The organism is Burkholderia sp. AU15512 (assembly GCF_002223325.1).
Classification (GTDB): Bacteria; Pseudomonadota; Gammaproteobacteria; order Burkholderiales; family Burkholderiaceae; genus Burkholderia.
Window position 1 is genome coordinate 618,508 of sequence record NZ_NKEX01000003.1, and the last position, 112,753, is coordinate 731,260.

105 protein-coding genes and 6 tRNA genes (2 of these 111 running past the window's edge) are annotated in these 112,753 nt (G+C 67.0%); 70 read left to right on the forward strand and 41 right to left on the reverse strand.

Annotated features, from left to right (window positions below; translation table 11 throughout):
• From fumC to CFB43_RS05480, 3 genes are all read right to left on the reverse strand, one after another.
• A protein-coding gene (fumC, locus tag CFB43_RS05470; RefSeq protein ID WP_089494350.1) for a class II fumarate hydratase crosses the window boundary here: on the reverse strand, positions 1-264 show its beginning. Its footprint begins 1,131 nt before the window's first position; only the first 264 of its 1,395 coding nucleotides appear in the window; its start codon is at positions 262-264; its stop codon lies beyond the left edge, outside the window.
• 155 nt (positions 265-419) lie between these two features.
• Entirely contained in the window at positions 420-1,808 is a 1,389-nt protein-coding gene (gene norM, locus CFB43_RS05475; protein WP_089494351.1) for a multidrug efflux MATE transporter NorM, read from the reverse strand.
• Between the two features lie 135 nt (positions 1,809-1,943).
• Positions 1,944-2,162 (reverse strand): RNA-binding S4 domain-containing protein, encoded by a 219-nt coding sequence (locus tag CFB43_RS05480; protein ID WP_006486208.1) that lies wholly within the window; start codon positions 2,160-2,162, stop codon positions 1,944-1,946.
• A gap of 270 nt (positions 2,163-2,432) precedes the next feature.
• On the opposite strand from CFB43_RS05480, the gene CFB43_RS05485 reads away from it, so the two are divergent.
• Complete coding sequence (locus CFB43_RS05485; protein ID WP_089494352.1) at positions 2,433-2,828, forward strand: hypothetical protein; 396 nt, start codon at positions 2,433-2,435, stop codon at positions 2,826-2,828.
• A 123-nt stretch (positions 2,829-2,951) separates the two neighbouring features.
• On the opposite strand, the gene CFB43_RS05490 is transcribed toward CFB43_RS05485, so the two are convergent.
• From CFB43_RS05490 to fdxA, 8 genes are all read right to left on the reverse strand, one after another.
• Positions 2,952-3,737: a DUF4088 family protein gene (locus CFB43_RS05490; protein WP_089494353.1), complete on the reverse strand. Its 786-nt coding sequence runs from the start codon at positions 3,735-3,737 to the stop codon at positions 2,952-2,954.
• Positions 3,738-3,898: 161 nt separating this feature from the next.
• A complete protein-coding gene (locus CFB43_RS05495; protein WP_089494354.1) occupies positions 3,899-4,237 on the reverse strand; it encodes an AzlD domain-containing protein in 339 nt (112 codons plus the stop codon).
• The gene (locus CFB43_RS05500) at positions 4,234-5,001 is read right to left on the reverse strand and encodes an AzlC family ABC transporter permease (RefSeq protein ID WP_089494355.1); all 768 of its coding nucleotides are present in this window, start codon (positions 4,999-5,001) and stop codon (positions 4,234-4,236) included. Before CFB43_RS05500 ends, CFB43_RS05495 begins: the two co-directional genes overlap by 4 nt.
• A 93-nt stretch (positions 5,002-5,094) precedes the next feature.
• Positions 5,095-5,994, reverse strand: a complete 900-nt coding sequence (locus CFB43_RS05505; RefSeq protein WP_089494356.1) for an AraC family transcriptional regulator — start codon at positions 5,992-5,994, stop codon at positions 5,095-5,097.
• 62 nt (positions 5,995-6,056) lie between these two features.
• Positions 6,057-6,542 (reverse strand): CreA family protein, encoded by a 486-nt coding sequence (locus CFB43_RS05510; RefSeq protein ID WP_089455827.1) that lies wholly within the window; start codon positions 6,540-6,542, stop codon positions 6,057-6,059.
• A gap of 121 nt (positions 6,543-6,663) precedes the next feature.
• Positions 6,664-6,739: transfer RNA gene (locus tag CFB43_RS05515), tRNA-Asn, on the reverse strand.
• Between the two features lie 75 nt (positions 6,740-6,814).
• Positions 6,815-6,890: transfer RNA gene (locus CFB43_RS05520), tRNA-Asn, on the reverse strand.
• A gap of 103 nt (positions 6,891-6,993) precedes the next feature.
• Positions 6,994-7,317, reverse strand: coding sequence for a ferredoxin FdxA (fdxA, locus tag CFB43_RS05525; RefSeq protein ID WP_011351384.1), 324 nt, complete (start codon positions 7,315-7,317; stop codon positions 6,994-6,996).
• A 320-nt stretch (positions 7,318-7,637) separates the two neighbouring features.
• Between fdxA and pncB the strand changes: the two genes are divergently transcribed.
• The 5 genes from pncB to rmuC all read left to right on the forward strand — a co-directional run bounded on the left by pncB (position 7,638) and on the right by rmuC (position 13,608).
• Positions 7,638-8,837, forward strand: a complete 1,200-nt coding sequence (gene pncB, locus CFB43_RS05535; RefSeq protein WP_089424832.1) for a nicotinate phosphoribosyltransferase — start codon at positions 7,638-7,640, stop codon at positions 8,835-8,837.
• Positions 8,838-8,925: 88 nt separating this feature from the next.
• Positions 8,926-9,588, forward strand: a complete 663-nt coding sequence (locus tag CFB43_RS05540; protein WP_089494357.1) for a LutC/YkgG family protein — start codon at positions 8,926-8,928, stop codon at positions 9,586-9,588.
• A gap of 43 nt (positions 9,589-9,631) precedes the next feature.
• A complete protein-coding gene (locus CFB43_RS05545; RefSeq protein WP_089494358.1) occupies positions 9,632-11,062 on the forward strand; it encodes a sodium:proton antiporter in 1,431 nt (476 codons plus the stop codon).
• An 81-nt stretch (positions 11,063-11,143) separates the two neighbouring features.
• Positions 11,144-12,133 (forward strand): 2-hydroxyacid dehydrogenase, encoded by a 990-nt coding sequence (locus tag CFB43_RS05550; RefSeq protein ID WP_089495257.1) that lies wholly within the window; start codon positions 11,144-11,146, stop codon positions 12,131-12,133.
• A complete protein-coding gene (gene rmuC / locus CFB43_RS05555; RefSeq protein WP_089430778.1) occupies positions 12,130-13,608 on the forward strand; it encodes a DNA recombination protein RmuC in 1,479 nt (492 codons plus the stop codon). Before CFB43_RS05550 ends, rmuC begins: the two co-directional genes overlap by 4 nt.
• 81 nt (positions 13,609-13,689) lie before the next feature.
• Here the strand turns inward: rmuC and CFB43_RS05560 are convergent, their stop codons facing one another.
• The 6 genes from CFB43_RS05560 to CFB43_RS05585 all read right to left on the reverse strand — a co-directional run bounded on the left by CFB43_RS05560 (position 13,690) and on the right by CFB43_RS05585 (position 20,915).
• Positions 13,690-14,175 (reverse strand): GNAT family N-acetyltransferase, encoded by a 486-nt coding sequence (locus CFB43_RS05560; protein WP_089494359.1) that lies wholly within the window; start codon positions 14,173-14,175, stop codon positions 13,690-13,692.
• Positions 14,172-14,447: a hypothetical protein gene (locus CFB43_RS05565; RefSeq protein ID WP_006401288.1), complete on the reverse strand. Its 276-nt coding sequence runs from the start codon at positions 14,445-14,447 to the stop codon at positions 14,172-14,174. The genes CFB43_RS05560 and CFB43_RS05565 overlap by 4 nt, the downstream gene beginning before the upstream one ends.
• A gap of 39 nt (positions 14,448-14,486) precedes the next feature.
• On the reverse strand, positions 14,487-15,785 hold the full coding sequence (gene moeA / locus CFB43_RS05570) for a molybdopterin molybdotransferase MoeA (RefSeq protein WP_089494360.1): 1,299 nt from the start codon (positions 15,783-15,785) through the stop codon (positions 14,487-14,489).
• Between the two features lie 105 nt (positions 15,786-15,890).
• Complete coding sequence (gene mobA / locus CFB43_RS05575; protein ID WP_089494361.1) at positions 15,891-16,508, reverse strand: molybdenum cofactor guanylyltransferase MobA; 618 nt, start codon at positions 16,506-16,508, stop codon at positions 15,891-15,893.
• 28 nt (positions 16,509-16,536) lie between these two features.
• Positions 16,537-17,649 (reverse strand): GTP 3',8-cyclase MoaA, encoded by a 1,113-nt coding sequence (gene moaA, locus CFB43_RS05580; protein WP_089494362.1) that lies wholly within the window; start codon positions 17,647-17,649, stop codon positions 16,537-16,539.
• Between the two features lie 131 nt (positions 17,650-17,780).
• Positions 17,781-20,915: an Rne/Rng family ribonuclease gene (locus tag CFB43_RS05585; RefSeq protein ID WP_089494363.1), complete on the reverse strand. Its 3,135-nt coding sequence runs from the start codon at positions 20,913-20,915 to the stop codon at positions 17,781-17,783.
• A 725-nt stretch (positions 20,916-21,640) separates the two neighbouring features.
• Between CFB43_RS05585 and CFB43_RS05590 the strand changes: the two genes are divergently transcribed.
• Genes CFB43_RS05590 through CFB43_RS05605 form a run of 4 tightly spaced genes read left to right on the forward strand, consistent with a single transcriptional unit; the run spans position 21,641 to position 24,713 of the window.
• Entirely contained in the window at positions 21,641-22,645 is a 1,005-nt protein-coding gene (locus CFB43_RS05590; RefSeq protein ID WP_039348433.1) for an RluA family pseudouridine synthase, read from the forward strand.
• Positions 22,646-22,650: 5 nt separating this feature from the next.
• The gene (locus CFB43_RS05595; RefSeq protein ID WP_089494364.1) at positions 22,651-23,310 is read left to right on the forward strand and encodes an HAD-IA family hydrolase; all 660 of its coding nucleotides are present in this window, start codon (positions 22,651-22,653) and stop codon (positions 23,308-23,310) included.
• A complete protein-coding gene (locus CFB43_RS05600) occupies positions 23,307-23,708 on the forward strand; it encodes a Rieske (2Fe-2S) protein (RefSeq protein ID WP_089494365.1) in 402 nt (133 codons plus the stop codon). The genes CFB43_RS05595 and CFB43_RS05600 overlap by 4 nt, the downstream gene beginning before the upstream one ends.
• A gap of 12 nt (positions 23,709-23,720) precedes the next feature.
• Positions 23,721-24,713 (forward strand): S49 family peptidase, encoded by a 993-nt coding sequence (locus CFB43_RS05605; protein WP_089494366.1) that lies wholly within the window; start codon positions 23,721-23,723, stop codon positions 24,711-24,713.
• 63 nt (positions 24,714-24,776) lie between these two features.
• Here the strand turns inward: CFB43_RS05605 and CFB43_RS05610 are convergent, their stop codons facing one another.
• Positions 24,777-25,499, reverse strand: coding sequence for an SAM-dependent methyltransferase (locus tag CFB43_RS05610; RefSeq protein WP_089494367.1), 723 nt, complete (start codon positions 25,497-25,499; stop codon positions 24,777-24,779).
• On the reverse strand, positions 25,496-26,128 hold the full coding sequence (locus CFB43_RS05615) for a Maf-like protein (RefSeq protein ID WP_089494368.1): 633 nt from the start codon (positions 26,126-26,128) through the stop codon (positions 25,496-25,498). The genes CFB43_RS05610 and CFB43_RS05615 overlap by 4 nt, the downstream gene beginning before the upstream one ends.
• 229 nt (positions 26,129-26,357) lie before the next feature.
• Between CFB43_RS05615 and CFB43_RS05620 the strand changes: the two genes are divergently transcribed.
• The 22 genes from CFB43_RS05620 to nagZ all read left to right on the forward strand — a co-directional run bounded on the left by CFB43_RS05620 (position 26,358) and on the right by nagZ (position 46,129).
• Positions 26,358-26,993, forward strand: coding sequence for a YceD family protein (locus CFB43_RS05620; RefSeq protein ID WP_089494369.1), 636 nt, complete (start codon positions 26,358-26,360; stop codon positions 26,991-26,993).
• Positions 26,994-27,091: 98 nt separating this feature from the next.
• Complete coding sequence (gene rpmF, locus CFB43_RS05625) at positions 27,092-27,271, forward strand: 50S ribosomal protein L32 (RefSeq protein ID WP_006051932.1); 180 nt, start codon at positions 27,092-27,094, stop codon at positions 27,269-27,271.
• Between the two features lie 129 nt (positions 27,272-27,400).
• The gene (plsX, locus tag CFB43_RS05630; RefSeq protein WP_089494370.1) at positions 27,401-28,507 is read left to right on the forward strand and encodes a phosphate acyltransferase PlsX; all 1,107 of its coding nucleotides are present in this window, start codon (positions 27,401-27,403) and stop codon (positions 28,505-28,507) included.
• Positions 28,508-29,497, forward strand: coding sequence for a beta-ketoacyl-ACP synthase III (locus CFB43_RS05635; RefSeq protein ID WP_027788011.1), 990 nt, complete (start codon positions 28,508-28,510; stop codon positions 29,495-29,497).
• An 83-nt stretch (positions 29,498-29,580) separates the two neighbouring features.
• Positions 29,581-30,513: an ACP S-malonyltransferase gene (gene fabD / locus CFB43_RS05640; RefSeq protein ID WP_089494371.1), complete on the forward strand. Its 933-nt coding sequence runs from the start codon at positions 29,581-29,583 to the stop codon at positions 30,511-30,513.
• Positions 30,514-30,549: 36 nt separating this feature from the next.
• Positions 30,550-31,299, forward strand: a complete 750-nt coding sequence (gene fabG / locus CFB43_RS05645; protein WP_006476504.1) for a 3-oxoacyl-ACP reductase FabG — start codon at positions 30,550-30,552, stop codon at positions 31,297-31,299.
• A gap of 144 nt (positions 31,300-31,443) precedes the next feature.
• A complete protein-coding gene (acpP, locus tag CFB43_RS05650; protein ID WP_004197638.1) occupies positions 31,444-31,683 on the forward strand; it encodes an acyl carrier protein in 240 nt (79 codons plus the stop codon).
• A 164-nt stretch (positions 31,684-31,847) separates the two neighbouring features.
• Positions 31,848-33,080, forward strand: coding sequence for a beta-ketoacyl-ACP synthase II (gene fabF / locus CFB43_RS05655; RefSeq protein WP_089494372.1), 1,233 nt, complete (start codon positions 31,848-31,850; stop codon positions 33,078-33,080).
• Positions 33,081-33,092: 12 nt separating this feature from the next.
• Entirely contained in the window at positions 33,093-33,557 is a 465-nt protein-coding gene (locus CFB43_RS05660; RefSeq protein ID WP_089494373.1) for a hypothetical protein, read from the forward strand.
• Positions 33,558-33,648: 91 nt separating this feature from the next.
• Positions 33,649-34,248 carry an RNA polymerase sigma factor RpoE gene (rpoE, locus tag CFB43_RS05665; protein ID WP_006490873.1) on the forward strand — a complete coding sequence of 200 codons (600 nt, stop codon included), beginning with the start codon at positions 33,649-33,651 and terminating at the stop codon, positions 34,246-34,248.
• A gap of 86 nt (positions 34,249-34,334) precedes the next feature.
• Positions 34,335-34,952 (forward strand): sigma-E factor negative regulatory protein, encoded by a 618-nt coding sequence (locus CFB43_RS05670; RefSeq protein WP_089494374.1) that lies wholly within the window; start codon positions 34,335-34,337, stop codon positions 34,950-34,952.
• Positions 34,953-34,957: 5 nt separating this feature from the next.
• Positions 34,958-36,010 carry a MucB/RseB C-terminal domain-containing protein gene (locus tag CFB43_RS05675; RefSeq protein ID WP_059527587.1) on the forward strand — a complete coding sequence of 351 codons (1,053 nt, stop codon included), beginning with the start codon at positions 34,958-34,960 and terminating at the stop codon, positions 36,008-36,010.
• A 16-nt stretch (positions 36,011-36,026) separates the two neighbouring features.
• Positions 36,027-37,529, forward strand: a complete 1,503-nt coding sequence (locus tag CFB43_RS05680; protein ID WP_089494375.1) for a DegQ family serine endoprotease — start codon at positions 36,027-36,029, stop codon at positions 37,527-37,529.
• Between the two features lie 7 nt (positions 37,530-37,536).
• Complete coding sequence (locus CFB43_RS05685; protein WP_089494376.1) at positions 37,537-37,779, forward strand: glutaredoxin family protein; 243 nt, start codon at positions 37,537-37,539, stop codon at positions 37,777-37,779.
• Between the two features lie 160 nt (positions 37,780-37,939).
• A complete protein-coding gene (gene lepA / locus CFB43_RS05690) occupies positions 37,940-39,733 on the forward strand; it encodes a translation elongation factor 4 (RefSeq protein ID WP_089494377.1) in 1,794 nt (597 codons plus the stop codon).
• A gap of 16 nt (positions 39,734-39,749) precedes the next feature.
• Positions 39,750-40,643: a signal peptidase I gene (lepB, locus tag CFB43_RS05695; protein WP_027788005.1), complete on the forward strand. Its 894-nt coding sequence runs from the start codon at positions 39,750-39,752 to the stop codon at positions 40,641-40,643.
• A 154-nt stretch (positions 40,644-40,797) separates the two neighbouring features.
• A complete protein-coding gene (rnc, locus tag CFB43_RS05700) occupies positions 40,798-42,024 on the forward strand; it encodes a ribonuclease III (RefSeq protein ID WP_089494378.1) in 1,227 nt (408 codons plus the stop codon).
• A gap of 60 nt (positions 42,025-42,084) precedes the next feature.
• The gene (gene era / locus CFB43_RS05705) at positions 42,085-42,984 is read left to right on the forward strand and encodes a GTPase Era (RefSeq protein ID WP_006476493.1); all 900 of its coding nucleotides are present in this window, start codon (positions 42,085-42,087) and stop codon (positions 42,982-42,984) included.
• Positions 42,971-43,807 (forward strand): DNA repair protein RecO, encoded by an 837-nt coding sequence (gene recO / locus CFB43_RS05710; RefSeq protein ID WP_011351416.1) that lies wholly within the window; start codon positions 42,971-42,973, stop codon positions 43,805-43,807. The genes era and recO overlap by 14 nt, the downstream gene beginning before the upstream one ends.
• Positions 43,804-44,580, forward strand: coding sequence for a pyridoxine 5'-phosphate synthase (gene pdxJ, locus CFB43_RS05715; protein WP_046545252.1), 777 nt, complete (start codon positions 43,804-43,806; stop codon positions 44,578-44,580). The genes recO and pdxJ overlap by 4 nt, the downstream gene beginning before the upstream one ends.
• A gap of 72 nt (positions 44,581-44,652) precedes the next feature.
• Positions 44,653-45,084, forward strand: coding sequence for a holo-ACP synthase (acpS, locus tag CFB43_RS05720; protein ID WP_089494379.1), 432 nt, complete (start codon positions 44,653-44,655; stop codon positions 45,082-45,084).
• A 16-nt stretch (positions 45,085-45,100) separates the two neighbouring features.
• Complete coding sequence (gene nagZ / locus CFB43_RS05725) at positions 45,101-46,129, forward strand: beta-N-acetylhexosaminidase (RefSeq protein WP_089494380.1); 1,029 nt, start codon at positions 45,101-45,103, stop codon at positions 46,127-46,129.
• 189 nt (positions 46,130-46,318) lie between these two features.
• On the opposite strand, the gene CFB43_RS05730 is transcribed toward nagZ, so the two are convergent.
• From CFB43_RS05730 to earP, 3 genes are all read right to left on the reverse strand, one after another.
• On the reverse strand, positions 46,319-47,704 hold the full coding sequence (locus CFB43_RS05730; protein ID WP_089494381.1) for a sigma-54-dependent transcriptional regulator: 1,386 nt from the start codon (positions 47,702-47,704) through the stop codon (positions 46,319-46,321).
• Positions 47,705-47,973: 269 nt separating this feature from the next.
• Positions 47,974-48,531 carry an elongation factor P gene (gene efp, locus CFB43_RS05735; protein ID WP_011351421.1) on the reverse strand — a complete coding sequence of 186 codons (558 nt, stop codon included), beginning with the start codon at positions 48,529-48,531 and terminating at the stop codon, positions 47,974-47,976.
• Positions 48,532-48,658: 127 nt separating this feature from the next.
• A complete protein-coding gene (gene earP / locus CFB43_RS05740) occupies positions 48,659-49,852 on the reverse strand; it encodes an elongation factor P maturation arginine rhamnosyltransferase EarP (protein WP_089494382.1) in 1,194 nt (397 codons plus the stop codon).
• A 76-nt stretch (positions 49,853-49,928) separates the two neighbouring features.
• On the opposite strand from earP, the gene uvrC reads away from it, so the two are divergent.
• From uvrC to CFB43_RS05785, 9 genes are all read left to right on the forward strand, one after another.
• A complete protein-coding gene (uvrC, locus tag CFB43_RS05745) occupies positions 49,929-51,962 on the forward strand; it encodes an excinuclease ABC subunit UvrC (protein WP_089494383.1) in 2,034 nt (677 codons plus the stop codon).
• 82 nt (positions 51,963-52,044) lie between these two features.
• Positions 52,045-52,632, forward strand: a complete 588-nt coding sequence (pgsA, locus tag CFB43_RS05750) for a CDP-diacylglycerol--glycerol-3-phosphate 3-phosphatidyltransferase (protein WP_011351424.1) — start codon at positions 52,045-52,047, stop codon at positions 52,630-52,632.
• A gap of 135 nt (positions 52,633-52,767) precedes the next feature.
• A tRNA-Gly gene (locus CFB43_RS05755) sits at positions 52,768-52,843 on the forward strand.
• Between the two features lie 53 nt (positions 52,844-52,896).
• Positions 52,897-52,972: transfer RNA gene (locus CFB43_RS05760), tRNA-Gly, on the forward strand.
• Positions 52,973-53,023: 51 nt separating this feature from the next.
• Positions 53,024-53,099 (forward strand) — tRNA-Gly (locus tag CFB43_RS05765).
• 100 nt (positions 53,100-53,199) lie between these two features.
• Positions 53,200-53,273: transfer RNA gene (locus CFB43_RS05770), tRNA-Cys, on the forward strand.
• A gap of 766 nt (positions 53,274-54,039) precedes the next feature.
• Positions 54,040-54,402, forward strand: a complete 363-nt coding sequence (locus CFB43_RS05775; RefSeq protein WP_179254798.1) for a DUF2946 domain-containing protein — start codon at positions 54,040-54,042, stop codon at positions 54,400-54,402.
• Between the two features lie 150 nt (positions 54,403-54,552).
• On the forward strand, positions 54,553-55,620 hold the full coding sequence (locus tag CFB43_RS05780; protein WP_089494385.1) for a hypothetical protein: 1,068 nt from the start codon (positions 54,553-54,555) through the stop codon (positions 55,618-55,620).
• Complete coding sequence (locus tag CFB43_RS05785; RefSeq protein WP_089494386.1) at positions 55,610-56,173, forward strand: TlpA disulfide reductase family protein; 564 nt, start codon at positions 55,610-55,612, stop codon at positions 56,171-56,173. The genes CFB43_RS05780 and CFB43_RS05785 overlap by 11 nt, the downstream gene beginning before the upstream one ends.
• A 102-nt stretch (positions 56,174-56,275) precedes the next feature.
• On the opposite strand, the gene CFB43_RS05790 is transcribed toward CFB43_RS05785, so the two are convergent.
• Together CFB43_RS05790 and CFB43_RS05795 are read right to left on the reverse strand one after the other, a co-directional pair.
• Complete coding sequence (locus CFB43_RS05790) at positions 56,276-56,824, reverse strand: GNAT family N-acetyltransferase (protein ID WP_089494387.1); 549 nt, start codon at positions 56,822-56,824, stop codon at positions 56,276-56,278.
• 58 nt (positions 56,825-56,882) lie between these two features.
• A complete protein-coding gene (locus CFB43_RS05795) occupies positions 56,883-57,506 on the reverse strand; it encodes a helix-turn-helix domain-containing protein (RefSeq protein WP_089494388.1) in 624 nt (207 codons plus the stop codon).
• 141 nt (positions 57,507-57,647) lie between these two features.
• Between CFB43_RS05795 and CFB43_RS05800 the strand changes: the two genes are divergently transcribed.
• Together CFB43_RS05800 and map are read left to right on the forward strand one after the other, a co-directional pair.
• Positions 57,648-57,884: a ParD-like family protein gene (locus tag CFB43_RS05800; RefSeq protein WP_089439561.1), complete on the forward strand. Its 237-nt coding sequence runs from the start codon at positions 57,648-57,650 to the stop codon at positions 57,882-57,884.
• Positions 57,884-58,690, forward strand: a complete 807-nt coding sequence (gene map / locus CFB43_RS05805) for a type I methionyl aminopeptidase (RefSeq protein WP_089494389.1) — start codon at positions 57,884-57,886, stop codon at positions 58,688-58,690. The genes CFB43_RS05800 and map overlap by 1 nt, the downstream gene beginning before the upstream one ends.
• A gap of 158 nt (positions 58,691-58,848) precedes the next feature.
• On the opposite strand, the gene CFB43_RS05810 is transcribed toward map, so the two are convergent.
• Both CFB43_RS05810 and CFB43_RS05815 read right to left on the reverse strand, forming a co-directional pair.
• Complete coding sequence (locus tag CFB43_RS05810) at positions 58,849-59,352, reverse strand: GAF domain-containing protein (RefSeq protein WP_089494390.1); 504 nt, start codon at positions 59,350-59,352, stop codon at positions 58,849-58,851.
• Between the two features lie 102 nt (positions 59,353-59,454).
• Positions 59,455-60,372, reverse strand: coding sequence for a LysR family transcriptional regulator (locus tag CFB43_RS05815; protein ID WP_089494391.1), 918 nt, complete (start codon positions 60,370-60,372; stop codon positions 59,455-59,457).
• Positions 60,373-60,481: 109 nt separating this feature from the next.
• On the opposite strand from CFB43_RS05815, the gene CFB43_RS05820 reads away from it, so the two are divergent.
• Positions 60,482-61,354 carry a pirin family protein gene (locus CFB43_RS05820; protein ID WP_089495258.1) on the forward strand — a complete coding sequence of 291 codons (873 nt, stop codon included), beginning with the start codon at positions 60,482-60,484 and terminating at the stop codon, positions 61,352-61,354.
• A gap of 126 nt (positions 61,355-61,480) precedes the next feature.
• Entirely contained in the window at positions 61,481-61,966 is a 486-nt protein-coding gene (locus CFB43_RS05825) for a GNAT family N-acetyltransferase (protein ID WP_034186526.1), read from the forward strand.
• Between the two features lie 22 nt (positions 61,967-61,988).
• Here CFB43_RS05825 and CFB43_RS05830 read toward each other — a convergent pair whose 3' ends face one another.
• Genes CFB43_RS05830 through CFB43_RS05840 form a run of 3 tightly spaced genes read right to left on the reverse strand, consistent with a single transcriptional unit; the run spans position 61,989 to position 63,963 of the window.
• Positions 61,989-62,861 carry a cytochrome c oxidase assembly protein gene (locus tag CFB43_RS05830; RefSeq protein ID WP_089439565.1) on the reverse strand — a complete coding sequence of 291 codons (873 nt, stop codon included), beginning with the start codon at positions 62,859-62,861 and terminating at the stop codon, positions 61,989-61,991.
• A 10-nt stretch (positions 62,862-62,871) separates the two neighbouring features.
• Complete coding sequence (locus CFB43_RS05835) at positions 62,872-63,318, reverse strand: copper chaperone PCu(A)C (protein ID WP_089494392.1); 447 nt, start codon at positions 63,316-63,318, stop codon at positions 62,872-62,874.
• A gap of 12 nt (positions 63,319-63,330) precedes the next feature.
• Entirely contained in the window at positions 63,331-63,963 is a 633-nt protein-coding gene (locus CFB43_RS05840) for an SCO family protein (RefSeq protein WP_089494393.1), read from the reverse strand.
• 282 nt (positions 63,964-64,245) lie between these two features.
• Between CFB43_RS05840 and otsB the strand changes: the two genes are divergently transcribed.
• Both otsB and otsA read left to right on the forward strand, forming a co-directional pair.
• Positions 64,246-64,998 carry a trehalose-phosphatase gene (gene otsB, locus CFB43_RS05845; RefSeq protein ID WP_089494394.1) on the forward strand — a complete coding sequence of 251 codons (753 nt, stop codon included), beginning with the start codon at positions 64,246-64,248 and terminating at the stop codon, positions 64,996-64,998.
• Entirely contained in the window at positions 64,995-66,374 is a 1,380-nt protein-coding gene (gene otsA, locus CFB43_RS05850) for an alpha,alpha-trehalose-phosphate synthase (UDP-forming) (RefSeq protein ID WP_089494395.1), read from the forward strand. The genes otsB and otsA overlap by 4 nt, the downstream gene beginning before the upstream one ends.
• 76 nt (positions 66,375-66,450) lie before the next feature.
• Here the strand turns inward: otsA and CFB43_RS05855 are convergent, their stop codons facing one another.
• Entirely contained in the window at positions 66,451-68,283 is a 1,833-nt protein-coding gene (locus CFB43_RS05855; protein ID WP_089494396.1) for an ABC transporter ATP-binding protein, read from the reverse strand.
• A gap of 563 nt (positions 68,284-68,846) precedes the next feature.
• On the opposite strand from CFB43_RS05855, the gene CFB43_RS05860 reads away from it, so the two are divergent.
• From CFB43_RS05860 to CFB43_RS05870, 3 genes are all read left to right on the forward strand, one after another.
• Positions 68,847-69,911, forward strand: coding sequence for a glycosyltransferase family 4 protein (locus tag CFB43_RS05860; protein WP_089494397.1), 1,065 nt, complete (start codon positions 68,847-68,849; stop codon positions 69,909-69,911).
• A 237-nt stretch (positions 69,912-70,148) separates the two neighbouring features.
• Positions 70,149-70,955, forward strand: a complete 807-nt coding sequence (locus CFB43_RS05865) for a hypothetical protein (protein WP_089494398.1) — start codon at positions 70,149-70,151, stop codon at positions 70,953-70,955.
• A gap of 39 nt (positions 70,956-70,994) precedes the next feature.
• On the forward strand, positions 70,995-71,459 hold the full coding sequence (locus CFB43_RS05870; protein WP_089494399.1) for a DUF2214 family protein: 465 nt from the start codon (positions 70,995-70,997) through the stop codon (positions 71,457-71,459).
• A gap of 78 nt (positions 71,460-71,537) precedes the next feature.
• Here the strand turns inward: CFB43_RS05870 and gudD are convergent, their stop codons facing one another.
• The gene (gene gudD, locus CFB43_RS05875) at positions 71,538-72,890 is read right to left on the reverse strand and encodes a glucarate dehydratase (RefSeq protein ID WP_089495259.1); all 1,353 of its coding nucleotides are present in this window, start codon (positions 72,888-72,890) and stop codon (positions 71,538-71,540) included.
• Positions 72,891-73,248: 358 nt separating this feature from the next.
• Between gudD and CFB43_RS05885 the strand changes: the two genes are divergently transcribed.
• Positions 73,249-73,998, forward strand: a complete 750-nt coding sequence (locus CFB43_RS05885; protein WP_089483607.1) for a FadR/GntR family transcriptional regulator — start codon at positions 73,249-73,251, stop codon at positions 73,996-73,998.
• A 137-nt stretch (positions 73,999-74,135) separates the two neighbouring features.
• Here the strand turns inward: CFB43_RS05885 and CFB43_RS05890 are convergent, their stop codons facing one another.
• The 3 genes from CFB43_RS05890 to pdxY form a co-directional block, all read right to left on the reverse strand.
• Positions 74,136-75,284, reverse strand: coding sequence for a branched-chain amino acid ABC transporter substrate-binding protein (locus CFB43_RS05890; protein WP_089494401.1), 1,149 nt, complete (start codon positions 75,282-75,284; stop codon positions 74,136-74,138).
• A gap of 364 nt (positions 75,285-75,648) precedes the next feature.
• On the reverse strand, positions 75,649-77,793 hold the full coding sequence (locus CFB43_RS05900; protein ID WP_089494402.1) for a phosphocholine-specific phospholipase C: 2,145 nt from the start codon (positions 77,791-77,793) through the stop codon (positions 75,649-75,651).
• Positions 77,794-78,071: 278 nt separating this feature from the next.
• Positions 78,072-78,932 (reverse strand): pyridoxal kinase PdxY, encoded by an 861-nt coding sequence (gene pdxY, locus CFB43_RS05905; RefSeq protein WP_039348286.1) that lies wholly within the window; start codon positions 78,930-78,932, stop codon positions 78,072-78,074.
• Positions 78,933-79,105: 173 nt separating this feature from the next.
• Here pdxY and CFB43_RS05910 point away from each other — a divergent pair, with 173 nt between their 5' ends.
• The gene (locus tag CFB43_RS05910; protein WP_089494403.1) at positions 79,106-80,167 is read left to right on the forward strand and encodes an alpha/beta fold hydrolase; all 1,062 of its coding nucleotides are present in this window, start codon (positions 79,106-79,108) and stop codon (positions 80,165-80,167) included.
• Between the two features lie 36 nt (positions 80,168-80,203).
• On the opposite strand, the gene CFB43_RS05915 is transcribed toward CFB43_RS05910, so the two are convergent.
• On the reverse strand, positions 80,204-81,202 hold the full coding sequence (locus CFB43_RS05915) for an LLM class flavin-dependent oxidoreductase (protein ID WP_089495260.1): 999 nt from the start codon (positions 81,200-81,202) through the stop codon (positions 80,204-80,206).
• Between the two features lie 641 nt (positions 81,203-81,843).
• On the opposite strand from CFB43_RS05915, the gene hpnI reads away from it, so the two are divergent.
• The 16 genes from hpnI to CFB43_RS06010 all read left to right on the forward strand — a co-directional run bounded on the left by hpnI (position 81,844) and on the right by CFB43_RS06010 (position 100,130).
• Positions 81,844-83,019, forward strand: coding sequence for a bacteriohopanetetrol glucosamine biosynthesis glycosyltransferase HpnI (hpnI, locus tag CFB43_RS05920; protein WP_089494404.1), 1,176 nt, complete (start codon positions 81,844-81,846; stop codon positions 83,017-83,019).
• 136 nt (positions 83,020-83,155) lie between these two features.
• Entirely contained in the window at positions 83,156-84,598 is a 1,443-nt protein-coding gene (gene hpnJ / locus CFB43_RS05925) for a hopanoid biosynthesis associated radical SAM protein HpnJ (protein ID WP_306426965.1), read from the forward strand.
• A gap of 3 nt (positions 84,599-84,601) precedes the next feature.
• Positions 84,602-85,486, forward strand: a complete 885-nt coding sequence (gene hpnK, locus CFB43_RS05930; RefSeq protein WP_089494405.1) for a hopanoid biosynthesis-associated protein HpnK — start codon at positions 84,602-84,604, stop codon at positions 85,484-85,486.
• Entirely contained in the window at positions 85,483-86,532 is a 1,050-nt protein-coding gene (locus CFB43_RS05935; protein WP_089494406.1) for a lysylphosphatidylglycerol synthase domain-containing protein, read from the forward strand. Before hpnK ends, CFB43_RS05935 begins: the two co-directional genes overlap by 4 nt.
• A gap of 87 nt (positions 86,533-86,619) precedes the next feature.
• Positions 86,620-87,177 carry a hypothetical protein gene (locus tag CFB43_RS05940; protein ID WP_011351454.1) on the forward strand — a complete coding sequence of 186 codons (558 nt, stop codon included), beginning with the start codon at positions 86,620-86,622 and terminating at the stop codon, positions 87,175-87,177.
• A gap of 271 nt (positions 87,178-87,448) precedes the next feature.
• Complete coding sequence (locus CFB43_RS05945) at positions 87,449-88,138, forward strand: ABC transporter permease (RefSeq protein ID WP_089439580.1); 690 nt, start codon at positions 87,449-87,451, stop codon at positions 88,136-88,138.
• The gene (locus CFB43_RS05950) at positions 88,135-88,848 is read left to right on the forward strand and encodes an ABC transporter permease (RefSeq protein ID WP_011351456.1); all 714 of its coding nucleotides are present in this window, start codon (positions 88,135-88,137) and stop codon (positions 88,846-88,848) included. Before CFB43_RS05945 ends, CFB43_RS05950 begins: the two co-directional genes overlap by 4 nt.
• 20 nt (positions 88,849-88,868) lie before the next feature.
• A complete protein-coding gene (locus CFB43_RS05955; RefSeq protein WP_089494407.1) occupies positions 88,869-89,669 on the forward strand; it encodes an ABC transporter ATP-binding protein in 801 nt (266 codons plus the stop codon).
• A gap of 22 nt (positions 89,670-89,691) precedes the next feature.
• The gene (locus CFB43_RS05960) at positions 89,692-90,735 is read left to right on the forward strand and encodes a GlxA family transcriptional regulator (RefSeq protein ID WP_089494408.1); all 1,044 of its coding nucleotides are present in this window, start codon (positions 89,692-89,694) and stop codon (positions 90,733-90,735) included.
• 1,036 nt (positions 90,736-91,771) lie between these two features.
• Entirely contained in the window at positions 91,772-93,004 is a 1,233-nt protein-coding gene (locus CFB43_RS05975) for an aspartate aminotransferase family protein (RefSeq protein ID WP_089494409.1), read from the forward strand.
• A gap of 30 nt (positions 93,005-93,034) precedes the next feature.
• Positions 93,035-94,087, forward strand: coding sequence for an arginine/ornithine succinyltransferase subunit alpha (gene aruF, locus CFB43_RS05980; protein ID WP_089494410.1), 1,053 nt, complete (start codon positions 93,035-93,037; stop codon positions 94,085-94,087).
• On the forward strand, positions 94,084-95,115 hold the full coding sequence (astA, locus tag CFB43_RS05985; RefSeq protein ID WP_089494411.1) for an arginine N-succinyltransferase: 1,032 nt from the start codon (positions 94,084-94,086) through the stop codon (positions 95,113-95,115). Before aruF ends, astA begins: the two co-directional genes overlap by 4 nt.
• Before the next feature lie 7 nt (positions 95,116-95,122).
• Complete coding sequence (astD, locus tag CFB43_RS05990; protein ID WP_089494412.1) at positions 95,123-96,586, forward strand: succinylglutamate-semialdehyde dehydrogenase; 1,464 nt, start codon at positions 95,123-95,125, stop codon at positions 96,584-96,586.
• A gap of 14 nt (positions 96,587-96,600) precedes the next feature.
• Positions 96,601-97,941, forward strand: coding sequence for an N-succinylarginine dihydrolase (gene astB / locus CFB43_RS05995; protein WP_047850485.1), 1,341 nt, complete (start codon positions 96,601-96,603; stop codon positions 97,939-97,941).
• On the forward strand, positions 97,925-98,980 hold the full coding sequence (gene astE, locus CFB43_RS06000) for a succinylglutamate desuccinylase (RefSeq protein ID WP_089494413.1): 1,056 nt from the start codon (positions 97,925-97,927) through the stop codon (positions 98,978-98,980). The genes astB and astE overlap by 17 nt, the downstream gene beginning before the upstream one ends.
• A gap of 355 nt (positions 98,981-99,335) precedes the next feature.
• Positions 99,336-100,130, forward strand: a complete 795-nt coding sequence (locus CFB43_RS06010; RefSeq protein WP_043182082.1) for an ABC transporter substrate-binding protein — start codon at positions 99,336-99,338, stop codon at positions 100,128-100,130.
• Positions 100,131-100,238: 108 nt separating this feature from the next.
• On the opposite strand, the gene CFB43_RS06015 is transcribed toward CFB43_RS06010, so the two are convergent.
• Both CFB43_RS06015 and cdpA read right to left on the reverse strand, forming a co-directional pair.
• The gene (locus tag CFB43_RS06015) at positions 100,239-101,738 is read right to left on the reverse strand and encodes an HDOD domain-containing protein (protein WP_089494414.1); all 1,500 of its coding nucleotides are present in this window, start codon (positions 101,736-101,738) and stop codon (positions 100,239-100,241) included.
• A 27-nt stretch (positions 101,739-101,765) separates the two neighbouring features.
• Positions 101,766-103,508 carry a putative bifunctional diguanylate cyclase/phosphodiesterase gene (gene cdpA / locus CFB43_RS06020; protein ID WP_206150870.1) on the reverse strand — a complete coding sequence of 581 codons (1,743 nt, stop codon included), beginning with the start codon at positions 103,506-103,508 and terminating at the stop codon, positions 101,766-101,768.
• Between the two features lie 279 nt (positions 103,509-103,787).
• Between cdpA and CFB43_RS06025 the strand changes: the two genes are divergently transcribed.
• Complete coding sequence (locus CFB43_RS06025; RefSeq protein ID WP_089494415.1) at positions 103,788-104,342, forward strand: peroxiredoxin; 555 nt, start codon at positions 103,788-103,790, stop codon at positions 104,340-104,342.
• A gap of 80 nt (positions 104,343-104,422) precedes the next feature.
• Here CFB43_RS06025 and CFB43_RS06030 read toward each other — a convergent pair whose 3' ends face one another.
• Positions 104,423-105,052, reverse strand: a complete 630-nt coding sequence (locus CFB43_RS06030; RefSeq protein ID WP_089439591.1) for an NAD(P)H-binding protein — start codon at positions 105,050-105,052, stop codon at positions 104,423-104,425.
• A gap of 267 nt (positions 105,053-105,319) precedes the next feature.
• On the opposite strand from CFB43_RS06030, the gene CFB43_RS06035 reads away from it, so the two are divergent.
• Positions 105,320-106,810 (forward strand): NYN domain-containing protein, encoded by a 1,491-nt coding sequence (locus tag CFB43_RS06035; RefSeq protein ID WP_089494416.1) that lies wholly within the window; start codon positions 105,320-105,322, stop codon positions 106,808-106,810.
• A gap of 79 nt (positions 106,811-106,889) precedes the next feature.
• On the opposite strand, the gene CFB43_RS06040 is transcribed toward CFB43_RS06035, so the two are convergent.
• The 3 genes from CFB43_RS06040 to CFB43_RS06050 form a co-directional block, all read right to left on the reverse strand.
• Positions 106,890-107,273, reverse strand: a complete 384-nt coding sequence (locus CFB43_RS06040; protein ID WP_089494417.1) for a VOC family protein — start codon at positions 107,271-107,273, stop codon at positions 106,890-106,892.
• 102 nt (positions 107,274-107,375) lie between these two features.
• Positions 107,376-110,684, reverse strand: coding sequence for an efflux RND transporter permease subunit (locus CFB43_RS06045; protein ID WP_089494418.1), 3,309 nt, complete (start codon positions 110,682-110,684; stop codon positions 107,376-107,378).
• 6 nt (positions 110,685-110,690) lie between these two features.
• Positions 110,691-112,753: the 3' portion of an MdtB/MuxB family multidrug efflux RND transporter permease subunit gene (locus CFB43_RS06050; RefSeq protein WP_089494419.1), read on the reverse strand. 1,051 nt of this gene lie beyond the right edge of the window; the window shows 2,063 of its 3,114 coding nt (coding positions 1,052-3,114); its start codon lies off the right edge, out of view — the gene reads right to left on this strand; its stop codon occupies positions 110,691-110,693.

The window sequence follows — 112,753 nt, forward strand, 5'->3', positions numbered from 1 at the left end:
GCGCGGATGCTTGCCGGCGATGATCTCGTCGGCCGCGTCGATGATCGCGCGCGCCTTGTCGTCGGCCAGCACGCCGAGCGACTGGTTCACGGCCGCCGCGGCGCGCTTGACGATCGCGAGCGCGTGGATCAGCTCGGGCGACTGCTTCTCGGTCGAGATCCGGAAATTCTGCAGCGAGCGCTCGGTCTGCGCGCCCCAGAGCCGGTCGGCCGGCACGGCGATCTCGCCGAACGTATCGCGTTCCATCCGAACTGCTTCGTTCATGATCCACTCCTCCAGAAAAGGGGAAAGGCCGCGCGTGGTCGCGCGGCATCAGACGTAATCAGACGTATCGTGAGGCAGTCGCGCCGCTTGCGCGGCGTCTCGAGATCTTCAGCCGACTAGCATAGCGCCGGCCCGGATTTCGCGTCTTGTCGCGTTCAGTGCGGCGACGTCACGAGCGACGCGCTCTTCAGATGAAAGCGCCACGCCATCAGCACGGCCACGCTGGCGAGGCCGGCCGCGAGGCCCCACCAGAGGCCGCGGGCGCCGAGGCCCACATGGAACGCGAACCAGTAGCCGGTCGGAAAACCGATGCCCCAGTAGCCGAGGGTGGCCGCGAGCATCGGGATGCGCGTGTCCTTCAGGCCACGCAGCGCACCCGACGCGACGGTCTGCGCGCCGTCGACGATCTGGAACACCGCGGCGATGCCGAGCAGCGACGCGGCGAGCGACACGGTGGCCGCGTTGGCCGGATCGTCGAGGTTCAGGTACAGGCCGACGATCGCATGCGGCGCGACGATCAGCACGATGCCCGACAGCGTCATGAACGCCACACCGAGGCCGAGCGCGACGAAGCCGGCATGCCGCGCGGCGACGGGCGCCCCAGCGCCGACCCAGTAACCGACCCGCACGTTGGCGGCCTGACCGATCGCGAGCGGCACCATGAACGCCACCGATGCGACGTTCAGCGCGATCTGGTGCGCGGCCAGCGACGTCGCGCCGAGCACGCCGATCGTCAGGCCGGTCGCGAGAAACAGCGTCGACTCGACCCCGTACGTGATCGCGACGGGCCAGCCGATGCCGATCAGCTCGCCCATCATCGGCAGCTTCGGGCGGGCGGCCGTGACGAAATGACGGAAGCGTTGCCGGCCGTGCAGCAGCCAGATCAGGGCGAATGCGGTGAGCCAGATCGTGATCGTCGTCGCGACCGCTGAACCGAGGAAACCCAGGCGCGGCAGCCCGAACGCGCCGTGGATCAGCCCGTAGTTCAGCACGCCGTTCACGCCGACGCCGCCGATCGACACCCACAGCAGCCGGCGCGCCGCGCCGATCGCCGGCAGGAACGCGCGCATCAGCCCGACGCCGATCAGGCTGCCGAGCGCGGCGAAGCGCAGGATGCCGGTGTATTCGCCGACGTGATGGGCGAGCAGCGGCGGCTCGTGGAACATCAGCAGGATCGGTTCGGACAGCGACAGCGCGATGACGGCCGGAATCGCGAGCAGCACGGACAGCGCGAAGCCGGTCCAGTAGATGTGCGGGACGCGCTCGTCGGCCTTGGCGCCACGCGCATGCGCGACGCTGACGCTGACCGACGACAGCACGCCTTGCAGCACGGTCACGATGACGAAGAAGAAGTTCGCGCCGAGCCCGCCCGCCGCGAGCGAATCGGGGCCGAGCGAGCCGAGCAGCACCGTGTCGGTGACGCTCATCGCCATCTGCGAGAGCTGCGCGATCGCGAGCGGCGCGGCGAGGCGCGCGGTATCGGCGGCATGACTGGACAGGGACGGCGGCGCGGCGGCCGTCCGCGTAAGACCGGAATGCGACATGGAATGGGCGCTCGCACGAGTGCGGGCCCGCGCTATATGTATTTATTTTGAGAGACGGCTAGCTTACGGCTTTATTCGAACGGTGTCGAACGCGCGCGCCGATGGCCATGTCGCAGGCAGGGGGAACCGTCGGCCCTAGGCTTCGCGCACTGCAATGCGCGTGTCGCCGAGCAGGACGACCTGGCCCGCGCGGATCTTGCAGGTCTTGCGCAGCTCGACAGCGCCGTCGACTTTCACCGCGCCGGACGCGACGATCAGCTTCGCGGTGCCGCCGCTGTCCGCGAGGCCGGTGATCTTGAGGAGGTTGTGCAGCTCGACGTATTCGCCGGTCAGCGTGAAATCCAGATTGGGCATGACGAAGGAGGTGCGCATTGCGCGGGAGGAATCGCCTCGCATCATACGGCACCGCGGGCCGGCGCGCGAGCGCGGCCGGCTGCGGCCCTCAGTTGTGAGGGAGTGTGAGCCATTCGTCAGCAAATGAAACGGTGGGTAACAGTCTGAGAGATTCGAGAACCGGCCGCGCGGGCCGCGGGTCTTTTGTCGTACCTGCTGCGTGTTGCGGCGGGGGACGCAACGGACCGCATCGCTGCGGTTCGGGCGCACAACTTCCTGAGGAGAATTGCCATGTCCAAGATTCGTACGATGCTGATCGGTGCCGCGTTGACGGCGTTCGCCACTTCGGCCGCATTTGCCCAGACGGGTACGGCGGTGCAGGGTGCAGCCGGTGCCGGCGTACAGGCGCAGACGCCGGCGGCCGGTGCCGGCGTGCAGGGCGGTGCGGGCGCGAACGCGTCGGGTAATGCGGTCGGCGGCGCAACCGATGCGGTCGGCGCGGCAGCCGATGGCGCGAAGGAGTCGACGTCGTCGGCTGTCCACTCGGCCAAGAAGCACACGAAGCATGCCGCGAAGTCGGCCAAGAGCCATGTCGGCTCGGCCAAGGCGAAGGCCGGCGAAGCGACCGAAGGCGGTGCGTCGGTCGGTGCCGAGGGCGGTGCATCGGCCCAGGGCGCCACGCAGTAAGGCGCGGCAGGCGCCGCGCGACACTCGCCCTCGACGGCGCGTCGCGACGGCGGCCATCCGACGGCCCGGTTCGCGTTGCGCGAACCGGGCTGCTTTCATTGGTCGGTGCGATCGGGCGCGCCGTTACGGCCGCCGTTGGCTTTGCCCTTGGCCCGGCTGACCCTGCGCCGGCCGCGCGGCCGTCGGGGTGAAAACGTTGCGCAGCCACGCGGCGAGCCGGGCGAAGACGTCGTACGGTTCCTCGACGAAGATCTCCGGCTTCAGCAGCCGCAGGTACTCCATGATCTGCTGCGCTTCCTGCTTCTGGAACGAGCCGTGCGCGAGCCCGAGCCGCAGCAGCCCGCGCAGTTCGCCGAGCTTGTCGCGCGCGGTGCTGCCGACGCTCATCTCGCATGCGAGCTTGGCCTCGTAGACCCGTTGTCGCAGCGATTCCGCGAGCCGCCACGCAGGCGTCTGCATCAGTTCCTCGAGCGTCTGGATATCTTGCGCGGCCCCCTTGATCTGCGAGGCGAGCGGATCGATCAGCGACGGGTCGCCCTGCGCTTCGGCGACGATCGCTTTCGCCCAGTCGCGGCAAGCCTTCGCGAGTTCGTCGGGGGTCCATTCGGAGCGTGACGCGAAGCCGAAGCCGAATTCACCGGCCTGTCGCATCAGGATCGCGACGACGTCCGGAAATTCCTTGTCGAGCGTGCGTTTTGCCCACGCGTACTGGCCGCCCTGCAGCATCCGCTGCACCGCGTGCTCGGTCAGCGGCACCATGTTGTCGAGCAGCTTGGCGCGCAGGAAATCCTCGAACGACGGCGTCGCGAACTGCGGGTCGAGTTTCAGCGACACGCGGACGAACGCGTCGTAGTCCTTGCGCAGGGACTCGAGCGTGTCGTCCTTGAGGGAAAGGGTGATCTGGCCCATGAATCGTCTCGATGGCGGCCCGTGCCAGCCGGCGGCCGGCACGGCGCACCGGGACGGGCGCAGCGTCGACTGACCGGTGCGCGCCGAGGCCGGTGGCGGGTATTCATTCCCTATATCGGCGCGCCGGGCGGAAACTTGAGTACGAATGACCGAGTGAGTACTCAGGCGGGCAGCCAGTGGGGCAGCACGACCCCTTGCCAGAAAAAGAACACCGCGAGCCCCGCCGCGATCGTCACGAGCGGGCGGCGGGTGGCGGCCGACACGAGCACGGCGGCGAGCGCGCCGACGAGCTGTGGATTGCGCCAGCTCAGCTCGGCGGTGCCGCCGTGCGGCGAGACGACCATCGGCACGATGATCGCGGTCAGCACGGTGACGGGCACGAAGCCGAGCGCGGTCCGCACGAGCGGCGGGAAGGTCAGCCGTTCGCCGAACAGGAACAGCGTCGAGCGGATCGCGTAAGTGATGACGGCCATCCCGAGGATCAGCAGCGCGTAGCTCACGATGCTGCCTCCGTGCGCGAGCCGGCGCGCGTGCGTTCGTGCAGCAACGTGAGCGCGACACCGACCGCGACGCCGGCGGCGACCGCGCCGAGCAGCCCGAGCTTGTACGGCCAGCCCTGCCAGAAGTACGCGAGTGTGCCGGCCGTCACGGCTGCCGCGAAATAGCGCAGCGTGCCGAGTTGCGGGACGACGATCGCGATGAAGGTCGCCGCCATCGCGAAATCGAGGCCAAGCGACTGCAGGCCCGGGAATGCCGCGCCGAAGCCGATGCCCGCGAGCGTCCAGACCTGCCAGTTCAGGTACATCGCGAGCCCCGAGCCGAAGAAGTAGTGGGGGCCGATCGCGTCCGGCGGGAAATGCCGGTAGTGCGCATAGGCGACCGCGAACACCTCGTCGGTCATCAGCGCGCCGAGCGTCGCACGCCAGCGCAGCGGCAGGTGGGCGACATAGGGTGCGAGCGTCGCGCTGTACAGCAGGTGACGCAGGTTCACGATCAGCGTGGTCGCGAGCACGACGATGAAGCTCGCGCTGCCCGCGATCAGGCCGAGCGCGATGAACTGCGCGGAGCCCGCGAACACGACGAGCGACATCAGCGCGCCATGCCATGCGGCGAGCGGGCCGCCGCCCACGAGCGTGCCGAAAATCACGCCGAACGGGGCGGCGCCGATCATCATCGGGATCGTGTCGCGCGCACCGTCGAGCCATTCGTTCAATGGGCGGCGGGCAGGCGATGCGGGTATCGGATTCAAAGGGTGCTCCTCCATGAACGGGAGGATAGCGGGCAGGGAGTGTGCCGGCTTGTATGTTCTTGCGCTTGCGGGAGCGCGGTATCGCGGTGGCGGGCCGGACGCTGCGCGTCAGCTCGCCTGCCAGCGCCCGGGCGGCACGCCGAACATGCGTTTGAAATGCCGGGTGAAGTGGCTTTGGTCGACGAAGCCGCTGGCCGCCGCGACGTCGGCGACGGGCACGCCCGCGCGCAGCGGCGCCAGCGCGCGCTGCAAGCGCAACTGGTTGCGCCACGCATGCGGCGGCATGCCGGTCGTGCGGGTGAACAGGCGCGCCGCATGGAACGGCGACAGGCCGGCCGCCTGCGCGACTTCGTCGAGTGTCACCGTGCACACGAGGTCGGCGGCGAGCCGCTCGCGCATGACGTCGACGCGCGGTTCGTCCGCCGTGAGCGGCGCCGGTCGCGGCTGTGCGTCAGCATGGCGCACGATCAGCGTCGACAACGCATCGAGCATCGCCGTTTCGGCGGCGAGCGGATCGTAGGCGCGCGGTGCGCCGCTCGCCGGATCATGAGCCGGCTGCCCATGTGCCTGCAAGGGCAGTGCGCGCTCGCTGCCGGCCTCCATCATCCGGTGCGCCAGCGTGAGCCGGGCCGCAAGATCGGCGTCGCGAATCACGTCGGGCGCAAACCACGGCGCGTCCTGCGGGCGGCCGGCGATCGAACAGGCGAGTTCGCGAATGAATTCGACCGGCATGTAGCTGACGCGATAGCACCAGCCTTCATCGGCCGCGCGCGACCCCGTATGCACCTCGCCGGGATTGATGACGGGCACGGAGCCGGTTTCGGCGACATAGCCGCTGCCGCGATAGGTGAAGCGTTCCGCCCCCTCGAGAATCACGGGGATCGTGTACGCGTCGTGCCAATGGGGGGCGAACGCATGATCGCGATAGGTGGCCGTGAGGAGATCCGCGTCCGGCAGCAGCGGCGTGCGCCAGTAGCGTGCGGAGTCGGGAAGGCGGGTGGCGGACATGATCGGGCGCGGGAGCGGTCGAATCGACAGTGTATCGCTCGCGCGCCCGGCAGGCGCGGGCTTTACTTGACCGGAATCGTCGTGCCGGCCGGCATCGGTACCGCGGTGACGGCGTTCTTCGGGCTGCCGCTCACGATGCGGTCGCTGTAGGTCAGGTAGACGATCGTGTTGCGCTTGGTGTCGACCACGCGCACGACATGCAGGGTCTTGAAGATGAACGACATGCGCTCGCTGAACACGTCGGTCTGCTGCTTGAGCGGCTCCTTGAAGCTGATCGGGCCGACCTGCCGGCATGCGATCGACGCTTCGCTTGGATCCTCGGCGACGCCGAGCGTGCCCTTGATCCCGCCGGTGCGGGCGCGCGACACGTAGCAGGTCACGCCGTTCACGATCGGATCGTCATACGCCTCGACGACCACGCGATCGGAGCCCGTGACGCGGAAATGGGTGTTGACGCTGCCGACTTCCTCCGCGTGCGCGAGCGGCGCCGCGGCGAACGCGGAAAGCAGGAGGGCGAAGGGGGCTGAGCGGAGGAGGCGGTGCTTCATCGACGGAACCGGATGCGAATGCGGGACAGAGACTCTAGCATGCGCGCGCGACCGGACGACGAAAGCCGAATGGTGGGCCGGAAAAACAAAAGGCCCGTCGAATGACGGGCCTTTCGCTATTTGGCTCCCCGACCTGGGCTCGAACCAGGGACCTACGGATTAACAGTCCGGCGCTCTACCGACTGAGCTATCGGGGAATAAATCGGTACATCTGCATGCGTGTTTGTCTACCAGCAAAAAGCCCGTCCACTTTCAACGGGCCTTTGCGTTTTTGGCTCCCCGACCTGGGCTCGAACCAGGGACCTACGGATTAACAGTCCGGCGCTCTACCGACTGAGCTATCGGGGAACAAACAACAACAGCAGAGAAACGAGATTATATGGAGCGTTGATCAGGTCGTCAATACTTTTGAGCCGCGGCGCATAAAAAAATTTCTGCGGCCGCTGCGCGATCAGCGCTCGAGCAGGTGCAGCTTGTCCTGCACGTCCTTCCACTCGTCCGCGTCGGCGGGTGCCGGCTTGGTCTTCGTGATCGACGGCCAGTCCTTCGCCAGCTCGGCGTTCAGCGCGGTGAACTGCTGCTGGTCGCCCGGAACGTCTTCTTCGGCATAGATCGCATTGGTCGGGCACTCGGCGACGCACACGGCGCAGTCGATGCACTCGTCCGGATCGATGGCGAGAAAGTTGGGACCTTCACGGAAGCAATCCACCGGGCACACATCCACGCAGTCCGTGTATTTGCACTTGATGCAGCCTTCGGTCACAACGTGAGTCATTAAAACGCTCCTGCTTGGCGGTATATATGGGGTGGCGTTTGCGCCAAAACCGGCATTGTAACTGAAGCGCAAAACCCGCATGGCGTGGTCGGCTATCCGGCTTATATCGTTTCGTGATTAGTTTATGGGGCCGTCCACGGGGCGCTGAAGGGACGCCCCGGCGGCAGTGCGTGTCCGATACGCCGGAACGGGCAGTGCGGCCGGAGCGTGGCGGCAGGCGGTTTCACGATGGTCGGGCCCGCATTCGGGTAACATGGCCGGCAGACCGGGCGGCGCGCGGTGCGCCGGGGCCCTGTCACGATATTGGCGCTGCCGTCATCATGATCATCACTTCGCTGCTCGACACGGATCTCTACAAGTTCACGATGATGCAGGTCGTCCTGCATCACTTCCCCGCTGCAAGCGTCGAATACCGTTTCCGGTGCCGCACGCCCGGCGTCGATCTCGTGCCGTACATCGACGAGATCCGCGACGAGGTGCGCGGCCTGTGCGCGCTGCGTTTTTCCGACGTCGAACTCGACTACCTGCGGCGGATGCGTTTCATCAAGAGCGATTTCGTCGACTTCCTCGCGCTGTTCCACCTGAACGAGAAGTACATCTCGATCACGCCGTCGCCGAAGGGCAACGGTGAAATCGACATCGAGATCACGGGGCCGTGGCTGCACACGATCCTGTTCGAGATCCCGGTGCTCGCGATCGTCAACGAAGTGTATTTCCGCAATACCCAGCGCGAGCCCGACTATCGCGAGGGCCGCGAGCGGCTGCGCGAGAAGATCAAGCTGCTCGGTGCGAAGCCCGAATTCGCCGACTGCAAGATCGCCGACTACGGCACGCGCCGGCGCTTCTCGAAAGTCTGGCACGAGGAGGTCGCGCTCACGCTGCGCGACGGCCTCGGCCCGCAGTTCGCGGGCACCAGCAACGTGCTGTATGCGATGAAGCACGGCATCACGCCGCTCGGCACGATGGCGCACGAGTACCTGCAGGCCTGCCAGGCCCTCGGCCCGCGGCTGCGCGATTCGCAGATCTACGGCTTCGAGATGTGGGCGAAGGAATACCGCGGCGACCTCGGGATCGCGCTGTCGGACGTCTACGGGATGGATGCATTCCTGAACGACTTCGACATGTACTTCTGCAAGCTGTTCGACGGCGCGCGCCACGATTCGGGCGATCCGTTCGAATGGGGCGAGCGGATGCTGCGTCATTACGAGATGAACCGTTGCGACCCGCGGACCAAGGTGCTCGTGTTCTCGGACGCACTCGACATCCCGAAGGTCATGCAGTTGTACGAACGTTTCCGCGGCCGCTGCAAGCTTGCGTTCGGCGTCGGCACGAACCTCACCAACGATCTCGGCTACGTGCCGCTGCAGATCGTGATCAAGATGGTCCGCTGCAACGGCCAGCCGGTCGCGAAGCTGTCGGATTCGCCGGGTAAGAGCATGTGCGACGACAAGGCGTATCTCGCCTACCTGCGCCAGGTGTTCGGCATCGCGCAGCCAGTCGAGGAAGACGCGTCGAAGTAAGCGTCGGCCGAACGGCCAAAACTGCGTGGCGGCGAGGTCGGCCGGTATAATCCGACGGTATCGCCCGCCAACGTCACGAGGACCGTTCATGGACACTTCCGCTGCCCGTCGCCAGATCCTCGCGCGCATTCGCGCGGCGCAGGGGCGTGCGGCCGAACCCGATGCGGCCGAGCGCGACGGCGTTACCGATTATCTCGCCCGTCATCCGGAAGGCCCGCGCCCGCCGGCGCCGGCCGATCTCGTCGCGGCCTTCGTCGACGAAGCGGTACGCCTGTCGACGACGGTCGACGAAGTCGCGACGCTTGCCGACGTACCGGCCGCCGCGGCTCGCTACCTTTGCGCCCACGGCCTGCCGACGCAGGCCGTCGCGTGGCGCACGCTGGCCGATTTCGACTGGGCGGGCGCAGGCCTGTCGGTCGAATGCCGCAAGCCGCGCGACGGCGATCTGGTCGGCCTCACCGGCTGCTTTTGCGCGACGGCCGAAACGGGCTCGCTGGTGCTGCTGTCCGGCCCTGACACCTATGCGTCGGCCGGCCTGCTGCCGGAAACGCACATCGCGATCGTTCCCGCGTCGCGGATCGTCGCCGGTCACGAAGACGCCTTTGCGCTGATCCGCTCGGAGCGCGGCGAATTGCCGCGCGCGGTCAACTTCGTATCGGGCCCGTCGCGCACGGGCGATATCGAGCAGACCATCGTACTGGGCGCGCATGGCCCGTACCGCGTTCACGTGATCGTCGTACGGGGCGCATGACGCGCCCGCTGCATCCACTACCACTCGAACAAGGAAGTTCTGCATGAAACGACATGCCGCCTGGGCGGGCATGGCGTCGGGGATCGCGCTTGGCGCCGTCCCCGCGCTTGCATCGGCCGCAACGCTCGACGGTGCCACGCTGTCCGCTCTCTGGGGCATCCCGTTCGCCGGGATCCTGCTGTCCATCGCACTGTTCCCGCTCGTCGCCCCCGTGTTCTGGCATCACCACTTCGGCAAGATCGCGGCCGGGTGGGCAGTCTTGTTCCTGGTCCCGTTCGCGTTCGCGTTCGGCGCGGGCACCGCGTTCGGTACGCTCGTGCATGCGCTGCTCGAGGAATATATCCCCTTCATCGTGCTGCTCACCGCGCTCTATACGGTCGCGGGCGGCATCTGCGTGAACGGCAACCTGCACGGCACGCCGAAGCTGAACACCGCGATCCTCGCGCTCGGCACGGTGCTCGCCAGCGTGATGGGCACGACGGGCGCCGCGATGCTGCTGATCCGGCCGTTGCTGCGCGCCAACGACAACCGCAAGCATGTCGTGCACGTCGTGATCTTCTTCATCTTCCTCGTCGCGAACGCGGGCGGCTCGCTGTCGCCGCTCGGCGATCCGCCGCTGTTCCTCGGTTTCCTGAATGGCGTGAGCTTCTTCTGGACGACCACGCACCTTGCGCTGCCGATGCTGTTCATCTGCGCGGTGCTGCTGACGCTGTTCTTCGCGCTCGATACGTACTTCTACCGGAAGGGCGGCGAGGAGCGGCCGGTCGCGCTCGACCCGACGCCCGACAGCGACCGGCTGTCGATCGACGGCAAGATCAATTTCGTGCTGCTCGCGGCCGTGATCGGCCTGGTGCTGATGAGCGGCATCTGGAAGCCGGGCGTCACGTTCGACGTGTGGGGCACGCACGTCGCGTTGCAGAATTTCGTGCGCGACGTCGCGCTCGTGGGCGTGACGCTCGCGTCGCTCGCGCTGACGCCGCGTTCCGCGCGCGAGGGCAACGCGTTCAACTGGGCGCCGATCGAGGAAGTCGCAAAGCTGTTCGCGGGGATCTTCGTGACGATCGCGCCGGTGATCGTGATCCTGCGCGCCGGTGCCGACGGCGCATTCGCGCAGATCGTCCATCTCGTCACGGGGCCGGACGGCAAGCCGATCGACGCGATGTACTTCTGGGCGACCGGCATCCTGTCGTCGTTCCTCGACAATGCGCCGACCTATCTCGTGTTCTTCAACCTCGCGGGCGGCGATGCGCAGTCGCTGATGACGACCGGCGCGTCGACGCTGGCCGCGATTTCCGCAGGCGCGGTGTTCATGGGCGCGAACAGCTATATCGGCAACGCGCCGAACTTCATGGTGAAAGCGATCGCCGAATCGCGCGGCGTGAAGATGCCGAGCTTCTTCGCGTATCTCGGCTGGGCGCTGGTCGTGCTGATACCGGTATTCCTGCTCACGTCGTGGATCTTCTTCTCGGCGTAAGCTGACGATTTTCAACCTAGAACGGGCGGTCCCGGCGGCGCATGGCGCGCGGCGATCCGTCCGTGGCATGCGGAGATGGCGATGCAGAAGATCCTGGTCGCGCGTCCGATCTTTCCGGACGTGATCGAGCGGCTCAAGCAGTATTTCGACGTCGACTGGAACAACGGCGACGCACTCGCGCCCGACGCGCTCGCCGCGCGTCTGGCCGACAAGGACGGCGCGCTGACGGCCGGCGATCCGGTCGGTGCGGCGGAGCTCGCGGCAGCGCCGCGCCTGCGCGTCGTGGCGAACATGGCGGTCGGCTACAACAATTTCGACATGGCCGCGTTCAATGCGGCGAACGTGCTCGGCACCAACACCCCTGACGTGCTGAACGAGTCGACCGCCGATTTCGGCTGGGCGCTGATGATGGCCGCGGCCCGCCGGATCGCCGAATCCGAGCACTGGCTGCGGGCCGGCCACTGGCAGAAGTGGGCGTACGACGGTTTCCTCGGCAGCGACATCTACGGCTCGACGCTCGGCGTCATCGGGATGGGGCGCATCGGCCAGGCGCTCGCGCGCCGCGCGCGCGGTTTCGGGATGCAGGTGATCTATCACAACCGGTCGCGGGTCGCGCCCGAGATCGAGGCCGAGCTCAATGCCGAATACGTGTCGAAGGACGCGCTGCTCGCCCGCGCCGATCACGTCGTGCTCGTGCTGCCGTATACGAAGGAGAACCATCACACGATCGGCGCGGCCGAGCTCGCGAAGATGAAGCCCACCGCGACGCTGACCAACATCGCGCGCGGCGGGATCGTCGACGACGCGGCGCTGGCCGTCGCGTTGCGCGATGGGACGATTGCCGCGGCCGGCCTCGACGTGTACGAAGGCGAGCCGACGGTCCATCCGGCGCTGCTCGAGGTGCCGAACGTCGTGCTGACGCCGCATATCGCGAGCGCGACCGAAAAGACGCGCCGCGCGATGGCGAACCTCGCCGCCGACAACCTGATCGCCGCGCTGGGCGAAGGGCCGCGCGCTGGGCAGCCGCCGAATCCGATCAACCCTGACGTGATCGGGAAGTCGCGCGCATGACGATGACGTTGTTGCTTGCGGCGGTCGTCGTGCTGGCCGTCGCGCTTGCGGTGGCGATCGTCGCGCTCGTGCGTGGCGGTGGCCGCCACGACGATGCGGCGATACTCGGCGACCAGATCGAGGACGCCGCGCATGCGCAGGCGCGCGCAGTCGAGCGGCTCGAACGCGAATTGCGCGGCGAGATCGTCGAGAACGCGCGCGGCTCGCGCACCGAGCTGGCCGGCAGCTTCGCGCAGCTTCAGCAGACGCTCGCCGCGCAACTGACGAGCGTCGCGACCGTGCAGAACAACCAGATCGAAGGTTTTGCACAGCAGCTCGGCAAGCTCGTCGCCGGCAACGCGCAGCAGTTCGACGCGATGCGCGAAAGCGTGCAGCGCCAGGCGCAGCAGGCGCGCGAAGAGCAGACAGGCGCGCTCAGGCTGTTCGGCGACACGTTGAACCGGCAGCTCACGCAACTGACCGAAGCGAACGACCGCCGGATCGGCGAGGTGCGCGCGACGCTCGAACAGCGGCTGAAGGAAATCGAGACGAACAACGCGGCGAAGCTCGAGGAGATGCGCCGCACCGTCGACGAGAAACTGCACGCGACGCTCGAGCAGCGGCTCGGCGAATCGTTCAAGCTCGTGTCGGACCGGCTCGAGCAGGTGCATCGCGGGCTCGGCGAGATGCAGACGCTCGCGGCGGGCGTTGGCGACCTGAAGAAGGTGCTGACCAACGTGAAGACGCGCGGCACCTGGGGTGAAGTGCAGCTCGAGGCGCTGCTCGAACAGATGCTGACGCCCGAGCAATACGCGAAGAACGTCGCGACGGTGCCGAAGAGCAGCGAGCGCGTCGAGTTCGCGATCCGGCTGCCGGGGCGCGAGGCCGGCACCCGCGACGCGCCACCCGTATGGTTGCCGATCGACGCGAAATTCCCGCGCGAGGACTACGAGCGGCTGATTGACGCGCAGGAGCGTGCCGATGCGGTGGCGGTCGAGGAAGCGGCCCGCGCGCTCGAGGCGCGCGTGCGGCTGGAGGCGCGCACGATCGCCGAGAAGTACGTCGCGCCGCCGCACACGACTGATTTCGCGCTGCTGTTCCTGCCGACCGAAGGGCTCTATGCGGAGATCCTGCGCCGCCCGGGGCTGACCGACCTGTTGCAGCGCGACTATCGCGTGACGGTCGCCGGCCCGACGACGCTCACCGCACTGTTGAACAGCCTGCAGATGGGGTTCCGTACGCTCGCGATCGAACAGCGGTCGAGCGAGGTGTGGCAGGTGCTCGGGGCGGTGAAGACGGAGTTCGGCAAGTTCGGCGACGTGCTCGCGCGAACGAAGTCGCAGCTCGAAACGGTCACGCGCTCGATCGAGGCCGCCGAGCAGCGCACGCGCGTGATGAATCGCAAGCTGAAGCAGGTCGAGGCGCTGCCGGGCGATACGGCGGCAGGGCTGCTGGGTGCGGAAGGGGCCGACGGTGCCGATGCGGACGACGCATGACGCACATGGCCGAGATCGGCTGGAAAGTAAAAACGGGCGCCGCGGCGCCCGTTTTCGTTTGACGCGATGGCCGGCTCGCAGTCAATGCCCGGCGAGCGTATCCAGTGCGTCGCCCGTGACGCGAACGATGCGCCAGTCGGGCAGCACGGTTGCGCCCATCTTTTCGTAGAAATCGATCGCCGGCTGGTTCCAGTCGAGGACCGACCATTCGAAGCGTCCGCAACGGCGCTCGACGGCCAAGGCAGCGAGTTGACGCAGCATCGCGGTGCCGAGGCCCGTGCCGCGCTGCGACGGCTGCACGTACAGGTCCTCGAGATAGAGGCCGCGACGGCCGAGGAACGTCGAATAATTGTGGAAGAACAGCGCATACGCGACGATCGCGCCGTCGTGCTCGGCCACCCTTGCCTCGGCGGCAGGCTGCTCGCCGAACAGCGCGTCGGCGAGATTGGCCTCGGTCGCGACGAACAGGTGCGCAAGTTTCTCGAACTCGGCCAGCTCGCGCATCAGCGCGAGGATCGCGCCGACGTCGCGTGCCTGAGCCGCGCGGATCAGCGGTGTGCCGCTCACGCTTCTTCCGGCGGGTCGGACAGCACGATCTCGATGCCGCCGAAGCGCGATGCGACCCAGTTGTACGCGTGGCATGCGATCCACAGCAGCACGAAGCCGAGGATGGCGTTCAGCAGCAGCGCGCTCAGGATCGTGCTCAGTTCGACCATCCCGTAGCGGACGTAGGCGACGAGAATGCCGAGCAGCACGATCGGCACGCTGAACGTCAGGTAGACGAGGATCAGCGCTTTTGCGGTCTGCCCCGCTGCGATCGACGAAATTTGTTTCTTCATGTGCGGATTGCCCCCGTAGAGATATACCGATAGTGGAATTCAGATCAGGCCGTCGAGCGGCAGGATGTCGACCGGGGTGCCCGCGTCGACTGCCGCGGTATCGTGGCCCAGGACGATGAAACAGTTGGCGGCCGCGAGGCCGCTCAGCGACGCGGAACTCTGCGAGCCGGCCGGTGCGACGTGCCAGCGGCCGTCGGCGGCGCGCGTCGCGACGCCGCGCAGGTAGTCGGTGCGGCCCGGGCGCGTCTTCAGCGCTTGCGTGCTGAGTGCGGAATGCATCGCCGGCGGCTGGGCCTGCGCGCCGGCCAGCGTCAGCAGCGCGGGGCGCACGATCGCGTAGAACGTTACGGCAGACGCGACCGGGTTGCCGGGCAGCCCGAAGAACAGTGCGTAACCGGCGCCTTCGGCCGCGCGAGCGAGCGTGCCGCACGCGAGCGGCCGGCCGGGACGCAGCGCGACGCTGGCGAACGTCACGTCGCCGAGCCGTGCCATGACGTCACGCGTGAAGTCGGCTTCGCCGACCGATACGCCGCCCGACGTGATCACTGCGTCGGCCTGCGCGGCGACCGCGCCGCGCAACGCGGCTTCGAGTGCGGCCGGGTCGTCGCGGACGATCCCGAGATCGACAACGTCGACATGCAGCCTTTCGAGCATCGCGATCAGCATCCCGCGATTGCTGTCGTACAGGGTGCCGGGGCCGAGCGGCTCGCCGGGCTCGCGCAGTTCGTCGCCGGTGGAGAAGACGGCGACGCGCACGCGTCGGCGCACCGAAACCTCGGTGACACCGAATGACGCGAGCAGGCCGAGATCGGACGGCCGCAGGATGCGGCCTGCGGCAAGCGCGCACGCGCCGCGCGCGAGATCCTCGCCGGCCTTGCGGCAGTTCGCGCCGCGCGCGATGTCGTGCGCGGCGAAGTCGATCGTGTCGCCGTCGACGCGCACGCGTTCCTGCGGAATCACCGTGTCGCAGCCGGCCGGCATCGGCGCGCCCGTCATGATGCGCACGCATGATCCGGCCGCCACGGCGCCGTCGAACGGATGGCCGGCGAGCGCCGTGCCGGCGACCGCCAGCGTGACCTCCGCTTGCGGCGATGCGTGCGTGCCCGTACTGCCGTCGAACGCGTAGCCGTCCATCGCCGAGTTGTCGTACGCGGGAATGTCGAACGGGGCGTTCACGTCGGCCGCGAGCACGCGATCGAGTGCCTCGCGCAGCGCCACCGTGTCACACGCGTCGACCGGCACCGCGAAGCGGCACGCGAGCGCCTGCGCGTCGGCGAGCGACAGCGGGGCATCGGAATCGGGTGCGGTTCGGGGGGCGGGCGAGGATTGCGTGATCATCAGTCGGACTGCGCCGCAAGGCGTATCGGGTTCGTGGCCGGTGGCGCGAGGAGGGTGCCTGGGCGCGGGTTGCGCGTGCGGCGGGCGGGAACCGCGCGGGTGCCGTCAGCGGCGGGCCAGCGCGGCGAGTTCCTGCCAGGAGTTGGCATTGTAAAACGCACGCTCGTCATGAAACTCGACTTCGACCGTCTTGTGGCGTGCGTACCACGCACGCACCTTGCGGTCGCCGGCGGCGAGCCGGGCGGCGAGATCGTCGGCCAGCGACGTGCGCAGCAGCGCGAACGTCGGCTGCGGCGAGCGCACTTGTTGTGCATCGACGGTCACCGCCATGGCGATGTCGGCCTGCTGCGCGTCGAGCGCCGCCTGTAGCCGTGCGACGAGGTCGGCCGGCAGATAGGGTGTATCGCATGGCGAGCACGCGACGAGCGGCGCGCGTGCCGCCCGCATGCCGGCGAGCAGGCCCGCGAGCGGGCCGGGGAAGTCGGGTGTTTCGTCCGCGACGATGCGCGCATCGAATGGCGCACCGAGTTCGGCATAGCGATCGGCATGGCGATTCGCGCTGATCAGCGTCTCGTCGACCTGCGGCGAGAGCCGGCGCAGCACGTGCAGCGCGAGCGGCATGCCGTCGAGCAACTGCAGGCCCTTGTCAACGCCGTCCATGCGTGTGGCGCGCCCGCCTGCGAGCAGCAGGCCGGCAATCGAGGGAGAGGCGGAGGCGGGCATGGTAAGCGGGCGGGATGGGCGGCGTGCGTCAGCCGCCGATATACGACATCTCGACCCGCTTGCCGGCGCCGTCGGGCACGGCGTCGGCCGACGCGCTGCCGCGCAGCTGCGAATAACGGTCGGTGCGGGCCTGCCAGATGCGGGCGATCGCGGTCGCGATCTCGGCGTCGCTCGCGCCGCCGCGCACGAGGGCGCGCAGGTCGTGGCCGGTCGACGCGAACAGGCACAGGTACAGCTTGCCTTCGGTCGACAGCCGCGCGCGCGTGCAGTCGCCGCAGAAGGCCTGCGTGACGCTGGAGATCACGCCGATCTCGCCGCTGCCGTCCGCATAGCCCCAGCGCTGCGCGGTCTCTGCCGCCGTGTGCGGATCGAGCGGCACGAGCGGGAAGTGTTCGGCGATCCGAGCGATGACGTCGGCCGATGGCAGCACCTCGGTCATGTTCCAGCCGTTCGACGTGCCGACGTCCATGTATTCGATGAAGCGCAGGATCACGCCGGTACCGCGGAAACGCTCGGCCATCGGCAGGATCTCGCTGTCGTTGGTGCCGCGCTTCACGACCATGTTGACCTTGACCGGCGCGAGACCCGCGGCCTGGGCCGCGAAGATGCCGTCGAGCACGTCGGCGCTCGCGAACTCGGCATCGTTCATGCGCTTGAACAACGTATCGTCGAGCGCGTCGAGGCTGACCGTCACGCGCGTGAGCCCGGCGTCCTTCAGCGCGCGCGCCTTGCGTGCGAGCAGCGAACCGTTGGTCGTGAGCGTCAGGTCGAGCGGGCGGCCGTCGTGCGTGGTCAGGCGGGCGAGGCGCTCGATCAGGAATTCGAGATTCTTGCGCAGCAGCGGCTCGCCACCCGTGATGCGGATCTTCTCGACGCCATGTGCGACAAAGAGTCGCGCCACGCGTTCGATTTCCTCGTGCGTTAGCAGCGCGCTGTGCGGCAGGAACGGGTAGTCCTTGTCGAAGACGGCGCGCGGCATGCAGTACACGCAGCGGAAGTTGCAGCGATCCGTCACCGAAATGCGCAGGTCGCGCAGCGGCCTGGCGAACGTGTCGGTCAGCGTGCCGTCCGGGGCGTGCGCGACGCCGGAGACGTCCGGCATCCCGCTGACGTCGGCGAGAGGAATGATGCGTCGGGACATGTTGAAAGAAGTGCGAACCAGACCTCTATTTTAGCCGCAAGCGGCGGGTCGGTCCGGTGGGCGGAAACCCGCAGCGCGGACATGAAAAAGCCCGCCGGAGGCGGGCTTTTTCTGGTCGGACGATGCGTCGATCAGTGATGCGTCGTTTCGACCTGCTGCATCGGGGCCGTATCGACCGGCGGCAGCGCCTTGCGTTCGCGCGGCACGCGAGCCGGACGCGGGAGGCGCGACGCGGCTTCCTGCGCAGCGGCGAACTTGCCGGCGTCCGTGTTCACCCAGACGAGACCAGCCTGCTCCAGCACGGTATCCAGGCTCGCCGAAGCGGGCGCGGCTGCCGGTTGGGCGGGGGCCGGAGTCGGTGCCGGTGCGGCGACGGCCTCGACCGGCGCGGCTTCGACATGGGCCGGCTCCGCAGCCACCGGCGCGGCTTCGGTCGTCACGGCCGGTGCGGCTTGCTCGACGGGGGCCGGCTGCGGCGCCTCGACGGCGACAGGTGCTGCCGGCACTTCGAACGCGTCGGTCGGCGAAACCGCGACCGGAGCCGGACCGGCTTCCGTATCGACGGCCGCGGCGACCGGTGCCGGTTCCGCTGCCTGGGCGACCACTGCTGCTTCGACCGGCGCTGCTTCGACGTGTACCGGTGCCGGCTGCGGCTCGACAGCGGCCGGTGCTGCCGGTTCGGCATGGTGCTCGACCACGGCTTCGGCGACGACGGCGCTTGCCGCGGCGGCTGCCACGACGACTGCCGGTGCGGCCGTTTGGGCCGGTTCGGCAGCAGCCGGTGCTTCCGGCGTCACGGCTTGCACCGTCACTTCACCCTCTGCGCCTTGCTCGGCGTGGTCGACGACTGCGCCGTCTTCCTCGCGCTCGCGACGACCGCCACGGCGGCCGCGACGGCGACGGCGACGTTCCTCGCCATCACGCGCGCCGGCTTCCGCGTCGGCTGCCAGTTCGGCGCCGGGCAGGGCTTCTGCGACGGCCTTGTCGGCTTCCGGGTCCGGATGGGTTTCGCCGCGGGTGACGGTTTCCAGCGTGGCCGCATGCTGAGTCGGCTTGCGGCGCTCGCGACGTTCCTGGCGCTCGCCACGACCCGCAGCTTCAACGCCGTCCGGCTGCTCGACACGCTCGCGCGGTTCACGCGGTTCGCGGTTCTCGCGCGGTTCGCGCGGCTCACGGCTTTCACGCGGCTCGCGGCCTTCGCGCGGGCTACGGCCCTCGCGACCTTCGCGGTTCTCGCGACCTTCACGCGGTTCACGACCCTCGCGCGGTTCGCGGCCTTCACGCGGCTCACGAGCCTCACGCGGTTCGCGCACTTCCTTGCCTTCGCGCTCGTGGCGTTGCGGCTGGCCACGGCCTGCCGCGACCTGGTCGCGGCCGCCTTGCGCCTGCTGGGCGCCGCCGCGACGGTTGCGGTTGCGATCGCCGCCGCGTTCGCCGCGTTGCTCGGACTTCTCGGCGCGTTCGCCGCGAGCCGGACGGGCTGTCTGCTCCTTCGCCGGGGCCGGAGCAACCGGTGCGGCTGCGGGCGCCGGCGATACGCCGAACAGGCCCTTCAGCCAGCCGATGAAGCCGCCGGTTGCCGGCGCGACAGGCGCGGGCGCTGCAACGGGTTCGACCGGGCGCTGCGGTGCCGGGCTCGGTGCCGGACGCTCGGGCGTGATGCCCTTGACCGCGGCTTCCTGCTTCGGCTTCACTTCCGCCGCGCGCTTGCTGTAGCCGGTTTCTGACTCGAGTTCGCGGGCGGCTTCCTCGGCCATCTTCCAGGACGCGCGCGGGTCGTCGAGACGGGCGTCGTCGTGGCGCAGGCGCTCGAGCTTATAGTGCGGCGTATCGAGGTGCTTGTTCGGGATCAGCACGATGCCGACCTTGAAGCGCGACTCGATCTTGTTGATTTCCTGACGCTTTTCGTTGAGCAGGAAGGCGGTCACCTCGACCGGCACCTGGCAGTGGATCGCCGCGGTGTTTTCCTTCATCGCTTCTTCCTGAATGATCCGCAGGACCTGCAGCGCGGACGATTCGGTATCGCGAATGTGGCCGGTGCCGTTACAACGCGGGCAGGTCACGTGGCTGCCTTCCGACAGGGCCGGACGCAGGCGCTGGCGCGACAGTTCCATCAGGCCGAAACGGGAGATCTTGCCCATCTGGACGCGTGCGCGGTCATGCTTGAGCGCGTCTTTCAGGCGCTGCTCGACTTCGCGCTGGCTCTTCGCCGATTCCATGTCGATGAAATCGATCACGATCAGGCCGCCGAGGTCGCGCAGGCGGAGCTGACGGGCGACTTCGTCGGCCGCTTCGAGGTTCGTGCGGGTCGCCGTTTCCTCGATGTCCGCGCCCTTGGTCGCACGCGCCGAGTTCACGTCGATCGCGACGAGCGCTTCGGTGTGGTCGATCACGATCGCGCCACCCGACGGCAGCGGCACCGTGCGCGAGTACGCGGTTTCGATCTGGTGTTCGATCTGGAAGCGGGAGAACAGCGGCACGTCGTCGTGGTAGCGCTTCACCTTCGCGACGTTGTCCGGCATCACGATGTCCATGAATGCGCGGGCCTGATCGTGGATTTCGTTCGTATCGATCAGGATTTCGCCGATGTCGGGCTGGAAATAGTCCCGGATCGCGCGGATCACGAGGCTCGATTCCAGATAGATCAGCATCGGCTGGCCGGGGTTGCCGCTTTGCGACGCCGCTTCGATCGCGCGCCACAGTTGCAGCAGGTAGTTCAGGTCCCACTGCAGTTCCTCGGCGCTGCGGCCGATGCCCGCGGTACGGGCGATCATGCTCATGCCGTCCGGGATCTGCAGTTGCGCCATCGTCTCGCGCAGTTCCTGACGCTCGTCGCCTTCGATCCGGCGCGACACGCCGCCGCCGCGCGGATTGTTCGGCATCAGCACCAGGTAGCGGCCGGCGAGCGAGATGAACGTGGTGAGGGCGGCGCCCTTGTTGCCGCGCTCTTCCTTCTCGACCTGGACGATCAGTTCCTGGCCTTCGCGCAGGGCATCCTGGATGCGCGCGGAGCGCATGTCGATGCCTTCCTTGAAGTACTGGCGGGCGACTTCCTTGAACGGCAGGAAGCCGTGGCGGTCCTCGCCGTAGTTGACGAAGCACGCTTCGAGCGACGGCTCGATACGGGTGATGACACCTTTGTAGATATTGCCTTTGCGCTGTTCGCGCCCGGCTGTCTCGATGTCGATGTCGATGAGCTTTTGCCCATCGACGATGGCGACGCGCAGCTCCTCCTGCTGCGTCGCATTGAACAGCATGCGTTTCATGAACGACTCCAGGCGGCTCTGCTGGCGGCGCCTCGCGGTTGTCAGTCGCGAGGGCGGGAACGACGGCAGGCCGCACCTTGTTGTGTTGTCACGAGCACGCTGGAGCGGGAACGATGGCGGGGAGAATTGCCTGAAGAGGCGCTTGGGCCCGAAAGACGGGGCCGGCGGCCATAGGGCACCTGCGAACACGGCTTCAAAGCACGGCGTCCACACACCGCACGCTGTCAAAGCGCGCTAAGCCTGAGGCCGGGCACTGCCGCGGGGCGCGTCGCCATGCGACGCGCGTGCCAACGGGCGGCAGATGCTGCGGCTCGGGCCGCAGCGGGGAGTATCGAATCCAGCCCGACTTTCCCGCCTGGGGTGTACTTCCCTGGTTTGACGTCGCCAGGCCCCGCACGCTTCGCGGAGCCAAATCGGGCGCAACGCCGTAATTTTCGCAACCGGCAGCCTGCGCGGACGCACTTCGCGCCGTCGGGCTGCCGATCAAATTCTTTTCAACCAACTTTCCGTTACCGCGGCGCCTTGCCGACCGAATCCGCCTGTGGGCGCGATCCTTGCCGACGGGCGGCGCCGTGCGTGCAACTTGCTGCATCTCTTTGATTAGGGGCGAGCAGCAGACCCCCGGCGCAAGTAAAATAACGGTTTGCGCTTGCGCCTTGCCCGGTTGGTCCGGGCCGGCCGGTGAGGCCGCCCGCAACGTCAGGCTGGGCAAAATTATATTCAGTATGAACGAGTTAGGCAAAATATCCCAGAATTCGGTCGCAAGCGGCCAGGTATCGATGATCGAGATCGACGAAAACTCGGCCGGTCAGCGTATCGACAACTTCCTGTTGCGCGTCTGTAAAGGCGTGCCGAAAAGCCATATTTACCGGATCCTGCGCAGCGGCGAAGTGCGCGTGAACAAGGGCCGGGTCGATGCGCAGTACCGGCTCGCGTTCGGCGACATCGTCCGCGTGCCGCCCGTGCGCGTGGCCGCCGCCGACCTCGCGCGTGCCGAAGCCACCATCGTGCCGCCCGCGCACTTCGACGTGCTGTTCGAGGACGACGCGATGCTCGTCATCAACAAGCCGGCCGGGGTGGCGGTCCACGGCGGCAGCGGCGTCGCGTTCGGCGTGATCGAGCAGATGCGCCAGGCGCGCCCGCGCGCGAAATTCCTCGAACTCGTGCATCGGCTCGACCGCGAGACGTCCGGGATCCTGATGCTCGCGAAGAAGCGCACGGCGCTGGTGGGCCTGCACGAACAGATTCGCGAGAACAAGATGGACAAGCGCTACTTCGCGTGCGTCCACGGTGAATGGCAGTCCGACTGGGGGCGTCGCCGCGCGGTGAAGGCGCCACTGTTCAAGTATTCGACCCCGGAAGGGGAGCGCCGCGTGCGAGTGCAGGACGACGGGCTCCCGTCGCATACGGTGTTCAACCTCGTCGACCTGTGGCCCGAGTACGCGCTTCTCGAAGCGGAACTCAAAACGGGTCGGACCCATCAGATCCGTGTGCACCTCGCGCATCTCGGCCTGCCGATCGCCGGCGACGCCAAGTATGGCGATTTCGCACTGAACAAGGCGCTGGCGCGCGCGAATGCGCAGCCGTCGTTGAAACGGATGTTCCTGCATGCGTACCGGCTGCGGCTCGCCCATCCGCTGACCGGCGAGGCGCTGCAGTTCGATGCGCCGCTGCCGGACGAATGCCGGCGCTTCCTCGATCAACTCAGCGCACTGCGCGATACCGCCTGAACCGCATGGCTCGACAGCAATTTGACCTGATCGTCTTCGACTGGGACGGCACGCTGATGGATTCGACTGCGCACATCGCGCACAGCATCCAGGCCGCATGCCGCGATCTCGGCCTGCCCACGCCGTCCGACGAGGCGTCACGCTACGTGATCGGCCTCGGCTTGCGCGATGCGCTGCAGATTACGGCTCCGACCCTCGATCCGTCCGACTATTCTCGGCTCGCCGAGCGCTACCGCTATCACTATCTGCTCGACGACCAGCGCATCGAGTTGTTCGCCGGCGTGCGCGAACTGCTCGCCGAACTGCGCGACACGGGCTATCTGCTCGCCGTTGCAACCGGCAAGGGTCGGGTCGGGTTGAACCGCGTGCTCGACCAGTCGAAGCTGACGAGCCTGTTCGATGCGACGCGCTGCGCCGACGAAACCTTCTCGAAACCGCATCCGGCGATGCTGCACGAACTGTCGCGGGAATTGGGGCAGGACCTGTCGCGCACCGTGATGATCGGCGACACGACCCACGACCTGCAGATGGCCGCGAGTGCCGGGGCCGCTGGCGTCGGCGTCGCGTACGGCGCGCACACGGCCGACGCACTGGCCGCGCTCGCGCCACGCTTCGTCGCGCCGGACGTCGGCGCGCTGGCCACGTGGCTGCGGGAATACGCATGAGCGCGGCGCCGGACGCCGTGCGCGTGTGCGCATCGGATGCGCTGGCCGACGGCGGCGCCGGCGTGCGCGTCGACGCGACGCTGCGCGGCGAGCAGGCCGTCGTGTTCTTCGTGCGCTACGAGGGCCAGGCATACGGTTACCTGAATCGCTGCGCGCATGTGCCGATGGAGCTCGACTGGGCCGAAGGGCAGTTCTTCGAATCGTCGGGCCTCTATCTGATGTGCGCGACGCATGGCGCGATCTACGAACCGAACACCGGCAAGTGCGTCGGCGGCCCGTGCCGCGGTGGCCGCCTGCGGCCGGTCGAGGTCGACGAGCGCGACACGTCCGACGGGCGTGCGGTATTCTGGGTGCCCGACGCCGACCTGCGTCCCGCCATTCCCGCCACGACCGACTAACGACAACCCTGCATGGCCGACCAACCGAATTCCCCGGATTCTTCCTCCCGTCCCGATAGCCGTGAACCGAACTGGGAGCGTGCCGCGCTCGAGCGGATTGCGCTCGCGGCCGTCAAGGAGCAGCGCGCGGCGCGGCGCTGGAAGATCTTCTTCCGCTTCGCGTTCCTCGCCGTATTCGTGCTGTTCGCGTTCGCGCTGATCGATTTCTCGAGCGATTCGAAGTTCTCGTCGAGCGGGCGGCATACGGCGCTCGTGACGATCGACGGCGAGATCGCGGCCGGCGTCAATGCAAACGCCGACGACATCAACACGGCGCTCGACGCCGCGTTCGACGACGACGGCACGGCCGGTGTCGTGCTGCGGATCAACAGCCCGGGCGGCAGCCCGGTGCAGGCCGGGATGGTCTACGACGAGATCCGCCGGCTGCGCGCGAAGCATCCGGACAAGCCGTTGTATGTCGTCGTGACCGACATGTGCGCATCGGGCGGCTATTACATCGCGTCCGCGGCCGACAAGATTTTCGTCGACAAGGCGAGCATCGTCGGGTCGATCGGCGTGCTGATGGACGGGTTCGGCTTTACCGGGCTGATGGGCAAGCTCGGCGTCGAGCGGCGCCTGCATACGTCGGGTGAAAACAAGGGCTTCTACGACCCGTTCTCGCCGGAAACGCCGAAGATGGACGCGCATGCGCAGGCATTGCTCGACCAGGTGCACGCGCAGTTCATCAAGGCCGTGAAGGATGGCCGCGGCAAGCGGCTGCACGAGACGCCCGACATGTTCTCGGGCCTGTTCTGGACCGGCGAGAAGAGCGTCGAGCTCGGGCTGGCGGATGGTTACGGCACGACCGACACGGTCGCGCGTGACGTACTGAAGGCGCCGGATCTCGTCGACTATACGGTGAAGGAAAGCCTGACGAACCGCGTCGCGCGCAAGTTCGGCGCGGCCGTCGGCGGCGCCGCGATGAAGGCACTGACCGCCGGCGGCGCGTCGGTCAGCCTGCGCTGACCGGAGGCGGGCGGGTCGCGATGGCCTGCCGTTCATCTGGCTCTGGCGGATCGCCTGCCGCGTTCAGTTCGCCAGCAGCAGGAAGATCGCAGGGCGCTTGTGCAGATTCGGCGCAGGCGCCTTTTTCCAGTCCGTGACGGTGCGGCTCGCGATCGTCTCGGTCGGGAGGGTCAGGTCGGCCGCGACGCAGATCTGCGTCGACGGTGCGCAGGTCGCGACGAGCGTGTCGAGCATCGCCTGATTCCGGTACGGCGTTTCGATGAAGATCTGCGTCTGCCGCGCCTTGCGTGACAGTTGTTCGAGTTCGCGCAGGCGTTTGGCGCGCGCGGCCGCGTCGACCGGCAGGTAGCCGTTGAACGCGAAGCTCTGGCCGTTCAGGCCCGATGCCATCAGCGCAAGCAGGATCGAACTCGGCCCGACGAGCGGCACCACCTTCACGCCGCGCTCGTGCGCGCGGCGCACCAGCAACGCACCGGGATCGGCGACGGCCGGGCAGCCGGCTTCGGACACGAGGCCGGCGTCCGCACCGGCCAGCACGGGCGCAAGCAGCCGGTCGATGGCGCCGGCCGGCGTGTTGACGTTCAGTTCGCTGATCTCGATTTCCTGGATCGGGCGCGTCGTGCCGATCTTCTTCAGAAATGCACGCGTCGTCTTCGCGTTCTCGCCGATGTAATAGCCGAGCGTGCCGGCGCGCGCCTGCACGGCCGCGGGCAGGGCGGCCGCGAGCATCGATTCGTCGCCTTCGCCGAGCGTGTTCGGGACGAGGTAAAGCGTGCCGGCGGTCATGCGCGGTCTCCACGGGTGGTTGCAAACAACGGATAGTCGGCGGCGCGCAGCATGCGCGTGAGCGCGATCAGCGGCAGGCCGACGAGCGCGGTCGGGTCATTCGAGTCGATCGCGTCGAGCAGCGCGATGCCGAGTCCCTCGGACTTCGCGCTGCCGGCGACGTCGTACGGCGTTTCGGCGCGCAGGTACGCGTCGAGTTCGGCCTCGGGCAGCGAGCGGAAGCGCACGTGCGTGACGACGTCCTCGACCTGCGCTTCGCCCGTCCGGCTGTCGTACAGGCAGAGCGCGCTGTGGAACTCGACTGCGCGGCCCTGCATCGACACGAGTTGCGCGAGCGCGCGCTCATGGGTGCCGGGCTTGCCGATCTGGAGCCCGTCGAAGGTCGCGACCTGATCCGACCCGATCACGAGCACGCCGTCGGGCGCGTCGATCGTCGCGGCGACGGCGCGCGCTTTCGCGCCGGCGAGCCGGAGGGCGGTCGCGGCCGGCGTTTCGCCGTCGTGCGGGGTTTCGTCGAGGTCGGGCGACACGACGTCGAAGGGGATGCCGAGGCGCTCGAGGAGCGCGCGGCGGTAGCGTGAACTGGAGGCAAGAATCAGCCGCGGCGGGCGGCAAACGGTATCCGGCATGGTCGGTTGGATCGGTGAGTCGTCAGGTGTTGTGCGGCGTTGCGCGGACGCAAGCTTAAGTGATTGACCGCAAAAGGTAAAACAGGTATGCTTTCCCGCTTTTCGTCGGCAGGCTTCCGTGTGGTGGCGCCTGCCGGGTCTTCGGAAGTAAAGTACGTCATCCGCGGATGAGCCGTACGCGAGCGGTACCAAGCCGGATTCGCAAGTCAGCCTGTAGGCAGGAGCGCATATGAACACTTCTTCTGGCAAACCGGCTGCGGCGCTTGATCCGCATGCAATCGACCTGTTCGAGTTCGCCCGCAGCGGGCGGCAGGCAGCGGGTGCGGTGCGCCTCTCGCAACTGCCGCGCATGTTAAACGAAGTGCCCGCGGACGCGCCAGATCGCGACACGGTCTTCACATGGCAGGCGGAAGGGTTCACCCAGAAGGAATTGCAGGACGACGGCGCCGACGGGCAGCAGCCGTATCTGCGCCTTGCGGTGCACGGCGATGCGTGGCTCACGTGCCAGCGCTGCATGACCCCGTACGACCAGACGTTCGACGTCGACATGACGTACCGGGTCGTCGCGACCGAAGAAGAAGCTGAAGAATTTCCGCTCGACGACGATGAAGCCGATGTGATCGTGGGCTCACGCCAGTTCGATCTCGTCGACTTGATCGAAGAGGAGTTGCTGCTTTCGTTGCCGCTCGTGCCCAAGCACGAGGTTTGCCCGGCAGTTCACGAAAGCCTCGTGTCGGGTGCGAGCGGTCCCGCGGAAGAGGCGGACGAAGAGTCCGACGAAGCCGGGGACGAAGGCAAACGGCCGAATCCGTTCGCAGCGCTGGAAGCGCTGAAGAAGGACGGTGACGGCACCAAGAAACACTAAGCAGTTGTGGCGCGGGAAGGCGTAAAGGCTTTGGGCCAGGGTAGTTAAGCGCCGGATCGGGCTGTGTTAGAATCCGGAAAATTATTTAGGAGTTAGTCATGGCAGTCCAGCAAAACAAGAAGTCGCCGTCGAAGCGCGGCATGCATCGTTCGCACGATTTCCTGACGGCAGCGCCGCTGGCAGTCGAGCCGAGCACGGGTGAAGTGCATCTGCGTCACCACGTCAGCCCGAACGGCTACTACCGCGGCAAGAAAGTCGTCAAGACGAAGAACGACTAAGCGTCAAGTCACGCGTTGCGCGCTACGCTTGCCGTTCGCGTGACAACTGGTTCGCTTGACACTTTCCTGGCTCAACAAAAAGGCGGCATTCAACTGCCGCTTTTTTGTGCCTGAAATTCGTCGCATTCCATGACCGTAAAGCTCACAATCGATTGCATGGGAGGCGACCACGGCCCGTCCGTGACCGTTCCCGCAGCAGTCAAGTTCGTCCGCGCGCATCCCGATGCGCACCTGATGCTCGTCGGCATCGAAAGCGCGATCCGCGCTCAGTTGAAAAAGCTGAAAGCCCTCGACGATCCCGCGCTGACCATCGTTCCCGCCACCGAAGTCGTGGCGATGGACGACCCTGTCGAAGTGGCGCTGCGCAAGAAGAAGGATTCTTCGATGCGCGTCGCACTCAACCACGTCAAGGAAGGCGCGGCACAGGCCTGCATCTCCGCCGGCAATACCGGCGCGCTGATGGCCGTTTCCCGTTACGTCCTCAAGACGCTGCCCGGCATCGAGCGGCCCGCGATCGCGTTCGCGCTGCCGAACCCGACCGGCTACACGATGATGCTGGACCTCGGCGCGAACGTCGACTGCGAGCCGCAGCACCTGCTGCAGTTCGCGGAAATGGGGCACGCACTCGTGGCGGCGCTCGAAGGCAAGGAGCGTCCGACGATCGGCCTGCTGAACATCGGCGAAGAGATGATCAAGGGCAACGAGACGATCAAGCGCGCAGGCGAACTGCTGCGTGCCAGCACGCTCAATTTCCGCGGCAACGTCGAAGGCAACGACATCTACAAGGGCACGGTCGACGTGATCGTGTGCGACGGCTTCGTCGGCAACGTCGCGCTGAAGACGTCCGAGGGGCTCGCGCAGATGCTGTCGGACATCATCCGCGAGGAGTTCGGCCGTTCGCTGATGTCGAAGCTGATGGCGCTGCTCGCGCTGCCGGTCCTGATGCGTTTCAAGAAGCGCGTCGACCACCGCCAGTACAACGGCGCGGCGCTGCTGGGGCTGAAAAGCCTCGTGATCAAGAGCCACGGTTCGGCCGATGCCTACGCGTTTGAGTGGGCGATCAAACGCGGGTATGATGCCGTCAAAAACGGCGTGCTGGAGCGCCTCGCGCGCGCGATGGCGGATAATTCAGTGTCGCTCGGCGAAGGCGAACACGACGCGGGCGGTGCGGGCCATGCAAGCCCCGCCGCAGGCCATCACGCCGACCCTTCCGCTGCGCAATCCTCTAAAGCATAAATGGCCCAATCGACTCTCTATTCCCGCGTGCTCGGCACGGGCAGCTACCTGCCGCCTGACCGCGTCACGAACCAGCAGTTGACCGATCGCCTTGCGAAGGAAGGCATCGAGACGAGCGATGAATGGATCGTTGCGCGCACGGGTATCCATGCGCGCCATTTCGCCGCACCCGACGTCACGACCAGCGATCTCGCGCTCGAGGCGTCGCGTCGCGCGATCGAAGCCGCCGGCATCGATCCGCAGTCGATCGACCTGATCATCGTCGCGACTTCGACCCCCGATTTCGTGTTCCCGAGCACCGCGTGCCTGCTGCAGAACAAGCTCGGCATCAAGAACGGCGGCGCGGCATTCGACGTGCAGGCCGTGTGTTCGGGCTTCGCGTACGCGATGGCGACGGCCGACAGCTTCATCCGCAGCGGCCAGCACCGCACGGCGCTCGTCGTCGGCGCGGAGACGTTTTCGCGCATTCTCGACTTCAAGGACCGCACGACCTGCGTGCTGTTCGGTGACGGCGCGGGCGCGGTGATCCTGTCCGCATCGGAAGAGCCGGGCGTGCTCGGCAGCGCGCTGCACGCGGACGGCAGCTATTCGCACATCCTCTGCACGCCAGGCAACGTCAATCGCGGCGTGATCGAAGGCAGCGCGTTCCTGTACATGGACGGTCAGGCCGTGTTCAAGCTCGCGGTCAACGTGCTCGAGAAGGTCGCGATCGAGGCGCTCGCGAAGGCGAATCTCGCGCCCGAGCAGATCGACTGGCTGATTCCGCACCAGGCCAACATCCGCATCATGACCAGTACCTGCCGCAAGCTCGGCCTGCCGCAGGAGCGCATGGTCGTGACGGTCGACCAGCACGGCAACACGTCGGCCGCGTCGATCCCGCTGGCGCTCGATACCGCAGTGCGCGACGGTCGTATCCAGCGCGGCCAGCACGTGCTGATCGAAGGCGTCGGCGGCGGCTTCACCTGGGGCGCGTCGGTCTTCCGCTACTGATCCGCGGCGCGCGACTGCTGCGCGCGGATCCCATCGGCGCGCCATTCGTGCGCGCCGTCCGAATCGATTCAATTGGGGACGATATGAAATTTGCATTCGTATTTCCGGGGCAGGGCTCGCAGGCGGTCGGCATGCTCAACGCATTCGCCGATCTGGCCGTCGTGCGCGAGACGCTCCAGGAAGCGTCCGATGCACTCAATCAGGATCTCGGCAAGCTGATCGCCGAAGGCCCGGCCGAAGAGCTGAGCCTCACCACCAACACGCAGCCCGTGATGCTGACCGCAGCCTATGCGTGCTATCGCGCGTGGCAGCAGGCAGGCGGCCCGGCGCCGGCGATCGTCGCCGGCCACAGCCTCGGCGAATACACGGCGCTCGTCGCTGCCGGCGCGCTCGCGTTCAAGGACGCGGTGCCGCTCGTGCGCTTCCGTGCGCAGGCGATGCAGACGGCCGTGCCGGTCGGCCAGGGCGGCATGGCCGCGATCCTGGGTCTCGATGACGACACGGTGCGCGCGGTCTGCGCCGAAGCAGCGGAAGCGGGCGTCGTCGAAGCGGTGAACTTCAATGCGCCCGCGCAGGTCGTTATCGCAGGCAACAAGGCCGCGGTCGAAAAGGCCTGCGAGATCGCGAAGGCGAAGGGCGCGAAGCGCGCACTGCCGCTGCCGGTGTCGGCGCCGTTCCATTCGTCGCTGCTCAAGCCGGCATCGGATCAACTGCGCGACTATCTTGCGAACGTCGACGTCAAGGCGCCGCAGATTCCCGTCGTCAACAACATCGACGTCGCCGTGGTCAGCGATCCGGCTGCGATCAAGGATGCGCTGGTGCGCCAGGCCGCGGGCCCGGTGCGCTGGGTCGAGTGCGTACAGCACATCGCCGGCACGGGCGTCACGCACGTGATCGAATGCGGCCCGGGCAAGGTGCTCGCCGGCCTGACGAAACGCATCGACGGCAACCTGACGGGCGCGTCGGTATTCGATCCGGCTTCGCTCGACGAAGCACTCAAGCTGGTGACCGCCTGACGCGGCGCCTTTTCTCAAGAGACGGATATTCGATTCATGGACAAGACTCTCGATAAACAGGTTGCGATCGTCACCGGCGCATCGCGCGGCATCGGCCGTTCGATCGCGCTCGAACTCGCGCGCCTGGGTGCGACGGTGATCGGCACGGCGACGAGCGAATCGGGCGCCGCTGCGATTACCGCGGCGTTCGCGGAAGCGGGCGTCACGGGCCGCGGCGCGGTGCTGAACGTCAACGACGCGGCAGCCGCCGAGGCGCTGATCGACGCGACCGTGAAGGAATTCGGCGCGCTGAACGTGCTCGTCAACAACGCGGGCATCACGCAGGACCAGCTCGCGATGCGGATGAAGGACGAGGACTGGGACGCGGTGATCGACACCAACCTGAAGTCGGTGTTCCGCCTGTCGCGCGCGGTGCTGCGCCCGATGATGAAGGCGCGTGGCGGCCGCATCATCAACATCACGTCGGTGGTCGGCTCGGCCGGCAACCCGGGTCAGGTCAACTACGCGGCTGCGAAGGCCGGCGTGGCGGGCATGACGCGTGCGCTTGCGCGTGAAATCGGCAGCCGCGGCATCACCGTGAACTGCGTGGCGCCGGGCTTCATCGACACCGACATGACGAAGACGCTGCCGGAAGAACAGCAGGCCGCGCTCAAGACCCAGATTCCGCTCGGCCGCCTCGGCAGCCCGGAAGACATCGCCCATGCCGTCGCGTTCCTCGCATCGCCGCAAGCCGGTTACATCACCGGTACGACGCTGCACGTGAACGGCGGCATGTACATGTCGTAACGATTTTCGTTTACCATCCGCGCCGTATCCCGTTTTTCAGGCGGATCGGCGCTTGATCGACCATCAAGCCACCGCGCGTTTTGGCGTCAGCAAACCTGATAAAATGCGCGCACTTGTAAATCTGAACTTTCCCTCGGAGGGGTAATGGACAACATCGAACAACGTGTCAAGAAGATCGTCGCTGAACAACTGGGCGTCGCGGAAGCCGAGATCAAGAACGAAGCTTCGTTCGTGAACGACCTGGGCGCCGACTCGCTCGACACGGTCGAGCTGGTGATGGCTCTGGAAGACGAGTTCGGCATGGAAATCCCGGACGAAGAAGCAGAGAAGATCACGACCGTTCAGCAAGCGATCGACTACGCTCGCGCAAACGTCAAGGCGTAAGCGCCTTTCGCGCTTGTCCGCCACGTCGCCGCGATCTTCGCGATTGACGCGCCATCCTGCCGGCTTTGCGCCGGACGGACTAACAGCCACAGGGCTCGCAGGGCTGGTTCCTGTGGCCTCTGTGGCTTTTGTTTTTGTCATCCAATAATGGAAAAGAGGTTACCGTGAGCCGCCGTCGTGTTGTTGTTACAGGCCTGGGGCTGATTTCGCCTGTTGGCAATAATGTTGCCGACGGCTGGGCCAATCTCGTCGCCGGCAAGTCCGGTATCGCCACCGTCACGAAGTTCGATGCGTCGAACCTCGCCTGCCATTTCGCGGGCGAAGTGAAGGGTTTCAGCGCCGAGGAGTACATCCCGGCGAAGGAAGCCCGGAGCATGGATACGTTCATCCATTACGGCATCGCCGCCGGCGTCCAGGCCATCAAGGACAGCGGGCTGGAAGTGAACGAAGCCAATGCGGAACGCATCGGCGTGATGGTCGGTTCCGGCATCGGCGGCCTGCCGATGATCGAAGATACGCACCAGACCTACGTCGATCGCGGCCCGCGCCGGATTTCGCCATTCTTCGTGCCGGGTTCGATCATCAACATGATCTCGGGTCACCTGAGCATCATGTTCGGCCTGAAGGGCCCGAACCTCGCGGCCGTGACGGCCTGCACGACCGGCCTGCACAGCATCGGCCTCGCAGCGCGCCTGATCCAGGCCGGCGACGCCGACGTGATGGTTGCGGGCGGCGCCGAATCGACCGTGTCGCCGCTCGGCATCGGCGGTTTCGCGGCAGCGCGTGCGCTGTCGACCCGCAACGACGATCCGGCCAGCGCATCCCGTCCGTGGGACAAGGACCGCGACGGCTTCGTGCTGGGCGAGGGTGCCGGCGTGATGGTGCTCGAGGAGTACGAAGCGGCGAAGGCGCGCGGCGCGAAGATCTACGCGGAAGTCTCGGGCTTCGGCATGACGGGCGACGCATACCACATGACCGCGCCGAACATGGACGGCCCGCGCCGCTGCATGGTCGCGGCACTGCGCGACGCCGGCGTGAACGCGGACGAGGTCCAGTACCTGAACGCGCACGGCACGTCGACGCCGCTGGGCGACAAGAACGAGTCCGACGCGGTGAAGGCGGCCTTCGGCGAGCATGCGTACAAGCTCATCGTGAACTCGACGAAGTCGATGACGGGCCACCTGCTGGGCGGCGCGGGCGGCCTCGAATCGGTGTTCACGGTGCTGGCGCTGCACAACAACGTGTCGCCGCCGACCATCAACATCTTCAACCAGGACCCGGAGTGCGATCTCGACTACTGCGCGAACACAGCGCGTGACATGAAGATCGACGTTGCCGTGAAGAACAACTTCGGCTTCGGCGGTACCAACGGCACGCTGGTGTTCAAGCGCGTCTGACGCCGCAATCGCTTGACGAGTCCATTCGATGCTCCGGCCGGGCGCCCGCAACGCTTTGCGTTGCGGGCCTCGGCCGTGTCGTATTTCGTGCTGGCCGTGTTCGTCGCGTCGGCTACCGCGTCGGCCTATCTGTTCTGGGCGCCGCGCGCGGGCGCGGCCGTCGGCGCAGGCGTGTCAGCCGTGACGGCCGCGCTGCTGGCCGTGTGCGCTGCGCGGGCCTGTGCCCGCCGGCTGCCGGCCGAGTTGCAGATCGATGCATTCGGGGAAGTCGCGGCGTTTGGCCGCACCGGGCGCCTGCTGGCACGCGGCCGCGTGACGGGGCATGCGCACTGGAGCAGCCTGCTGCTGGTGCTGTCGGTCGGGCAGGGCGCCCGGCGGGCCCGGCCGCTGCTGATTCCGGCCGATGCGCTCGACGCCGCATCGTTCAGCGCGCTGTCCGTGCTGGCGAGAACGGCGGGCGCGGCGGGGCGGGTTTGACGGCGGCACGGTTACCTACCGTAACCAGCGGCCGGCGCGGGAACGCTACAATAGCGCTCCGCGTTGCATCCCTAGTTAACGGATTTGTCAGGTGAGTGAAAAAGAAATCGATCAGGCTCTGGTCGAGCGCGTACAGAAGGGCGACAAGGCAGCGTTCGAACTCCTGGTCTCCAAATACCACCGCAAGATCATTCGGCTGATTTCGCGCCTCGTGCGGGATCCCGCCGAGGTCGAGGATGTGGCCCAGGACGCGTTCATCAAGGCGTATCGTGCGCTGCCGCAATTCCGCGGCGAGTCGGCGTTCTATACGTGGTTGTACCGAATTGCCGTCAACACGGCGAAGAACTACCTTGCGACGCAAGGCCGCCGGGCGCCGACTTCGACGGAGGCCGATGCGGAGGAAGCGGAAACTTTCTCCGACGCAGACCAACTAAGGGATATCAACACGCCTGAGTCGATGTTGATGAGCAAGCAGATTGCCGAGACGGTCAACGCTGCCATGGCTCTGCTGCCCGAAGAACTGCGCCAGGCAATTACGCTGCGCGAGATCGAGGGCCTGAGCTACGAAGAGATCGCGGAAATGATGGGCTGTCCGATCGGGACGGTCCGGTCGCGGATCTTCCGCGCACGCGAGGCAATCGCTGCCAAATTGCGTCCGCTGCTCGATACGCCCGAAGGCAAGCGCTGGTAAGCGCGACAGGCGGAGCGACGCGGGTCGGGGTCTAGTTACGGTTAGAGTCGTGATGTCACGACGGGGTGTGCAAGATGGGGAGCATCATGGGGTCGGTCAATACGCAGTCGCAAGCGTGCTCGCGCGGCGAGCGCCTTTCCGCGCTGGTCGACGGCGAAATGTTCGAGGGCCCGGACAACGGGCAGTTTCTAGCTGAGCTCAACCGCGCGGATCGCGCCACGTGGGCCCATTACCACCTGATCGGCGATGCGCTGCGCTCGGACGAACTCGCGCTGTCGCCCGCGCTGAGCGTGGCGTTCACCGCGCGCATGTCGGCTGCGCTCGAAAGCGAGCCGCACCTGCTCGCGCCGGCGGCCGCACCCGTTGCGCGCAAGCTTCTGTCGCTGCGCCGGCGCGTCGTGCCCGCGTTCGCGGTCGCTGCCGCAGCGGCCACGCTGACGTGGATCGTCGTCCCGCAAATGCAGACGGCCGGTGCCCCGGGCGCCGTCCAGGTCGCGTCGGCCGGTGCGCCGCAAGGCGGCAACCTGCAGCGCGTGACGGTTGCGCAGGCATCGGCCCAGCCGGGCCTGCAGGACGTCAACATCATCCGCGACGCCAGCCTCGACCAATATCTTGAAGCGCACCAGCAATTCGCGCAGCAGCCCGTCGTCACGGGTTCGATGCCGCTGATCCGCGCTGCCGTGACCACCACGCCAGGCCAATAAACCCGATGCGGACATTGCAGTTGAATCACGCCATCTCCGGATGGAAGCGGCTGCCGGCCCTCCTGCTTTGCGCAGCCGCCCTGTTGTCCGTTCAATCCCTTCCTGCCAGCGCCCAGCAACCGGACGATCCCGTCGCGACCCGCAAGGGTGCCGCCGACTGGCTCGACCGCGTCCAGCAAGCGGCGCAGCAGCAGAGCTACGAAGGCACGTTCGTCTACCAGCGCGGCGGGTATGTGCAGTCGTCGCGCATCGCGCACGTCGCGTCCCGCGACGGCGAGTTCGAGCGCATCGAGACGCTCGACGGCAAGCCGCGCAAGCTGCTGCGACATAACGACGAGCTGTACACGTTCGTGCCCGAGCGCAAGCTGTGCGTGGTCGAGCGCCGTCAGACGCGTGACTCGTTCCCCGCGCTGCTCGGCGCGAGCGGCGAGCACGTGATGTCCGTCTACGACGCGAAGTCGCTCGGCAAGGACCGCGTGGCAGGGATCGACGCGCAGGTCGTCGAACTCGTGCCGAAGGATGCGTACCGTTTCACGTACAAGCTGTGGGCGGACGCGCGCACGGGGCTGCTGCTGCGCTCGCAGACGCTCGATGCGAACGATCACGTGCTCGAGCAGATCGCGTTCTCGCAACTGCAGACGGGCGGTGCAAGCGGCGACAAGGCCGCGATCGCGGCCGGCATGCGCAACCTGAGCGGCTGGACGGTCGTGCGGCCGCCGGTCGCGACGGTCGACATGGAAGCGCAGGGCTGGCAGCTTGCCCCGAGCGTGGCCGGTTTCCAGAAGATTCGTGAAGTGCGCCGGCCGATGGCCGCGCGCGACGCGGGCGAGCCGCCGATCCCGGTCGATCAGGCCGTCTTCACCGACGGTCTCGCGACGATCTCGGTTTTCATCGAGCCGGCCGAAAAGAATACGCGCAAGGAAGGCGCGGGCAGCACCGGCGCAACGAACGTGCTCGTGAAGCGCCGTGGCGACTACTGGATCACCGTACTCGGAGAAGTGCCGCCGGCTACGTTGCAGCAGTTCGCGTCTGCCATAGAATACAAGGCTTCCAAGTAACGCTACGGCTTCCGACATGATGAAACTCGCGCTGCGCAAATGGCTCGCGGCGGCGGCGCTGTCTGCCTGCCTGCCGCTCGTGCCGCATACCGCGTTTGCGGTGACGGCTCCCGCTGCCAGTCTGCCCGACTTCGCCGATCTGGTCGAAAAGGTCGGGCCGGCCGTCGTGAACATCCGGACCACCGCCAACGTGCCGACGAGCAGCGGCCCGCGCGGCATGCTTCCGCCGGGCTTCGACAACGGCGACATGTCGGAATTCTTCCGCCGCTTCTTCGGCATTCCTTTGCCGCAGGCGCCGGGCAACGGTAGCGGCAATGGCGGCGGCAATCCGAAGAACGCGCCGACGCCGGACAATCCGCCCGACACCGAACAGAATCGCGGCGTCGGCTCGGGCTTCATCGTGTCGGCCGACGGCTACGTGATGACCAATGCGCACGTCGTCGACGATGCGGACACCATCTACGTGACGCTGACCGACAAGCGCGAATTCAAGGCGAAGCTGATCGGCGTCGACGATCGCACGGACGTCGCTGTCGTCAAGATCCAGGCGTCGAACCTGCCGGTCGTCGCGATCGGCGATTCGAACAAGGTGCGCGTTGGCGAGTGGGTCGTCGCGATCGGTTCGCCGTTCGGCCTCGACAACACGGTCACGGCCGGCATCGTCAGCTCGAAGAGCCGCAATACGGGTGACTACCTGCCGTTCATCCAGACCGACGTCGCCGTGAACCCCGGCAACTCGGGCGGCCCGCTGATCAACATGCAGGGCGAGGTGATCGGCATCAACTCGCAGATCTACAGCCGTACCGGCGGCTTCATGGGCATCTCGTTCGCGATTCCGATCGACGAGGCGATGCGCGTGGCCGACCAGCTGAAGGCGACGGGCAAGGTCACGCGCGGCCGGATCGCGGTGGCGATCGGCGAGGTGACGAAGGACGTGGCCGATTCGATCGGGTTGCCGAAGGCCGAGGGCGCGCTCGTCAGCAGCGTCGAGCCGGGTGGCCCGGCCGACAAGGCGGGTATCCAGCCGGGCGACATCATCCTGAAGTTCAATGGCCGTTCTGTCGACACGGCTTCGGATCTGCCGCGCATGGTCGGCGACACGAAGCCCGGCACGAAGGCGACGGTCAGCGTATGGCGCAAGGGTCAGGCACGCGATCTGCCGATCACGATCGCGGAAACGCCGGCCGAAACGACGGCAAAGGCCGAGCAGCGCAAGAACACGCCGCAGAAGCCGCGCCAGACCAATTCGCTCGGTCTGACGGTCAGCGACCTGACGGCGGAGCAGATGAAGACGCTGAAGCTGAAGAACGGCGTGCAGATCGACGGCGTCGACGGCCCGGCCGCCCGTGCGGGCCTGCAGCGCGGTGACATCGTGCTGCGCGTCGGCGACACCGACATCACGAACGCGAAGCAGTTCGCCGACGTGACCGCGCAGCTCGATCCGCAGAAGGCGGTCGCGGTGCTGGTGCGGCGTGGCGACAACACGCAGTTCGTGCCCGTGCGGCCGCGCCAGAAGTAACGCGCCGATGTTCACGCTCTACGGCCGCGGCTGGTGCCACCTGTGCGACGACCTGCGCGACGCACTGGCGCCGGTGGCGGCCGAATTCGGCGTCGCGGTCGATTACGTCGACATCGACACCGATCCGACACTCGTCGCCCGCTACGACGAGGACGTGCCCGTACTGTTGCTGGACGGGGCGGAGGTATGCCGCCACCGGTTCGACGACGCGCGGGTGCGCGACGCGCTGGCGGCCCGGCGCCGAGCCTGACTTGCCGATGGCGGGTGTCGTTTCGCACGGGGCTTGGCCCGGCGTTGGAAATACCGCCCGGCAAAGGCCTTTTCGGCTAAAATAAGCTGTTTTTTCACCGACTTACACAAGGCGTGCTCTGCAGTCGTCGAGCGCGCCTTTTTCGCTTGATCGGCACTGAATGGATCATATTCGCAATTTCTCGATCATCGCGCACATCGACCATGGCAAGTCGACGCTCGCGGATCGCATCATCCAGGTATGCGGCGGCCTCGCCGACCGTGAAATGGAAGCGCAGGTGCTCGACTCGATGGATATCGAGCGCGAGCGCGGCATCACGATCAAGGCGCAGACTGCCGCGCTGTCCTATCGCGCGCGCGACGGCAAGGTCTACAACCTGAACCTGATCGACACGCCGGGGCACGTCGACTTCTCGTACGAAGTCAGCCGTTCGCTGTCCGCGTGCGAAGGCGCACTGCTGGTCGTCGATGCGAGCCAGGGCGTCGAGGCGCAAACCGTCGCGAACTGCTATACGGCGATCGAGCTCGGCGTCGAGGTCGTTCCCGTGCTGAACAAGATCGACCTGCCGGCCGCGAACCCCGAGAACGCGATCGAGGAGATCGAGGACGTGATCGGCATCGACGCGACCGACGCGACGCGTTGCAGCGCGAAGACGGGCCTCGGCGTCGAGGACGTGCTCGAGTCGCTGATCGCGAAGGTGCCGCCGCCGAAGGGCGACCCGGCCGCGCCGCTGCAGGCGCTCATCATCGATTCGTGGTTCGACAACTACGTCGGCGTCGTGATGCTGGTGCGCATCGTCAACGGCACGCTGCGCCCGAAGGACAAAATCAAGATGATGGCGACCGGCGCGCAGTATCCGGTCGAGCACGTTGGCGTGTTCACGCCGAAGTCGCGCAATCTCGACTCGCTGTCGGCAGGGCAGGTGGGCTTCATCATCGCCGGTATCAAGGAGCTGACGGCCGCGAAGGTGGGCGACACCGTCACGCACGCAACCAAGGCCGCCGCCGAGCCGCTGCCGGGCTTCAAGGAAGTGAAGCCGCAGGTGTTCGCGGGGCTGTATCCGGTCGAGGCGAACCAGTACGACGCGCTGCGCGAATCGCTCGAGAAGCTGAAGCTGAACGATGCCTCGCTGCAGTACGAGCCGGAAGTGTCGCAGGCGCTCGGTTTCGGTTTCCGTTGCGGCTTCCTCGGGCTGCTGCACATGGAAATCGTGCAGGAGCGGCTCGAGCGCGAGTTCGACATGGATCTCATCACGACCGCACCGACGGTCGTCTACGAGGTCGTGCAGAGCGACGGCTCGACGATCATGGTCGAGAACCCGGCGAAGATGCCGGAGCCGGGCCGCATCGCAGAAGTCCGCGAGCCGATCGTCACCGTGAACCTGTACATGCCGCAGGATTACGTGGGCTCGGTGATCACGCTGTGCGAGCAGAAGCGCGGCTCGCAGATCAACATGCAGTATCACGGCCGCCAGGTGCAGCTCACGTACGAGATCCCGATGGCCGAGATCGTGCTCGACTTCTTCGATCGCCTGAAGTCGGTATCGCGCGGCTATGCGTCGATGGACTACGAGTTCAAGGAGTACCGTTCGTCGGACGTCGTGAAGGTCGACATGCTGATCAACGGCGACAAGGTCGATGCGCTGTCGATCATCGTGCACCGTTCGCAGTCGCAATACCGAGGCCGCGAAGTGGCCGCGAAGATGCGCGAGATCATCCCGCGCCAGATGTACGACGTGGCGATCCAGGCCGCGATCGGCGCGCACATCGTCGCACGCGAGAACATCAAGGCGCTGCGCAAGAACGTGCTCGCGAAGTGCTACGGCGGCGACATCACGCGAAAGAAGAAGCTGCTCGAGAAGCAGAAGGAAGGCAAGAAACGAATGAAGCAGGTGGGCTCGGTCGAGATCCCGCAGGAAGCGTTCCTTGCGATCTTGCGCGTCGAAGACAAATAACAGGACTGATCCTTTTATGAATTTTGCGCTGATTCTTTTTGTGCTCGTCATCTTGACGGGCGTAGCGTGGGTGCTGGACAAACTGGTGTTCCTGCCGCAGCGTCGCAAGGCGGCCGACTCGGCGATCGAGGAGTTCGATCGCCAGCAGTCGCGCATCGACAAGCGCTTCGCGGATGAAAACGCGGTGCAGACGCGTTCGAAGCTGCGTGACGAGAAGCTGCGCCAGCCGTGGTGGCTCGAGTACACGGCGAGCTTCTTCCCGGTGATCCTGGCGGTGTTCGTCGTGCGTTCGTTCGTCGTCGAGCCGTTCAAGATTCCGTCGGGCTCGATGGTGCCGACGCTGCTCGTCGGCGATTTCATCCTCGTCAACAAGTTCGAATACGGGCTGCGCCTGCCGGTCACGAACACGAAGATCACGCAGGGCAGCCCGCTGTCGCGCGGCGACGTCGTCGTGTTCCGTTATCCGAAGGACGAGTCGGTCGACTACATCAAGCGTGTGATCGGCCTGCCGGGCGATACCGTCGCATACCAGGACAAGCAGCTCACGATCAACGGCCAGCCGGTGCCCGAAACGCCGCTGCCCGATTTCTTCGACGACGAGCGCCAGAACTACGCGAAGCAGTTCGAGGAAACGATCGGCAACAAGAAGAACGCGATCCTCAACAACCCGGCCGTGCCGCCGTTCGTGATGGGCGCATACGACTATCCGTTTCGCGACAACTGCACGTACAACAGCCGCGGCGTGATCTGCAAGGTGCCGCCCGGTCACTACTTCATGATGGGCGACAACCGCGACAACAGTGCGGACAGCCGCTACTGGGGTTTCGTGCCGGACCAGAACATCGTCGGCCGCGCGTTCTTCATCTGGATGAACTTCAGCGACCTCAAGCGCATCGGTTCCTTCAACTGATCGCAATCGACTCACTCGCACTACGCGACGCACGGGCCGCGTCGCGTAGTGCCGAACTACTTTAAGCACCGGCGGTAACACCGCCTCGTCACGCCTTTTCGCGTCCGGCCGTGCCGTTTCGGCCCGACCGGGCGCCCGCGTTATACTCCTGCACATGCCCTCATCCCAGTTGGAAAGCCGGCTGCGCTACGAATTTCGCAATGCGGAATTGTTGCGCCAGGCTTTGACCCATCGTAGTCACAGTGCCACGCACAACGAACGGCTCGAGTTTCTCGGCGATTCCGTTCTGAATTGCGCGGTGGCTGCCCTTTTGTTCCAGCGTTTCAGCAAGCTGGACGAAGGCGATCTGTCGCGCGTCCGCGCCAATCTCGTCAAACAGCAGTCGCTGTACGAAATTGCTCAGGCCCTGAATATCTCGGACGGACTGCGGCTCGGCGAGGGCGAGCTGCGCAGCGGCGGGTTCCGCCGCCCGTCGATCCTCGCGGACGCGTTCGAAGCCATCATCGGGGCCGTATTCCTCGATGGCGGCTTCGAAGCCGCCCAAGGGGTCATCAAGCGCCTCTATATCCCGATTCTCGACCATATCGATCCGCGCACGCTCGGCAAGGACGCGAAGACGCTGCTGCAGGAATACCTGCAGGGGCACAAGATCGCGCTGCCGACCTACACGGTGGTCGCGACGCATGGTGCGGCGCACAATCAGCAATTCGAAGTCGAATGCACGGTGCCGAAGCTCGACGTGAAGGTGTCGGGCTCCGGTGCGAGCCGGCGCGCAGCCGAGCAGGCTGCCGCGAAGAAGGCGCTCGATGAAGTGATGGCGGCCGCGCCGATGTTGGCCGCGAAGCCGAAGCGCTCGAAAAACGCGCGCGGGTCGAAACACGTCGAACCTGAAATCGTGCCGGGCGTGAAGGGCGTGCAGGAAGCGCTCGACCTGCGCTCGCCGGAGCGGAAGGAACGCGCGGCGGCGCGCGAGGCGAGGGCGGCCGGTGCGGCGCCTGCGGCAACCGCTCCGGCCGGCACCGAGACGGCCGCGGCGCCGATGGCCGCGATTCGCGCGGCGCATGTCGACGCGGCGGCGGAAAAGGGCGAACGGGCGGCGAAGCCGGCGGCCGACAAGGCTGTCGACAAGCCGGCCGAGCGAGCCGACAAGGTCGCGGAGAAGGCCGCGGAAGCCGTGCCCGCTGCACGCGCAGCCGACAAGCCGGCTGGCCAGGCCGCCGATCCGGCATCGTCGTCCGCCGACAAGTCTTCCGCCGGTACCGACCCCGCTTCGCGTGCGGCTGCGCGCACACGCGACGCCGCGGCACCGGATGCCGAGACGCCGCCGGGCGGCGCGAGCCTCGCCGCCGCGCAGGCGCGCGTGGCCGATGCCGACCACTGAATTGCCCATCGATCGTGCCGCGCGCCGCGCGGCCGTTTCCGAACCTGTCTCCCAAACGATATGAACACTCCCGCTCCTACCGGTTTCCGTTGCGGCATGATCGCGATCGTGGGCCGCCCGAACGTCGGCAAGTCGACGTTGATGAACGCACTCGTCGGCCAGAAGATCAGCATCACGTCGCGCAAGGCGCAGACGACCCGCCACCGCATCACCGGCATCAATACGTTCGACGACGCGCAATTCGTGTTCGTCGACACGCCGGGTTTCCAGACCCGCCACAGCACCGCGCTGAACCGTTCGCTGAACCGTGCGGTCACGTCGACGCTCACGTCGGTCGACGTGATCCTGTTCGTGATCGAGGCCGGCCGCTTCGGCCCCGACGACCAGAAGGTGCTCGACCTGATCCCGCCCGGCATGCCGACGCTGCTGATCGCGAACAAGATCGACCGCGTGAACGACAAGGCCACGCTGTTCCCGTTCATGCAGAAGGTGAGCGAGCTGCGCGAATTCACCGAGCTCGTGCCGCTGTCGGCGCAGAAGCCGGAAGACATCAAGCGCCTGCTGGACACGATCAAGCCGTACCTGCCGGAAGGCGAGCCGATCTACGGCGAGGACGAGCTGACCGACCGCAGCTCGCGTTTCCTCGCAGCCGAAATCCTGCGCGAGAAGGTGTTCCGCTGGACCGGCGACGAACTGCCGTACACGAGCACCGTGCTGATCGACAAGTTCGAGGAAGAAGGGCGCCTGAAGCGCATCTTCGCGACGATCCTCGTCGAGCGTGATTCGCACAAGGCGATGGTGATCGGCAAGAAGGGCGAGAAGCTCAAGCAGATCAGCACCGAAGCGCGGATGGACATGGAGAAGCTGTTCGACGGCCCCGTGTACCTCGAGACCTTCGTGAAGGTGAAGAGCGGCTGGGCCGACAACGAGGCGGGGCTGCGCGCCTATGGGTACGAATGACGCGCTGACGTCGACTGAAGACGCGGTGACGGCCGGCGCGAACGACGCGCCGCTGCCGGCACCGCCTGAACCGCCGCGCAAGGCGCGGCGCGCGACGTCACGCACGTCCGATTTCCGCGTCGCCGAGCAGCCGGCGTACGTGCTGCACAGTTATCCGTATCGGGAAACGAGCCTGATCATCGACGTGCTGACGCGTGATCATGGCCGGCTCGCGCTGGTCGCGAAGGGCGCGAAGCGCCCGCATTCCGCGCTGCGCGGCGTACTGCAGACCTTCCAGCCGCTGCTGTTGTCCTGGTCGGGCAAATCCGAGGTACGCACACTGACGGGCGCCGAGTGGGTCGGCGGGATGCTGCCGCTCGGCGGCGACGGGCTCTTGTGCGGCTTCTACGCGAACGAGCTGCTCGTGAAATTCTGCGCACGCGAGGATCCCCAGCCGCCGCTCTTCAATCATTACGTGCTGACCCTCACGCGCCTTGCGCACGGCGAACCCGCGGTGCAGGTGCTGCGCTCGTTCGAGCGCGTGCTGCTGCGCGAGACCGGCTACGCGATGGCGCTGAACCGCACGGTCGCGCGCCGCGCGGTCGAGCCTGATCGTCGCTACGTGTTCGATCCCGAGCGTGGCGTGCGCAATGCGGACGACGAAGTCCCGTCGCACTGGCCGGTCATTTCCGGACAGACGTTGCTCGATATGGAGCAGGACGATTACCATCGAGCCCAGACGGTTGCGCAAAGTAAGACGCTGATGCGCTTCCTGCTGAACACCTATCTCGGCGGCACGCCGCTTGCCACGCGTCAGATCCTGATCGACCTGCAAAACCTATGAGCTTCTTCCTGACCACGCCCACCGCCATCGACCTCGGCGTCAACATCGACCACGTCGCGACGCTGCGCAATGTGCGCGGCACGACCTATCCCGATCCGATCCGCGCGGCGCTCGCCGCCGAAGAAGCCGGTGCGGATGCGATCACGCTGCACCTGCGCGAGGATCGCCGCCACATCGTCGATGCGGATGTGCGCAAGCTGCGTCCGCTGCTGAAGACGCGCATGAACCTCGAATGCGCGGTGACGGCCGAGATGCTCGATATCGCCTGCGAAGTGCGTCCGCACGACGCGTGCCTCGTGCCCGAGAAGCGCGAGGAACTGACGACCGAAGGCGGTCTCGATGTCGCCGGCCACTTCGAGGCCGTGCGTGCGGCATGCAAGCAGCTTGCCGACGTGGGCGTGCGCGTGTCGCTGTTCATCGATCCGGACGAGACGCAGATCCGTGCCGCGCACGAAGCGGGCGCGCCGGTGATCGAGCTGCATACGGGCCGTTACGCCGAAGCGCACGACGAAGCCGAGCAGCAGCGCGAATACGAGCGCATCGTCGCGGGCGTTCAGGCCGGCGCGCAGCTCGGCCTGAAGGTCAATGCCGGTCATGGCCTGCACTACACGAACGTGCAGCAGATCGCCGCGATCGACGGCATCGTCGAACTGAACATCGGCCACGCGATCGTCGCGCACGCGATTTTCGCGGGCTGGGACAACGCGGTGCGCGAAATGAAGGCGATCATGGTCGCCGCACGCGTTGCCGCGCTGCATGGCGGCGCGCGCTGAAGATGGCATGCCGCCGCGCGTCGCGCGTCATGCCTGACCCGGCCCGGCCGGGTCGTACCGGCGCGTACTGACATGGCGATCTACGGCATCGGTACCGACATCGCCCAGGTGAGCCGCATCGCGGCCGTGCTCGAACGCACGGGCGGCCGGTTTGCCGAGAAGGTGCTGGGTCCCGACGAGCTGCGCGTGTTCCATGCGCGCCGCGCCCGCTCCGAGGCGCGCGGCATCGCGTTCCTCGCGACGCGCTTTTCCGCGAAGGAAGCGTTCTCGAAGGCGATCGGGCTCGGCATGCACTGGCCGATGACGTGGCGTGCGCTGCAGACCCTCAACCATCCGAGCGGCGAGCCGTACGTGGTCGCGTCGGGCGAGCTGGCCGACTGGCTGGCGGCCCGCGGCATCACGGCGCGCGTGACGGTCAGCGACGAACGCGACTATGCGGTGTCGTTCGTGGTCGCCGAGACGGACGCGGCGCCTGCACCTGTTTCCCGAACCTCCTCCTCCTGACGGAATTCCCGATTCGATGAAAACGACTCCCGGCCCGGTCATGCTCGACGTCGTCGGCACGGCCCTGTCGCGCGACGATGCGCGGCGCCTCGCGCATCCGAATACCGGCGGCGTGATCCTGTTCGCCCGGCACTTCCAGAACCGCGCGCAACTGACCGCGCTGACCGACTCGATCCGCGCGGTGCGCGAAGACATCCTGATCGCCGTCGATCACGAAGGCGGGCGCGTGCAGCGTTTCCGCACCGACGGCTTCACGGTGCTGCCCGCGATGCGCCGCCTGGGCGAGCTGTGGGATCGCGACGTGCTGCTCGCGACGAAGGTCGCCACGGCCGTCGGCTACATCCTGGCCGCCGAGCTGCGTGCATGCGGCATCGACATGAGCTTCACGCCCGTGCTCGACCTCGACTACGGGCACTCGAAAGTGATCGGCGATCGCGCGTTCCATCGTGATCCGCGCGTCGTGACGCTGCTCGCGAAGAGCCTGAACCACGGGCTGTCGCTCGCCGGGATGGCGAACTGCGGCAAGCATTTCCCGGGGCACGGCTTCGCGGAGGCCGACTCGCACGTCGCGCTGCCGACCGACGACCGTACGCTCGACGCGATCCTCAAGCAGGACGTCGCACCGTACGACTGGCTCGGTTTGTCGCTGTCCGCGGTGATTCCCGCGCACGTGATCTACACGCAGGTCGACAAGCGGCCGGCCGGTTTCTCGCGCGTGTGGCTGCAGGACATTCTGCGCGGACGGCTCGGCTTCACGGGCGCGATCTTCAGCGACGACCTGTCGATGGAAGCCGCGCGCGAAGGCGGCACGCTCACGCAGGCGGCCGACGCCGCACTCGCGGCCGGTTGCGACATGGTGCTCGTCTGCAACCAGCCGGACGCGGCCGAGGTCGTGCTGAACGGGCTGAAAGCGCGGGCCACGGACGAGTCGGTGCGACGCATCAAGCGGATGCGTGGGCGCAGCAAGGCGCTCAAATGGGACAAGCTGATCGCGCAGCCCGAGTATCTGCAGGCGCAGGCGCTGTTGAACAGTGCACTGGCCTGAGCGGGGAGGGGATGGCGCGATCCGCGCCATTCCGGTTACCAAAACAGAAAGCCGCGCAATCGCGCGGCTTTTTCATGCCTTCCCGCCGGTGCGAACCCGGCAGCTTCTGGAGTCAGGCAGGTCGACGCAGTGTGCTTTGGTGCAACTAACGGTCAAGCCCTACCAGAGCCCCCAAGCATCGCCGCCTGCTCAGTTCACCTTCATCCGCTGCAGCTTGTTGTACAGCGTCTTCGGACTGATGCCGAGCAGCGTTGCCGCACGGTGGCGCGTGCCGCCGACGGCGTCGAGCGTCGCGCGGATCAGCAGATCCTCGACGTCGGACAGCGGCGTGCCGACCTTGATCTGCACGCTGCTGCCGTTCAGTGCGGCGCCGGCCGAGAAGCTCGGCTCGCCCGCGCGCAGCGTCTCGATGAAATCGCCCGATGCGTCGTACGCGAAGCGCACGCGCTCCTGCAACTCGCGCACGTTACCCGGCCATTCGTAGGACAGGCATTCACGGACGAAGCCCGGCGCCGTGCGCTTGTCGGTCGTGCTGCGGCCGGTTGCGCGCGCGTCGCGATTCAGTTCGTCGATCAGCGCATCCGCGATCGCGAGCGCATCGCCGTCGCGATCGCGCAGCGGCGGCATCGTGATCGATGCCGCATCGAGGCGCAGCCACAGATCCTCGCGCAGCGTGCCGTTCGCGACCGCTTCGCGCGCCGGGCGGCGCGTGGTCGCGATCAGCCGGAAATCGCTCGTGATCGAGCTCGTGCCGCCGATCCGCATGAAGTTCTGCGAATCGAGCGCATGCAGCAGCGCTTCCTGCAGCACGAGCGGTAGTGCGGTGATTTCGTCGAGGAACAGCGTGCCGCCGCCGGCCTGTTCGAACAGGCCCGATTCGCGGCGCTCGGCGCCATCGAACGCACCGCGCTCATGGCCGAACAGCACGCTGTCGAGCGACGCACCGTGCCGGCCGGCCTGTGCGATCGTCCGGCAGTCGAACGACACGAACGGCCCCTTGCGGCGCCGGCTCAGGTCGTGCAGCGTGCGCGCCGCCAGCTTCTTGCCGGTACCGGCTTCGCCCGAGAACAGCACCGCCGTTTCGGTGCGCGCGTTGTGCTCGATCATGTCGTACACGTGCTGCATCGCGTCGCTGCGGCCGACCAGCGCGCCGAAGCGGCCGAGATGGCGCAGCGACGCGCGCAGCGACTGCACTTCGTCGATCAGTTCGTACGGACGCGGGATCCGCGCGAGCAGGCTGCGCAGGCGCGGGATGTTGATCGGCTTCAGCAGGTAGTCCCAGATGCCGTGACGCAGCCCCTCGATGGCGCTCTCGACCGTGGCATTGCCGGTCAGCACGATGACGGGCAGCGAGCCGTTCGGCTGTTGCTGCGGCAGGTGCTGGAGCAGGTCGAACCCGCTGCCGTCCGGCAGGTTCAAGTCGACCAGAACGACATCGGGAATCGAGCGGCCGAGCGCCGTGCGCGCTTCTGCGAGCGACGTGGCCGTGTCGACCGAGAAGCCGTCCGCGGCGAGCAGCGCGGTGAGGCCGGACAGACTGTTGGGATCGTCTTCGACAATCAGGGCGTGTGGCATGGTGGACGCAAGTCGAGTCAAGAGAGGCGGGCTGTCGGCCATCGTGACCGCAGCCGCATGTCAGATTAAAAACTGATTTTATGCCCCGCTGAACGCGTAACGAGCAATATTTCTCCGGCGCTATAAAACAGTTACCGATGATACAAATTGAATATCTTTACCGGTGGCTTTTGTGCTTTACATGAGCCTGACTCTCGCCCGGTTGTTGGCGCCGGACAAACAAAAAGCGCCCCGAAGGGCGCTTTGTTCGATGCGGGTATCGCTGGCGATTACGCGCGGCTGCGGTATTCGTTCGTACGCGTATCGATTTCGATCTTGTCGCCGGTGTTGCAGAACAGCGGCACTTGCAGTTCGAAGCCCGTTGCGAGCTTGGCGTTCTTCAGCACCTTGCCCGACGACGTGTCACCCTTGACTGCCGGTTCCGTGTAGGTGATCTCGCGAACCAGGACCGTCGGCAGTTCGACCGAGATTGCCTTCTCGTTGTAGAACACGACTTCGCAAGCCATGCCGTCTTCGAGGTAGTTCAGCGCTTCGCCCATCATTTCCGCTTCGACTTCGAACTGGTTGTAGTCGGCGTCCATGAACACGTACATCGGATCGGCGAAGTACGAGTACGTCACTTCCTTGCGGTCGAGCACGACGACGTCGAACTTGTCGTCAGCCTTGTAGACCGCTTCCTGGCCTGCGTTCGTCAGCAGGTTCTTCATCTTCATCTTGACGACGGCGGAGTTGCGGCCCGACTTGTTGTATTCAGCCTTGGCGATGACCCATGCGTCGCTGCCGATCTGCACGACGTTGCCTACGCGGAGTTCCTGTGCGGTTTTCATAAAAAACTGTCCTGATCAAATCAAATAAATAGGTGCCTGAGCGTTGCGCAACGGCTGACGGCGCAAGCGGTGCGTTCCGGTGGACGCCAAAAGCGAGCGCTTGCCTGGTCAGCCGTCGGATAACCGCTTATTTTAACTGAGATTTTGCGTATTCCGCCAGCTTTCCGGCGAGATCGCCGACGGCCGCGAGCGCATCGGCCCAGCGGGCCGCGTTGGCGTCCAGTGCGGCGCGGTGCTGCCAGAAATCGGCCCAGTCGGGCGTGCCGACGCCGTTCCATGCATGCCAGAACCGTTCGAGCGCCGCGCGCGGCGCGTCGGCGAGGCCGGCCGACAGGTGCGCGAGCGCGGCGTCGAGCTTCGGCAGGTGGACGTCGTCGGCCTGCGGGTAGATGTGCCACACGAACGGTTTGCAGGCCCACTGCGCCCGGACGAACGAATCCTCGCCGCGCACGAAATTGAGGTCGGCCACCCACAGCAACGGATCGAATTCGGCCTGGGGGACGAACGCGAGCCCGTGGGCAGTCAGGTTGCCGCTGCGCGCATGCGTGCCCGCGCCGAACGACTCGACCCCGAAAAAACGCGCAACGGCAGGCGACACGCGGCCGGCCGGCACGAGCGCGACGACCGGTGTCGGGCCGTCGCGCCACTGCGCGAGCAGCGTGTCGACGGCCGGATTCTCGTACGCGAACAGGCTGACGACCGTCGTGCCGGGGGCCGGCGGTGCGCCGCCGGTCGCGCGCTGCCACCAGGCGTCGCGCGCCGCCGCGTCGGCGTCGAAGGCCGTGCGGCGCGCATCGAGGTCGTGTTCCTTCGGGACGCCGCCGGTGCCGGCCGACAGGCCGGGGAAGAAAAACGTCTTCAGCAGCGGGTAGCGCGGATGCGGCGACGGCCGCAGATGGAAATCGGCGACCCAGTCCTCGGCGCTCAGGTATTCGAGGTTGATCCACACCGGGCGCCGTTCGCGCCGCGCCATCGCCGCGAGATACGCGCCGGGCAGCTCGCACGCAAACGCTTCGATGACGACATCGGCGATCTCCAGCGCGTCGCCGGCTTGCGCATGCCAGTGCTCGATCACGATCGCGTCGACCGTCTGCCGCCCCGCGTCGGGATCGACCCCGGGCAGCAGGCGCGCGAACGTGCGCAGGTCGTCGACGAACAGGCGAACCTGCCAGCCGTGCTCGTGCGCGAGCTGGCGCGCGACGCGCCAGCAGACGCCGATGTCGCCGAAATTGTCGACCACCGTGCAGAAGAGGTCGCAGGCGATCGGTTCGCGCGGCGCGAGCGGCGCGGCGGGCCGGGGGGCAGCGGTGGTGCGGGGCATCGAAGCGGGCCGGTGAATGCTCTAAACTGGCGATTCTAATAGACCCGTTCCGCGTTACAAGGCGCCCGGATCACGCATGACATCCCCTGAAGCTTCCGATACCCCGTTCGAACCGAAGAAGATCCTTGCGCAGTTGCCGCACATGCCGGGCGTCTATCGCTACTACGACACGGCGGGCGCCGTGCTCTATGTCGGCAAGGCGCGCGACCTGAAGAAGCGCGTATCGAGCTATTTCACGAAGACGCAGCTGTCGCCGCGCATCGCGATGATGGTCACGCGCATCGCGCGCATCGAGACGACCGTCACGCGCTCGGAGGCCGAGGCGCTGCTGCTCGAGAACAACCTGATCAAGGCGCTCGCGCCGCGCTACAACATCCTGTTTCGCGACGACAAGTCGTATCCGTACCTGAAGCTCACCGCGCACCGTTTTCCGCGGATGGCCTACTACCGCGGCTCGGTCGACAAGCAGAACCAGTATTTCGGGCCGTTCCCGAGCGCCTGGGCCGTGCGCGAGAGCATCCAGATCCTGCAGCGCGTGTTCCAGCTGCGCACCTGCGAGGATTCGGTCTTCAACAACCGTACGCGGCCGTGCCTGCTGCACCAGATCGGGCGCTGCACGGCGCCGTGCGTCGGCGCGATCTCCGACGAGGATTACGCGATCGACGTATCGAACGCCGCGCGTTTCCTGCTCGGCCGGCAGTCCGAAGTGATGAAGGAACTCGAGCAGAAGATGCACGCGTTCGCGGCCGAACTGAAATTCGAGCAGGCGGCGGCCGTGCGCAACCAGATGAGCTCGCTCGCGACGGTGCTGCACCAGCAGGCGATCGAGGTCGGCAGCGACAGCGACGTCGACATCCTGGCCGTCGTCGCGCAAGGCGGGCGCGTGTGCGTGAACCTCGCGATGGTGCGCGGCGGCCGGCATCTCGGCGACAAGGCGTATTTCCCGACGCACGTCGAAAGCGCGCTGACGCTCGCCGAGGGCGGTATCGGCGACGAGTCCGAACTGGCGGAGGCGGCCGATGCGTCCGCCGATACATTGCCGGACCTGCCCGCGGAAGAACCCGGCCGCACGGGCGGTGACGCGGGGGCGTCGGTCGAGGCCGAAGTGCTCGACGCGTTCATCGCGCAGCACTATCTCGGCAACCGCGTGCCGCCGGTGCTGGTCGTGAGTCATGCGCCCGCGAGCCGCGACCTGCTCGAGCTGCTGTCCGAGCAGGCCGGCCACAAGGTGTCGCTGGTGCGGCAGCCGCAGGGGCAGCGGCGCGCGTGGCTGTCGATGGCCGAGCAGAATGCGCAGATCGCGCTCATGCGGTTGCTGTCCGAGCAGGGCTCGCAGCAGGCGCGCACGCGCGCGCTCGCGGAGACGCTCAGCTACGAATGCGACGATCTCGCGACGCTGCGGATCGAATGCTTCGACATCAGCCACACGATGGGCGAGGCGACGCAGGCGTCGTGCGTGGTCTACCACCATCACAAGATGCAGTCGGGCGAATACCGCCGCTACAACATCACCGGGATCACGCCCGGCGACGACTACGCGGCGATGCGGCAGGTGCTTACGCGCCGCTACGAGAAGATGGTCGAGCAGGCCGCGCAGGCGGCTGCCGCCGACGATGCGGCCGGCATCGACGGCGAGTCGACGCGCCAGGCCGAGGCGTCGAGCCTGCTGCCGAACATCGTGCTGATCGACGGCGGCAAGGGTCAGGTCGAAATCGCGCGCCAGGTGTTCACCGAGCTCGGTCTCGACACGTCGATGCTGGTTGGCGTCGCGAAAGGCGAGGGGCGCAAGGTCGGCCTCGAGACGCTCGTGTTCGCGGACGGCCGCACGCCGCTCGAACTCGGCAAGGAAAGCGCCGCGCTCATGCTCGTCGCGCAGATCCGCGACGAGGCGCACCGTTTCGCGATCACCGGCATGCGTGCCAAGCGGGCGAAGGCGCGCCAGACATCGCGGCTCGAGGAACTCGAGGGCGTCGGCGCGAAGCGCCGGCAGCGGCTGCTCGCGCGGTTCGGCGGGTTGCGCGGCGTGGTGGCCGCGAGCGTCGAGGAACTCGCGAGCGTCGAGGGCATCTCGCACGCGCTCGCCGAGCAGATCTACAAGCAGCTTCACTGACGCGGCCGTGCGGCCGGCCGCCGTTCTTGTGGCAGGCCGGTCGACACGGCACAATTGCGAATCCTTTACTGTCCCGCATGCCATGCCGTTCAATTTCCCGATTTTCCTGACGTGGGTACGGATCGTGCTGATTCCGCTCGTCGTCGGCGTGTTCTATCTGCCGGACACGGTGATGGGCGGCGCGCACCGCAATCTCGCGGCGGCGGCGATCTTCATTCTTGCGGCGCTGACCGACTGGTTCGACGGCTATCTGGCCCGCAAGTGGAACCAGACGTCGTCGTTCGGTGCATTTCTCGATCCGGTGGCGGACAAGCTGATGGTGACGGCCGCGCTGCTGATCCTCGTGCAGATTTCGCGGGTCGACGCGGCAATCGCACTCGTGATCGTCGGCCGCGAGATCGCGATTTCGGCGCTGCGCGAGTGGATGGCGCAGATCGGCGCGTCGAAGAGCGTCGCGGTGAACCAGCTCGGCAAGTTCAAGACGGCATGCCAGATGGTCGCGATTCCGATGCTGCTGTTCTACGGGCCGCTGCCGCTCGGCGTCGCGACGATCGACACGCGCGTGTGGGGTGAATGGCTGATGTATCTCGCCGCGGTGCTGACGATCTGGTCGATGCTGTACTACATGAAGCTCGCGTGGCCGCAGATTCGCGAGCGCGGCGGCGCGTGAAGCGTCCGGTCGAGCAGGTTTTTGGAAAAAGGGCTGGAAAAGCCCTTGACACACGAATGTGCCTTCGACATAATCTCGCTTCTCCGCTGCACGACGAAGTAAGTGTGTGACGGGGAAGCAGTAACGCAGCAATACGCGGGAGTAGCTCAGTTGGTAGAGCGCAACCTTGCCAAGGTTGAGGTCGCGAGTTCGAGACTCGTCTCCCGCTCCAGATTTTTTCTGGCAGCGTGTTGGTCGGCAAAGCGCTGCAGATGCAGGACACATGCGGGAGTAGCTCAGTTGGTAGAGCGCAACCTTGCCAAGGTTGAGGTCGCGAGTTCGAGACTCGTCTCCCGCTCCAGATTTTTCTGGCAGCGTGTTGGTCGGCGAAGCGCTGCAGATGCAGGACAATGCGGGAGTAGCTCAGTTGGTAGAGCGCAACCTTGCCAAGGTTGAGGTCGCGAGTTCGAGACTCGTCTCCCGCTCCAAGTAATGGGGAAGCCACGCTTCCCTTTTTATTTGATGGACTTTCCGTCCTCGAATAAAAAATCTGTCGCTTGCCTCACGGCATTCGCACAGTCCGCTTTTGGCGCGATAGCAAAGCGGTTATGCAGCGGCCTGCAAAGCCGTTTAGGCCGGTTCGACTCCGGCTCGCGCCTCCAGATAAAGCCCCGCTTCGGCGGGGCTTTTCTTTTTTCTGCGCCCGGAGCCACTTTCCCCGACTCCCCGACGTTGCAACCGCCAAGCGTCCGACGTTCGACGCGCGGATTGAACATGAGTCGTCTGGAACGAAATTCACGTATGCGTTACGAGGCTGAAACGAACGCATTCTTTGATGCGACAGAATGACCTGTCGTACGCGAAATTGTCTGCGACAGCGCGCATCGTACCGATGGTGTTGCGCGACTTCGATTGAGTGTCTCGCGCAAAGCAGGCAAGTGGCCGTATCCGTTCGACGTCAGCTTGGAAGAACGTCCGTATGACGCGTCGTGCCCGACACGTTCGTCACGATGTCGACGACAGCGTTGCAGGTCTGAAACACTTCATGCGATCAACACGGTGGCGTTTTTTTTGGCATACGCCTGACGTGTAATGACAGCGGGCGCTTGCTTCATATGGCACGCCGTTTGCATGATCGAATTCAGAAATCGAAAGGCTCAACGCGCGCCATGCGACTTCGGCGCCACCTGGCCAATCGACCAGGCGGGGGACAGTTCAATGAAGTCAAATCGACGAGCGGACAGTGCGCGCGTATCGATCCGCAGCACGATCGTCATCGAAACCGGCTGCCGGATCCCGGCGGCCGGTTTCGAACGCGCGCCGTCACGAGAACCGTCCAGGGCTGGGCCGCATCGTGCCGACGACGATTGTCCGGTTGCCGCGGCTCGCTTCGGCTAAGATCCAGCCACCGTCCCGATGCCGCTCATCATGACCGCACGTTCCCGCAATCGTCTGGCAGCGTGGCTTGGCATGTTTGCCATGCTGCTCGTCGTCATTGCGCCGCTCGTGAGCCATGGCCTGGTCTCCCATGACCAGAATGCGCCAGTCGCATCGATCTGTTCGGCCGATGGACAGCCCGACGCAGACAATCACGCCCTTGCCGCTGACCATTTCGCGGCTTGCGGGTATTGCGACCTGCTCGTGCATCATGCGGCTGCACCGTCACCGTCCTTGCCGCAATGGCTGGCGGTTCCCGGCTATGCCGTCGCACATCCACCGGCCTATTTCCCGTTCGTCCGTCGGGATATCCCCAGCGCGGGCCGGCCCCGCGATTCGCCGTTCTACCTCTGACGTAGTCACTCCAGCAGTTGATCCGGACAGGCTCCCCCGCGGCGCGTGAAACGCCCGCGGCCACGAGCCGGCAATCGGGTCATCTCGCACGCGCGTCCGCCATGTTGCGGATCACGCGCGTGCATGCACACGACATGAGAGGGGAACGAGATGCGAATCGAATCGAAGCAGACCATCGACGCGGCGTTGGCCGCGTTCGCCTGTCTGACGGGCTTGACCCTGCCGGTTGCCGCCCACGCCTGCGCGACCTGTGGCTGCTCGCTGAGCACGGATGCCGCGACGGGGTATTCGGCCATGCCGGGCTGGCGTATCAGCCTGGACTACACTTTCATCCCGCAGAACCAGTTGCGCAGCGGAACGCATGCGGTTTCGAACGTCGTACCGGCGGCGATCAATGCGGCAGGCGGCAGCCAGGAGGTCGAGAACCAGACGATCAACCGCTACTGGAACCTGGGCATCAGCTACAGCCCGAATCCCAAGTGGAACTTCAGCGCGATCGTGCCGTTCGTCGATCGTGGCCACTCGACGTACGGGAATGCCACGCCGGACCAGCTCACCCCCGACAATCTGAGCGGCGTCACCAGCAAGGGGCTGGGCGACATCAAGCTGATCGCCAGCTATCAGGGCTTCCTGCCGACCCGCAATCTCGGCGTGCAACTGGGGGTCAAGCTGCCGACGGGAAAGTACGGCGGCCAGAACGTGCTGACGGGCGCCAACGTCGGGCGTAGCCCGGTGTTTTTCTCGTCAGGCCCGAACAGCGCGAACGGCCAGGCCCTCGATACGAGCCTGCAGCCCGGGACGGGCAGTACCGATCTGATCGTCGGTGCGTACTACTATCAGCCGATCAGCCAGAATTTCGACGCGTTCATCAACGGTCAATTCCAGGCTGCGGTGGTCGAGAATCTTCGCGGCCTCGGCGAGGACTTCCGGCCCGGTAACCAGGCGACGGTCAGCGTCGGCCTGCGTTACGAGGAGAACCCGAGGATCGTGCCGCAGCTCCAGGTCAACGTGACGCGCAAGAGTTCGGACCAGGGGGCGCTCGCCGACACCGGCAACACGGCCGGCACGGTCGTTTATCTGTCGCCCGGCGTGACGGTGAACGTCGTGAAGAACCTGAACGTCTATGCGTTCGTCCAGAAGGCGCTGTATAGCAGGCTCAGCGGCTATCAGCTGTTTCCGCGCTGGTCGGGCACGGTGGGGGCGAGCTATGCGTTCTGACGGTTTTGGCCGAAGCAGCGGGCGTCGCCGGGCGAGGCGCGACTGGCTGCGCATGGCCGGAGGGCTTGCACTGGGCGCCGGCGTCGGCGGATGGCTGCCGGCGGCGCAGGCCGGCAGTCTGACGGTCGGCCGTCCGGCGCCCGGCCTCGTCCTGCATACGCTCGACGGACAAAGCATCGCCAGCGAGGATTGGCGAGGTTATGTCGTCATCCTGACCTTCTGGGCCACATGGTGCGAGCCCTGCCGGACCGAACTGCCGCTGTTGTCCGCGTATGCCGCGCGCCATGCGGCGGACGGCCTGCGCGTGCTCGGCTTCAGCCTGGACGGGGCAGACAACCTCGCGGAGGTGCGGCAGGTGGCGGCCGGCCTGAGCTTTCCGGTGGGGCTGTTGGGTAGTGCCTATGCCGGAGGCTACGGGCGCATGTGGCGGATCCCGGTGAACTTCACGATCGACCGGAACGGGCTCCTCGTCGACAATGGCTGGGACGATCCGCAACCGTCGTGGACTGCCGAGCGCCTCGAGCGCGTCGTTGCGCCGCTCTTGCGGAAATAGCGGGCCCAAGGTCCGGCAGCGTGCGAACGAAGTGAACGCCGCTGTCGGTCCGGCCGAGCGGCAGCATGTCGCGCACACGGGTTGTGCGCGACATCATTCGGCTCAACCATCCACCGGCTGCGCCGGCGTGTCGAGCGTCAGCTGATAGAACGCCGCATCGAGCCAGCGGCCGAACTTGAAGCCGGCCTGCGTGATCGTGCCCGAGTGCACGAAGCCCAGTTTCGTATGCAGTGCGATGCTTCCCGCATTGGTCGCATCGATACAGCCGATCACCACGTGCACCTGCGCTTCGCGCGCGCGCCGGACCACTTCGCGCAGCAGCACCTCGCCCAGCCCGCGGCCGCGCTGGTCGCGATGCACGTACACACTGTGTTCGACCGTGTACTTGAAGGCGGGAAACGCGCGGAACGTGCCCCAGCTCGCAAAGCCCAGCAGGGTGCCCGATGCATCGACCGCGCCGATGACCGGGAAGCCGCCCGCGCGCTTCGCCGCGAACCACGCGACCATCGCTTCCGGCGGACGCGGCTTGTAGTCGTACAGCGCGGTCGAGTTCGCGATCGCGTCGTTCAGGATCTCGAGGATGGCCGGCGCATGCTCGGCCTCGCTGCAATCGATCAGGCGCACGTCGTCGCGCTGTTTCGGGGAATTCATGGAGGCTCCTGTGGGCAGTAGGTAAGTCGCGCACACGGCGGCTGCGACGACGCATTCATCAGGGATTCCGCACGCCGGCGGCGGCAGACGCATCGCAGATCGCGACGACATAACGCGCGGCCTGCGACGACGGATTGCTGAAAATCAGCGGCTGGTCGAGCCGCATGGCCAGGCAGTCACCTTCGTGAAGTTCGTGAAGCGCGTCGCCGAACGTGACGTCGACGCGGCCGCTGATGACCCACACCTGCTGATGCAGCGCGCTTTCGCGCCCGCCGCTGTCGTACGCGACGCGTGCACCGGGCGGGAAATCCACCTCGACGAGCTGGATCGGCGACGGCCAGCCGGCCGGGGAGAGGTTGCGCCGCACGTAGCCGGACGCCGGATCTCGCCATTCGGCCTGCTGCGCGCGGCGGGCCAGCGGCTGCACGGGCGTGTCGTCCTGATCGCCGCCGAACAGGCCGGCCAGCGACACGCCGAGCCCGGCCGCGAGCTTGTCGAGCACGACCGCCGTCGGGCTGGCCGATGCGCGTTCGATGAGCGAGATCATCGAACGGCTGACGCCGGAGCGCGCGGCCAGCGCATCGAGCGTGTAGCCTCGCTCGGTGCGCAGGTCGCGTACGCGCCGGGCGATGCGTTCGTTGATGCCGGTGTCGTCGGCAACGGCGGTCGCTGATTCTTTCATGATGGATTTATTTTCCAGCAAACTGGAATTCGATGTCAACGGGGTCGACCTCAAGCGGCGCGACGCGATTCGAACGGCTTGCTCGGCGGTCGTGCACGGCGTAATATACGATTCGACTACGTTTCGTTTAATTGGGGATATATGGGCATCATCAAGATTTCCGAGCACATGCACGAGCGGCTGCGCTCGACCAGCACGGCGCTGAGCCGCTCGATCAATGCGCAGGCCGAACACTGGCTGCGCGTCGGGATGCTGGCGGAACTCAATCCGGCGCTGTCCTACGGCGACATCTGCCGAATGCTGATCGAGGCCGAGGCACGGGGCGGCGAGACGGGGCCGGCGGAACCGGTCGAGCACCGCATCGAGCAGGTGGCGTAATGGCGAAACGAGACATCCCGATCCGCGGCGCCGCGGAAATCGCCAAGTCGCGTGAAGCGGCGAAGCTCGCGTCGCAGGTGCTGACGATGATCACCGAGCACGTGAAGCCGGGTGTCACCACCGACGAGCTGGACGTGCTCTGCCGCAACTACATCGTCGACGTGCTCGGCGCGATCCCGGCGAACATCGGCTATCACGGCTATCCGAAGACCGTGTGCGCGTCGGTCAATCATGTCGTGTGCCACGGCATTCCGACGTCGCGGCCGCTGCGCGACGGCGACATCGTGAACCTCGACATCGCGGTGATCAAGGACGGCTGGTTCGGCGATACGAGCCGCATGTATTTCGTCGGCGAACCGAACGAACTCGCGCGGCGCCTCGTCGCGACGACCTATGAGGCGATGCACGCGGGCATTCGCGCGGTGCGTCCGGGAGCGACGCTCGGCGACGTCGGCTACGCGATCCAGCAGGTCGCGCATCGCGAAGGATTCAGCGTGGTTCGCGAGTACTGCGGGCACGGCATCGGCGACGTCTATCACGACGAGCCGCAGGTGCTGCACTACGGCCGCCCGGGCACCGGCGTGCCGCTCCGGCCGGGGATGATCTTCACGATCGAGCCGATGCTCAACGCGGGCAAGCGCGACACGTGCATGCTGGCGGACGGCTGGACGGTGGTCACGAAGGACCATTCGCTGTCGGCACAATGGGAGCACATGGTCGTCGTGACGGAAACGGGCTTCGAGGTGCTGACCGAGGACGCGAAGCCTCAGGCGTTCCCGGTGTTGTCGGGCACGCACGCCGCCTGATACCTGCAGTGCGCCACGAACGGTGGTGCGGTGGCATAGTGGAGCGGGCCCCTTTGCGGGGCCCGTTTCGTTTTCGTTCGAGGTCGCGAAGCGCGGCGCGATTTACGCGTGAACGCGGTGACCAGCTGCTCGGTGGCGGAGCGCGGCTTAGCCGCCCCTCAACCGCGTGCCTTCTGCCACGCGGATTCGACGAACACGCGGCACAGCGCTTCCATCCCCTTGCGGTCTTCGTCGTCGAAGCGCGCGGCGACCGGGCTGTCGACGTCCCACACGCCGATCAGCGTGCCGTCGGCGGCCACCAGCGGCACGACGATTTCCGATTCCGAGGCGGCGTCGCACGCGATATGGCCGGGGAAGTCATGCACATCGCGCACGACCTGCGTCTCGCGCGTCTGCGCGGCCGTGCCGCACACGCCCTTGCCGAGCGCGATCCGCACGCAGGCCGGCTTGCCCTGGAACGGCCCGACCACGAGTTCCGTCCCGTCGAAGAAGTAGAAGCCGGCCCAGTTGAGACGGTCGAGCGAGTGGTAGACCAGCGCGGAGAAGTTGGCCGCGTTCGAGGTCAGGTCGCGTTCGGACTCGACGAGCGCGCGTGCCTGCTCGACGAGCGTCGCGTATTGATCGGCCTTGGAGGCGTTGGGGTCGTTGGACAGCGTGAACATGGCGGGAAAGCGATCAGGGTTGTGGAATGCGCGATGCGCGTACCGCAGTCTACGGCACGCGCGCAGGGTTTGCAGCGCCCGGTCACGCGTGAAGCGGCGCGCTCAATCGGGTTCGAGTTCGGCAAACCGCTCCGCGAGAAAATCGAGCAGGGCGCGCACCGCTGGCAGCAATCCCCGGCGCGACGCGAACACCGCATGCACGATTTCGCGGCGCGGCGCCCAGTCGGGCAGCACGGTCACCAGCTCGCCGCGCGCGACCTCATCGCGCACCATCATCGTCGGCAACTGCACGATGCCGACGCCCGCGACGGCTGCCGCGCGCAGCGCGAGCATGCCGCCCGTCACGAAGCGCGGCTGGTGATGAATTTCCGCGTGAGCGCCGTCGGGCCCGCGCAGCCGCCACACGTGCGCGGACTGCGGGGCGCCGTGATCGAGGCTCGGCACGCGCGCGAGATCGGCGGGAACGGCCGGGGCGCCATGCTCGCGCAGCAGCGCCGGGCTTGCGACGAGGCACTGGCCGCGCTCGGCCAGCACGCGCAGCGCGAGATCGCTGTCTTCGAGCGGGGGTGGGCGCACGCGGATCGCGACGTCGATGCCTTCGCCGACCACGTCGACGCGCCGGTTGGTCGCTTCCAGATGAATCTCGACGCGCGGGCACGCGACCATGAACGCGGCGATCATCGTGCCGACCAGCGAATCGAGCAGCACGATCGGGCAACTGACGCGCACGATGCCGCGCGGCTCCTCGTGCAGCAGCGCGATCGCCTCGTCGGCGGCATCGGCCTCGACGAGCATCGCGCGGCAATGCGCGTAATAGGTCTGACCGACGTCGGTGACCGTGAAGCGGCGCGTCGAGCGCTGGATCAGCCGCATCCCGAGCCGCGCCTCGAGCAGCGCGATGCGGCGGCTCAGCTTCGATTTCGGCATGTCCAGCGCCCGCCCGGCTGGCGCGAAGCCGCCGTGTTCGACGACTTGTACGAAGTAATAGAGATCGTTCAGATCCCGCGCTTTATCGTTCATGAAATGGAACGCTGCGTGCGATTTTGGCAGTCTACCGGATCGATCGTTCCACCACTATATTTCTACCCAGGATGCGAAACACGTGTTTCGCCGCAATTCGGAGAAGGCAATGAAGAAGATCCAGGGTGTGTACAGTGCGCCGCGCGGCCATTGGGTCGGCGACGGTTTCCCGGTGCGTTCGATGTTCAGCTACCAGTCCCACGGCGCGCACCTGAGCCCGTTCCTGCTGCTCGATTACGCCGGCCCGACCACGTTCGAGCCGGGCTCGGCCTCGGCACCGCGCGGTGTCGGCCAGCATCCGCACCGCGGGTTCGAGACGGTGACGATCGTCTATGACGGTGAAGTTGCGCACCGCGACTCGACCGGCGCGGGCGGCGTGATCGGCCCGGGCGACGTGCAGTGGATGACGGCCGCGAGCGGGATCCTGCATGAGGAATTCCACTCGGAAGGGTTCACGCAGCGCGGTGGCCCGCTCGAGATGGTGCAGCTGTGGGTGAACCTGCCCGCCGCGGACAAGATGGGCGCGCCCGGCTACCAGACGCTGCTGAACGCCGACATCCCCGTGGTGGAGCTGCCGGACGGCGCGGGGCGCGCGCGGATCATCGCGGGTGAGCTCGACGGGCGGCGCGGCCCGGCCCGCACGCATACGCCGATCGACGTGTGGGACGTGCGGCTCGTGGCCGGTGGCCATGCGCGGTTCCCGATCGCCGAAGGGCGTACGCTCGCGGTGGTCGTGCTGAGCGGCACCGTGCAGGTGAATGGCGAGACGGTCGCCCGCGAAGCGCAGTTCGTGCAACTTGGCCGCGATGGCAGCGATGTCGAGATCGAAGCGAACGGCGACGCGAAGCTGCTGATCCTGAGCGGCGAACCGATCGACGAACCCGTCGTCGGTTACGGGCCGTTCGTGATGAACTCGCAAGCGGAGATTCGTACCGCGATCGAGGACTTCAACAGCGGCCGCTTCGGCCAGATGCCGGCATGACGGACAGGCCCCGCGCAATGCGGGGCCTGTTTATATGCGCGGGCAGTCGGTCGCGCGGCGCGTGCGCTTCGAGGCATAATCGTCGATTGCCGCGCGCCGGCCGGCGCGCCCGAATCAGGACCGACCATGAACGCATCCGCTGCATCCCCGAGCGCCGCCGATCTCGACTGGCGCTGGAAATCCTTCGACGCGCTGACGGCGCGCGAAGTCTATTCGATCCTCGAAGCGCGCAGCGCGGTGTTCGTCGTCGAGCAGAACTGCGTGTATCGCGACATCGACGACGCGGACCAGGCCGCATGGCACCTGGCCGCCTTCGATCCGGCAGGCCGCCTGGCCGGCTATCTGCGCGTGCTGCTGCCCGATGCGCAGCACACCGATGTCCGCATCGGCCGCGTGCTGACGACCGCCGCGTTTCGCGGCGCGGGCCTCGGCAACGGGCTGCTGTCGCGCGCGCTCGAGCATATCCGCGCGCAGTGGCCGGATACGCCGGTGAGCCTGCATGCGCAGGCCCACTTGCAGCGTTTTTACGGCGCATTCGGCTTCACGCCGAGTTCGGACGTGCACGACGAGGACGGCATCCCGCACGTGTGGATGAGCAGCGCACGCGCGTAATGCGCGATGCGCCGTGCCGCCGTCAGTGCGCGGCGTGCGCGACCGGCGGCCGGGCTGCGCGCTGTGCCGCGGCCCGTTCATCGATCAGGCGGCCGCGCGCGGACAGCCGCAGCCAGTGGCGCAGCGCGATCAGCGCGCCGATCACGCTCATCATCGAGCCGGGAATCCACAGCAGCAGGCCGCCGATCTGCTGGTCACGCAGCGGGCTCAGCCACGTGAACGCGCGGCCGCAGATCGAATAGATCGGATACAGCTCGTGCGGCGTGAAGAAGATCAGCGCGCCGAGCGCGATCTGCGGCGGGATCGCCGCGACGACGATCAGGATCCGGCGGCCCGGCGACAACCGCGCGGGCGGCGCGGGACGCGGATCGACGACGAGCCACCAGAACAGCAGCCCGTCGATCACCATGCTCCAGTTCATCACGCGATAGAGACGCCAGTCGAGCATCGCGATGAAGTGAATCGGCGACAGCAGCCAGAAATAGATCAGCCCGACGAACAGCACGACCGCGACGACGGGATGGAACACCACGTCGAGCGTCGCGCGCACGGGCGCCCACGCGAGCGCGGGGCGCACGAAACGCTGCCGCCAGCGGAACGGAATGCCCGCGCGCATCGCGGCGCCCGGATACGACAGCGCGATGAAGAACGGCCCGAGGTGGTGCAGCACCAGATGCTGCGCGCGGTGCAGGAAGAATTCGTGCTCGAAGAAATAGTCGAGCCGCGTATGCAGCGCGATGTAGAGCGCCGTCAGCCCGAACCAGAACGAGAACTGCCGCAGCGGCGACACCTTCGCCTTCTTCACGCCGCGTGCGAACAGCACGGCGGCGGTCAGCACCGCGATCACCACGGTGGGCGACGGTTCCCACGGATCGAGCCAGTACAGGAGGTTCATCGCGCGCGCATCACTTCGCCTGGGCCGGCGATTTCACGGCGAACGGCGCATCGACCGTTTCGCCGTCGGAGAACTTCAGGCGCAGGTGTACGGTGTCGCCTGGCTTGATCGCGTGCTTCGGCTCCTCGAGCATGAAGTGGTAGCCGCCCGGCGCGATGTCGACCTTGCCGCGCGCGGGGATCGTCAGCTTGTCGACCATTTCCATTTTCTGCGTGGAGCCGTTCGAGACGGTCTGGTGCAGCATCGCCATCCCGTAGTCGGGGCTGTCGACGTCGACGAGATCGACCGGCTTGTCGCTCGTGTTCACGAGCGTCACGTAGCCGCCGGCCGGCAGCTTGTTCGGCAGCCAGCGCACCCAGGCGTTCTGCGCGGTGACCGCGCCGGCGGCATACGCGTGGGCGCCGGCACACAGCGCGGTGAGGAGGGCGAGCGTCTTGAGGGTCGTTGTCGTTTTCATGTCGGGATGTATTCAGGTCGTGGAGGCGGTGTCGATGATCCGGCGCAGATCGGCGGCGATGGCGTCGGGCGAGTCGCGGTCGGTCGCCAGCAGGCGGGCGCGGCCGCTCGCGTCGAAGATGTAGACGGCCGAGCTGTGCGTGACTTCGTAGCCGCCGGACGGATCGCGCTTTTCCATCTGGTAGGCGACGCGATAGCGTTTCGCGAGCGATTCGATCTGGCGGTCGGTGCCGGTCAGGCCGCGCGCATGCGCGGCATCGAATGCGGCGACATACGATTGCATTGCCTGCGGCGTGTCGCGTGCAGGATCGACCGAGACGAACAGGATGCGCACGTTGTTGGCCTGCGGGCCGAGCTTCGCCAGCACTTCCATCAGCCGCGCCATCGTTTCGGGGCAGACATCGGGGCAGTGCGTGTAGCCGAAGTAGACGAGCGCGACCTGGCCATGGAACGCATCGGCGTCGACGGGGTGGCCGTCGCCGCCCGTCAGCGCGAACGACAGGTCGGGCAGGTGCCCGGTGACGTTGGTCAGGTTCCAGCGCGGCTCGTCGTGCGTGCACGCGGCGAGCGCCACGGCGGCGGCGAGAGCCGCGGCCGTGCGGATGAGGCGGGAGAAGCGCCGGTGCGGCGTGGTGCGAGACGACATCCTGGGGCTCGATCGGACGGAATGGTGGCCGGCCGGCGCGGCGCCATGCGTCGCGCGGCAGGCGGTTGCGACTGTAGCGCAATTCGCGCGCCCGCGTCCTTTCGAAACCCGTACGCCGCGGGCGAGCGGGGCAATATGTCGCAGTTGACGCGCGCGGCGGCGCGACGCCGGCGCCGCACCGGTTTCGCCCATCTCGATGCGCAGGCGCGGTAAGATGCGCACAATTCCATTCGCGCAGCGGCCGCCCGGCGTTTGCCCGCCGGCCCTCACACTATCGAATCGATGCAATCCGTTCCGGCTTCCCTGTCCCTGACCGATACCGCGTTCTTCTTCGACTTCGACGGCACGCTCGTCGAACTGGCGCCGACGCCCGACAGCATTCATGTTCCGCCGTCGCTGCTGACGCTGCTCGACGAGTTGCGGCGCCGCTCGCACGGCGCGGTCGCGATCGTGTCCGGGCGCGGCATCGACAATATCGACACGTTCCTGAAGATGCCCGGCATGCCGATCGCCGGCCTGCACGGCGCGGAGCGCCGCGATGCGAACGGCGACACGCAGCGCATCGGCTTCAACGACGAACGCCTGCTGCGCATCGAGCGCGAGCTGGCGGCCGTCGTCGACCGTCATCCGGGCATGCTGCTCGAAATCAAGGGCGCGGCCGTCGCGCTGCACTACCGCAACGCGCCCGAGCGCGAGGCGGCTGCACGCGCGGCCACCGAGCGCCTCGTCGCCGACTATGCCGATGCGTATGTGCTGCAGCCCGGCAAGATGGTGTTCGAGATCAAGCCGAAAGGCGTCGACAAGGGGCGCGCGCTCGCTGCGTTCCTCGACGAGCCGCCGTTCGCGGGGCGTGTGCCGGTGTTCGCGGGCGACGACCTGACCGACGAGAAGGGCTTCGCGGTGGTCAACGCGCGCGGCGGCCTGTCGATCAAGGTCGGCGCGGGCGAGACGTCTGCCCGCGCGCGGCTCGATTCGGTCGACGCGCTGCATGAGCAGATCGCGCGCTGGCTCGGTGCGGAGCAGCCTGACGCATGAGTCGCCTCATCATTGTTTCAAACCGCGTCGCGCCGATTTCGGAAGGCGAACCGGCAGCGGGCGGCCTCGCGATCGGCGTCTACGATGCGCTGAAGGAGACGGGCGGCATGTGGTTCGGCTGGAGCGGCGAGGTCGTCGCGTCCGGTGCGCCGCAGATCCGCGTCGAGGAGCACGGGCCGGTCACGTTCGCGACCATCGGCCTGTCGCGGCGCGACTACGACCAGTATTACCGCGGCTTCTCGAACGCGACGCTGTGGCCCGCGTTTCACTACCGCACCGACCTGATCCAGTACGACCGTCACGAGTTCGAAGGCTATGGCCGCGTGAACGTGTGGCTTGCCCAGCAGCTCGTGCCGCTGCTGCAGGACGACGACGTGATCTGGGTGCACGACTATCACCTGATCCCGTTCGCGCGCGCGTTGCGCGCGGCCGGCGTGAAGAACCGCATCGGCTTCTTCCTGCACATTCCGTTTCCGGCTGCGCAGGTGCTCGTCAGCGTGCCGCCGCATCGCGACCTCGTCGAGTCGCTGTGCGCGTTCGACCTGCTCGGCTTCCAGACCGAACCCGACCTGCGCGCGTTCTGCGATTACGTCGAGTCGGAAGCGGGCGGCACGATCGAGCGCGACGGCCACCTGGCGACGGTGCGCGCATTCGGCCGGACGCTGCGCGCGGCCGCCTATCCGATCGGCGTGCATCCGGACGAGATCGCGTCGCTCGCGCAGGCCGGCGAGCACGGCAAGGCGGTGCGCACGCTCGCGACGTCGCTGCGCGGCCGCAAGCTGATCATGAGCGTCGACCGGCTCGATTACTCGAAGGGGCTCGTCGAGCGCTTTCGCGCGTTCGAGAAGCTGCTCGAGCACGAGCCGTCGCATCGCAATCGCGTGTCGTTCCTGCAGATCGCGCCGTCGACCCGGGCGGAACTGCGCGCGTACCAGGACATCCGCCTGCAGCTCGAAGGGGAGTCGGGGCGCATCAACGGACGCTTCGCCGAGCTCGACTGGGCGCCGATCCTCTATATCCATCGCCAGTACGACCGCCAGCTGCTCGCTGCGCTGTACCGGCTCGCGCGGGTCGGCTATGTGACGCCGCTGCGCGACGGGATGAACCTCGTCGCGAAGGAGTACGTGTCCGCGCAGAATCCGGACGATCCGGGCGTACTCGTGCTGTCGCGCTTCGCCGGCGCCGCGCGCGAGCTGACGGGGGCGCTGATCGTCAATCCGATCGATATCGACGGGATGGCCGATGCGCTGTCGCAGGCGCTGACGATGCCGCTCGCCGAGCGGCGCGCGCGTTATACGGACATGATCGCGCAGCTTCGCGAGAACAACGTGTCGGTGTGGCGCGACAACTTCCTGCGCGATCTGCAGCACGCGTAAACGGCGGTTCATCGAGCGATAAAAAAGCCGCAGTGCCTGAAGCACTGCGGCTTTTTTGTCGGCTGCAGCCGAGGTGTCAGGCCACGCGTTCGCCGGTCGGCGTGCTGCCGTCCGGTGCGGAGTGATGGCGGCCGTGCTGTTTCGCGAGCAGGTCGCGGTACAGGCCCGGACGGTTGCGCAGCACGTCGGGCGGGCCGTCGTCGATCACCTTGCCGTTGTTCATCACGATGATCCGGTCGAAGTTGCGCAGCGTCGACAGGCGGTGGGCGATCGCGATCACCGTGCGGCCGACCATCAGGCGGTCGAGCGCGCTCTGGATCGCTTCCTCGGACGCGCTGTCGAGTGCGGACGTCGCTTCGTCGAGCAGCAGGATCGGCGCATCCTTCAGGATCGCGCGCGCGATCGCGATGCGCTGGCGCTGGCCGCCCGACAGCTTGACGCCGCGGTCGCCGACGATCGTGTCATAGCCTTCCGGCATCGCTTCGATGAATTCCGCGCAGCGCGCGTCGCGCGCGGCGGCGAGCACTTCGTCGCGGGTCGCGTCGGGGCGGCCGTACGCGATGTTGTCGTAGATCGTCCGGTGCAGCAGCGAGATGTCCTGCGGCACGAGCGCGATCGCGTGGCGCAGGCTGTCCTGCGTGATTGTCTTCACGTCCTGGCCGTCGACCTTCACGGCGCCGTCCTGCGTGTCGTAGAAGCGTTGCAGCAGCGCAAGCACGGTCGACTTGCCGGCGCCCGACTTGCCGATCAGGCCGACGCGCTGGCCCGGCTCGATACGGAGGTCGAAGTGGTCGAGGATCGCGCGGCGGTGCGGATACGCGAACGTCACGCGCTCGAAATCGACACGGCCGCCCGTGGCCGACAGCGGCTGCGCGTCGGAGCGGTCCGGCATCCCGTGCGGCTCGAGCAGCGTCTTGACGGCTTCGGACAGGCGCGCGATGTGTTGCGTGACGTCGACGAGTGCGACCGCGAGATCGCGCGTGCCGTGCAGGATCGTGAAGCCGAGCGAGCTGACGAGCACGATGTCGCCCGACGTCGCGCGGCCCTGGTCCCACAGCCACAGCGCCCAGCCGAGCAGGCCGGCGGACAGCATCGCGGTGATCACCGCGTGCAGCAGGCGCAGCTTCTCGAGATAGAGCAGGCTCTGCTGGCGCGCATCCATCTCGGCCTTGACCGTTGCGCCAAAGCGCTTCTGCTCGCGCAGCGTCATCCCGAACGCACGCACGAGGCCCATGTTGCCGATCACGTCGACGAGCTCGCCGTCGACTGCCGCGGCCTTCGCCGCGAACGCGTGGTGGCGGGCCGAGCCGCGCCCGGCGAGCTTGAACAGGATGACGGACAGCACGGCCGAACAGCCGAGCAGGCCGGCGGCCATCATCGGATTGACGACGATGATCATCAGGATCGCGCCCATCACCGCGATGCACGGCGGCAGTACGTTCCACGCCATCGTGTTCTCCGACGTGTAGACCGCGTTCGACGTGGCCGTGATGCGGCTCGCCAGCGTGCCGGGCTGCTTTTCGGCGTAGTAGGTGGGCGAATGGCCGATCAGGTACTGGAACAAGTCGCGCCGCAGATCGCCGGTGACCGCGACGAACGTGTGCGCGGCGAACCAGCCGCCGACGCGCCACAGCAGGTTGTCGGCCGCGATCAGCCCGACGAGCAGCGCGAACGCGCTCCACAGCGGGCCGGGGTGATGCCGCCCGGTCGCCAGCACGTCGATCAGGTGCTTGATCGCGTATTGCGAGCCGAGCGCGCAGCCGACGGCGGCCAGCACGCTGCAGAGCACGATCAGGTGGGCGACGGGATGCAGGCGGATGTAGCGGAACAGGAACGCGATCGGTCGATGCGCGTAGCTCGACAGCTTCGCGTTGTGGGCGTTGCGCTGGGCAGGGGTGAGAGATTCCAAAATATGCGTGCGGTGATTCGGTGAGTGAGCGTGGCGGCTGGATCGCAGGCCGGCGTTCGCCCGGACTGAATAATCCGGCATTGTAAACAAGCCCGCGTGTCGCGCTGCGCGAATCTTGCCTTGGCCAGGGGCTCGCGGTCGATTTTGAGATAAAATCCGGCATCCCGTCCTGCCTCATGTGCCGGAATCACGCTGCCGGCGGTCACGGGGTCAAGGAATGCCAAAAGGGCCTTCCACTCTAGAACGGACACCCAAGTCCGCGGGTTGCAAAGTGTTGCGCCTTTGTAACAAAGTAAAGTGTTTGAAATGTTGTGCGCCGTATCGGGATTAACCCTAGATAATCGGCTCCGGGTTCGATTCCAGGTTTTTTACGAACCCCTGTCAACGGGTCTTCGTTTCAAACGTTCTATGCCTGTCGCGTCGCCGACGCTCCTTGAGCAGCGCGGGTTCGACGCCCCCGGCAGGCTGATTCGTCCGATCTTCGGACGACCTGCATCCAGCCCGGACCGCCGGCAGGTTGCCGACCCATACCTGGTTTTTAGCCGATTTTTTAGGAGTTACGCATGCGAATCGCCCAAATCGCTCCGTTGCACGAAGCGGTGCCCCCGAAACTGTACGGTGGCACCGAGCGAGTGGTGTCCTACCTCACCGAAGCACTTGTCGAGATGGGGCATGACGTCACGCTCTTCGCGAGCGGCGATTCGCAAACCTCCGCGAAGCTCGAAGCCTGCTGGCCGCAGGCGCTGCGCCTCGACCCGACGATCCGCGACGTGATGGCCCCGCACATGCTGCTCCTCGAGCAGGTGCGCCGTCGCGCGGAAGAGTTCGATGTCCTGCACTGCCACATCGACTACTACCCGTTCTCGCTGTTCTCGCGCCAGCCGGTCCCGCATCTGACGACGATGCACGGCCGTCTCGACCTGCCGGAACTGCAGCCGATCTTCAACGCATTCAGCGACGTGCCGGTCGTGTCGATCTCCGACAACCAGCGCATCCCGCTGCCGCAGGCGAACTGGCTGTCGACCGTCTACCACGGCCTGCCGGAAAACCTGCTGACGCCGATCCCGGACGTGAAGCCGAGCTACCTCGCGTTCCTGGGCCGCATCTCGCCGGAGAAACGCGTCGACACGGCGATCCGCATCGCGGAGCAGGCCGGCCTGCCGATCAAGATCGCCGCGAAGCTCGACAAGGCTGACCGCGCGTACTACGAAGAGAAGATCAAGCCGCTGTTCGCGCTGCCGCACGTCGAGTACATCGGCGAAATCAGCGAGTCCGAAAAGACCGAATTCCTCGGCAACGCGCACGCGCTGCTGTTCCCGATCGACTGGCCGGAGCCCTTCGGCCTGGTGATGATCGAGGCGATGGCTTGCGGCACGCCGGTGATCGCGTTCAAGCGCGGCTCGGTGCCGGAAGTGATCGACAACGGCGTGTCGGGCTTCGTCGTCGAAGACGAGCTGTCGGCGGTTGCCGCGCTCAAGCGCCTCGATACGCTGCCGCGCGAGAAGGTCCGCGCCGCGTTCGAAGCCCGCTTCTCGTCGAAGGTGATGGCGCAGAACTACGTGAAGGGCTACGAGGAACTGCTGCGCCAGAAGCGCCGCACGGTGCTGCGCGAAGTCAACGCAAGCTGATTGCGGGCCGCCGCCGCGCTGCGGCGCGCGGCTTGCCATCGACGCCCCGTCCGGGTTCCCGGCGGGGCGTTGTCACATCCACGGCGCGGATCTGTTGTATTCTCGCCGCGCCCGACGCCGCGAACGGCCCCAGAAGCGGCCCGGGAGGGCATCCGTCCGTCTGTCCAGACGGTAATGTCCCTATAATGGCCGTGCCGTGAAATCCGGCCCCGCACGAATATCCAGAGGAGAGCAGTCTTGGCGAGAACGAAATCCACGCGCGCAGCGCCGGCCCCCGGCGCCGGTGTGATCTTCGCGTTGCGTGCGATCGGTCTCGTGCTGCTCGCGCGCTGGCTGTTCTCGATGTCCCAGATGGGCTATCGCTCGTCGCTGTCGGCGATGGTGTCGTCGCCCTGGGCGTTCGTCTACCTTCTCCTGATCTTCCTGCTGCTCGCATTGCCGGGCGCCGTCGCGCGCGCCGAACGGCCGTTTCATCCGCTGCCGCAGTGGCTGCGCCAGGCGCTGCGCGTCTTCGCGCTGATCGGTTTCCTGTTCGCGGTCTGGTCGATCGGCATGTTCGTCTGGGTGGACGGCTGGCGCCTCGCGCTGCATGCGGTGACGGCGACCAACGGCTGGCTCGTCGCCGCACCGGCACTTTATGCGGCGATCGTCTGGATCTGCCGCCCGCGGCCGCTGTGGCGGACCAACGTGGCCGCGCGCCGCTTCGCGGTCGGCCGTTATGCGATTTCGCTCGACGTGCTGACGCGCACCGCGATCGTGTGGATGGAAAGCCGCAAGGTCGGCCAGTACGATGCGCGCGAACTGTCGGTGCGCTGGCCCGGCCGCGCGGCGCCTGCCGCAGGCGACGGTGCAGCGGACGCGCAGCCGGCCGTCGTGCCGCCGCGCCGCGGCAGCTTCTTCAATCGACCGAAGGTCGAACTGCTGTGGGATTCCCCGGCGGCCGTCGGCCATAACCGGCAGATCGTCATGCGTGCGCCGCTCGCGACCGAGGGCGACCGCGTCGCGGTGCTCGCGCTCGACGCCGCGCTCAAGCAGATCGTCTGACAAGTCCCGCGCACGGCGTGCGGGCGACAAGGAGGCGTGATGATCGTCCGCTGGTTGCTGGCTGCCGTTCACCTGAGTGCGTTCGGCGTCGCGTTTGCCGCGATCGCGGGGCGTAACCGCGCGTTGCGCCGCCTCATCGCGTCGGCGCAGGCGGCCGACTTGCCCGGCGTATTCAAGGCGGATGCCGCGTGGGGGCTATCGGCGCTCGTGCTGATCGTGACGGGCCTGATGCGCGCGTTCGGCGGTTTCGAGAAGGGCGCCGCGTATTACCTGCACGAACCGCTCTTTCACTTGAAGATGACCGCGCTCGTGGTGATCCTGCTGCTCGAGGTCGTGCCGATGCTCGGGCTGATCCGGTGGCGCATCGCCGCGCGGCAGCAGCAGATGCCCGATCTCGGCCGTGCGCGCACCTATGTGCGGATCGGCCATTGGCAGGCGGTGCTGGTGATCGTCATCGTGTTCGCCGCGTCGGGGATGGCGAGGGGGATTGGGCTGGCCGGGTAGGTGCGGCCGGCCAGGGCTGGCCGAGTAGGCCCGGCCCAGGCTCGACCGGGCGACCCTGCCGCCCGGCCGCACCCGCACTCAGCGCACGAGGCAGGGGCGCTTGTTGTTGAAGGTCCAGCCCGGAATCAAATACTGCATCGCCGCCGCGTCGTCGCGGGCACCGAGCCCGTGCTGCTTGTACAGCTCGTGCGCGACCGCGACGGCATCCATGTCGATATCGATGCCGAGCCCCGGCCGTTTCGGCACCTCTACCAGCCCGTTCTCGATCTTCAGCGGTTCGCGCGTCAGCCGCTCGCCGTCCTGCCAGATCCAGTGCGTGTCGATCGCGGTGACCTGGCCCGGCGCGGCGGCCGCGACGTGCGTGAACATCGCGAGCGACACGTCGAAGTGATTGTTCGAATGCGAGCCCCATGTGAGGCCCCAGTCGCGGCACATCTGCGCGACGCGCACCGAACCCTGCATCGTCCAGAAGTGCGGATCGGCGAGCGGGATGTCGATGGCCTGCAGCTGCACCGCGTGACCCATTTGCCGCCAGTCGGTCGCAATCATGTTGGTGGCCGTCGGCAGCCCCGTCGCGCGGCGGAATTCGGCCATCACCTCGCGGCCCGAGTAGCCGTTCTCCGCGCCGCACGGATCTTCCGCGTAGGCGAGCACGTGATGCTGGTCGCGACACAGCCGCACGGCCTCGTCGAGCGACCACGCGCCGTTCGGGTCGAGCGTCACGCGCGCGTCGGGGAAGCGCTCGGCGAGCGCCGTCACGGCCTCGATCTCGCGCGCGCCTTCGAATACGCCGCCCTTCAGCTTGAAGTCGTTGAAGCCGTAGCGCGCATGCGCGGCCTCGGCCAGCCGCACGACGGCCTCGGGCGTCAGCGCGGCTTCGTCTCGCACGCGCGTCCAGTCGTCGGTCGCGCCGCTGCCGTCGCGGTAGGCGAGCGCGGTCTTCGTGCGGTCGCCGATGTAGAACAGGTAGCCGAGCATTTCGACGCGCTCGCGCTGCTGGCCCTCGCCGAGCAGCGCGGCGACCGGCACGCCGAGATGCTGGCCGAGCAGGTCGAGCAGCGCGGCTTCGAGCGCGGTGACCGCGTGGATCGTCGTGCGCAGGTCGAAGGTCTGCAGCCCGCGGCCGCTCGCGTCACGGTCGGCGAAGGTGCGCCGCACGTCGTTGAGCACCGCGTGGTAATTGCCGACCGGCTGGCCGACGACGAGCGCGCGCGCATCGTCGAGCGTGCGGCGGATGCTTTCGCCGCCCGGGACTTCGCCGACGCCGGTGCGGCCCGCGCTGTCCTTCAGGATCACGAGGTTGCGGGTGAAGAACGGGCCGTGTGCGCCGCTCAGGTTGAGCAGCATGCTGTCGTGGCCGGCGACCGGAATCGCTTGCAGGTCGACGATACGCGGCGTGTCGTGGGAGGGCGAGGCAGTGACGGCGTTCATGGGCGGCGATGGCGAAAGGGTGGGCAATGCCGTGCGGCAAAAGCTTTGCCGCGCGCGACGGGAGGTGCGATCATTCGACAACCGACATGCGCGGCGCGCAAGCCCCGCAGGTCGACGCAACCCGAAACGGGGTGGGAGCGACAACCTGACCAGCGGAGCGCAGAACGCGAACGCTGGCTGATCGTAAGACATGGGACCAGGCGGCGCAGGACTGCTCGCTTGAGTCGACAGGAGATCCGTGTTTCGATCATCAGTCGTCGGATGACTTGTGACGCAGTATAATGAATCATCGGCTTTCGCTCAAACCCCGCGTAAACCCTCGGCTCACATTACGATCATTCAAAAAGGAACCGGCCTCATGTCCGTGCCTACGCTTCCCGCAGCGCCGCGCCGTCGCGCACGCAGCCTCGCACAAGATGTCGTCGACGCGCTGACCGCGCAGATCGAAAACGGCACGCTGCGTCCCGGCGACAAGCTGCCGACCGAAACCGAAGTCATGGCGGCGCAGGGAGTGAGCCGGACGGTCGTGCGCGAGGCGATCTCGCGGATGCAGGCGAGCGGCCTCGTCGAGACGCGCCACGGCATCGGCAGCTTCGTGCTGGAGCCGTCGCGCCGCCAGACGCTCGGCATCGACCCGGCGACGATCACGACGCTGCGCGACGTGCTCGCGGTGCTGGAACTGCGCATCAGCCTCGAAAGCGAATGCGCGAGCCTGGCCGCGCAACGCGCGAACGATACCGACCTGGCCGCGCTGCGGCGCGCGCTCGACGCGATCGCATCGGGGGCGGGCGGCGGCCGCGACACGGCGCAGCTCGACTTCCAGTTCCACCTGCAGATCGCGCAGTCCACCGGCAACCGCTATTTCGTCGACATCATGACGCAGCTCGGCACGTCGATCATTCCGCGCACGCGCGTGAATTCGGCCCGCTTTGCCGGCGACGATCTGGAGCGCTACGTCGGCCGGCTGAACCACGAGCACGAGGATATCTACGAGGCGATCGCGCGCCACGACCCGGAAGCGGCACGCGCCGCGATGCGCACGCACCTCACCAACAGCCGCGAGCGGCTGCGCCGCGCGCACGAGGCGGCCGAGGCCGAGGCCGGCTGACGCACCGGGCGGCGCGGCCTACAGTGCCGCCGCCCCGGTCGAATCGCCTCAACATCAGTCGTCATACAAGATCGATATCCGTTCATCGATCGCCGGGGGCGGGCGGCGTTGCCGCCGCCGGCCGCCGGCACCGCCGATCAGCCTCCCTTCGTCGTGATCGTCTTCCACGCGCCGCTCTTCACCTGGTACAGCGTCGACATCCCGCTCTTCAGCGAGCCGTCGTTCGCGAACGAGATGCGGCCGGTGACGCCTTCGAAGTCGATCTTCTTCAGCGCCGGGCGATAGACCTTCGGGTCGGTCGAGCCGGCCGCCTGCATCGCCTTGATCGCCGCCCACGCCGCGTCGTAGCCGAACTGCGCGTACGACAGCACGTCGACGCCGAAGCGCTTCTTGAAGCGCGCCTCGAAATCCTTCCCTTGCGGCAGCTCGTCGAGCGGCCGGCCGTACTCCCACGCCATCGCGCCTTCGGCGGCCGGGCCCGCGATCTTGATGAACTCGTTGTCCTTCACGCCGCCGCCGCCGACGAACTGCGCGTTCAGCCCAAGCTGGCGCATCTGCTTGATGAAGTTCGCGGCGAGCGAATCGAGGCCGCCGAAGAAGATCAGGTCGGGATTCTTCGCCTTCAGGCTCGTGATCTGCGCGCGGAAGTCGACCGCCTGGTTGCTGGTGAATTCGCGGCCGATGAGGTTGCCGCCCGCTGCCTTCACGGCCTTCTCGAACTCGTCGGCCTCGCCCTGGCCGAACGCGGTGCGGTCGTCGATGATCGCGATGCGCTTCGCCTTCGTCACGTCGACCGCGTACTTGCCCGCGTTGCCCGCGTTCTGGCCGTCGGTCGCGATCACCATGAACATGTTCGCGAGCCCGCGCGCGGTGAGCGTCGGGTTGGTCGCGGCCGGATCGATCACCGGGATGCCGGCCTTGTCGTAGACGACCGATGCCGGAATCGTCGTCCCCGAGTTGAAGTGGCCGACCACGACCGACACGTTCTGGTCGACGAGCGCCTGCGCGGCCTGCACGCCGATGCGCGGGTCGGCCTGGTCGTCCTGCACGACGAGGTTGAAGTGGGCCGGCTTGCCGGCGATCTGCACCTTTTGCGCGGCGGCGTCATCGAGCGCGAGCTGCACGCCGTTCTGCAGGTCCTTGCCGTAACCGGCGTTCACGCCGGTGAGCGGCGCGGCGAAGCCGACCTTCACGTCGGTCGTATCGGCGGCCTGGGCGGCCTGTTGCGAGAGGAGGGCAAGCGCGGATGCAATCGACACCGACAGCAGGGAATGACGGAATTTCATGTTGTTCCTCTTGTTCGACACCTGCGAGTGAGTACCGCATGCGCCCGGGCGGGCCGGGTGCGTGCGACGGGCGGGCGGTTCGACCGCTTCTCGGAATCGGGCAGGGAGGTCGGCATCGTTATCCTCGGAAGAATCTCCCGTCAGGCGCCGCGAAGAAGCGCCCCGATCGCCTCGATTTATAGGTCGCCGATATGCCCGGGTCTTGGCAATTCGCCGCGCATTCGGTGCGGATTTGCGCATAGCTTCCGCGCGTGCGGCGGCAGCCGGTATCGGGAGTTTCCCGTCGCGAACGGAGCGGGCGGAGAGGAGGGGGAGACAGGGAGGCGGCGCGGCCCGCCGGGGCCGCGCCGCGCACGGGATGCCGTCAGTCGGACAGGGCGTCCGATGCGGCTTCGGCATCGTCGTGCGATGCGTGCGTGCGGATCAGCGGATCGCTGGTGCTCGGGCGGCCGGTCTCGACGTGACCCGCGAAGCGGCGCAGGAAGCCGAGCAGGCGGCCGTCGCTGACGGTCAGGTCGTACCAGCCGTGGCTGCCGCGCAGATCCCAGTAGTCGTCGACGTGCTGGCCCGGCGCGAGGTCGAACGTGCGCGCGCGGCCGTGGCCGTACGCGTTCGTGACCTTGAGCCGCACGGCCTTGTGGCCGCGGTTCATCAGGCGCAGCGTGATGTTGCCGTTCGCGACGTCGTAGCCGTAGATCACCTCGGGATTCACGTTCGCGCTGCCGACGCCGGTCGCGAACGGGCCGCGGAAATGGCAGTAGAAGCCGTTCGGGCCGTACACGTCGAGGTCGTACAGGCCGAGCGACGCCGCGGCGCTCCACGTGTCGGCGATCCGCTTGCCGGCTTCGACCGTGTACGCCCACGGGCCGTCGAGGCGATTGCGCGACTGCACCTGGAACGCGGCGCCTGCCCGGCCCGTGTTCGCGAAGGTCAGCCGGAACAGGCCGTTCACCGATTCGACGCGGCCGTGCACGAACAGCTCGTACGGCAGCGCGCGCGCCGGCCGCAGCCCGGCCTCCTGCTTCGGCAGCTTCTGCAGCACCGGCGGCACGGGGATGTAGTCGGGATGGCGCAGGCGGTCGGGCGGCGCGTAGCCGCTCGTGTCAGGCAGCGTCGGCCAGCCGGCATCGGCCGTCGCGAAATCGAACGCGGCGGTCAGATCGCCGCACACCGCGCGGCGCCACGGCGAGATGTTGCCGGCCTTGACCGGGTATTGCGCGCCGAAACGTGCCTCGATGAATTGCAGCAGCGACGTGTGATCGTAGGTCTGCGAGCAGACCCAGCCGCCCTTCGTCCACGGCGACACGACGAGCATCGGCACCCGCGGCCCGAGCCCGTACGGGCCGGCCATGTGCGATGCGTCGCCGGGGAACACCTCGTTGGTCGTCGCGACCGTCGACAGCCCGTTGTCGCGCGACTGCGGCGCGAACGGCGGCTGCACGTGGTCGAAGAAGCCGTCGTTTTCGTCGTACGTGATGAAGAGCGCGGTCTTGCTCCATACCTCCGGATTCGACACGAGCGCCTTCAGTACTTGCTCGATGTACCACGCGCCGTAGTTCGCCGGCCAGTTCGGATGCTCGGAATACGCCTCCGGCGCGCAGATCCACGACACCTGCGGCAGCGTGCCGTTCTTCACGTCCTGCTGCAGGATGTCGAACAGCGTGCCGCCCGCGCTGATGTTGGTGCCGGTGCGCGCCTTGTCGTACAGCGGCGTGCCGGGCAGCGCGTTGCGGTACTGGTTGAAGTAGAGCAGCGAGTTGTCGCCGTAGTTGCCGATGTACGGGTTCTGCGTCCAGCCCCACGACCCGGTGGCGTTCAGGCCGGTGCCGACGTCCTGGTAGATCTTCCACGACACGCCGGCGTTTTCCAGCACTTCCGGATAGGTCGTCCAGCCGTAGCCCGCTTCCTCGTTGCCGAGCACCGGGCCGCCGCCCGTGCCGTCGTTGCCGACGTAACCCGTCCACATGTAGTAGCGGTTCGGGTCGGTCGAGCTCGGGATCGCGCAGTGGTACGCGTCGCAGATCGTGAATGCGTCGGCGAGCTGGTAGTGGAACGGGATGTCGTCGCGCTTCAGGTACGCCATCGTCGTGGTGCCCTTGTTCGGCACCCACTGGTCGTAGCGGCCCTTGTTCCACGCGGCGTGCATGTCCTGCCAGCCGTGCGGCAGGTCCTGCAGGAACTGCAGGCCGAGCTTGTCCGCGCCCGGATGGAACGGCAGCAGCTCGGCCGGGCCGACCGGCTGGTGGAACACCGACTTGCCGTTCGCGAGGCGCAGCGGACGCGGGTCGCCGAAGCCGCGGACACCGCGCATCGTGCCGAAGTAGTGGTCGAACGAGCGGTTCTCCTGCATCAGGATCACGATGTGTTCGATGTCGCGGATGGTGCCGGTGCGGCGGTTCGCGGGAATCGCAAGCGCATCGCGAATCACGGGGGGGAACAGGTTCAGCGCGGCGGCGCCGGCGGTGCCGGCAGCGACGCGCAGGAAGTCACGACGGTTCGATCGGGTCATGGTCGTTATCGTGCGGTAAAGGGGGGAGCCGATTGGCGGGACCTGCTGGAAGGGCGCACCCGGGTCGCAGGATGCGGCTGCGCCGGGTGGTGCCGCCGCGAGCATAGCGGGGAATCGGTGTCATTCATGTGAAGTCCGGAAACGTTTGCATCCGCATCGAAGCGATCTCGAAGCGGCGTCGGGCGAATGTCGCCAGTGGTCGCGGTGCGGCAGGGATGAGGCGGGAAAGCAATGCGGCGCGGGATGCGCACCGGTGAAGCGGAGGCGATGCCGGCGTGTCAGGCGTCCGTGACCCACGCGCCGAACCATTCGCTCGGGCGCGCGATTTCGTCCTGCGCGGCGACGAGTTCGAGCTCGTAGCGGCGCGCATCGTAGGTCGCCTTCACGACCGCATGCACGGCCGCGAGCGTATGCTCGAACGCCGCGCGCACGGAGTCGCCGCGCAGCCGGCACGCGACGAAGATCGCGCTGGTCAGGTCGCCGACGCCGACCGGATGGCGCGGAAACGCGTACAGCGGGCGCTGGCCGATCCACGCTTCGGTTTCGGTGACCGCGAGCATGTTGAAACGATCGGCGGGGCTGTTGCGGTCGTGCAGGTGCTTGACGAGGATGATCTGCGGGCCGCGACGGATCAGCGAGCGGCAGGCTTCGACGGCTTCGGCGACGGTTTCGATGCGCCGCCCGGCGAGCTTCTGCAGTTCGGTGTGGTTCGGCGACATGCCGTCCGCGAGCGCCGGCATCTCCTGGACGATGAACTCCTCGACGCCGGGCTCGGGCCGGATGCCGCCCGTCTGGCCCATCGCCGGATCGCAGAAGTACCACGCGTTCGGGTTCATCGCCTTCACCGAGCGGACGATTTCGACGGCCGCACGCGCCTGCGGCGGCGAACCGAGGAAGCCGGACAGCACGGCGTCGCAGCGCTTGAGTGCGCCGATCGCGGCGATGCCGTCGACGAGCTGCTCCATCTTCGCGGCATCGATCGCGCTGCCGGCCCAGTGACCGTACTGCATGTGATTCGACAACTGGACGGTATTGAGCGGCCAGACGTTGACGCCGAGGCGCTGCATCGGGAACACGGCCGCACTGTTGCCGGCATGGCCGTAGATGACGTGCGACTGAATGCTGAGGACGTTTTTCATGGGAAGCGCCTGCACGCGTTTCAGGGTCACGTCACACGATACCCGAGTTCGTCGCGCGCGCGGAAGTCGCGCGGCGCCGGAGTGTTGCGCGCCGTCGTCAGCGCGACCGCGTAGAATCGCGGGGCGCGAGACGGCCCGGCCGCCCGCGTGCGTCTCCAATCACCGTGATCGCCATGCTTTCGATTCGCAAGATGTTGTTTGCCGTGCGCGCCGCCGTGCTCGGCGCGGGTGTCGCCGTCGCGTGCGCCGTGCCTGCCATGGCCGCCGCCGCATCGCCCGCCGGCAACGACGGGCCCGTGTATGGCCCGCGCCTGGAAGGGTTCACCTATCCGGCGCCCGTGCATCTCTACACGTTCGTGTCGCAGCGCGAAACCCTCGAGATGGCCTACCTCGACGTGCAGCCGGCCCACCCGAACGGCCGCACCGTCGTGCTGCTGCACGGGAAGAACTTCTGCGCGGCGACCTGGGAGGACACGATCGGCGTGCTGAGCCGCGCCGGCTATCGCGTGATCGCACCGGACCAGATCGGCTTCTGCAAGTCGTCGAAGCCCGATCGCTACCAGTACAGCTTCCAGCAGCTCGCACGCAATACGCATGCGCTGCTCGAATCGGTGGGGGTGAAGTCGGCGACGATCGTCGGCCACTCGACGGGCGGGATGCTCGCGATGCGCTACGCGCTGATGTATCCGAAGGCGACCGACCAGCTCGTGCTCGTGAACCCGATCGGCCTCGAGGACTGGAAGGCGCTCGGCGTGCCGCCTTTGCCGGTCGACTACTGGTATGCGCGCGAGCTGAAGACCACGGCCGACGGCATTCGCCGCTACGAGCAGGGCACGTACTACGCGGGCAAGTGGTCGCCGTCGTACGAGCGCTGGGTGCAGATGCTGGCCGGGATGTACCGTGGCGCCGGTCGCGACGCGGTCGCGTGGAACTCCGCGCTGATCTACGACATGATCCTCACGCAACCGGTGGTCTACGAACTCGGCGCGATCCGCGTGCCGACGCTGCTGATGATCGGCGACAAGGACACGACCGCGATCGGCAAGGACGTTTCGCCGCCCGACGTGCATGCGAAGCTCGGCCGCTACCCGGAACTCGCGAAGCGCACGCAGGCGGCGATTCCCGGCGCGCAGCTCGTCGAGTTCCCGGCGCTCGGCCATGCGCCGCAGATCCAGGATCCGGACGCGTTCCACAAGGCGCTGCTCGACGGGCTGGAGGCCGTGCACCCGCAGTGATGCGGGGCCGGCCGCAGGCGGCCCGGGCGCGTGCCGTCAGCGCGCTTCGCTCGCGAGCTCGTCGCGAATCTGCGCGGTCAATTCGAACGAGCGCAGCCGTGCCGCGTGATCGTAGATCTGCGCGGTGACGATCAGCTCGTCGGCTCCCGTCTGCGCGATGCGGTCGCGCAGCTTGTCGCGCACCGTGTCGCGCGAGCCGACCGCCGCGAACGACAGCGAATGCGCAACGGTCGCGAGTTCGAGCTCGTTTGCCTCGAGCACGTCGACCGGCGGGGGCAGCTTGCCCGGCGTGCCGCGCCGCAGATTGATGAACTGCTGCTGCAGCGACGTGAACAGGCGCCGCGCCTCGTCGTCGGTATCGGCGACGAACACGTTGACGCCGACCATCGCATGCGGCTTCGGCCATGCGGCCGACGGCCGGTACTGCGCACGATAGATCTCGAGCGCGCGCATCAGGTAATCCGGCGCGAAGTGCGACGCGAACGCGAACGGCAGCCCGAGCATCGCGGCGAGCTGGGCGCTGAACAGGCTCGAGCCGAGCAGCCACACGGGCACGTCGAGCCCTGCGCCGGGCACCGCGCGCACGCGCTGGCCGGGCACCGGCTCGGCGAAGTAGCGCTGCAGCTCGGCGACATCATCCGGAAACGAGTCGGCGCTGCCGATCAAGTCGCGGCGCAGCGCGCGCGACGTGGTCTGGTCGGTGCCGGGCGCGCGGCCGAGGCCGAGGTCGATGCGCCCCGGATACAGCGACGCGAGCGTGCCGAACTGCTCGGCGATCACCAGCGGCGCGTGGTTCGGCAGCATGATGCCGCCCGACCCGACCCGGATCGTCCGCGTGGCGCCCGCGACATGGCCGATCACGACGGCCGTGGCCGCGCTCGCGATGCCGGGCATGTTGTGATGCTCGGCGAGCCAGTAGCGCTGGTAACCCCAGCGTTCCGCATGCTGCGCGAGATCGACGGTGTTGCGGAATGCCTGGGCGGCGTCGGCGCCGGCCGGAATGGGGGCGAGATCGAGTACGGAAAACGGAGTCATCGGATGGCCTTCGAAAGGGGCGCGCGCGGTGATGCGCTGACGCAACAAATGCCAAGGATTTTGCCAAAGGGTTCCGGAACGTGCTGGCGGTGGCCCGATACCCATGCGCGTTTCAGGGGTGCAGGGTCGAATTCGGCGATCGTTGCAAAAATCAATCTAATCGCCGATTAATTACCGATCTTTACGGCGATTGGACGTGAATCCGCATCGACGTACAAATTTGCACGAAACGTATGATTTTCAAGACTGCAATACGCCTGCAAACCGCTTACGCTAATGTGAACGCGGGTGCGCCCAAATGGTTCGCCGACAGCACAGCTTTGCCGGAATTGCACCAGTCCGTTTCTCGTAGTGCCGAGCGCGGGGTGCCGCAGGCTGCTAAAATCCGGCGCCTACCCATGTTGTGCCGAAGGTAGCCATACGAATCTTCCCGCATCCCGTCCGGGCGTCGCGCGGAGATGCACCACGCGAAGCCGGGCATGGCCGTATCCGAAGGATGGGTCGAGCCTCCCCCTATATACAGGCGCTGCTGGAACAAGGAGTCGGGTCGTGCCCGCGTTCGTCGTTGTCGGAATACCGAATCACGCTCAATCATGTGCAAGCGTTCTCCATGGCGTTCAGTTCGCCGGGAGGCGTCGCGCATGACGGCCACCGCAACGATGCTCGACTGGCTCCTGATCGTCTTCACGCTGGCCGCGGCCGGCTATGCGCTCGTCGCCGCGTTCGCGCCGCGGCCGCGTACGCCGCGCACGGCCGTGCGCGACGGCTTCGAGCCGGTCAGCGTGCTCAAGCCGCTGTGCGGCGCGGAGCCGCACCTGTACGAAAACCTCGCGACGTTCTGCGAGCAGCGCCATCCGCGGTATGAAGTGCTGTTCGGCGTCGCATCGGCGGTCGATCCGGCGATTGCCGTGGTCGAACGGCTGCGCGCCGATTATCCCGAGTGCGACATCACGCTCGTGATCGACGCGCGCGTGCATGGCAAGAACCTGAAGGTCAGCAACCTGATCAACCTCGCCGAGCGCGCGAAGTACGGCCGCATCGTGATCGCGGACAGCGACATCGCGGTGAAGCCCGACTATCTGGAGCGCGTGACGGCGCCGCTCGCCGACGTGTCGGTCGGTGTCGTCACGTGCCTGTATCATGCGCGCAGCGTCGGCGGGTTCTGGACGCGGATCGGCGCGCAATTCGTCGACGCATGGTTCGCCCCGTCGGTGCGGATCACGCACCTCGGGCGCTCGAGCCGCTTCGGCTTCGGCGCGACGCTCGCGCTGACGCGCGACACGCTCGACCGGATCGGCGGCTTTCCCGCGCTGAAGGACGAACTGGCCGACGATTTCTGGCTGGCCGAGCTGCCGCGCCGCCTCGGGCGACGCACCGTGCTGTCGGAGGTCGAGGTCGCGACCGACGTGATCGAACCGTCGTTCGGGCCGCTGTGGCACCGCGAGACCCGCTGGCTGCGCACGATCCGTTCGCTGAACCCGGCCGGCTTCGCGTTCCTGTTCATTACGTTTACCGTGCCGTGGCTCGCGATCGGCGCGGCGCTCGCGCTGCGCCTCGACGGCACCTTCGCCGGCGCGCTGGCGGGCTGGGCGGCCGTGGTGGGCGCGTTCGGGCGGCTGGTGCTGCACGCGCGCGGCGAGGACGGCTGGCGCGCGTTCTGGCGCGACCTGCCGCTCGTCGCGGTGCGCGATACGCTGCTCGCGCTCGAATGGCTTGTGGCCGCGTTCGGCACGCACGTGGTGTGGCGCGGCGCGAGGATGACGGTCGTCGGCGGCGAGCGCGCGACGGCGGCAGTGGAAGCAGTGGACGGCCGCTAGGGCCGTTCCGACCGAACCCGGCCCGAGGGCCGAGACGCGCTGCGCGGCGAGGCCGCGCGGCGCGACATGACAGAGAGGCGGGCGCCGGCAGGGCGGCCCGCGGTTTTTTGACTGAATCGTTGTGACGAATCGAACTATGCAGGCTACCGGAGCATTCATGAAAACGCTGTTCTTGCAGGCCCCTTCGTATGACGGCTTCGACGGCGGAGCCGGCTCGCGCTACCAGGCGAAGCGCGAAATCCGTTCCTTCTGGTATCCGACGTGGCTCGCGCAGCCGGCCGCGCTCGTGCCGGGCAGCCGCGTCGTCGACGCACCGGCCGACGGCCTGTCGGTCGAGGAAACGCTGAAGATCGCGAACGACTACGACCTCGTGATCATCCACACGAGCACGCCGTCGTTCCCGACCGACGCAATGTTCGCGCAGGACCTGAAGAAGATGAAGCCGTCGATGCTGGTCGGCATGGTCGGCGCGAAGGTGATGGTCGATCCGCACAACTCGCTCACGGCGAGCGAGGCCATCGACTTCGTGTGCCGCGAGGAATTCGACTACACCTGCAAGGAAATCGCCGAAGGCAAGCCGTTCCCGGAGATCAAGGGCTTGAGCTGGCGCGCGAAGGACGGCTCGATCGAGCACAACGAAGCGCGTCCGATCCTCGAGAACATGGACGAACTGCCGTTCGTCGCGCCCGTCTACAAGCGCGACCTGAAGATCGACAATTACTTCATCGGCTACCTCAACTATCCGTACGTGTCGATCTACACGGGCCGCGGCTGCAAGTCGCGCTGCACCTTCTGCCTGTGGCCGCAGACGGTCAGCGGCCATCGCTACCGCACGCGTTCGGTCGAGAACGTGCTCGCGGAAGCGAAGTGGATCCGCGACAACATGCCGGAAGTGAAGGAACTGATGTTCGACGACGACACCTTCACCGACGACCTGCCGCGCGCCGAAGCCATCGCCATCGGCCTGGGCAAGCTCGGCATGACGTGGTCGTGCAACGCGAAGGCGAACGTGCCGTACAAGACGCTGAAGGTCATGAAGGAAAACGGCCTGCGCCTGCTGCTGGTCGGCTTCGAATCCGGCGACGACCAGATCCTCGTGAACATCAAGAAGGGCGTGCGCACCGATTTCGCGCGCCGCTTCAGCGCGGACTGCAAGAAGCTCGGCATCAAGATCCACGGCACCTTCATCCTCGGCCTGCCGGGCGAGACGCAGGAGACCATCAAGAAGACGATCGAGTACGCGAAGGAAATCAATCCGCACACGATCCAGGTCTCGCTCGCCGCACCGTATCCGGGCACGACGCTCTACAAGCAGGCCGTGGAAAACGGCTGGATGGAAGAGAACAAGACCATCAACCTGGTGAGCAAGGAAGGCGTGCAGCTCGCGGCGATCGGCTATGCGCACCTGTCGCGCGACGAGATCTATCACCACCTCGAGCAGTTCTATCGCCAGTTCTACTTCCGTCCGTCGAAGATCTGGGAGATCGTCCGCGAGATGCTGACGAGCTGGGACATGATGAAGCGCCGCCTGCGCGAAGGTGTCGAGTTCTTCCGCTTCCTGCGCGCACACGAGGCCTGATGCATGGCGACGCAGCCGGCGGCGCGGGCGCTGATCTTCACCGCGGACGACTTCGGGCTGCACCCGCGTGTCAACGCGGCGGTCGAGCGCGCGCACCGCGACGGCGTGCTGAACGCCGCCAGCCTGATGGTCGGTGCGCCCGCCGCGCACGATGCGATCGAGCGCGCGCGGCGGCTGCCGTCGCTCGCAGTCGGCCTGCATCTCGTCCTCGCGGACGGGCCGGCCACGCTGCCCGCCCATGAGATTCCCGCGCTCGTCGGCCCCGACGGGCGGTTCGGCGATGCGATGGCGAAGGACGGCTGCCGCTTCTTCTTCCTGCCGCACGTGCGGGCGCAGCTGCGCCGCGAGATTCGCGCGCAGTTCGACGCGTTCGCGGCGAGCGGCTTGCCGCTCGACCACGTGAACGCGCACAAGCATTTCCACCTGCATCCGACCGTCCTGTCGCTGATCATCGAGATCGGCCGCGACTACGGGTTGCGCGCGGTGCGGCTGCCATACGAGACGAGCGCACCCGCGCTGCTCAAGCCGTGGATCGCGCTCGTGCGCGCGCGGCTCGACCGCGCGGGGCTTGCGCACAACGACTACGTGGTCGGGATCGAGCATACGGGCGCGATGGACGAGGCCGTGCTGCTCGATGCGCTCGCCACGCTGCCGCCGGGTGTCGGCGAGATCTACTGCCATCCGGCCGAGGCCGGCGACGGCCCGATCACGCCGACGATGGCCGGCTACCGTCCGGTGGACGAACTCGATGCGCTGCTGTCGCCGCGCGTCGCGGCCGCGCTGAAGGCGGCGGGCGTCGCGACCGGCGGCTTTGCCGACGTGTTCGGCCAGCCCGCCGCACGGCGCGCCGCGCCGGCGTCGCGCGCAGCGGGAGCGCAGCCGTCATGACCAAGTGGATCAAATGGCTCGGCTGGCCGCTCGGCATCGGCATCCTGCTCGCGCTGGGGCTGCACGAGGGCATCGGCGACGTATCGCAGATGCTCGCGCGCGCCGGTTACGCGTTGCTGTGGCTCGTGCCGTTCCATGCGCTGCCGCTGCTGCTCGACGCCTACGCGTGGCACCTGCTGCTCGACAAGCGCTCGTCGCTGCCCTTCCTGTGGTGGATCGCGACCGTGCGCGAGGCCGTGAACCGGCTGCTGCCGGTGGTCGGGATCGGCGGCGAGATCGTCGGCATCCGCCTCGCGCGCTGGCAGGTGCCCGACGCGAGCCGCGTGACGGCATCGGTGATCGTCGAGTTGCTCGTGACGATCGTCGTCCAGTATGCGTTCGCCGCGCTCGGCCTCGTGCTGCTGCTTGCGACAACGGACAGCATGGGCGGCGGCACGATCGGACTCGCGTTGCTGCTCACGCTGCCGCTGCCGGTGCTCGGCGTCGTGCTGATGCGCCGTGGCGGCATCTTCCATGCCATCGAGCGTTTCGCGGGCCACCTGCTCGGCGATTCGCACCGGCTGCTGCAGGGCGTCGACGGCAAGCGGCTCGACGCCGATATCGACGGGCTGATGTCGCGCACGGGCCTGCTGTTCAGCGCATTCTTCTGGCAACTGGCCGGCTACGTGCTCGGCGCGCTCGAGATCTACTGGGCGCTCGCGCTGCTCGGCCATCCGGTGTCGATCGGCGGCGCGATCGCGATCGAGGCGATGGCGCAGGCCGTGCGCCATGCGGCGTTCATGGTGCCGGGCGGCCTTGGTGTGCAGGAGGCGACCGTCGTGCTGCTCGCGCAGATGTTCGGCGTCGATCGCGAGACGGCGTTGTCGCTCGCGCTGGTCAAGCGCGGCCGCGAGGTGCTGTTCGGCTGCCTGGCGCTCGGTTCGTGGCAGCTGGCCGAACTCGTGCGCACACGCCGCCGTATCGGCGTGCCGCCGGCCGTGCCGCGCGCGCCGCAAGCGACGAGCCGCACGACCCGGGCCGAGACTGAAACCGAAACGATGCATTGAACACGAGACGGGCCGCGCGCCCGTCTCGCGCTTTTGGCATTGCGCGGGTATCCTTGCCGCGTGTTTTCTCGACGCGCATTTCTTCCAATGAATTTCCGTTTCCGGCTGCTTCCCGTGACGATGCTGGCCGCCGCGCTGGCGCTGACCGGCTGCGACGACAAGCAAGGCAATCTCGACGTGCAACGTATCAGGGACTTCTTCAACGCGATCAAGCCCGCGCCGCTGCTGCTGAAGGGGCTGAAGGTCGGCGAATCGACCGAGGCCGACGTGCGCGGCACGATGGGCAAGCCCGAGACCGAGCGCGACTTCACCGACGGCTCGAAGCGGCTCGAATACCCGCGCGGCCCGATGGGCAACCAGACGTGGTTCGTCGATCTCGATGCGAACGGCCGCTACACGGGCGCGACGCAGGTGCTGACCGCCGAGAATTTCGCGAAGGTGCGCCCCGGGATGAACGAGGACGAGGTGCGGCGCCTGCTCGGCAAGCCCGGCGACATCGCGCAATATCCGCTCAAGCCCGAGATCGTCTGGAGCTGGCGCTGGCTCGAGGACGGCGTCAACACCGACGCATTCTTCAACGTCCATTTCGGCCCGGACGGGCTTGTCTATACGACTTCGCGCTCCGACATCCTGAAAGGGCGGTAGGCGCAACCCGTCTTCGGCGCTATATCGAAAAAGCGACCGGAAAATTGCAAAAAGTCCGCTTCCCCGCCGGTTATCCGGTTGTCAGGAAGCGGCTTTTTTCCTTTTGAAACAGCGGCGTAGGCCGTGGTTGCAAATGATGGGACAGATTGTTGCGACGCAGCAATCACCGGCAAGGTGGTTTGAGGCAATCAATTTCGCTTGCGACTATCCGCGTCAGCCCGGCGCGGGACAGGCATACGCGTCGGCATCCATTCCAACTCTGGAGACGCGCGTGTTCCTTTACGGCTTTGGTCCTGTCCTCTGGGCCGGCACCGTGCAGACCATCGAGCTGTCGGTGCTGTCGCTCGCCACTGCGGTGGCGCTGGGGCTGATCGGCGCGGTGGCGAAGCTGTCGCACAACCGGGTGCTGCGAGCGATCGCGACCGGCTATACGACGCTGATCCGCTCGGTGCCCGATCTCGTCCTGATGCTGCTGTTGTTCTACAGCATCCAGATCTGGCTGAACCAGTTCACCGACTTCGTCGGCTGGAACCAGATCGACATCGACCCGTTCGTGGCCGGCGTGCTGACGCTCGGCTTCATCTATGGCGCGTACTTCACCGAGACGTTCCGCGGCGCGTTCCTGTCGGTGCCGCGCGGCCAGCTCGAAGCCGGCGCGGCGTACGGGATGAGCGGCGCGCGCGTGTTCGCCCGGATCATGTTTCCGCAGATGATGCGCTTCGCGCTGCCCGGGATCGGGAACAACTGGCAGGTGCTCGTGAAGGCCACCGCGCTGGTGTCGATCATCGGTCTCGCGGACGTCGTGAAGGCCGCGCAGGACGCCGGCAAGAGCACGTTCAACATGTTCTTCTTCATCCTCGTCGCGGCGCTGATCTATCTCGCGATCACGACCGTTTCCAACCTCGTGCTGATCCAGCTCGAGAAGCGTTATTCCATGGGCGTGCGGCACGCAGATCTATGATCGAAATTCTCCAGGAATTCGGCCAGGCGTTCCTTTACTGGGACGGCCAGCGCCTCTCCGGCCTCGCGGTGACGCTGTGGCTGCTCGTCGCGTCGATTTCGCTCGGCTTCGTGTGCGCGGTGCCGCTCGCGGTCGCACGCGTGTCGAAGAACAAGTGGGTGTCGACGCCGGTGCGGTTCTACACGTACGTGTTCCGCGGCACGCCGCTCTACGTGCAGTTGCTGCTGCTGTACACGGGCATGTACAGCCTCGAGTTCGTGCGTTCGCACTCGCTGCTCGACGCGTTCTTCCGCAGCGGCTTCAACTGCGCGATTCTCGCGTTCGCGCTGAACACCTGCGCGTACACCACGGAGATCTTCGCGGGTGCGATCCGCGCGATTCCGCACGGTGAAGTGGAGGCTGCGCGGGCGTACGGGATGTCGCCGTTCACGATGTATCGCCGCGTGATCCTGCCGTCGGCGCTGCGCCGCGCGCTGCCGCTGTACAGCAACGAGGTGATCCTGATGCTGCACGCGACGACCGTTGCGTTTACCGCGACCGTGCCGGACATCCTGAAGGTCGCGCGCGACGCGAATTCGGCGACCTACATGGCGTTCCAGTCGTTCGGGATCGCCGCGCTGATCTATCTTGCGGTATCGTTCGCACTCGTCGCGGCGTTTCGCCGCGCGGAGCGCCACTGGCTTGCGTATCTCGCGGCCGCCCGTCATTGAATCACTTCGAGGAGAGCCAGTTGGCCGAGATCACTCAACCGAGCGCTGCCGCTTCCACCAAGCTTGCCGCGGTCGACATTCACAAGCGCTACGGTGACAACGAAGTGCTCAAGGGCGTGTCGCTGAACGCGAAGGCCGGCGACGTCATCAGCATCATCGGCGCGAGCGGCTCGGGCAAGAGCACGTTCCTGCGCTGCATCAATTTTCTCGAGCGGCCGAATGCGGGGCAGATCGTCGTCGACGGCGAGGCCGTGCGCACGAAGACCGACCGCGCCGGCGCGCTCGAAGTCGCCGATCACAAGCAGCTGCAGCGCATTCGCACGAAGCTCGCGATGGTGTTCCAGCACTTCAACCTCTGGGCGCACATGAACGTGCTCGAGAACGTGATGGAAGCGCCGGTGCACGTGCTCGGCATTTCGAAGAAGGAAGCCGAGGAGCGGGCGCGCGAGTACCTGGAGAAGGTCGGCTTGCCGCCGCGCGTCGAGAAGCAGTATCCGTCGCATCTGTCGGGTGGCCAGCAGCAGCGCGTGGCGATTGCGCGGGCGCTCGCGATGCATCCGGACGTGATGCTGTTCGACGAGCCGACGTCGGCGCTCGACCCGGAACTCGTCGGTGAAGTGCTGAAGGTGATGCAGAAGCTGGCCGAGGAAGGCCGCACGATGATCGTCGTCACGCACGAAATGGGCTTTGCGCGCAACGTGTCGAACCACGTGATGTTCCTGCATCAGGGGCGGACCGAGGAAGAGGGCGACCCGAAGGAAGTGCTGGTCCGCCCGCAGAGCGAGCGGCTGAAGCAGTTCCTGTCGGGCAGTCTCAAGTAACGCGACAGGGCAGGTTTCGACCGTGGTACCGGTGTCTCGTCCCGCAGGCGCCACCCGCACGACGCAGGTGGCGATCGTTGCATTGCCGCCCGTGTCGATGTCGGGCGTGGGTCCGATCGTCGATGCGCTGAATCTCGCGAACGAGATCGACGGGCGGCTGCTGTATCGGTGGCAGGTGTGTTCGTGGGACGGGCGGCCGGTGCCGCTCGCCGGCGGCGCGCAGTGGCATGCCGATGCGGCGTTCAACGATGCGATCGCGTGTGACTGGGTGATCGTCGTGTCGGAGCGGTTTCAGCAGTTTGCCGACTATCGGTTGTTTCTCGCGAGTCTCGCGAGGGTGGGGCAGCGCACGCCTGTCGTCACCGGGATTCATCATGGCGTTTGGTGGCTGGCCATGGCCGGGCAGCTTTCCGGGTATCGCGTGAGCGTGAACTGGGAGACGTATCAGCAGTTCGCCGAACAGTTCGAGCGGTCGATCGTCACGCAGCAGATCTTCGAGATCGATCGCGATCGGGCTACCTGTGCCGGTGGGCAGGCTACTGTTGATTTCATGCTGGCCATGATTGGCCGGGAACATGGGCCGGACCTCGCGGAGAGGATCGCCGATGCGCTCGGCGCCGGGACTTTGCGCAGCGGCGAGGAGCGGCAGCGGATTCCTTTCGTGACTGCGCCGGGCGAGCGGCATCCTCGGTTGAATGATGCTTTGCTGCTCATGGAAGCCAATGTCGAGGATCCGTTGACCACCGATGAGATCGCCGAGCTCGTTGGCGTGTCACGCCGGCAACTGGAGCGGCTCTTTCGACAGTATCTCGGGGCGATGCCCTCCAAGTATTACCTCAATCTTCGGTTGCTCAAGGCTCGGACTCAGTTGCAGCGGACTAGCAAGTCGGTTGTTCAGGTTAGCCTTGCCTGTGGGTTCTCTTCTGCTGCGCACTTTTCTAACGCTTACCGCGAAAGGTTTGGAGTCACGCCTCGGGAGGATCGGAGAGCCTGGCTCGAGAAGCAAACCGGGGGCGGCGGCGAGCCTCGCGGGGGCGCGCTTGTCGAGCGCGGGGGGAAGGATTGATTTTGGTTTTTTTGGCGGTTCGCTTGCGGTTGGCGTGAAGCACCTGTTGTCTTAGCGGTCTATTAGCGTCGCCCCTGCGCGGGGCGGCGGTTACTTTTCTTTGTCTTGCCAAAGAAAAGTAACCAAAAGAAAGGCGCTGTGAGAACGCAAGACCTCCCGGTGCCATGGCACTCGGAGTGGGCCGCGCCTAAGTGTCCGCGCCAGTCACGAACACGGAGTGGTTCGAGCAATGGTTCTGACACCCCCCACTACCCAACAGAGCGGTATACCGCCCGCTAGCTCCATCCTCGCTACGCTCGGCTGCAAGGTACTTCACGTCGCGTTGCATGCGCTCACATGCTTCTGCCAGCGCTGCATCAGCAAAGCACGCAACCCTCTTTTCTCACACCATTCGTACCCGATCGGACTGCTTGCCATCGGTGAGTGTTGGATAACGGCGTGAGCACGTAAGTGCGTGCTGCGTCCCTTTTTCGTGGCGAATGAGGGCATGCCTTGATTCGCTGAATTCGGGGGCTCGCGAGCGATTGCTGGAACTGATTGACCTGGAGCGTTACTGGCGGGGGTGTCCCTGTCGGCCGAGCGCAGCGAGGGCGGAGCTAGCGGGCGGTATACCGCTCTGTTGGGTAGTGGAGGGTGTCAGAACCATTGCTCGAACCACTCCGTGTTCTGGACTGGCGCGGACACTTAGGCGCGATCCACTCCGAGTGCCACGGCACCGGGAGGTCATGCGTTCTCCGAGCGCCTTTCTTTTGGTTACTTTTCTTTGGCAAGACAAAGAAAAGTAACCGCCGCCCCGCGCAGGGGCGACGCTAATAGACCGCTAAGACAACAGGTGCTTCACGCCAACCGCAAGCGACCCACCCAAAAAGCCTCAAAATACGCCCACCGAAACCGAACCCCCGCCCGCCCGGAAGGGCAAAAACAAACCGCACTATCCGCTTCCGATAGAACCCGTCGCAATTCCGCAAGACGCTTGCGTCACCCTTACCTAAACTTGATCCTGTTGAACCCTCTTACGAAACCGAAAGGAACGACCATGACGACCTCGACCGTGACCCGCCAGACATTCGATGAAGTGATGGTGCCGGTATTTTCCCCCGCGCCGTTCGTGCCGGATCGCGCAGAGGGCTCCCGCGTGTGGGATACGGCCGGCCGCGAGTACATCGACTTCGCGTGCGGCATCGCGGTGACGTCGCTGGGCCACGGCCACCCGGAACTGCTGAAAGTCCTGGACGAACAAGGCCGCAAGCTCTGGCACATCGGCAACGGCTACACGAACGAGCCGGTGCTGCGCCTCGCGAAGCGTCTCGAATCGCTGACTTTCGCCGACCGCGCGTTCTTCGCGAACTCCGGCGCGGAAGCGAACGAAGCCGCCCTGAAACTCGCGCGCCGCGTCGCATTCGATCGCCACGGCGCCGATAAAGCCGAAATCATCTCGTTCGTCCAGTCGTTCCACGGCCGCACGTTCTTCACGGTCAGCGTCGGCGGCCAGCCGAAATACTCGGAAGGCTTCGGCCCCGTGCCGGAAGGCATCAAGCACCTGCCGTACAACGACATCGAAGCCGCGAAGGCCGCGATCGGCCCGCAAACCTGCGCGGTGATCGTCGAGCCGGTGCAAGGCGAAGGCGGCGTGATCCCGGCCGATCCGGCCTTCCTGAAGGCGCTGCGCGAAGCGTGCGATGCGCACGGCGCGCTGCTGATTTTCGATGAAGTGCAAACGGGCGTCGGCCGCACGGGCCAGTTTTACGCTTACATGGATTCCGGCGTCACGCCGGACATCCTGACGACCGCCAAGGCGCTCGGCAACGGCTTCCCGATCGGCGCGATGCTGACGACGAACGAACTCGCTGCGCACTTCAAGGTCGGCGTGCACGGCACGACGTACGGCGGCAACCCGCTCGCATCGGCGATCGGCGACAAGGTCGTCGAACTGATCAGCGACCCGGCACTGCTCGAAGGCGTGCGCGAACGCAGCGTGCGCCTGAAAGGCGCGCTCGAGCGCATCAACGCGCGCTTCGGCATCTTCAAGGACGTACGCGGCAAGGGCCTGCTCGTCGGCGCGGAACTCACCGCGGCATTCGACGGCCGCGCGAAGGACTTCGTCACCGCCGCCGCGGAAAACGGCCTGATCATGCTGATCGCCGGCCCGAACGTGCTGCGCTTCGTGCCGTCGCTGGTGATTCCGTTCGACCTGCTCGACGAAGGCATGAAGCGCTTCGAGAAGGCAGTCGAGCAAGTGCTCGCCGCCCAGGAAGCCACCGCGCGCTGATCGGCGCACCCATCGCAGACAGGAACGACGATGCTATTTGTTCGCCCCGGCAAACTCACGGATCTCGATGCGCTCGCGCACATGGCGCGCACCGCGCAGCCGGTCCTGCACTCGCTGCCACACGACCGCGCGGCGCTCGAGGCGCGCGTGGCGCTCTCCGAGGATTCGTTTCGCGCGGACGTCGACTTCGCCGGCGAGGAGTTCTACCTCTTCGTGCTCGAGGATTCGTCGACCGGCAAGCTGCTCGGCACGGCGAGCATCGTGGCCGCAGCCGGTTACTCGGAGCCGTTCTATGCGTTCCGCAACGACGCATTGATCCACGCGTCGCGCGAGCTGCACGTGAACCGCAAGATCCACGCGCTCACGATGTCGCACGAGCTGACCGGCAAGAGCCGGCTGGCGGGCTTCTACGTCGATCCGTCGCTGCGCGGCGACGCGGCCGCGCACCTGATCTCGCGTGCGCGGATGATGTACATCGCCGCGAACCGCCGCCGCTTCACGCCGGAAGTGTTCACGCTGCTGCTCGGCGTGAGCGACGGCAACGGCGCATCGCCGTTCTGGGAAGCGGTGGGCCGCAAGTTCTTCGGCCGCGACTTCACCGACGTCGACATCGCGTCGGGCGGCCGCAGCCGGACCTTCATCGCGGAAGTGATGCCGGCGTATCCGCTCTACGTGCCGCTGCTGCCGGAAGCCGCGCAGCGCGTGCTCGGCGAGCCGAACGAATCGGCGCTGCTCGCCTATGACATCCATCTCGAGGAAGGCTTCGAGCCCGACCGCTTCGTCGACATCTTCGACGCGGGCCCGGTGCTGACCGCGCAAGTCGACCGCACCGCGTGCGTGAAGCACGGCGCCGAGCGCACCGTGCGCGAGGCCGCGCACCAGCAGGGCGATGTCGCCTACATGGTGTCGACGGGCAGCGGCGAATCGTTCCGCTGCGTGCTGGCCGACCTGCCGGGCGACGCGGGTGACGCGCCGCTGGCCGGCGACGTGCGCGCGGCGCTCGATGTGAAGGATGGCGATGTCGTGCGCTGCGTGCCGCTGCACCGCCGCGACGATGAAGATTTGAAGGGAGACGCAGCATGATCGTCGTTCGGGTCGTACAAACGGGCGACGTCGACGCGCTCGTGTCGCTCGCGAAGGAAACCGGGCCGGGCCTGACCACGTTCAAGCCCGACCGCGACGCGCTCGCCGCGCGCATCGAGCGCACGCGCCGCACGCTCGCGGGCGAGGCGGCGGCCGGCGAGGCCGGCTACTTCTTCGTGATGGAAGAATCGAAGACGGGCGACATCGCGGGCGTGTGCGGGATCGAGACGCAGGTCGGCCTCGAACAGCCGTTCTACAACTACCGCGTGAGCACGGTCGTGCACGCGAGCCAGGAGCTCGGCGTGTGGACGCGGATGTCCGCGCTGAACATCTCGCACGACCTGACCGGTTACGCGGAAGTGTGCTCGCTGTTCCTGAGCCCGCGCTATCGCACGGGCGGCGTGGGCGGGCTGCTGTCGCGCTCGCGCTTCATGTTCATCGCGCAATTCCGCGAGCGCTTTCCAGAACGCATCTGCGCGGAACTGCGCGGCCACTTCGACGAGGACGGCACGTCGCCGTTCTGGCGCGCAGTCGGTTCGCACTTCTACCAGATCGATTTCAACGCGGCCGACTACTTGAGCTCGCACGGCCGCAAGTCGTTCCTCGCGGAACTGATGCCGCGCTATCCGGTGTACGTCGACCTGCTGCCGCAGGACGCGCAGGACGCGGTCGGCCTCACGCACCGCGATACGCTGCCGGCCCGCAAGATGCTCGAGGCGGAAGGGCTGCGTTACCAGAATCACGTCGACATCTTCGACGCGGGCCCCGTGCTCGAATGCCACGTCAACGACCTGCGCACGGTGCGCGAGAGCGTCGTCGTGCCGGTCGCGATCGGTGTGCCGGATGCGCGGGAAGACGCCCCGAAGTCGCTCGTGTCGAACACGTCGCTCACCGACTTCCGCGTCGGCGTCGCGCCGGGCGTGGTCGCGAACGGCTCGTTCGTGCTGTCGGCCGACGATGCCGTCGCGCTCGACGTGAAGGCCGGCGATCCGGTCCGCGTGCTGCCGCTCAAAGTCAAACAGGGATAAACGAATCATGACGGAACTCTTCATCGACGGCGCCTGGGTCGCAGGCTCGGGCCCCGTGTTCGCTTCGCGCAACCCCGGCACCGACGAGATCGCATGGCAGGGTGAAAGCGCGTCGGCAGCCGACGTCGATCGTGCGGTCGCAAGCGCGCGCCGCGCCTTCGCCGGCTGGTCGGCGCTCGACTTCGAATCGCGCTGCGCGATCGTCAAGCGTTTCGCCGCGTTGCTCACCGAACGCAAGGAAGCAATCGCGACCGCGATCGGCCGCGAGACGGGCAAGCCGCTGTGGGAAGCGCGCACGGAAGTCGCGTCGATGGCCGCGAAGGTCGGCATTTCGATCCAGGCTTACCAGGAACGCACCGGCGAGAAGCGTCAGGACATGGCCGATGGCGTCGCGGTGCTGCGCCATCGCCCGCACGGCGTGGTCGCGGTGTTCGGCCCGTACAACTTCCCCGGCCACTTGCCGAACGGCCATATCGTGCCCGCGCTGATCGCCGGCAATGCGGTCGTGTTCAAGCCGTCGGAGCTCGCACCGGGCGTCGCGCGTGCGACGGTCGAAGTGTGGAAGGAAGCGGGGCTGCCGGACGGCGTGCTGAACCTCGTGCAGGGCGAGAAGGACACGGGCATCGCGCTCGCGAATCATCGGCAGATCGACGGGCTGTTCTTCACCGGCAGCTCGGATACCGGCACGCTGCTGCACAAGCAGTTCGGCGGCCGTCCTGAAATCGTGCTCGCGCTCGAGATGGGCGGCAACAACCCGCTCGTGATCGGCGAAGTCGAGGATATCGACGCGGCCGTCCATCACACCATCCAGTCGGCGTTCCTGTCGGCCGGCCAGCGCTGCACGTGCGCGCGCCGCATCTTCGTGCCGCAGGGCGCGTTCGGCGACCGCTTCCTCGCGCGCTTCGCCGACGTCACGTCGAAGATCACGGCCGACGTGTTCGACGCCGATCCGCAGCCGTTCATGGGCGCGGTGATCTCGGCGCGTGCCGCGGCGAAGCTCGTCGACGCACAGTCGCGCCTGATCGAGCAGGGCGCGAAGCCGATCATCGCGATGACGCAGCGCGATCCGCGCCTCGGCTTCGTGAACGCGGCGATCGTCGACGTCACGGGCGTCGCGAACCTGCCGGACGAAGAACATTTCGGCCCGCTCGCGCAGATCGTCCGCTACGCGACGTTCGACGAAGCGATCGAGCGCGCGAACGACACCGCGTTCGGCCTGTCCGCCGGCCTGCTGGCCGACGACGCGAACGCATGGGAACAGTTCCGCCGCACCATTCGCGCCGGGATCGTCAACTGGAACCGGCCGACCAACGGCGCGTCGTCCGCCGCGCCGTTCGGCGGCACCGGCCGCTCGGGCAACCATCGCCCGAGCGCGTACTACGCGGCCGACTATTGCGCGTATCCGATGGCGTCGGTGGAAAGCACGCAACTGACCTTGCCCGCGAGCCTGTCGCCGGGCCTGCATTTCTGATCGAGGGAACGACGATGAACGCACAAGAAGCCAATTTCGACGGGCTCGTCGGCCCGACCCACAACTATGCCGGGCTGTCGTTCGGCAACGTGGCGTCGCTCAACAACGAAAAGTCGGCCGCGAACCCGAAGGCCGCCGCGAAGCAGGGGCTGCGCAAGATGAAGCAGCTCGCGGATCTCGGCTTCGCGCAAGGCGTGCTGCCGCCGCAGGAGCGGCCGTCGCTGCGCCTGCTGCGCGAGCTCGGCTTCTCCGGCAAGGACGCGGACGTGATCGCGAAGGCCGCGAAGCAGGCGCCCGAACTGCTCGCCGCGGCGAGCTCGGCATCGGCGATGTGGACCGCGAACGCGGCCACCGTCAGCCCGTCGGCCGACACGAGCGACGGCCGCGTGCACTTCACGCCGGCCAACCTGTGCAGCAAGCTGCATCGCGCGATCGAGCACGAAGCGACGCGCCGCACGCTGTCGACGCTGTTCGCCGATCCCGCGCATTTCGCGGTGCACGAAGCGCTGACCGGCACGCCGGCACTCGGCGACGAAGGCGCGGCGAACCACACGCGCTTTTGCGCCGAATACGGCAAGCCGGGCATCGAGTTCTTCGTGTACGGCCGCGCGGAATACCGCCGCGGCCCCGAGCCGAAGCGCTTCCCGGCGCGCCAGACCTTCGAGGCGAGCCGCGCGGTCGCGCATCGCCACGGCCTTGCCGAGGAGGCGACGGTCTATGCGCAGCAGGATCCGGACGTGATCGACGCGGGCGTGTTCCACAACGACGTGATCTCGGTCGGCAACCGCGACACGCTGTTCACGCACGAGCGCGCGTTCGTCAACAAGCAGGCGATCTACGACACGCTGACCGCCGCGCTCGACGCACGCGGTGCGCGCCTGAACGTGATCGAGGTGCCCGAGGCCGCCGTGAGCGTGAACGACGCGGTGACGTCGTACCTGTTCAACAGCCAGCTGCTGTCGCGCGCGGACGGCTCGCAGGTGCTCGTCGTGCCGCAGGAATGCCGCGAGAACGGCAACGTCGCGGCCTATCTCGACGAACTCGCGGCCGGCAACGGCCCGATCCACGACGTGCTCGTGTTCGACCTGCGCGAAAGCATGAAGAACGGCGGCGGCCCTGCGTGCCTGCGCCTGCGCGTCGTGCTGAACGAAGCGGAGCGCGCGGCCGTCACGTCGAACGTGTGGATCAACGACACGCTGTTCGCGTCGCTCGACACGTGGATCGACCGGCACTATCGCGACCGCCTCGCACCGGAAGACCTCGCCGATCCTGCGCTGCTCGACGAATCGCGCACTGCGCTCGACGAGCTCACGCAGATCCTGCGCGTCGGTTCGCTGTATGACTTCCAGCGCTGATTCCCGCATGGCCGGCGCGCTGCTCGACGACTTCCTCGCGTTCACGCTGACCGGCAGCGCACCGTCCGCGACGGACGGCACCTGCGCGGCCGGCGCCGTGCGCTGGCAATGGCGCGGCGACGGGCTGCTCGCGCTCGAACCGGTGGCGGCCGAGGCCGCCGGCGCGGCGCGCGCGAGCGTGCTCGTGTCGGCCGGCGTGCACGGCGACGAGACGGCGCCGATCGAGCTGCTGTCGATGCTCGTGCGCGATCTCGCCTCGGGCGCGCTGCCGCTCGCGTGCCGGCTGCTCGTCGTGCTCGGCAACGTGCCGGCGATGCGTGCCGGCGAACGCTATCTCGACGACGACCTGAACCGCCTGTTCAGCGGCCGTCACGCGCAGGTGCCCGACAGCCGCGAAGCACCGCGCGCCGTGCAGCTCGAAGCGGCCGCCGCTGCATTCTTCGCGGCGGCGCCGGCCGGCGCCGCGCGCTGGCATATCGACATGCATACGGCGATCCGCGCGTCGGTGTTCGAGCAGTTCGCGCTGCTGCCGCACACGGGCATGCCGCCGACGCGCACGATGTTCGAATGGCTAGGCGACGCGCGCATTGCGGCCGTGCTGCTGCATACCGCGAAGGGCAACACGTACTCGCATTTCACGGCCGAGCATTGCGGCGCGCTCGCGTGCACGCTGGAACTCGGCAAGGTGCGCCCGTTCGGCCAGAACGACCTGGCCCGCTTCGCGCCAGCCGACCGCGCGGTGCGCAAGCTCGTGTCGGGCGCGTCTCGTGAGGCCGACGCGCCGTTGCCGCGCGTCTTCACGGTGATCGACCAGATCACGAAGCAGAGCGATGCGCTCGAGCTGTTCGTCGCGGCCGACGTCGCGAACTTCACCGCGTTCGCACGCGGCACGGTGCTCGCGCAGGACGGCGATTACCGCTACACGGTGACGCACGACGAGGAGCGCATCGTGTTCCCGAATCCGTCGGTGAAGCCGGGTTTGCGCGCGGGCCTGCTCGTCGTCGATACGACTCGCGAGACGGTCGCCGCGCTCGTCTGACGGTGACCGGTTGTGCGTGGCCGCGGCAACCCGCGGCCCGCGCCTCGCCCGGCCACCATTCCTGTTTAGAGATAGCGTCCACCTGCCGCGCGGAAGGCCCGCGGGTCGCGCTTGCGTATTTGCGACATCGTCTTGCAAGTTCGACGGGCCGCCCGGCTGGCGTCGGCGCCCGCAGCGCAGCATCGCGGGCCGGCCGCTGCTTTGCCATATCGGGCCGCGCGGATTGGTACAATCGCGGCCTTGCGGCTGTTGCGCCGCATCACGGCGCGGCGGCAGCATTGCCGTGGTCATCCGACCCTGCAATGATGCATGCGCCCGTAGTTCCGGAACATTCGAGTATCGAGGAGAACACCTGATGAAGTTGGATTGGCGTAAAGTGGCCGCGCATGCGGTGGTGGCGGCATCGGCCGTGGCGGCAGGCAGCGCGATGGCAGCGGATCTGAAGGAGATCCGTTTCGGCGTCGAAGCCTCGTACGCGCCGTTCGAATACAAGACGCCCGACGGCAAGCTGACCGGCTTCGACATCGATATCGGCAACGCGGTGTGCGCGAAGCTGAAGACGAAGTGCGTGTGGGTCGAGAACGACTTCGACGGCCTGATCCCAGCGCTGCAGGCGCGCAAGTTCGACGCGATCAACTCGGACATGACGATCACCGACCAGCGCAAGCACGCGATCGCGTTCACCGATGCGATCTACACGATCCCGAACCAGCTGATCGCGAAGCAGGGCAGCGGCCTGCTGCCGACCCCGCAATCGCTGAAGGGCAAGCGCGTGGGCGTGCTGCAGGGCACGATCCAGGAAGCGTACGCGAAGAAGAAGTGGGCGCCGGCCGGCGTCGAAGTCGTGCCGTACCAGACGCAGGACCTGGCCTACGCCGACCTGAAGTCGGGCCGTCTCGACGCGACGTTCCAGGACGCGGAAGCCGGTTCGAAGGGCTTCCTGACGAAGCCGCAAGGCCAGGGCTTCGCGTTCGCGGGCGGTACCGTGAGCGACGCCGAGATCCTCGGCTCGGGCGTCGGCTTCGGCCTGCGCAAGAACGACGCGGCGCTGAAGACCGCGCTCGATCAGGCGCTGAAGGAACTGAAGGCCGACGGCACGATCGACAACCTCGCGAAGAAGTACTTCAGCGTGCCCGTGACGCTCAAGTAAGCGCGGCGTTCGATCGCACGATGCAAGCAAACCGGCCGCTGATGCGGCCGGTTTGTTTTTTGGGGGCGGAAATTGGCGGGAAACCGCGCAGCAGCGGCCGGCGGCGCGTCAGGCCGGAAAGAACCGGCCCAGTTCGCGCGCCAGCTCGTTGAGCACGGCCATCTCCTGCTGCGTGATCTTGCGCGCGGGCTGCGCGCCGGCCCAGTCGCCGTACAGCAGCGCGACGGTCGTCGCGCCGACGCGCACCGGCAGCAGCACGAACGCGCGCGTGTCGTCGAATGCGTCGAGATACCACGCGGGCAGACGCTTGAGCATCTTCGGCTCCTGCGCCTGCTCGATGAAGATGCCGACCGAGTTCGAGATCGCGAGATGAAACACGTCCGGCTCGAAACGCTCGTCGAAGCGCAGCCGGTCGAGCGTCGTATCGACGCCGGGGCCGAAGCCGAGGCGCGCGGCGAACATGCCGTCGTCGTGACGCACGAACATCACGGTGCGCGTGAACGCGAGGCCGGCCAGCAGGCTTTCCGACGCGAGCGCGAGCACCGGCGTCAGCACGTGCTCGGACGGCAACGCACGCAGGTCCGCGAGGCCGGCTTCGAGGCACGCCTCGGGCGCGGCCTGCGCACGCGCGATCGCATCGGCGTTCGCGCGCAGCTCGACGATCTCGCGCATCACGGTGTCGCTCGCTTCCTCGCGCGCGAGCCGCTCGGCGATCTCGACGAGCGCGTCGGCTTCCATGTCGAGTTCCGCGCCGTAGTGCTGCGCGAGCGCCGCGATGCGTGCGTCGCGCTGCGGGCTCGCGGGCATCACGAGCGCACCCGCGACGTCGGTCGAGCAGCGGCTGATCGCGCGCAGCCAGCGGACGCGGTCGGCCGGGCCGTCATCGCTCGCACGGCCCGCATCGTGATCGTCATCGTCGTTGCCGAACGCGCCGGCGTGGGCCACGTGGTCGTGATCGGCCATCCCCGCGCGAATCACGTCCGGCAAGCGCCAGCGCGCAGCCGCCTCGAGCCCGATCTCGTCGAAGCCGACGCCGAGCACATCGATGCAGGCGGCCGCTTCGTCGCCGTTCAGCTCGGCCGCGCGACGGCGGATCCGGTCCCATTCGCTGTCGAGATAGCAGACCACGAGCAGCTTGCCGACCTGGCGCATCAGCGTGCAGACGACGGCTTCCTCGCCCGCGCGCAGCTCGGCGCGCTCGGTGAGCTTGCGTGCGACGCAGCCGGACAGCAGCGCGCGGTTCAGCTCGAGCTTCGCGTCGATGCGCCGCGGCGTACTGTGGTGGAAATGGTCGACGAGCTTGAGCCCGACGACCAGGTGGCCGACGGCGTCCATGCCGAGCACCATCAGGGCGCGGGTCACGGTCGTGATGTTGCCGCCGAACGCCATGTACATCGCGGAGTTCGCGAGCCGCAGCACTTTCTGCGTGAGCGCGAAGTCCGACAGCACGACGCGCACGAGCGCGGTGAAGTCGAGGTCGTCGTTCTTCATCGCGGCCATCGTCGCGCGCAACGATTCCGACAGCAGCGGGAAATCGCCCCGTTCGTTCATCCGGGCCCACAGCTTGTCGAGCAATGCGGTGCGGGGCAGGTGTTCGGTGATTGACATACGGATCTGTCCGGTTCGCCGCGCGCGTCAGGCGGCGGCGTGCAGGTGCAGCTGCTGCGCCTCGAAGCGCCGCGCGAGCTCCTCGGACGGCAGCGCCTGGCAGACGAGCCAGCCCTGGATATGGTTGCAGCCCATCTCCGTCAGCAATTCGCGCTGCGCCTCGGTCTCGACGCCTTCGGCGACGAGTTCGAGATCGAGCGTCTGCGCGAGGCCGACCACCGCCGACACGATCGCGCGATCGTTGCGCGAGGTCAGCAGGTTCTCGACGAAACTGCGGTCGATCTTCAGCTTCGCGAGCGGGAAGCGCTGCAGGTACGCGAGGCTCGAATAGCCGGTGCCGAAATCGTCGATCGCGAAGCGGATGCCGAGATCGGTCAGCTCCTCGAGCAGCCCCTTGGCCTGCGCGGGATCGTGCATCAGCAGGCTTTCGGTGATTTCGAGCACGATGCGGCGCGGGTCGATGCCCGTCAGCGCGATCGCCTCGCGCACGCTCTGCGTGAAGCGCGGGTCGCGGAACTGCTGCGGCGACACGTTGACCGCCACGTACTGCAGCGCGAGCCCCTGGCGATCCCAGGCGACGAGCTGCATGCACGCGGCCTTGAGCACCCAGTTGCCGAGATAGTTGATCAGGCCGATCGATTCGGCGAGCGGAATGAAGGTCGCCGGCGGCACGAGGCCGTGCACCGGATGGCGCCAGCGGATCAGCGCCTCGACCCCGACCACCGCGCCCGACTGGCTGCGCGTGATCGGCTGGAAATGGAGCGAAAACTCGCCGTTGCGCACGCCGTCGTACAGGTCGGCTTCGAGCTTCAGCCGTTCGGCGTCGGCGGGATCGTCGACGGGGGCGTGGAACGCGAGCGCATTGCCGCCCGACGCCTTCGCCTGCGCGAGCGCGTGGTCGGCGCGGCGCAGCAGCGGGCTGTGGTGCTGCGCGCGGTGCGGCGCCGAGCGCTCGTCAGGGTAGAGCGCGATGCCGATGCTCGCGGACAGGTGCACGGTCTGCCCCTGGTACACGTAGGGCTCGCGCACCGCGGCCTGCAGCCGGCGGGCGAGTGCGTCCGCCGCATTGCTCGCCTGCGTACGGTTCGGTGCGCCGAGCACGACCGCGAACTTGTCGCTCGCGACGCGCGCGAGCTGCTCGTTCGGCGTGACGAGCGCCTTCAGCCGCTGCGCGGTCTCGCGCAGCAGCGTATCGCCCGCGTCGTAGCCGAGCGCGCGGTTGATCCGCTGGTAGTCGTCGAGGTCGAGCAGCAGCAGCGCCGCGCACGAGCCGTCCCCGTCGGCGGCCTGCTGCGCGCGCATCAGCGCTGGCACGAGCGCGGACAGGTTGTCGAGCCCCGTCATCGGGTCGTGGTGCATCTCGTAAGTCAGGCGCGCCTCGAGCGCGCGCCACGACGACACGTCGAACGCCGCGATCGCGAATCCGTCGACCCCGTGATGGCGGCTCTTGAACGCGCGGATCTCGACGTCCAGCGGGTAGGTGAGCGACTTGACGATGCACATCGTCGCCTTCTCGACCTGGCCGGAACGCGCGGCGCGTGCAAGCAGGCCTTCGAGCGCCGCGGTATCCTGTTCGGCGATCAGGTCGCGCAGCGTCAGCGTGTGCAGGTAGTCGCGGTGGTAGCCGATGAAGCGCAGGCTCGCGTCCGACACGTACAGAAAGCGCAGCTCGCGGTCGACATGGGCGAGGAAATCCACCGTGCCGACCGTCTGTTCCAGCCAGTTGCGCACGGAGTCGTCGCGTCGCGGCGCACCGGCGCGCGCGGGCATCAGCGCGCCGCCCGACCAGGCGAAGCGGCGCAGCGTATGCAAGGCGCTGCGCCAGGAGCCCTTGCGTGACGTCTGTTTCCTGTTGGCTTCCATGTTTCTCGCTGACGTGAAGGGCTGGAACCGGTTGTCCGGAAGGAATAACGGCAGACTGTGCGGAATCTTTAACGGACCGGCCGCGGATGGCGTTGCCGCTGGACCGGATCGGCCACGTGGGTGTTCGACAGGCGAACGCCGGCGGGGCCTACATTGAGGCTGACTTTATAAGAAATGAGGACGCAGATGAAGCGAAAACTGTTGCTGGGCGCCGCCGTGGCGGCGCTGGTGGCCGGCCATGCGCTGATGGCGCGGGCGGAATTGAAGCCGGGTGCCGCGGCGCCCGATTTCACGACGCAGGCGTCGCTGGGCGGCAAGACTTACACGTACTCGCTCGCGGACGCGCTGAAGCAGGGGCCGGTCGTGCTGTATTTCTATCCGGCCGCGTTCACGAAGGGCTGCACGATCGAGGCGCATGCGTTCGCGGACGCGGTCGACCGTTACAAGGCTTACGGTGCGACGGTGATCGGCGTCTCGGCTGACAAGATCGACACGCTGACGAAGTTCTCGGTGAGCGAGTGCCGGAGCAAGTTCCCGGTCGCGGCCGATCCGGACGCGAAGATCATCCGGGAATATGACGCGAAGCTGCCGGCGATCGACAAGGCGAACCGCGTGTCCTACGTGATTTCGCCGGAAGGGAAGGTGCTCTACGAATACACGAGCCTGTCGCCCGACAAGCACGTCGAGAACACGCTCGCCGCCGTGAAGGCGTGGGCGGACGCGCATCCGAAGAAGCAGTAAGCGGGCGGCCCGCACGGCAAAGCGGCCCGTCGTGCGGGCCGCCGGTACGGAGCGACGCAGCCGCCGCGCGTGAGAGGCCGTTATGCGCGCAATGCCTGTTCGATCGGCACGCTGCCGCCGACGAAGCCGACGATCTTGCGCGAGATGCCCAGCTTGATCGCCTCGATCGCGGCCCAGGCGACATCCTGGCGCGATACGGGTGGGGCGCCATCGAACCATGCGTCGGTGAGCGCGATCTTGCCGACACCCGGATCGTCCGTGAGCGGGCCGGGGCGCAGGATCGCGTAGTCGACGCCCGACGCGATCACGCGATCGTCGCCTTCGCGCTTCATCTGCGAATAGTGGCGCAGCGCGTCCGGGCCGAGCTCGGGCCGGTACGCGGACAGCGAGCTGATCACCACCAGCTTCTGCGCGTTGTAAGCCAGCGCGTATTCGGCCGCGCGGGCGACCGCGTCGCGGTCGACCTGCTCCTCTTCGGCCGCGCCCTCCGATTCGGCCGAGCCGGCCGCGTAGATCACGTGCGAGATGCCCTGGAATGCGTGCGAGAAATCGTTCGTCAGGTCGGCTTCGACCACTCGTGCGCCTGCCAGCGCATAGCCGTGGCGGCGCACGAGCGCCGTGACCTCGAACTCCGGCTGCTTGAGCAGCAGATCCGCGCAGGCCTGGCCCGTTCGGCCGGTCGCGCCAATCAGCAGTACCTTCGTCGTCATGAAACCGCTCCTTGCTCGATGCGTCATCCTTCCAGATAGGGACGGACGACCGATAACTCAAGTGTAATGTCGATTTGCCGCCGCGGAGGGGGTGTATTAAGGGGCATACCGGCAGCGGGCATACCGGCAGCGCGCGAACGACACCGACATTCCGGCCGCCATTCGTTCACACGGATGCGGGAATGCCGCGCCGACCGGCTATCATGTGCGCGATGCATTTTTCGCCGTTACGTCATACAACGCATCGGCCCACTGGTTGGAGTACACATGGCAATACCCCTGGACAACGTCAGCATGGCCGTGTTCTGCGACTTCGAGAACGTCGCGCTCGGCGTGCGCGACGCGAAGTACGAGAAGTTCGACATCAAGCCCGTGCTGGAGCGCCTGCTGCTGAAGGGCAGCATCGTCGTGAAGAAGGCCTATTGCGACTGGGATCGCTACAAGGGCTTCAAGGCGTCGATGCACGAGGCGAGCTTCGAGCTGATCGAGATTCCGCACGTGCGCCAGTCGGGCAAGAATTCGGCCGACATCCGGCTCGTCGTCGATGCGCTCGACCTTTGCTACACGAAGTCGCACGTCGATACGTTCGTGATCATCAGCGGCGACTCGGATTTTTCGCCGCTGGTGTCGAAGCTGCGCGAGAACGCGAAAAAGGTGATCGGCGTCGGCGTGAAGAAATCGACGTCGGACCTGCTGGTCGCGAACTGCGACGAATTCATCTTCTACGACGACCTGGTGCGCGAGCAGCAGCGCGCGCTCGCGAAGCGCGAACAGCAGCAGCGCGCGGGCAACGGCGGCGCGAAGCGACCCGACGAGCCGTCGTCGCGCAAGCACGACATGGACGCGCGCAAGGCCGAGGCGATCGCGCTGGCCGTCGAGACGTTCGACGCGTTGGCATCGGAGCGGGACGACGTCGGCAAGATCTGGGCGTCGGTGCTCAAGAGCGCGATCAAGCGTCGCAAGCCGGATTTCAACGAGTCGTACTACGGATTCCGCGCGTTCGGCAACCTGCTCGACGAGGCGCAGGCGCGCGGCCTGCTCGAAGTGGGGCGTGACGACAAGTCGGGCGCGTTCGTGTCGCGGGCACGCCAGCAGGCGGCCGCGGAGCACGTCACGGCGGGCGGTGAAGGCGGCGGACACGGCGGCGCGCACCACGGTACGCGCGCGGCCGAGCCGGCGCGGGCCGGACGCAATGCGCAACGTCGCGGGCAGCGGGCGGAAGCGGTCATGCACGAAAGCGTGCCGGTCGAGGCGGAAGTGGCCGAGGTCGCCGAGGTGGCCGACGCGGCACCGATGATGTCGCCGGCGGAAACGGCCGAAATGGCCGACGCGCATGGCGATGCGAAGGATGGCCGCAAGCGCGCGCGCAAGACCGCGGCGAAAAAGGCTGGCGCGAAGAAGGGCGCCGCCGCGAAGCGCGCAGGCCGTCAGGCAGCCGGGGAGCCGGACGCCGCCGGGCATGGCGCGCCGACGCACGGCGGCGACCAGCACGCGCACGGCAAGCATGCCGACGACGCGCATCGCGACGCGGAGCAGGGCGACGAGCGGCATGTCACGATGACGCACGCCGGGCCGGCGCCAGGCGATGCCGGCGGCGAGCGTGCCGCCGCCCATCCGTCGCACGACGCGGCACCGGCTGAAGCCCATGCCGAAGCGGTTGCGCAAACGCCGGCCGCTGCCAAGCCGAAGAAGCCGGCACGCAAGGCCGCACCGCGCGCCCGTCGTCCGCGCAAGCCGGCGGCGGACGCTGCCGAGTAACGTCGGTCGGCCGGATGCCGTCCCGAGCGGGGCGGCATCCGCGCCACGGTACCGGCCGGTGCAACGCCGGCCCGTCGAGCTAGCCGTTCAGCACATAAGGCTGCGTCATCACTTCGAGGAAGTGGCCGTCCGGATCGTCGAAGTACACGCCTCGGCCGCCGTTGTGGCGGTAGATGTCATCGGGCTGCCGCTTGGCCGGATCCGCCCAGTGCGGCAGCCCGCGCTCGCGAATGCGCGCGAGTACGCGATCGAAGCCTGCTTCGTCGAGCAGGAACGCGTAATGCTGCGACGCGATCGCTCCCGACCGTTCATAAAAATCGAGCGACACGCCGTTGCCGAGCGGGACGACCAGCATCGCGCCGAACGGGGTCGGCGGCGGCAATTCCAGCAGCTCGGTGAGGAAGCGGCTCGACGCGCGCTTGTCGCGGCACCAGACGATCGTGTGGTTGAGCTGAACGTTCATGGCGGGTTCCCGGGAAGGGCGCAGCGGTGGGCATGGACTCACGATAGCCGATCGTCGCCGCGGTTCAAGCGCAAAAAACGGCCGCACGAGGCGGCCGCTTCATCACTCGCCGGCGACGGCCGGCCCGCCGTTATTCCCGCGGCGGTTGCGCCGTTTCTCGCCCCACACGCGGAAGCGGTCCATGTACAGGTAGACGACCGGCGTCGTATAGAGCGTCAGCACCTGCGACACGATCAGGCCGCCGGCGATCGCGATCCCGAGCGGCGCGCGCAGCTCGGCGCCGTCGCCGTGGCCGAACGCGAGCGGCAGCGCGCCGAGCAGCGCGGCCATCGTCGTCATCATGATCGGGCGGAAGCGCAGCAGGCACGCCTCGTGGATCGCGTCGAACGACGACTTCTGGTGGTTGCGCGTCTGGTCGATCGCGAAGTCGACCATCATGATCGCGTTCTTCTTCACGATCCCGATCAGCAGGATCACGCCGATCAGCGCGATGATGCTGAACTCGGTCTTGAACAGCAGCAGCGCGAGCAGCGCGCCGACGCCGGCCGACGGCAGCGTCGACAGGATCGTGATCGGATGGATGTAGCTCTCGTACAGGATCCCGAGCACGATGTAGACGGCCAGCAGCGCCGCGAGGATCAGGATCGGCTGGTCGTTCGTCGACTGCTGGAACGCCTGCGCGGTGCCCTGGAAGCTGCCGACGATGGTCGGCGGGACGCCGACCTGCGCCATCGTCTGGTAGATCACCTGCGTCGCCTGCGACAGCGACACGCCGGGCGGCAGGTTGAACGAGATCGTCGTCGCGACGAACAGCCCCTGGTGGTTGACCGACAGCGGCGTCGTGCTCGGCCCGAACGTCGCGATCGCCGACAGCGGGATCATCGTCGACTTCGACGTCGACACCGACGCACCCGACGACGCGCTCGACTTGCCGCTCGCCGCGATCGAGTTGAGCGCCTGGTTGCGCGCGGAGTCGGACGCGATCGCCGCGGCGCTCTGCGTGGCCGTGCCGGCGCTCGACGTGCCGGCGGAGGTCGCGACGTAGGTGCCGGCCGCTGCGTTGGTGGTCTGCGAGCCGTTCGCGCTGCCGCCCGACGTGCTGATCCACACCTGGTTCAGCATCTCGGGGCTCTGCCAGTACTTCGGCGCGACTTCCATCACCACGTGGTACTGGTTCAGCGGGTTGTAGATCGTCGAGACCTGGCGCTGGCCGAATGCGTCGTACAGCGTATTGTCGATCTGCGCGGGCTTGATGCCGAACCGCGCGGCCGTCGCCCGGTCGATCGTCACCATGGCTTCCATGCCGCCTTGCTGCTGGTCGGAGTTCACGTCGGTCAGCTCGGGGCGCTTCTGCAGCGCCTCGGTCAGGATCGGCCCCCACTTGTACAGGTCGGCGCTCGAATCGCCGAGCAGCGTGAACTGGTACTGCGCGTTGCTCTGCCGGCCCCCGACGCGAATGTCCTGCGCCGCCTGCAGGAACGTGCTCGCGCCGGCGACATCCGACAGCGGGACGCGCAGTTGCTGGATCACCTGGTCGGCCGACAGCTTGCGCTCGGTGCGATCCTTCAGCGTGACGAACATGAAGCCCGAGTTGGTCTGCGTGCCGCCGGTGAAGCCCGCGACGCTCTTCACGTTCGGGTTGCTCTGCACGATGCGCATCATCTCGGAGAACTTCAGCTTCATCGCCTGGAACGACGTCGACTGGTCGGCCCGGATGCCGCCGATCATCAGCCCGGTGTCCTGCTGCGGGAAGAATCCCTTCGGCACGACGATGTACAGGTAGACGTTCAGCCCGATGGTCGCGAACAGGGTCAGCAGGATCAGGAGCGGCCGGCGCAGCGCCCACGACAGCGAGCGCTCGTAGCCGCGCTGCATGCGGCTGAAACAGCGTTCCAGGAAACGCCCGAAGCGGCCTTCGTTTTGCGGGTCGTGCGACTCGGGCAGCAGGCGCGCGCACATCATCGGCGTGACCGTGAGCGACACCGCGAGCGAGACGGCGATCGCGAGCGACAGCGTCAGCGCGAACTCGCGGAACAGCCGCCCGACGATGCCGCCCATCAGCAGGATCGGCAGGAACACCGCGACGAGCGAAATGCTCATCGACAACACCGTGAAGCCGACCTCGCGCGCGCCGTCGAACGCGGCCTGCATGCGCGACTTGCCGTTCTCGATATGCCGCGAGATGTTCTCGAGCACGACGATCGCATCGTCGACGACGAAGCCGGTCGCGACGATCAGCGCCATCAGCGACAGGTTGTCGATCGAGAAGCCGAGCAGGTACATCGCGCCGAACGTGCCGATGATCGAGATCGGCACCGCGACGCTCGGGATCAGCGTCGCGCGCCAGTTGCGCAGGAACAGGAACACGACCATCACGACGAGGCTGACCGCGATCAGCAGCGTGTGCTCGGTGTCCTTCAGCGACGCGCGAATCGTGGTCGAGCGGTCGAGCACGGGCGTGACGGTGATGTCGGCCGGCAGCGACGCGGTGAGCTGCGGCAGCGCCGCGCGCACGCGGTCGATCGTGTCGATGATGTTCGCGCCGGGCGAGCGGTAGAGGATCACGAGCACCGCGCGCTTGCCGTTCGACAGGCCGAGGTTGCGGAGATCCTCGACCGAATCGACGACGTCCGACAGGTCGGACAGCCGCACGGCCGAGCCGTTGCGGTAGGCCACGACGAGGTCGCGGTATTGCGACGCCTGGGATGCCTGGTCGTTCGTATAGAGCTGGTAGCGCTGCGGGCCGAATTCGATCGCACCCTTCGGCGCGTTGGCGTTCGCGGAGGCCAGCGCCGCGCGCACGTCCTCGAGGCCGATCCCGTAGTGGAACAGCGCCTGCGGCTCGAGCTCGACGCGCACGGCCGGGTTCGCGGAGCCGCTGACCGACACCTGGCCGATCCCGTCGATCTGCGACAGCGACTGCTGCAGCACCGTCGACGCGGCGTCGTACAGCTTCGCGGGCGACGAGGTCTCCGACGTCAGCGACACGATCATGATCGGCGAATCGGCCGGGTTGACCTTGCGGTAGGTCGGGTTGCTCTTCAGCGCGGCGGGCAGGTCGGCGCGCGCCGCGTTGATCGCGGCCTGCACGTCGCGCGCGGCGCCGTCGATGTCGCGGTTCAGCCCGAACTGCAGGATGATCCGCGCGTTGCCGACCGTGCTCGTCGACGTCATTTCGGACACGTCGGCGATCGAGCCGAGGTGCCGCTCGAGCGGGCTCGTCACGCTGGTCGCGACCGTTTCCGGGCTCGCGCCCGGCAGCGACGCCTGCACCGAGATGGTCGGGAAGTCGACCTGCGGCAGCGGCGACACCGGCAGCTTGACGAACGCGAACAGGCCCGCGAGCGCGACGCCGATCGCGAGCAGCGTCGTCGCGACGGGGCGGGTGATGAAGGGGCGTGACAGGTTCATTGCTTGCTACGCATCCGTGCGCGGGCCGGCTTGCGGGCCGTGGCGTTCGAACCAGCCGCGCACGCGGCGCGCGAGCGAATCGAAGCCGAGGTAGATCACGGGCGTCGTGAACAGCGTCAGCACCTGCGACACGATCAGGCCGCCGGCGATCGCGATCCCGAGCGGCTGGCGCAGCTCGGAGCCCGCGCCGGAGCCGACGATCAGCGGCACCGCGCCGAGCAGCGCGGCGAGCGTGGTCATCAGGATCGGCCGGAAGCGCAGCAGGCACGCCTGGTAGATCGCCTCGCGCGGCGGCTTGCCTTCGACGCGCTCGGCCTCGAGCGCGAAGTCGATCATCATGATCGCGTTCTTCTTCACGATGCCGATCAGCAGCACGATGCCGATGATCCCGATGATGTCGAGGTCGTGCCCGGTGATCATCAGCGCGAGCAGCGCGCCGACGCCGGCCGACGGCAGCGTCGACAGGATCGTGATCGGGTGGATGTAGCTCTCGTACAGCACGCCGAGCACGATGTACATCGTGATGACCGCGGCGAGGATCAGGAACAGCTGGTTCGACAGCGATGCCTGGAACGCGAGCGCCGCGCCCTGGAAGCGCGTCTGGAACGACGCGGGCAACCCGATGTCCTTCTCCGCGGCGCCGATCGCCTTGACCGCCTCGCCGAGCGACGCGCCCGGCGCGAGGTTGAACGAGATGGTGGTCGACGGGAACTGCGACAGGTGCGCGACCAAGAGCGGCGACGGCCGCTCGTGGAACGACGCGATCGACGCCAGCGGCACCTGGCCGCCGCCCGCCGACGGCAGGTAGATGTCGTTCAGCGATTGCGCATAGTGCTGCTCCTTCGGCTCGGACTCGAGAATCACGCGGTACTGGTTCGACTGCGTGAAGATCGTCGACACGATGCGCTGGCCGAACGCGTCGTACAGCGCGTTGTCGACGGTCGCCGGCGTGATGCCGAAGCGCGCGGCGCTCGGGCGGTCGATCTCGATGTAGACGGACTGGCCGTTGCTCTGCAGGTCGGTCGCGACGTCGGCGAGCGACGGCTCCTGCTGCAGCCGGGCCACGAGCTTCGGCACCCAGGTCGCGAATTCTTCCGAGTTCGGGCTCGTCAGCATGAACTGGTACTGCGTCGGGCTGACGGTCGAGTCGATCGTCAGGTCCTGCACCGACTGCATGAACAGCGAGATGCCGGTGATGTTGGCGACGCGGTGCTGCAGGTCGCGGATGATCTGCGCGGCCGACTCGGTGCGTTCGTCGCGCGCCTTCAGGTTGATCAGCATCCGGCCGCTGTTCAGCGTGATGTTGCTGCCGTCGACGCCGATGAACGATGTGAGGCTCTCGACGTTCGGATCCTTCAGGATCTCGGCCGCGAGCGCCTGCTGGCGCTCCGCCATCGCGCCGTACGAAATCGACTGCGGCGCCTGCGTGATCGCCTGGATCACGCCGGTATCCTGCGCGGGGAAGAAGCCCTTCGGCACGTAGACGTACAGCAGGCCGGTCAGCGCGAGCGTCAGCAGCGCGACGACGAGCGTCGAGCGCTGGCGGTTCAGCACCCATTCGAGCGCGACCGCGTAGCGCGCGATCACCCAGTCGATCGCGCGGTGCACGCGCGCCTCGAAGCGGTGGCTCTCGGGCGGCGGCGAATGGCGCAGCAGCTTCGCGCACATCATCGGCACGAGCGTGAGCGACACGATCGCCGAGATCACGATCGTCACCGCGAGCGTGATCGCGAATTCATGGAACAGGCGCCCGACCACGTCGCCCATGAACAGCAGCGGGATCAGCACCGCGATCAGCGACACCGTCAGCGAGATGATCGTGAAGCCGATCTGCCTCGAGCCCTTCAGCGCGGCATCGAGCCCCGTTTCGCCTTCCTCGACGTAGCGTGCGATGTTCTCGATCATCACGATCGCGTCGTCGACGACGAAGCCGGTCGCGATGGTGAGCGCCATCAGCGACAGGTTGTTCAGCGAGAAGCCGGCCATGTACATCACCGCGAGCGTGCCGATCAGCGACAGCGGCACCGACAGGCTCGGGATGATCGTCGCGTAGACGTTCGCGAGGAACA

Bases quoted from the DNA above. Each gene is read 5' to 3' on its own strand.
- norM (WP_089494351.1), bottom strand. From the start codon at position 1,808: ATGTCGCATTCCGGTCTTACGCGGACGGCCGCCGCGCCGCCGTCCCTG.
- CFB43_RS05480 (WP_006486208.1), bottom strand. From the start codon at position 2,162: ATGCCCAATCTGGATTTCACGCTGACCGGCGAATACGTCGAGCTGCAC.
- CFB43_RS05485 (WP_089494352.1), top strand. From the start codon at position 2,433: ATGTCCAAGATTCGTACGATGCTGATCGGTGCCGCGTTGACGGCGTTC.
- CFB43_RS05490 (WP_089494353.1), bottom strand. From the start codon at position 3,737: ATGGGCCAGATCACCCTTTCCCTCAAGGACGACACGCTCGAGTCCCTG.
- CFB43_RS05500 (WP_089494355.1), bottom strand. From the start codon at position 5,001: ATGGAGGAGCACCCTTTGAATCCGATACCCGCATCGCCTGCCCGCCGC.
- CFB43_RS05505 (WP_089494356.1), bottom strand. From the start codon at position 5,994: ATGTCCGCCACCCGCCTTCCCGACTCCGCACGCTACTGGCGCACGCCG.
- CFB43_RS05510 (WP_089455827.1), bottom strand. From the start codon at position 6,542: ATGAAGCACCGCCTCCTCCGCTCAGCCCCCTTCGCCCTCCTGCTTTCC.
- fdxA (WP_011351384.1), bottom strand. From the start codon at position 7,317: ATGACTCACGTTGTGACCGAAGGCTGCATCAAGTGCAAATACACGGAC.
- pncB (WP_089424832.1), top strand. From the start codon at position 7,638: ATGATCATCACTTCGCTGCTCGACACGGATCTCTACAAGTTCACGATG.
- CFB43_RS05540 (WP_089494357.1), top strand. From the start codon at position 8,926: ATGGACACTTCCGCTGCCCGTCGCCAGATCCTCGCGCGCATTCGCGCG.
- CFB43_RS05545 (WP_089494358.1), top strand. From the start codon at position 9,632: ATGAAACGACATGCCGCCTGGGCGGGCATGGCGTCGGGGATCGCGCTT.
- CFB43_RS05550 (WP_089495257.1), top strand. From the start codon at position 11,144: ATGCAGAAGATCCTGGTCGCGCGTCCGATCTTTCCGGACGTGATCGAG.
- rmuC (WP_089430778.1), top strand. From the start codon at position 12,130: ATGACGATGACGTTGTTGCTTGCGGCGGTCGTCGTGCTGGCCGTCGCG.
- CFB43_RS05565 (WP_006401288.1), bottom strand. From the start codon at position 14,447: ATGAAGAAACAAATTTCGTCGATCGCAGCGGGGCAGACCGCAAAAGCG.
- moeA (WP_089494360.1), bottom strand. From the start codon at position 15,785: ATGATCACGCAATCCTCGCCCGCCCCCCGAACCGCACCCGATTCCGAT.
- mobA (WP_089494361.1), bottom strand. From the start codon at position 16,508: ATGCCCGCCTCCGCCTCTCCCTCGATTGCCGGCCTGCTGCTCGCAGGC.
- moaA (WP_089494362.1), bottom strand. From the start codon at position 17,649: ATGTCCCGACGCATCATTCCTCTCGCCGACGTCAGCGGGATGCCGGAC.
- CFB43_RS05585 (WP_089494363.1), bottom strand. From the start codon at position 20,915: ATGAAACGCATGCTGTTCAATGCGACGCAGCAGGAGGAGCTGCGCGTC.
- CFB43_RS05590 (WP_039348433.1), top strand. From the start codon at position 21,641: ATGAACGAGTTAGGCAAAATATCCCAGAATTCGGTCGCAAGCGGCCAG.
- CFB43_RS05595 (WP_089494364.1), top strand. From the start codon at position 22,651: ATGGCTCGACAGCAATTTGACCTGATCGTCTTCGACTGGGACGGCACG.
- CFB43_RS05600 (WP_089494365.1), top strand. From the start codon at position 23,307: ATGAGCGCGGCGCCGGACGCCGTGCGCGTGTGCGCATCGGATGCGCTG.
- CFB43_RS05605 (WP_089494366.1), top strand. From the start codon at position 23,721: ATGGCCGACCAACCGAATTCCCCGGATTCTTCCTCCCGTCCCGATAGC.
- CFB43_RS05610 (WP_089494367.1), bottom strand. From the start codon at position 25,499: ATGACCGCCGGCACGCTTTACCTCGTCCCGAACACGCTCGGCGAAGGC.
- CFB43_RS05615 (WP_089494368.1), bottom strand. From the start codon at position 26,128: ATGCCGGATACCGTTTGCCGCCCGCCGCGGCTGATTCTTGCCTCCAGT.
- CFB43_RS05620 (WP_089494369.1), top strand. From the start codon at position 26,358: ATGAACACTTCTTCTGGCAAACCGGCTGCGGCGCTTGATCCGCATGCA.
- rpmF (WP_006051932.1), top strand. From the start codon at position 27,092: ATGGCAGTCCAGCAAAACAAGAAGTCGCCGTCGAAGCGCGGCATGCAT.
- plsX (WP_089494370.1), top strand. From the start codon at position 27,401: ATGACCGTAAAGCTCACAATCGATTGCATGGGAGGCGACCACGGCCCG.
- CFB43_RS05635 (WP_027788011.1), top strand. From the start codon at position 28,508: ATGGCCCAATCGACTCTCTATTCCCGCGTGCTCGGCACGGGCAGCTAC.
- fabD (WP_089494371.1), top strand. From the start codon at position 29,581: ATGAAATTTGCATTCGTATTTCCGGGGCAGGGCTCGCAGGCGGTCGGC.
- fabG (WP_006476504.1), top strand. From the start codon at position 30,550: ATGGACAAGACTCTCGATAAACAGGTTGCGATCGTCACCGGCGCATCG.
- acpP (WP_004197638.1), top strand. From the start codon at position 31,444: ATGGACAACATCGAACAACGTGTCAAGAAGATCGTCGCTGAACAACTG.
- CFB43_RS05670 (WP_089494374.1), top strand. From the start codon at position 34,335: ATGGGGTCGGTCAATACGCAGTCGCAAGCGTGCTCGCGCGGCGAGCGC.
- CFB43_RS05675 (WP_059527587.1), top strand. From the start codon at position 34,958: ATGCGGACATTGCAGTTGAATCACGCCATCTCCGGATGGAAGCGGCTG.
- CFB43_RS05680 (WP_089494375.1), top strand. From the start codon at position 36,027: ATGATGAAACTCGCGCTGCGCAAATGGCTCGCGGCGGCGGCGCTGTCT.
- CFB43_RS05685 (WP_089494376.1), top strand. From the start codon at position 37,537: ATGTTCACGCTCTACGGCCGCGGCTGGTGCCACCTGTGCGACGACCTG.
- lepA (WP_089494377.1), top strand. From the start codon at position 37,940: ATGGATCATATTCGCAATTTCTCGATCATCGCGCACATCGACCATGGC.
- lepB (WP_027788005.1), top strand. From the start codon at position 39,750: ATGAATTTTGCGCTGATTCTTTTTGTGCTCGTCATCTTGACGGGCGTA.
- rnc (WP_089494378.1), top strand. From the start codon at position 40,798: ATGCCCTCATCCCAGTTGGAAAGCCGGCTGCGCTACGAATTTCGCAAT.
- era (WP_006476493.1), top strand. From the start codon at position 42,085: ATGAACACTCCCGCTCCTACCGGTTTCCGTTGCGGCATGATCGCGATC.
- recO (WP_011351416.1), top strand. From the start codon at position 42,971: ATGGGTACGAATGACGCGCTGACGTCGACTGAAGACGCGGTGACGGCC.
- pdxJ (WP_046545252.1), top strand. From the start codon at position 43,804: ATGAGCTTCTTCCTGACCACGCCCACCGCCATCGACCTCGGCGTCAAC.
- acpS (WP_089494379.1), top strand. From the start codon at position 44,653: ATGGCGATCTACGGCATCGGTACCGACATCGCCCAGGTGAGCCGCATC.
- nagZ (WP_089494380.1), top strand. From the start codon at position 45,101: ATGAAAACGACTCCCGGCCCGGTCATGCTCGACGTCGTCGGCACGGCC.
- CFB43_RS05730 (WP_089494381.1), bottom strand. From the start codon at position 47,704: ATGCCACACGCCCTGATTGTCGAAGACGATCCCAACAGTCTGTCCGGC.
- efp (WP_011351421.1), bottom strand. From the start codon at position 48,531: ATGAAAACCGCACAGGAACTCCGCGTAGGCAACGTCGTGCAGATCGGC.
- earP (WP_089494382.1), bottom strand. From the start codon at position 49,852: ATGCCCCGCACCACCGCTGCCCCCCGGCCCGCCGCGCCGCTCGCGCCG.
- uvrC (WP_089494383.1), top strand. From the start codon at position 49,929: ATGACATCCCCTGAAGCTTCCGATACCCCGTTCGAACCGAAGAAGATC.
- pgsA (WP_011351424.1), top strand. From the start codon at position 52,045: ATGCCGTTCAATTTCCCGATTTTCCTGACGTGGGTACGGATCGTGCTG.
- CFB43_RS05775 (WP_179254798.1), top strand. From the start codon at position 54,040: ATGACCGCACGTTCCCGCAATCGTCTGGCAGCGTGGCTTGGCATGTTT.
- CFB43_RS05780 (WP_089494385.1), top strand. From the start codon at position 54,553: ATGCGAATCGAATCGAAGCAGACCATCGACGCGGCGTTGGCCGCGTTC.
- CFB43_RS05785 (WP_089494386.1), top strand. From the start codon at position 55,610: ATGCGTTCTGACGGTTTTGGCCGAAGCAGCGGGCGTCGCCGGGCGAGG.
- CFB43_RS05790 (WP_089494387.1), bottom strand. From the start codon at position 56,824: ATGAATTCCCCGAAACAGCGCGACGACGTGCGCCTGATCGATTGCAGC.
- CFB43_RS05795 (WP_089494388.1), bottom strand. From the start codon at position 57,506: ATGAAAGAATCAGCGACCGCCGTTGCCGACGACACCGGCATCAACGAA.
- CFB43_RS05800 (WP_089439561.1), top strand. From the start codon at position 57,648: ATGGGCATCATCAAGATTTCCGAGCACATGCACGAGCGGCTGCGCTCG.
- map (WP_089494389.1), top strand. From the start codon at position 57,884: ATGGCGAAACGAGACATCCCGATCCGCGGCGCCGCGGAAATCGCCAAG.
- CFB43_RS05810 (WP_089494390.1), bottom strand. From the start codon at position 59,352: ATGTTCACGCTGTCCAACGACCCCAACGCCTCCAAGGCCGATCAATAC.
- CFB43_RS05815 (WP_089494391.1), bottom strand. From the start codon at position 60,372: ATGAACGATAAAGCGCGGGATCTGAACGATCTCTATTACTTCGTACAA.
- CFB43_RS05820 (WP_089495258.1), top strand. From the start codon at position 60,482: ATGAAGAAGATCCAGGGTGTGTACAGTGCGCCGCGCGGCCATTGGGTC.
- CFB43_RS05825 (WP_034186526.1), top strand. From the start codon at position 61,481: ATGAACGCATCCGCTGCATCCCCGAGCGCCGCCGATCTCGACTGGCGC.
- CFB43_RS05830 (WP_089439565.1), bottom strand. From the start codon at position 62,861: ATGAACCTCCTGTACTGGCTCGATCCGTGGGAACCGTCGCCCACCGTG.
- CFB43_RS05835 (WP_089494392.1), bottom strand. From the start codon at position 63,318: ATGAAAACGACAACGACCCTCAAGACGCTCGCCCTCCTCACCGCGCTG.
- CFB43_RS05840 (WP_089494393.1), bottom strand. From the start codon at position 63,963: ATGTCGTCTCGCACCACGCCGCACCGGCGCTTCTCCCGCCTCATCCGC.
- otsB (WP_089494394.1), top strand. From the start codon at position 64,246: ATGCAATCCGTTCCGGCTTCCCTGTCCCTGACCGATACCGCGTTCTTC.
- otsA (WP_089494395.1), top strand. From the start codon at position 64,995: ATGAGTCGCCTCATCATTGTTTCAAACCGCGTCGCGCCGATTTCGGAA.
- CFB43_RS05860 (WP_089494397.1), top strand. From the start codon at position 68,847: ATGCGAATCGCCCAAATCGCTCCGTTGCACGAAGCGGTGCCCCCGAAA.
- CFB43_RS05870 (WP_089494399.1), top strand. From the start codon at position 70,995: ATGATCGTCCGCTGGTTGCTGGCTGCCGTTCACCTGAGTGCGTTCGGC.
- gudD (WP_089495259.1), bottom strand. From the start codon at position 72,890: ATGAACGCCGTCACTGCCTCGCCCTCCCACGACACGCCGCGTATCGTC.
- CFB43_RS05885 (WP_089483607.1), top strand. From the start codon at position 73,249: ATGTCCGTGCCTACGCTTCCCGCAGCGCCGCGCCGTCGCGCACGCAGC.
- CFB43_RS05890 (WP_089494401.1), bottom strand. From the start codon at position 75,284: ATGAAATTCCGTCATTCCCTGCTGTCGGTGTCGATTGCATCCGCGCTT.
- CFB43_RS05900 (WP_089494402.1), bottom strand. From the start codon at position 77,793: ATGACCCGATCGAACCGTCGTGACTTCCTGCGCGTCGCTGCCGGCACC.
- pdxY (WP_039348286.1), bottom strand. From the start codon at position 78,932: ATGAAAAACGTCCTCAGCATTCAGTCGCACGTCATCTACGGCCATGCC.
- CFB43_RS05910 (WP_089494403.1), top strand. From the start codon at position 79,106: ATGCTTTCGATTCGCAAGATGTTGTTTGCCGTGCGCGCCGCCGTGCTC.
- CFB43_RS05915 (WP_089495260.1), bottom strand. From the start codon at position 81,202: ATGACTCCGTTTTCCGTACTCGATCTCGCCCCCATTCCGGCCGGCGCC.
- hpnI (WP_089494404.1), top strand. From the start codon at position 81,844: ATGACGGCCACCGCAACGATGCTCGACTGGCTCCTGATCGTCTTCACG.
- hpnJ (WP_306426965.1), top strand. From the start codon at position 83,156: ATGCAGGCTACCGGAGCATTCATGAAAACGCTGTTCTTGCAGGCCCCT.
- hpnK (WP_089494405.1), top strand. From the start codon at position 84,602: ATGGCGACGCAGCCGGCGGCGCGGGCGCTGATCTTCACCGCGGACGAC.
- CFB43_RS05935 (WP_089494406.1), top strand. From the start codon at position 85,483: ATGACCAAGTGGATCAAATGGCTCGGCTGGCCGCTCGGCATCGGCATC.
- CFB43_RS05940 (WP_011351454.1), top strand. From the start codon at position 86,620: ATGAATTTCCGTTTCCGGCTGCTTCCCGTGACGATGCTGGCCGCCGCG.
- CFB43_RS05950 (WP_011351456.1), top strand. From the start codon at position 88,135: ATGATCGAAATTCTCCAGGAATTCGGCCAGGCGTTCCTTTACTGGGAC.
- CFB43_RS05975 (WP_089494409.1), top strand. From the start codon at position 91,772: ATGACGACCTCGACCGTGACCCGCCAGACATTCGATGAAGTGATGGTG.
- aruF (WP_089494410.1), top strand. From the start codon at position 93,035: ATGCTATTTGTTCGCCCCGGCAAACTCACGGATCTCGATGCGCTCGCG.
- astA (WP_089494411.1), top strand. From the start codon at position 94,084: ATGATCGTCGTTCGGGTCGTACAAACGGGCGACGTCGACGCGCTCGTG.
- astD (WP_089494412.1), top strand. From the start codon at position 95,123: ATGACGGAACTCTTCATCGACGGCGCCTGGGTCGCAGGCTCGGGCCCC.
- astB (WP_047850485.1), top strand. From the start codon at position 96,601: ATGAACGCACAAGAAGCCAATTTCGACGGGCTCGTCGGCCCGACCCAC.
- astE (WP_089494413.1), top strand. From the start codon at position 97,925: ATGACTTCCAGCGCTGATTCCCGCATGGCCGGCGCGCTGCTCGACGAC.
- CFB43_RS06010 (WP_043182082.1), top strand. From the start codon at position 99,336: ATGAAGTTGGATTGGCGTAAAGTGGCCGCGCATGCGGTGGTGGCGGCA.
- CFB43_RS06015 (WP_089494414.1), bottom strand. From the start codon at position 101,738: ATGTCAATCACCGAACACCTGCCCCGCACCGCATTGCTCGACAAGCTG.
- cdpA (WP_206150870.1), bottom strand. From the start codon at position 103,508: ATGCCCGCGCGCGCCGGTGCGCCGCGACGCGACGACTCCGTGCGCAAC.
- CFB43_RS06025 (WP_089494415.1), top strand. From the start codon at position 103,788: ATGAAGCGAAAACTGTTGCTGGGCGCCGCCGTGGCGGCGCTGGTGGCC.
- CFB43_RS06030 (WP_089439591.1), bottom strand. From the start codon at position 105,052: ATGACGACGAAGGTACTGCTGATTGGCGCGACCGGCCGAACGGGCCAG.
- CFB43_RS06035 (WP_089494416.1), top strand. From the start codon at position 105,320: ATGGCAATACCCCTGGACAACGTCAGCATGGCCGTGTTCTGCGACTTC.
- CFB43_RS06040 (WP_089494417.1), bottom strand. From the start codon at position 107,273: ATGAACGTTCAGCTCAACCACACGATCGTCTGGTGCCGCGACAAGCGC.
- CFB43_RS06045 (WP_089494418.1), bottom strand. From the start codon at position 110,684: ATGAACCTGTCACGCCCCTTCATCACCCGCCCCGTCGCGACGACGCTG.